Source organism: Brevibacillus massiliensis (assembly GCF_000311785.1).
GTDB lineage: Bacteria > Bacillota > Bacilli > Brevibacillales > Brevibacillaceae > Brevibacillus_C > Brevibacillus_C massiliensis.
Genome location: NZ_HE978540.1, coordinates 1 through 113722 on the forward strand (window position 1 = coordinate 1; position 113722 = coordinate 113722).

Genomic DNA, 113722 nt, shown 5'->3' on the forward strand with positions numbered 1-113722 from the left:
ACATATGATGAAAGTTGGCTTTATCGGACTTGGCATTATGGGCAAACCAATGGCAAGCAATCTATTAAAAAAAGGATATGCCGTCACAGTCTGCGACATCAATGAAGACGCCGTTCACCAGCTGACCGGGCAAGGAGCAGCAAGCGCGGCCTCTCCGAAAGCGGTCGCAAATGTAAGCGATATCATCATCACCATGCTGCCAAACAACGAAATCGTGAAAAGTGTCATCTTGGGCGATGACGGCATCATCCACGGCGCGAAACCGGGCGCGATCGTTGTCGATATGAGCTCCACTTCACCGGTAGTCTCCAGGGAGATAGCCGCCCGGCTCAAGGAGCACGGCCTGCACATGCTGGACGCTCCTGTCAGCGGCGGCGAGCCGAAAGCGATCGACGGTACCTTGGCGATCATGGCGGGCGGGGATGAAGACGTCTTTCAGCAGGCCGTACCCGTACTGGCCTGCATGGGCAGGGATATTACGCTGGTCGGGGGCAGCGGCAGTGGGGCGACGGCCAAGCTTGCCAATCAAATTATCGTGAACGTCAATATCGCCGCCATGTCCGAGGCGTTCGTACTGGCCGCCAAAGCGGGAATCGACCTCGAGAAAATGTACCAGGCAATCCGCGGCGGACTAGCCGGAAGCAGTGTCCTGGATGCCAAGGTACCGATGATTCTGGAGCGCAATTTTCAAGCCGGCGGCCGTATCGACATCAACCTGAAGGATCTGACGAACGTCATGGAAACGGCAGAGGCGCTCGATGTCCCGCTGCCGCTGGCGAGCCGGGTGCTGGATATCTTCCAGACGCTGAAGGCGGAAGGAAAACAGGCGCTCGACCATTGCGGAATCGTTCAATACTATGAAAAATTGGCGAACGTAACGGTAGCGAAGAGCAAGTAAGGGGGGGGGGGGGAACTGAATCCCATGCTAATCAGGAAAAAACTTGCGAAAGAACTACTCGATCATCTGCCCGCCGTCGACAGCCAGCTTGCAGATGAATTACTCGAGAAAGAACGGCAAGGTTTCGCAAAAAAATGGATCGTGCTCGACGATGATCCTACGGGCGTACAAACCGTTCACGGCTTGTCCGTCTATACAGACTGGTCCGTGGAAAGCATCGAGCAGGGCTTTCGCGAGGAACAGTCCATGTTTTTCATCTTGACCAACTCCAGAGCGATGATCGCCAGCGAGACCGAAGCCGTTCATCGGGAAATCGCCGCGAACGTTACGGCGGTGGCGAAGAAGCTGGATCAGCCGTTCATGATCATCAGCAGGAGCGATTCCACCCTCCGCGGGCACTACCCGCTTGAGACGGAAACCTTGAAGGAAACGATTGAGGCCCATTCGGACCAGGTGCTGGACGGCGAGGTGATCATCCCCTTCTTTCAGGAAGGCGGGCGCTTTACCATTGACAATATCCACTATGTTCAGTACGAGGAGTATCTCGTACCGGCGGGTGAAACGGAATTCGCGCAGGACCGGACCTTCGGTTACACCAAATCCCATCTGGGCGAATGGGTCGAGGAAAAAACAGGCGGAAAATATAAAGCGGCGGATACCACCTACGTTTCGCTTGAGAGCATCCGGGCGCTCGCTATCGACGCGATTACAGACCAGCTGCTGCAAGTGTCCGGCTTCAACAAAATCGTCGTCAATGCCGTCGATGATGTCGACGTAAAAATTTTTACGATCGCGCTCATAAGAGCGATCAAATCGGGAAAAAATTTCGCCCTCCGAAGCGCGGCTTCTTTTGCCAAAATCATCGGCGGCCTACGTGACAAGCCCTTGCTCACAAGAGAGCAACTGATCACCGGCGAATCCGGGCGCGGCGGCCTGATCCTGGTCGGATCCCACGTAAAGAAAACGACGGAACAGCTGGAACATCTGAAGAGCTGCCCTGAGATGGAGTTCATCGAATTGGATTGCCATCTCGTAACCCACCCGGACGCGTTCAAGGCCGAGGTAGACCGAGTGATTGCCGCGACCGAAGCGCTCCTCGCCGCGGGACGTACCGTGACGGTCTACACCCGCCGGGAGAGACTTGACCTTGGAGAAGGCAGACAAGAAGAGGAACTGCAGCTCTCCGTCAAAATATCGGAAGCCGTCACAAGCATTGTGCAGCGGCTGCAGGTCAGACCAGGTTATATCGTAGCCAAAGGCGGGATTACGTCGAGCGATATCGGAACCAAGGGCCTCCGGGTACGAAGAGCCACGGTAGCAGGACAAATCAAACCGGGGATTCCAGTGTGGATCACGGGCGATGAAAGCAAGTTTCCGGGAATCCCTTACGTTATTTTCCCGGGAAATGTAGGCAAGACGACCACACTGAAGGAAACCGTTGAGCTGTTGGAAGGCAGGGAACAACAAGAGTAGGTTCAGGAACCGGATCTGCCCGGCTCCCGGCACCACCGGCCGCCGCATAGGCGGTCGGCTTCAACGCTGGATCAAGATAGACCGCCCCTTTTTTTCTGGAGCGGTCTGTTTTATGTGAAAGGCTGCAGCGATGCATGCAGTATGCGTTGAGGCAGGCCGTCATCCGTTTGCCAATTCGGCAATGCGCCGGTTGGCGTCCCCCCGGTACAGTCCGCCGTGATAACAGATCACCGCTTCGATGTCGTAGTGTGTGAGCTTCTTGAGTGATTGCACGGCCTGGTTGGCATCGACGCAGTATTGCGGTTCCGGTCCGAGCAGCTGGCCGTCTGCCACAATCATCGCATCCGCAGCGATCAGCGTCTTGCTCGGCCGGTGATACAAGCTGATATGTCCAGGCGTGTGTCCGGGTGTGCTGATGACGGTGATTCCACCGCAGTACGGCAGCTCCTCTGCATCCCCTACCGTTCGATCCACGTCAGCCTTGGGCGGGTTTTCCAGCGTCCTCTTGAAGGCGGCACGCCACTCCTCCGGCACTTCCGGCGGCAAAGAGTTAACGGCTTGGGCTATCGCCTCCGGAGTGATTTTCAGCAGCCTTTTTTCGCCTTGGATAAACGGCTTCTCCACAGCGTGCGCCAGGACCTCCAGCTTTTGCGCTGATTCATGCAGGATCGTCGGCAGATTTCCGATATGGTCCAGGTCTTGATGGGTTATGATGAGTTTGGTAAGCTTTTCAAAAGGCATCCCGGCTCTCTCCATTTCTGCACGCAAGAGCGGAAGTTGGCCCGGATAAGCTGTATCCACCAAAATCATCTGATCTTCATCCCAGATCAGGGCAGGATATACCGTTTCCTTCCTCCCCATCATCGCTGCGGAAACCTCCAGCATTGCTAAACCTTTTGCAACTAGCATCGTATCCCCCCATTGCCATTGTCGAGGAACAGCATCCCTCATTTCACCGAATATCGTATCAGATCGATAAACGATTGTAAACTAACAAAAATATTATCATAACACAAAAATAAATTTTTGTCAATGATTTTTTGGTCAAATGTTGTACGACTCCGTCTTTTTCACCATGAGTTCGATTGAAGACTCCCGCCACCTTCGCTTAGAGGTGGGAGATTCAAATGTTTCCTGTCTTATACGACAAGAATACGTTTCGGATGCTTCAAACACCCATTATCCCTTGCCGATTGGACCAGCGCAGGACTACCTTTTCCGCCCAGGTACTTTCAGGCTCCCGTTTACATCTGCATTGATCCTGAACCCTGAGTTGGACACAAAAAGGCCGCGGTGAATGCGTCGCTTGGATGCATATGCTTTTTTCGAAATCTTCTCCTCATCCAGCGCAGAACAACCGCTGGTGTACGCTTCATTCTGCTTGACAACGGTGATCCCGAGGAGTTTGGCCTTGTAGGTGATGAGATCCACAAAACGGGCATGGGGAATCTGTGCAAACATCTTGCGGGGATTCTCTTGCTTGATGTCTTTCTGATCTGCTGAAGAGCGCTTGCGTCAATCGGCAGATTGTCAGGGTGGGTGACAATCGAAAAACAGTCAACCTGATGACGTTCCTGCATCTTCTTGGACAACGAGAGCTTGAGTACATTCTCCTGAACTCGGATGGCAAAGTTGGTGAAAATGATTTCGTTTTTGCGATAGGCAACATGCTTCTATCCGGGAGGTTGAGGTGTCCCTTTGTATTTCTGCGGATTCTTCTTGAAGTCTTTGGATGCGGCAATGTAGCTCTTCCAATTTTGTTCCACCATCTTGAGACAATGCTGATAGGTATGAGAGTGGAGGTACTCCCGGGGCCAATTGGACTTTAGTTCCTTTTCCAGCTTCACATAAGAGCGAAACCCCTCTTCTCGACACAGGTGATTGGCGATGTTGTAGAGTTTGGTCGTGTGAAACGCCAAATCCTCCAGAATCGCAAGCTGCTGTGCCGACCAACGGGGAATCCACTTGTAGACCAGTTTGATTTCGATTCACCTCCTTCTCCTTAATTTACCGCAAAAAGGAAACATATGTTCCTCAAAGTAGTTCAAATGCAAAAAAATCGCATTCATCTCAACACCTGTAGGGGCGGGAGTCTTCTGCGAAAAATAAGATAAACCCGGTAAAATTCGCAAACGGTTCGGGAATTCCCTGCATACAAATAACCATCATGGAAAGCGGGGGAACAAACATCATGATCAAAATCTCTTCATCGCCTGTCGACCCGGCAGCGCTTCGCAGCGAACTGCGTTTGAACAAACTGCAGACAAGGATCTTGGACCGTATGGCGGCAAGCCAGACCGCATTCTCATACGATTCTCTCCATCAACTGCAATTTGAATTAACACTAAGAAATAACATTGTTGATTCTGCCGTTGCCCTAAATGACAGCGGGGCCGCATTTACTTCCTTTGCCAAATCGAGATGCAACCCGGTGTATTGGCGCCGTACCGAATACGGAGGATTCCAGCTGCGCGACGGAGCAAGGCCATCCGATGCGATCCGGGATATTTTCACCAATGGTTTTAAATATGCTTTTGAATGCTCGACCGCCATGGTTATTCTATTATATCGAGCCGTTCTTTCTTCTATCGGCGCTGAATCGTTTAACCGGTTGTTCCCGGATATACTCCTATACGATTGGCAGTATGGGAACAGCTTGAGGTTAACGGTGCTGACAACGGCAGAAACGGAAGTCCTCCCAGGAGATATCTTGTACTTCGACAACCCTGACTACGATCCGGAAACTCCGGAATGGCGAGGGGAAAACGCTGTGTTTTTCGGAAACGATACCTATTTTGGTCATGGGATCGGAATTACCAGCGCTGAAGAAATCATCCGTTCGCTCAATCACCAGCGAAAGCCGGGTGCGACACGCTCGGCTTATCTGCTCGACGAGGTCATTCGCCCTGATTTTGTCTTTTTGTCCCGGTACAGCAGCAGTCCGACGTTTCACCCCCGTCCTATTCGGCAGACCGTGCATGAGCGAATCGGCGTGCAGATTGGATCAACCTATATGGAATTGTGAAACAATGCTGTCCTTTCATCTACCCGGTTATTATATAATAAAATCACGACCAAGCCCGCGCCCTGTCACATCCAGGCAGAGGTGACGGAAAGCGAATACGAAGCGAGGGGCGTGAGTGCATTTGATGATGTCAAAAGAGGGCTGCACGGTTTATCCGATTATCGTTCCTGCACCCTACAGCCTGCAGTCCTTTAATTTTTATTTGATAGAAGAAGCCGGTTCCCTGACGCTGCTCGATGCCGGCATCGACACGGAACCGTGCTGGGAGCAATTCATCCAGACGTTGAATCAAAGCGGCTTTTCCGTACATGACTTGAAACAAATCATCCTCACCCATAACCACCAGGATCACATCGGTTTGATCAATCGCATTACTGCCGTGAAAGAAATGCCCGTCTATGCCCATCCGGAATCGATCCACCGGCTGAAACGGGACAAAGCGTTTTTCTCGCTGCGGGTAGAATTTTTCCGCCAGTTGTACCGGGAGATGGGATGTGGTGAGGACGGAGAACGGCAGGTGCGGAAATTGGAAAAGGCCGTACGGGACAACGAAAAAGATAAAATCCAGGCAGACATTATCCCGCTTGAAGGCATGATAGCGGGCTTGCAGGCCATCGAAACACCCGGCCATTCCCCCGATCATTTGGTGTTTCTCGATTCAAAGAGAAAGTGGCTGTTTTCCGGCGATCACCTGATCAGCCATATTTCCAGCAACGCGCTTGTTGAACCGGACCGCGAAGGCAAGCGAATCCTCACTCTATGTCAATACGTCGATTCGCTTCGCAACTGCATGGCATTGGATGCGGATACACTGTTTCCCGGACACGGCGCGCTCATTCGCAACCATCAAGAGCTCATTGTCAAAAGATTGAGCCGAATCGAGGAAAAGTCGGCGAAAATCCGGCGTATGCTCGAATCCGGGATGACTACAGCAAGCCAGTTGGCTCAATCCTATTATCAGGATAAATACCGCAGCCAGTTTGCCCTGGTCATGTCGGAAATCATCGGTCTGCTGGATTATATGGAAGTCCAAAATACAGTCCAAAAAGAGCGAAAACAAGGTGTCTGGCACTACTATGCCGCTGGGCCGACATCATGAGCCGCAGCAACGAGATACTGCGTCACTGTCGAAGCCGCACAGGAAACTTTGCTATAATCATAAATAAAACAACAACTACAGGAGTATAGCGAGTTATGTATAGAATTGGAGTTGTCGGGCCGCCTCCCTCCATTGAGCGAATCCTTGACGTTGCTAATGAGTTTGAACACGACGAAATTGAGTTTGTCCCCTTTCCGTATGAAGACGCGAAAGAAGTGAGCGGCATCATTCAAGAGCACAACCCGGAATTCAACGGCTGGTTTTTTTCCGGACCGATTCCGTTTACGATTGCTCGCAAGGTCCTGAGTACGGAAGCCAATTGTGTGTACTGTCCCCCTACAGGCTCCAACCTGTACAGGTGTTTTTTGCAAATGGCTTTCGAACACAACATCGTGGTGAGACGAGTCTCCGTCGACATGATTGAGTCAGAGGGAAAGTACCTGCGGGAGGCATTCGCCGAGTTGGAGATTCCGCCGGAAGAAACCTATGTGCGGACTTTTGACGAACACTACGATCCCCAGTCGATCGCGCAGTTCCACCTTCAACTGTGGCGGGAGGGAAAAACACAGGGAGCTTTTACGACGCTGCTTTCCGTCTATCGAGCCTTAAAGCGGGAGGGCGTTCCCGTTTATCGGGTGCTGATGACCAAAATGGAAATCAGGCAGGCGATGAAAATTGTCGTAGAGAAGGCGCGCAGCTCTTACTTTAAGGATACGCAGATCGGCGTGGAAATCATTGAGATCGAACAATTTGACAAGATTGCCGAAAAATCAAACGCGCGCTATCATCTGCAGCATTTGGAGTTAAAGATCAAACAAACCTTGCTGCTTCTCTGCGAAAAACTGGACGGTTCTTTGATGGACAACGGAAATGGACGCTACCAGATATTCAGTTCCCGCGGCGCGATTGAGCGGGAAATCGATGAGCTTCGCCAGACCGTTCAACAGCTGTCCCTTGACGCCGATGTCTCTGTTGCGGTAGGGATCGGATTCGGCGAGACTGCTTTCTCAGCGGAAAGCCATGCGCGAAAGGCGCTGCAGCACGCGAAGGACAAGCCTGATTCCGGGATTGTGATCGTGCAGGATGACGGCGTCATCATTGAATACGCAGGCGGACTCGAACAGTTAACCTACTCCTATCGCTCCAGCGACAAAGGTTTGCTCGAAAAATTAAACAAGGCCAATGTCAGCATCAAAACATACAAAAGGATCGAAGCATTGGTACACCGGATGGGCTGGAACTCGTTTACTACCTCGGACATCGCCTCTCACCTCACCATGACTGTTCGAAATGCGCAGCGGATCATGGGAAGCCTTTGCGAGTGCGGATTGGCCGAGTTAAAAGGGGAAGAACTCCAGTCGCTTCGCGGAAGGCCTAAAAAAATGTACCGATTAATCAAAAAGGAACCCACGTGAACACCCAAAGAGTTTTGGGTGTTTTTCCCATTATTCTCAAAATAACAACTGTATTGAATTTAGATTAGCATCACTATATAATTTATTTAACGAAAATTTCTCTTTGTATTCGTTTAATCGGGTTATAAAGAGGACAAAATTCCCGAAAGAAAGGAGTTGGCAGAAAACACTGATTTTATTTAAAATTCTTTCGCTATCTAAGTAAGGGCTTACATCGAAACGCCGACCACGAAATCACTTTTTCCGCCGGAGCCCCAAAAGATGTACCGAAACGGAAAGAAGATGGTAACGAACAATAGAATTGCCCAAGGGGGATTGCAATGAGCGCGAAACAAATGGATACACACCTTCAAGAGCAGCGGATCCAGGCTACGGGAATTTTAAAATGGGTCGAAAGGATCGGAAACAAGCTTCCCAATCCCTTCATGCTCTTCATTTACTTAATTGTGATTCTGATGCCTTTGACAGCAATCTTATCTATTTTCAATGTTGCTGCGATCGATCCGATCAAAAACGAACAGGTCCACGTAAAAAACCTGCTCAGCCAGGAAGGTCTGCAATGGCTTTTGCCTAACATCATCAAAAACTTTTCCTCCTTCCTGCCGCTGGGGTCCATCTTGACCCTGATGCTCGGGGTAGGTTTGGCAGAGAAAGTGGGCCTGCTGGAGTCCGTCATCCGAAAAATGTCGTTACGCGTCAGTGCGAAGTATGCCAGTTATCTGGTAGCGTTCATCGCATTCTTCAGCCACGTTTCATCCGATGCGGCATTCGTCATTATGCCTCCCCTTGGCGCGCTGATCTTTCTTGCCGTGGGACGCCACCCCGTAGCTGGATTGCTTGCCGCCATTGCCGGTGTCGGTTCCGGTTTTACCGCGAATATCTTAATCGTCACGACCGATGTTCTGCTCTCGGGAATCAGCTCGGAAATCTCCAAATCGGTTGATCCGAATGTGACGGTGAGCGTCTTGGACAACTGGTTCTTCATGGCGACTTCCGTCTTCCTGCTTTCAGCGGTTATCGGTTTCATCACAGACAAGTTCATCGAACCGAAGCTGGGCAAGTATCAAGGCAGAACCGATAAAAAATTGGAAGACTTGACACCCGTGCAGAAGAAAGGCCTGCGGGCGGCAGGAATTGCAGCCATCGTGTTTATTGCAATCATGGCAGCTTTGGTTGTACCGGAAAACGGCCTGCTTCGCGATCCAAAAACCGGGACCATCGTTCCTTCTCCATTCATCTCGGGTATCGTCCCTGTTATCCTGCTCTTCTTTTTCACGGTTTCTATCGCATATGGAATCACCGTGGGAGCGATTAAGAAGCAGAACGACATCCCTGCGCTGTTAACCGATCCGATCAAAGGCATGGCCGGTTTTATCGTAATGGTCTTCCCGCTTTCCCAGTTCGTCGCGATGTTCAACTGGAGCAACATGGGAAGCTTCCTCGCCCTGTTTATTACCGATCTGTTAGAAAAATTAAACATGACAGGCGCGCCTGTATTTATCGGATTGATGTTCCTGTCTGCGTTTCTCTGTATGTTTATCGCCAGCGGTTCTGCGATCTGGTCCCTGTTGGCACCCGTATTTGTTCCGATGTTCATGGCGCTTGGCTACCATCCCGCCTTTGCGCAAATCACGTTCCGGATTGCTGATTCTTCCGTGATCCCGTTCGCGATTATCTCACCGTTTATTCCGTTATTCTTGAACTTTTTGCAGGAGTACCAGAAGGATGCCAAATTAGGAACGTACTATTCCTTGATTTTCCCTTATCCAATCGCCATCTTCCTGGTTTGGACGCTCCTGCTGGTTGTCTGGTATTTCCTGGGTCTGCCGATCGGTCCCGGTGTTTATCCCAGAATGTAGCACCTGGTGGACATCACCGAAAAAAACATCGTTGGGAGATGACGTAGTTTGGATATTATTTCGTTGCGCAGAGATTTTCACATGCATCCCGAGGTGGGGTTCACGGAATTTCGTACCGCCTCCAAAGTGGTGGAAATATTGACAGCTCTCGGGTACGAAGTCATCTATGGCAAAGACGCGATGGACGGTCCCTCCCGCCGCGGGCTGCCGACGGAGGAAGTGCTGGAGGCAGCTTACGCGCGAGCCCTGCGGGACGGGGCAAATCCTGCCGTCGTTGAACAGATGAGGGGTGGGTTCACTGCCGTCATCGGCATCCTGAAGGGAAAAGCAGCCGGCCCTACCGTCGCCTTCCGCTTTGACATGGATGCCCTGCCGGTTCTTGAGAGCACAGATGCTGACCACTTCCCGCAGTCGGCAGGGTTCCGCTCCGTGTATGAAGGCAATATGCATGCCTGCGCCCATGACGGACATACCGCCATCGGATTGGGGCTGGCGGCGGAACTGGCGGACGGAGATTTTGCCGGAACCGTGAAGCTGATTTTCCAGCCCGCCGAAGAAGGCGTGCGCGGAGCCTACTCCATCGTCCAAAAAGGAATGCTGGACGATGTCGATTACATTTTTTGCCATCACCTCGGAACCAACCTTCCCTTGGGCGAGATCCACGGCGGCTCTTCCGGATTCCTGGCTACGACGAAGCTGGCCGTTCATTTTCACGGCGTCTCTTCCCACGCCGGGGCCACTCCGGAAAAAGGGCGGAACGCCTTGCTGGGAGCCGCTACCGCCCTGTTGAACATTCATGCGATCCCGCGTTTCAGTTCGGGTTCCACCCGCGTCAACGTAGGGGTCCTGGAAGGAGGCACGGCGGCCAACATCATTCCCTCCTATGCCAAAATGATCGTGGAAACGCGTTCGGCGACCGAGGAAGTAAACCGGGAACTGGAGCAGCGGGTGCGCAACATCATCGCCCACAGTGCCGCCATGCACGAGCTGGAGCATGAAATCGAGGTCATCGGCGCCGCCATCCCGATCGACTACGACGAGGACATGGCCGCATTGGTGATCGAGGAGGCCAAACAGGTCGAAGGGTTTACCGCCTTTAAAGTCGGGGCTGCCAATTCCATGGGAAGCGAGGATGCCAGCTTCCTGATCCGGCGGGTGCAGGAGCGCGGCGGAAAAGGAACGTATATGGCCATTGGCACGGATATCCCCGCCCCCCATCACCATCCCAAGTTTGATATTCAGGAGGAGATCCTGCCTCGGGCTGTCCGGCTGCTGCATCGCATTGCCAGACGTATGCTGAAGTGATGCCTTCGGCCGGACTGTAAAAAGAAAGGAAGTAATCAAGCATGCATGGAAAACGGATTTCGGAAATGATCGAAGAGAAACGTGACCTTTTTATCCAGGTGAGCGATCAGATCTGGGAGTATGCGGAAACCCGCTTTGAGGAATTTCGTTCCGCCGAGCTTCTCTGCAAAACGCTGGAGGACCAAGGATTTACGGTTGAGCGGGGAGTCGGCGGGATCGAGACGGCTTTTATCGGGAGCTATGGAAGCGGGGCTCCTGTCGTCGCCATCCTGGGCGAATACGACGCCTTGTCCGGAATGAGCCAAAAGAAGGGCTGCGCCAAGGAAGAGCCGCTGGTGCCGGGCGGAAACGGACACGGATGCGGTCACAATCTGCTCGGGACGGGGTCATTGGCCGCTGCGGTAGCCGTCAAGCAGTACATGGAGGAAAACAACATGTCCGGGACGGTCCGCTACTATGGCTGCCCCGGCGAAGAAGGCGGCTCCGGCAAAGCCTTCATGGCCAGAGAAGGGCTGTTCGATGACGTCGATTTTGCCCTCTGCTGGCATCCGATGGGATACAACGCGATCATGGCGGTGGACTCCCTCGCCAATTACCAGGTTTACTTCAGGTTTAAGGGAAAAAGCGCTCACGCGGCGGCCAGCCCGCACTTGGGACGAAGCGCCCTGGATGCGGTAGAGCTGATGAATATCGGCGTGAACTACCTGCGGGAACACATCATTTCCGATGCGCGAATCCATTACGCCATCACCAATACGGGCGGTCTCTCCCCCAATGTGGTGCAGGCCAATGCGGAGGTGCTTTACCTGGTGCGTGCCCCCAAGGTTCCCCAGGTGCAGGAAATTTACGAGCGGGTGTGCAAGATTGCCCAAGGGGCCGCGCTCATGACGGAAACCGAGCTGGAAATCGTCTTCGACAAAGCCTGCTCCAACCTGGTGCAGAACAAAACCATCGAATCTGTCATGTACAGAAACTTCCAGAAATTGGGCGTCCCTGTGTTTGACGAAACGGAACTTCAGCTGGCCAAAGAAGTTCGCGCTACGCTGACCGAACAAGAAAGACGCACGTCGATAAAAGTGTCGCCGGACGCCCCCGACATGGATCTGGTCGATTGGCTGATTCCCTACACAGGTGATCCGGTTCCGCTGAACGGGTCCACAGATGTAGGCGATGTCAGCTGGATTACTCCTACGGCTCAATGCAATACAGCCTGCTTTGTCAACGGCTCGACGCTTCACTCCTGGCAATGGGTCACCCTCGGGGCCACCTCCATCGGCCATAAAGGGATGCTGCACGCCGGAAAAGTCATGGCGGCTACAGCAATCGACATGTTAAACCATCCGGAGCTGATCGAACAAGCCAAAAGCGAGCTGAAACAGCGGTTGGGCAGCGAAAAATACGTATCTCCCATCCCGGCCGGCGTCAAGCCATCCGTCAAAAAATAGCAAACGAGCAGGGGCTGCCCGAAAGCAGCCCCTGTTTTGTGTTCCTCTTACGGTTGCACCGTGCGCGTCCTCGCCTGTCTTTCCGTCCAGACCAGCTCGCCGATGACAAACAGCAGCAGCAAGGCTTGGGGAATCACCGTTTCCAGGGATGGATAAAAACCAATCCATTCGGCAAACGGCAGGCCGCCAATCTGGTGAGCAGGCAGCAGATTCGTCACCTGCAGGACGTGGATGCTGACTCCCAGGATTTTGAAGGCAATGGCGTAGATCAAAATTGTGGCGCACGTGAAGAAAAATCGGATCGGCAGCTTGACACTGCAGAGAATCAGGATAAAGCCGATGACGAATAAGGCGGCCAGCGCACAGGCAATCCCGGTCAACAGTTGGTGCAGGCTGATGGCTGGGGCCATTCCGGCGTAAAAGACGATGGTTTCCGCGCCTTCGCGAAAAATCGCAAAAAAGCTGACGGCCGCCATCGACCAAAGTCCCCCTTTGGCCATAGCCGATCCAAGCTGCCGATTGATGTATTGGTTCCAGTTTTGAATATTGGCCTTGCGATGCAGCCACACGCCGACCGTAAACATCATCACGACCGCAACAATCCCGGTCAGGCCTTCGATGTATTCGCGGCTGGTACTGGCGGCTGCCTTGGAAAAATACATCGTGATGAACACGGCCAGCAGTGCGCTGCAGACGATGCCCAATCCGATCCCTGCCCAGATCCACTTTTGCTTGTCGGCCTGATTCGCTTTTTTCAAAAATGACAGCAATGCTGACACGATCAGCAGGGCTTCCAGTCCTTCGCGGAGCAGCACGAGTGCCGCATCCCACGCTGTGTAGCTCTGATCGCCCTCCAGAAAAGGCGTTAATTTTTCTTTGACTTCCCGGATGATTTTTTCCGTTCGCTCAATGTCGGGCTGCTTGGAGCCAAGCAAGCTGATCGACAGCGGGATTTGACTCTCGATTTGCGTGTATAAGCCGGCCGAGCGGGTCTGCACCTGCCCTTCGACCAGCGGCCAAATCGTCACGAATTGGTTCAGCTTCGCGATCGCTGTTTGCAGATCCTGCGACTGAATCGCCGCGTCCGCAGCCTTCAGCAGATCGACCAGGTCCTGCAGCGAAGCGTCCGCCTGCTCGTTCGCCTGATTTGCCTGTTTGCCGCCGCCTTGGAGGAAATGGTCCAGCGCCTGTTTTAAGGCGGCAAGACTTTCCAGCGCCTTTTGTTGATCGACAGGCTCTTGATTCAAAGCGATGCGGATGTACATCAGATTTTTTTCAATTTCGCCGTAGTCCGCTATGCTTGCCTGTTGGACAGCGGATTCCGCCTTCAGCCACTGGCTGTTGAACGACTTATAGTACGCTTTGGCCTGCGCCTGGTTTTGATTTTTGACCTCGTCGATCATCCGGTCGGCCAGCGGCAGCAGCTGCTTGACTTTTTCTTTGCCGTCGTCCTTTTTGCCGCCCTGCAGCGCAGCTTCATACGCATTGGTCGCATGGGACAGCTGCGCAAGCGCTTCGTAGACCGAATTTTTGTCCCGGGGATTTTCTCCCATGACGTCTTGCACGCGGGCGAGGGCATCGTCTACTTGTTTTGCCTCCGGATTGTCCTGCTTGATTTGTTTCCAGCTGTCCTGAAACTTCTGCAAATCATCGAGAATGGGCTGCCAATTTTCGTCTTTCGATTTTACCAACGCATCTCCGACGTGAACAAACAACTCATCGGTAGAGGGTGCGGCGGCAGCGGGCAGCGCGACGACGGCAACCAACAGCAGGACGAGGGCAAACAGGCCTAGCGGGCAAATCTTCTTTTTCATCTCCATGCGAAACGAACTCCTCTTTTCTCGGTGTAAAACGGGAGAAGCTCTATGAAAAGAGCGCCTCTCCCAAGTAACTGCCCTGTTTGACTCCGGGGAAGCAAGCGAATATGCCGCTGCCGCGATGGACGATGTACTCGTTTAGCTTGTCATTCTTCGCCAGGTTTTGCTGGATGGGAATAAATTGTCTTGCGGGATCGCGTTGAAAACAGATGAATAAGTGTCCGGCATTTAGGGCGCCTGTTTTTGGTTCAATCCCGTCCGCATAGGAAAAAGAGCGGCGCAGAAGCTTCACCTGTCCATCTCCGTGGGCAATGCGGGCATGGGCCGTCGCCGGTATGACAAGCTGGCCGTTTTTGTCTTTTCGGTTGAGATCAAGCGGTTCAAACTCGTCTTGGCCGCCAAGCGGCGCTCCGCTGTCCCGATGACGCCCGAACGTATCCTCCTGATCGCGAAGCGTTGTCCGATCCCATACTTCGATCCGCATTTGGATCCGCCTGACGACCAGGTATGTCCCTCCTGCCAGCCAGGCCGGGCCATCCTGCGGCTGCACCCAGACGTACTGATTCATCAGCTTCGGATCGTTTACATCCGGATTGCCCGTGCCGTCCTTAAACCCGAATAAATTGCGCGGCGTCGCTTTCTTGGGGTCGGCCTGATGCGTGCGCTGAAACCCGGCTTGCGTCCAGCGCACCGCAGCGATTCCGCGGGCCCTGCGGGTGAGATTGCGCAAAGCGTGAAAGGCGACCTGCGGATCGTCGGCGCAAACCTGTACGCACACGTCTCCGCCGCACCACTCCGGCTGCAAATCGTCCAGCGGAAACACCGGCAACTCGCTCAGCGCCTGCGGACGCTTGGCCCCCAGACCGAAGCGATCGACACCGTCTTTCAGAAAGAAACTGGGGCCCACGCCAAACGTAATCGTCAGATTGGACGGCAGCAAACCTGCTGCTTCCCCCGTGTCTGCCGGAGGTACGTACTCGTTGGCGAGCTTCTCAGCCACATCTCTTCCCTGTGTCATGTTGGCAGCCGCCGCGGTCCAGTCCCGAAACAAGTCGATTACTTCCGGGCGTTTTTCTGCCGTGATGTCAAACGAGGCAAAGTACACGTGGTTTTGCACCTCGGTCAAAATCCCGGCCTGATGCTCGCCATAAAACGGCACGATTCCCCCTGCGGCACCCGCTTTGTTCATGCTGCCGGAGCCGGACGCTTGGGTCAACGCCAAGACGCCGCCCATGCCGCTCGCGCCGACAAGGGCGCCGATCCCGCCAATCCCGGCCAGCTTCAGCATGTTCCGCCGAGAAATCGGCTGAGTCAGAAAATCGGATGTCCCCGCCTTGTTTCGACTCTCGTCCGTCATACCTATCCCTCCAGCACAATCCCCATATTGGACAGCGGCTCTGCCAAATTGTCGATCGCCTGGCTCAGTTTTTTGATTTGCTCCTCCCCCAGCTCGGTATACAGGACATACCCCTCGCCTTTTTTGCAGGAGGCCAGCAGCTTATCTACCTCTGCGAAGCGCTTTTCAATCTCTTGCGACAGGCCGCTGTCTTTTTTCTCGATGGCCGGCTTTAAGAGTTCATAGATTTTCTCCGCCCCTTCCACGTTGGCCGCAAAGTCGTACAGGTCTGTGTGCGAATAGCGCTCCTCCTCCCCTGTCACTTTCGATGAAGAGACCTCGTTGAGTAATTCGACGGCACCTGTAACCAACATTTGTGGCGTAACTTCTACCGTCTCCACTTTTCCCCGCAGCAGTTTGGCATCGTTTATCAGCTGGTCGGCATACGTTTCGTATCCTTTGGTTGTCTTGTCGATCCACAAGCCTTTTTCAATGCGGTGAAACCCCCTCCATTCCTCGTCAGGCACGTCGTTTTCGCGGGCGTCGATATCGGGGTCGAGATCCCCGAGCGCTTCTGCAATCGGTTCGATGCGTTCGTAGAACATCCGGGTCGGCGCGTACAGTGCTTGTGCCTTCTCAAGGTCGCCGTTCTTCACGGCGTCCGTAAAGGACTCCGTCGCTTGGACGAACTGGTCGATCTGCTCAAGCGCGTACGCCCGGTAGCTGTCCGTTACGCTCTTCATTTCTTCGCTTACATCGGCTCCGCCGGCAGGTTTGCTCTCCTGCGGAGGCTGCGGTGCTGCTTTGTCGGCCGGTTGACTGCCGCACCCGAACAGCACTGCACTGACGATCAGCAGCATGGATGTGAATGCAACGGTTTTTTTCATAGACAATCCTCTCCTCATATGGGATCACGTTTGATTAGGGCAGTATTATTATAAGGGGAATGATAATCATTTTCAATTGTTTTTTTCTGCTCATCCGCCCCCTCCGTCCCCATGTTCTGTTTTCCCTTACATGAAGGAATTCGATAAGACAAATATTCGTTTCATAACGGGTTTGACGTCGCCTTGTCCGAATCAGCCCTTTGCCAGCGTGTTTCCCGACGGCGACGGGATCGGTGTCTACACGGATGCGCAAAAGACGATTGAACAGTTTCACCGCCGGTCGCCAAAAGACGCCGAGTCCTGGCAGCAGCTGCTTTGTAACACTTCCTCCCCTGCCGCGTCTTACTAAAGAAGAGGCAGAATAATCTAAAGGAGAACATAAAATGAAAACGGGATGGCTAGGAATACCGCTTAGCATGGCGTTTGCAGCGGAGGCGCAAAAGCGCTGTTGGCAGTTTTCTGACGGGGGCTGGGGAATACAAGGACAGTGGTTGACCTTTACGCCAAAAGACGGGGAAGTGGTATACCGGTATTTGGGCCCGGACCTTGGCATGAAAGAAAAACTGGCGAAAGAGGCGGTCGAACAATTTCTTGCGGAAAACGGGCAGCTCATTGAGGATAACGGCCGACTGGCACAGCCGGATGCGGACAGCGGCAGCATGTTCATGTGGAAACATGCAATGATTATCTCGTCAAGCCAGCACGGGGGCAATGACCATTAAAAAAGGATTGCTGTATGCCGTATTATCTATCATATTGGCTGGTTGCCAAACGCAACCAGATGCGAGGCCAGTGTCAGAAAATCCGGTAAGCTCCGATGAGGAACCCCAGCAGGAGAATCAAGCAAATTCAAAAGACATCTGGCTGTATCTCTATCGTGAAAACCCCTTAAAATCCCAACCAGAGTTGATCGATTTGCGGTATTCACCTGAAGAAGTGGCGGCAGTTGAAAACTGGCTCAAAGCGGGGAAACCTGACAGCAAAATCGATCGAAGCAAGGTAGACAAAATCTACATGCTTCAATTTCAGTTTCTGAAAGACAAGGCGGTAACGGATCAGGAGTATTACATGTACATAAAAACGAACGACGGCAGTTTTTATGCGAAAAAATTTCAATTCAATGTGGATTATACCTTTGAAGAATTCCATGCTGATCGTAAAAAGAAGCTGCTGGACCTCATTGGGATGGAGGATTGGCTAGAGGTAAGCGAACTCCCGAATTGATCGAACCCGCCAACAAGTTTAGAAGCTCAAGATTTGACGATTTCGCCCGAATACATCACCTCTTCCCCGGTCTATGTACTGGAAGCGGAGGGAGAGGTGAGAGGCTTTTACGGCCTGAAGCCGAGCTGGGGCATCGGCACTCCCCGGGATCACAGATAAGCGAAGGTGGCGGGAGTTTTCTACTTCTTAATAATTGACATTTTTGTGAACAAGATCGATAATATTGACAAAGGAGATGAACGAACATGGACTTGAAAGGGAAAATGATAAACTCTGTGAACTATGTTGGCATCACGGTTCTCTCAATAGGTGTCATTCTTTTCTTACTAGGTTTTTTTGAAAACGGTTACGCTGTGTTCACTTCGATTGGCATCGGTACCGTCGTTGGAGCTGTTTTTATCTTTCTCATCGGCATGTTTTTTGTCGCGACGGAAGAGATGCTGGAAAAGACAAAAAAAGGAGCGCCATTGTAGACGCTCCTCTTTTTCATCGGATTACACGTAGCCCCAAATCATGCATAACAACGTTCCGAAAATCGTGACCAAAGCGATGAATACTCCGTAGTATACATTCGTGTAGATTGCCCCTTTGTCCTTCGTTTCACCTGCGTGCATAAACACGACAAGCTGAAGGCCTGCCTGTACGAATGCTGTTACGAGAAGAATGGTCATGCCTGCCGCGTATGACATGTCAAAGAAGTAAACCGCAAGCGCCACTGCGGTAAGGAGCAGCGAAAACAGAAAGCCCATTACTTGTTTGCGCGGGAACAATTCGCTCATCTTTACATCATTCCTTTCAGGTAGATGAAGCTGAAGATGAAGATCCAAACGACGTCAAGGAAATGCCAATAAAGCGAGAAGATGAATGATTTATTGGCTGTTTCCGGGGTCAAGCCGCGTTGTTTCACCTGCAGCATGATGAACAATCCCCAGAATATACCTAATGTAACATGCGCTCCATGCGTACCCAGCGTTGTCAACAGAATCGATGTGAATGCGCTGGTCTGCAGGCCTGCTCCAATGTGAACGTAGTGAACGAACTCAGAAATTTCAACAGCCAGGAATCCTGCGCCAAGCAGAAGGGTGACGGCAAAGAATGACAACATCGCTTTCTTGTTGCGAAGGCGCATGGCATGTACGCCAAGGCCGATGGTAAAGCTGCTTGTCAAAAGCACGATTGTTTCCATCAACACCGGTGTGATTTCGAAGATATCGGCGCCGGCAGGGCCGTTGCCGGTGCGATTCACCAGCGTGAAATAGGAAGCGAAAAGCGTGGCAAACAGCATAATCTCGGCACCCAGGAAAATCCAGAAACCCAACACTTTTAAGCGATTTTCTTCCGTGCTGTATTCAAGCGGCAGCGAGTGATCTATTTTCATTAGCTAACACCCCGCAATTTCGTTTCTGTTTCTTCAATTTTTTCGACGGAAATGTAGTGGCCGTGATCTTCTTCGAATGAACGGAGAGCCATACAAGCAAATATGCCGATTGTTGAAATGATTACAGGAATCCACATGCTGAACACAAATGAAAAGCCCCAGACGAAGAAAATACAGCTCATGATAAATGGGACACCGCTGTTATTTGGCATATGAATTTTCTCATATTCGCCTTTGAACAAGATATGCCCCTTTTTCTTCGCATCCCAGAATGCTTCAATGGAATCAACCTGCGGTACAACGGCGAAGTTATATGCTGGTACCGGACTGTGGGTAGCCCACTCCAGCGTACGTGCATCCCATGGATCCGAACCGATATCTCTTGAAGCGTAGCGAATGCTGTGGTAGATGTTGTACACGATCAAGACAAATCCTGCCGCGAGTCCAAGCGCTCCGATAAATGAAATCATATTCCATACTCCGAATCCGGTTGATGCAGAGTACGTGTACATACGTCGTGCTTGCCCATCCAAACCGGAGAAAAACATGGGCATGAATGCCAGGAGTGTGCCGATTGCGATCGTCCAAGCCGTTATTTTCCCGATTCTTTCATTCAGCATGAACCCGAACATCTTTGGCCAGTAGTAAGTGAGACCGGCCAGCATCGCAAATACAACACCAGGAATAATGACCATGTGGAAGTGAGCCACCAGGAACATCGTATTATGGTATTGGTAGTCGGCAGCTGACATCCCAAGCATTACCCCGGTAACCCCGCCGATTGTGAAAAGCGGAATGAACAGCAATGCGTAAAGCATGGGAGTGGTGATCACAATCTTTCCCTTCCAAAGCGTAAACAACCAGTTGAAGATCTTCACCCCTGTTGGAATGGCAATCGCCATTGTTGTGATCGAGAAGATGCTGTTCGCTACGGCTCCCTGACCCATGGTAAAGAAATGGTGCGCCCACACCAGGAATGAAAATACAGAGATGACCACCATGGAGGCAACCATCGATTTGTAGCCATAGAGGTTGCGCCGTGCAAAGGTTGAGATCACTTCACTGTAAATACCGAATGCCGGCAAAATCAAGATATACACTTCGGGATGGCCCCATACCCAGAACAAGTTGGCCCACAGCATATCCATGCCGCCATTATCTGTTGTAAAGAAGTTCGTCCCAAACAGCCGGTCCAATGTTCCCATCGCAAGCGCCACTGTTAACACGGGAAACGCGAACACAATGATGACATTGGTAATGAGAGAAGACCATGTAAACATCGGCATTTTCATCAATGTCATACCCGGTGCTCTCATTTTCAGAATGGTGGTTATGAAGTTGATACCCGTCATCAATGTACCGATACCGGCTATCTGAATCGCAATCATATAGTAATTTGTTCCGACAGATTGACTGAATTCATTGCCTGCAAGCGGAAAATAAGACGTCCAACCCGCATCGGGAGAACCGCCAATCACGAAAGAGATGTTGAACAGCATGGCGCCCATGAAGAATAACCAGAAACTTAACGCATTCAAACGGGGGAACGCTACATCGCGAGCGCCAATCTGCAGCGGAACGACGAAGTTCATTAAGGCCATAATAAATGGCATGGCCATAAAGATGATCATCACGACCCCGTGTGTTGTGAAAATTTCATTGTAGTGTTGGGCATCCAGCAGCGTGTTGTCCGGCACGGCAAGTTGAGCACGCATCATAATCGCATCCGCCCCACCGCGGAACAGCATCAGCAAAGCAGATATCAGGTACATGATGCCGATGCGTTTATGGTCCACGGTTGTTAGCCATTCACGCCAGAGATAGCCCCATTTTTTAAAATAAGTTAAGCCCGCGACGATTGCGATCACCGTTAAACCGATGGCAACCATCGACGCGTAAATCGCAGGATTTGGATGAGGTACGGCAAACCGATCAAAAAAACCCATCTTTTGCGTCTCCTTTCAGAAAACAGATTGCTTGCCGAGTAAACCGATGTCATGCATGCAATTCATGTTAATGATGATTGTGGTTTGATTCTCCATGCTCTGAATGTTCACCAGCATCGCTTGACCCATGATCATGTCCGCCATGTTCACCTTCCGGAGCCGGCATAAACGCTAAGTGGGTACCTGTGTACGTGGATTGTCCCACGTGACCTGGTTCCAACAGCTCCTTGAATTTTTCTTCCGTGAGAGGTGCGGCAGTCGCTTTCACTTCTTTCACCCATTTATCAAATTCATCCTGCGTCACTGCTTTCACGTTGAACGTATTTTCAGCAAACCCTTTTCCGCTGAAATTTGCATTTCGTCCCATGTATTCCCCGGGGACGTCAGCTGCCAGGTATAAAGTGTTCACCATGTCGCTCATTGCGTACTTTTGTCCACCGAGTTGCGGAATCCAGAAGCTGGTGATTGGACCGTATGAATAAAGCTTGAACTCCAGCGGTCGATCTGTTGGAATGTACAGGTAGTTAACGGTCTCGATGTTTTCCTCCGGATAACTGAAATGCCACTTCCAATTGGAAGATGAAGCGTAAATCACCAATGGCTTTTGATCCTCGTAGCCTTTTGGCATTGCCTCCACTTTATTGTTGCTTTGCACAGAAACAACTGAAAGGAAGGCGACGATAATAACTGGAATCCCGATACAGATCGCTTCAACAACCTTGCTTCCTTCAATGTGCGGAGGTTCATAATCTGCAGGCAGTTTCGACGCGCGGTATTTGATTAACATATAGGCCAATAAAGCGAAAACGGCAATCACGATAAACGACATGATCCCAATAGACAGCATAATGTCTTTGGCTTGCGTTTGCGCTTGAGGACCTTTTGGGTCTAATACCAGTAATGGTTCACAACCGGTTAGCACCGCCATGACAGCTGGAACAATGCCTAATAAAGCCCATTTCCTTTTCATACAGCTTCCCCTTTCAGTGACTCTTGGAAAGTGAAAATTTTCACAATCGATGTTGCTTGAAATCAGAGAATACATGTAACATGTGGGGGTAAATTTTTATTGCAGTGTTACTTACATGATAACATCGCCAAGCATGCGGTCACTGTCCATTTTGTTACGGATTGGCGGCTAAATCGTGTCAAAATTGAAAAGGCAACTTACGGTAATCTTGAATATTACGAGGCATAACCAAATCACAAGGAGGAACAAACATGAACATTCGCAGAGCCGGAAGGCCAGAAGCCGCATGCTTACCGACCTCTCGCTTCGGTCGAAGGCATATTGGGGCTGCAGCGCCGAGTTTATCGACGCCGGCCCTTGATAAAATGGACCCTCTCCTCGCGAACGCAAGGAGAGGGTCCGTCTCGTTTCATTAAAAAAAGTTGAAGTTGAACTCGAACACGCTCTTTCCCAACACGTGATCGAGCGGGATAAACCCGATGTCTCTGCTGTCCCGGCTGTTGTTGCGGTTGTCCCCCATGACGAAAATGTGATTGGCCGGGACAACCCATTTCCCGTCGGCCACGAAATCCATCGTCTCTTTGATATAGGGTTCGTCAAGCGCCTGGCCGTTGCGGTACACTTTGTGGTCTTTAAACTCCAAAACATCCCCGGGTTTGCCGATCACCCTTTTTATATAAAGGAAGTGGTTGTCAGCCTTCTGGAACAGACCGAACAACGGATTCTCCAATAAATCATCCTTGAAGGTACGCTCCCGATCCACGCGGCTGTCGATGATGACGATGTCGCCGTAGTCGGGCAGATAAGAAAAGGTATGCGGGAGTTTCGATACGATGACCCGCTGCTGATCATGCAGGGTAGGGTCCATCGAATGCCCTTCCACCTTAAAAGGTTGAATTACAAAGATGCCGATAAATAGGGCAAGTATGACGGCTATACCCAAAGAGCGGACCCAGCTCCACACCTCTTTTATTACATTCACTAGGATTACCTGCCTCTCCATGTCAGATACGAACCATTATACCACAGCCCGGATTGGCAGGGACAATGACAATGCCATGACGCTGTGAAGCCCGCGAACATGGCATTGGTGGAAGGCTGGTCCTGCAGCTTACGCATTCCAGCTGTATTTGTATTGTGTATCCTCGACCGCCTGCGCCTGTTTGACCACGCGCAGGGGACGGAAGGTATCGAGCATGACGGCCAGCTCCTGCGTCTCTTTTTTGCCGATGCTCGCTTCTACCTTGCCCGGGTGGGGCCCATGGGGAATTCCGCACGGATGAAGGGTAAGCGAGCCTTCGCTGATGCCCTTGCGGCTCATGAAATTCCCCTTCACATAGTAGAGCACCTCATCGCTGTCCACGTTGCTGTGGTAATAGGGAGTAGGGATCGCCTCCGGGTGGTAGTCGTACATACGCGGTACGAACGAACAGATCACCAGATTGTTCGCCTCAAACGTCTGATGGATCGGCGGCGGCATGTGAATCCGTCCGGTAATCGGCTCAAAATCGCCAATATTAAAAATCCACGGATAAAGGTAACCGTCCCAGCCCACGACGTCGAGCGGATGATGGTTGAACAAGTGGGAGTGCAGGAACCCTCTCGACTTGGTGCGAACCTCGTACTCCCCTTGGTCCGTGTGGGTCTCCAGCACTTCCGGCCCGCGAATATCGCGTTCACAGAAAGGGCTGTGTTCCAGAAGCTGTCCGTGATGATTCCGGTAGCGCTTGGGAGTGGTAATCCAGCTCGTCGTTTCGATCACGAGAAACTTCGCTTCCCCCGGGTCCGGCACGATCCGGTAGATCGTCCCCACCGGCATGACGATGTAATCCCCGGGCTGGTAGCGCAAGGTCCCGAACATCGTCTCCGCCCTGCCTGTTCCGGCATGGACAAACAACACCTCGTCACCGTCGCTGTTGCGGTAAAAATAGTCCATCTGCCGGACAGGCTGGGCCACGGCGATCTGCACGTCATCATTGCCGAGCAAATACTGCCTGCCTTCGACAGCATCCCCTGGCTCCGCATATTGATGGGTAAAAAAGTGCCGGTGGCAAAGATCGGCCTGCTCTTCATAGGCTAACCGGCAGTCCTTGAGCAGCGCTGAGTGCACGATCCTGGTCGGCGGGTTGTGATGATACAGGATCGATTGGATGCCGGAAAAACCTTTCGTGCCCATGACTTGTTCCCGATACAAAGAGCCGTCCTGCTTGCGGAAAATCGTATGCCGCTTCCGCGGGATTTCCCCCATCTGACGATAAAATGGCATGTTGAAGCCCTCCTCCGTGCTTAATTCTCGCTTCGCGCCGGCAGTACCCGGCCCGTTACGCTGCCAAATCCAATGCGGTAGCCATCGCCCTGGCACCATCCGCTCATCGTCACCCTGTCGCCATCCTCCAGCCAGACGCGCTGCTGCCCATCTCCCAGCTGAAGCGGCTCGGCGCCGCGCCAGGTAAGCTCCAGCAGGCAGCCCCGCGATGTTTTTTCCGCGCCGCTGATCGTTCCCGAAGCCAAGAGGTCGCCCGGGCGCAGGTTGCACCCCCCGACGGTGTGGTGGGCGATCTGCTGTGCCATGCTCCAATAGAGGTAGCGGAAGTTGCTCGTGCAGATCTGCTGCGGTTCGGCCATCTCGGCGCCCTGAAGCTCCACGGCCAGTTGGATGTCAAACGCGCCTGCCCCTGTTTGCCGCAAATAAGGCAGCGGCTCGGGATCCTGGTGCGGCCCTTGGACGCGAAACGGCTCCAATGCCTCGAGCGGCACCACCCAGGGGGAGATCGACGTCGCGAAGTTCTTGGCGAGAAACGGGCCGAGCGGCTGGTACTCCCACGCCTGGATATCTCTTGCGCTCCAGTCATTGACGAGCACGAGCCCAAAGATGTGCTCCTCGGCACGATCGATCGGGATCGGTTCGCCCGGTTCATTGCCCGGGCCGATCAGCCAGCCGATCTCCAACTCAAAATCAAGCTGGCGGCACGGCCCGAAGATCGGGCGCGCTTCATCCGGCCGCTTCATCTGTCCCAGCGGCCGGCGCACATCCGTGCCGCTCACCACGACGGAACTGGCCCGGCCGTGGTAGCCGACAGGCAGATTCACCCAGTTTGGCATCAGCGCGTTCTCTTTGCCGCGAAACATGATGCCGACATTTGTCGCGTGGTCCTTGGAAGCATAGAAGTCCGTATAGTCGCCAATTTCCGCAGGCAGGAGCATCTCCACCTCGCTCTGCAGGCGGAAGGCTTCAGCCCGCAGCGTATCGTTGTCGCGCAAGGCGGGTTCCTGCTCGCTGAGCAGCCGCTGAATCTTCGCCCGTGCCTCCCGCCAGACAGAGCGCCCCAAAGCCATGAAGGCGTTGAGCGAAGATTGCGCGAACACCGCTCTGCCCCTGAGGGACGTGTCTTCAAAAAAACCGGCCCGCTCCAGTACGGAAAGATCAAGCACGCAGTCGCCGATCGCGACGCCGACGCGGGGAGTGCCGCCGCTCTTCGGCCGAAACACCCCGTAAGGCAAGTTTTGAATGGGAAAGTGGGAATCCGCCGCTACCTCGATAAATGAACGCTCCACTGTTCTCCTCCTCCTTCTATAAGATATGCAAGGCTCGCAAATCGTCACGCGGCTCGTCAAAGCTGCAGGTGCCGTAGGAACGCAGCAGTGCGCCGCGCAGCCGGGCGATGGCGGGGGCGGAGAGCGATAGATCCCGCCAGGCCAATCCATCGGCGGTAAAGGAGAAGCTGGCGGAATCTTCGTCGGCGAGGATTTGCTCGATCAGCTCCTCCCCCGCATTCCGCTCATGGGCCAGCATCCCGGCCGTAAACACATTGACAAAGCCGTGCATGCGGGTCTCCACTTCAGACCGATACATCCGGATCGGATGGTGCAGCCCGGCGGTAAATTTCAACGGAATCCGGCGGTCGCGGCAGCCCGCAAGGACGAATGCCAGCTCAGCCGGCGAGGGAAAGGCAGCAGCGTGCAGGCCGCCGGTCCGAAACTTGAGGCCGATGGTCATGATTTTGCCCTCGCTGGCGTTGTACGCAGCGATCGCATCCAGGGCGACCGTCATCTGCCGCCTCCAGTCCGGAGAAAAAGGGTATGCGGCTTCGCAAAACAGCTCCATCCCCTGCCGCTGTACCTCTGCCGCAATCGCCTCCAACAGCCCGTTTGCGGGAGGGGCAGCCGAGGGAAGCGGCAGTTCCAGAACGCCGATGTCTGCGATATCCGCGTACCGCTCGCAAAAGTCTTGAATCTGCGTCAGGTCTGCACGCAGTCCCGCAAGGCATTCCGCCTCATCTTCACTCTTCCGCCCCAAGGCGGCACAGCTCAAAGGATGATCCTCCGAAAACAGCGACAGATGCGGTTCCAGCTCGTTCAACCGCGCAGCCGGGACGACAAAGCGCCCCAGCATCCAGGCGTCATCGCTCCTTTGGTAAGCGGCATAACGGCGGACCGACTCCGCGAGCGGCAGGCTGGCGGGCGGAAACAGCCCCGCGTAATCGAACAGACCTTCCAAAAACGCGCCTACACTGCCTATATTCACTTCTCTCACTCCTTTCGCTTGAGTTCTTGTTGCATGTGTATGAGTTCGGCTGCCAAATTCTTCATGCGCTTCTCTACGTCCTCGTCGATGATTTTATTTTCCCTGTTGAAATGATCCGTGTGGGCGTACACATAGCTGGGAGCGACAAAGGCGCGGAAGTAACCGGCGATCGGCTTTGCCTGGTTTTCGATGACCAGATAGTGCTGATAGGTTCCACCGTTGGCCGCAAAGCCCATCACTTTGTGGCGAAACACGGAAGGGGGAACCAGATCAAACACGTTTTTTAAAGGAGCCGGGATGGACCCGTTAAAGACTGGAAAGCCGATCAGATAAAAATCCGCTTCCGTAATCTCGGCGATCACCCTCCTGGTGTCGTCGTTGTAGTGAGCGGGATCTCTGCCATCGCAAAACTGAAGCTCGCAGCCGCGCAGATCCAGCAGGCGCACTTCGACGTCAGGGGCGATTTGCCGAACCTCTTTCAGGATCTGCTCTACCAGGCTCGCGGTTTTTGCCCCCAGGATGGTGCCGGAAATCCCCAGCAGCTTCATACTCCATCACTCCTTTTGCGGTTTAGCGGACCGATTCTTCCTTGGCCTGTTCCCGAAAAGCGGGCATCACTTCGCGGGCAACCAGTTCCATGGACTTCAGCACCTGTTCATGGGGCAGCCCGCCGAAGTTCATCAACATCATGATATGATCGCAGCCGACTTCTTTATATTTTTTCAACCTGCCGATGACATCTTCGGGCGTGCCGATCAGCAGCTGCTCGCGGGCCTCCAGATCTTCATACTGAGCCCCTTTCCCGTATTGGCGGGTTTCCAGGTACAAATTTACATGGGGTTTGGCGATTCGCTCCGCCGCTTCTCTCGTCTCCGCTACAAACGTATGCAGGGCGAGCGGAGTATTTATCTTTCGCTCGTCATGTCCCGCCTCCAGATACGCCCTCCGGTAATCGCTGATGACCTGGCGCAACTCCTCGATGCTGTTGCCGGAAACGTAGGGCACACCCATGATGTTGTAGCCCATCTTCCCGACGTACTGGGCTCCCTGGGAACGCAGGGCGCCGATCCAGAGCGGGACCTGCTTCTGTTCGGGGATGACTTGCAGCTTTATATCGGTAAACTGGTAGTACTCTCCGTGATGCGAGAATGTCTCCCCTGTCCAGGCTTTTTCGATCACGGCCAGGGCATCGTTGAAGCGGAAGGCCTTGTCTTTGCCGTCGACGTTAAATCCGGCGAATTCATGAGGCAGGTAGCCGCTTCCCAGCCCCAGATTCAAGCGCCCGCCACTCAGCACGTCCAACAAGGCGTAGTCCTCGGCCACCTGAATCGGATTGTGAAAAACCAGAGATACGATCGACACGCCCAGCCGGATCCTTTTTGTCCGCTCGGCTGCAGCCGTCAGCAGGATATGCGGCGAAGTCAGGATGCCATACTCGCTAAAATGGTGTTCCGCAAACCAGACGGATTCGTATCCGAGCCGGTCGGCCTCCACAGTCTGCTCCAGTACCTCCTGCAGCAGCTTGGCGGGCGTGCGGTCAAACTTCGCTTGGTAGTTGTCAAATACGGTAAACAGTCCAAATTTCATCGCGTTGTCCTCCTCGTTTTCAAGAAAATGAATTTTATTTCCAAAAAGGAAAAACCAGCGCGCCAAATGGCCAAGCAGGCTCTTTGAGCGGCTGGTTGATACCTACTACCTGAGAAGAAGGAGCGCTTCTCCCCCGTAGATAACTCAGCAGGGAATTATTTCATTTCGCAATAGCGATCATAGGCTTGCTGCAGCGCATAGATGATCGCGCCCTGGCCGGGGACCAGCATGGTCGCTCTCAGTTTCTCTTTTGCTTCGCCAAGGCCATTCTTGATGCTCATCCCTCGCAGTTGATGACTGACAAACTCGTTCGTCTTGTCCATCACGAAGGAAAAGGATATATCCTCGATAATTTCTTCGTCGCGGTTAATTACCATGACACAGCCAACCAGTTTGTACACTTCGTACATCGTGGTCCCTTTCGACACCTCCGCAAAGCCGGCAACCAGTACGGTGTTTTTGCCCAATGGAGCAGCCCCCTTTCGTTAGTGTCCGCTTAAATAGGCCGCCCGGATTCGATCGTCGTGCATCAGTTGATCAGGATTGCCTGCGATTTTGATCCTGCCGTTTTCCAAGACGTAAGCGAAGTCAGCGATTCTCATGGCCGCCCGCGCATTCTGTTCTACGAGAAGAATGTTCATTCCCATCTGTTTGAGCTGGTACAGCTTGTCGAAGATTTCCTCGACAATCATCGGAGCGAGACCTAAAGACGGTTCATCGAGCATCAGTACTTCCGGATGCGACATCAGTCCCCGGGCGATCGCCAGCATCTGCTGTTCGCCTCCGCTCAGGGTGCCGGACAGCTGCTTGCGCCTTTCCTTCAGCACCGGGAACATCTGATACATCTTTTCCAGGTCTTCGAAAACCTGCTGCCGGCCATGCCTGCTGCAGTAGGCTCCAAGGCGCAAGCTTTCCTCCACGGTGAGCTCCGGGAACATCCCCCTGCGCTCGGGGACGAGGTTGATCCCCTGACGGGCCAGCTGCTCCGCCGGGATGCCGGTAATGTCCCGCTCCCGGAATGTGACTTTTCCCGCCCTGGCCGGATACAGCCCGGCGATCGTTCCGAGCAGCGTCGACTTCCCTGCCCCATTGGCCCCGATGATAACGGCAAGTTCTCCTTTGTACAGACGGAGCGAAACTCCCTTGAGGGCGTGAATGTCGCCGCGGCAGGCGTGCAGATCGGCTGCTTGCAGGACGGGCGGCTCCTGTTCGGTGCGGCTTTTTCTCGCGTATTCCCGCTGGACATCGCGGCCGAGGTAGGCCTCGATGACGCGTTCGTCCCGGCTGATTTCCTCCGGAGTTCCCTCTGCTATTTTGCTGCCAAACTCAAGGACGATGATCTTGTCGGACACCTCCATGACGGTAGCGAGATCGTGTTCGATCAGGAAGATGCTGAGCCCTTCGGCCTTCAAACGCCTGATCAGCCGGGCCATCCCCGCCACTTCTTCGCGGCTCATCCCGGCCATCGGTTCATCGAGAAGCAGCAGCTTCGGCTCCAGAGCCAAGGCGCGGGCCACCTCCAGCAGGCGCTGTTCGCCAAAGGACAAATCCTTGGCAGGGTGATCTGCCAGATGAGCCAGGCCGACCAAAGCGAGTTTTTCCATGGCAGCCCTTTTTGCTTCCGTCTCCGCCTTTTGCACGGAAGCAAACCTGAGCATCGACGGGAGCAGGCTGGGGTTTCGCGTCTTGGGCAAAGCGACCATGACATTCTCAATGACTGTTAGATTATGGAAGATTTGCAGGTTTTGAAACGTCCTGGCAATCCCCAGCGCAGCGATCTGATGGGGCTTCATGTTGTCGATTTTCCGGCCGAGGAACCGCACCTCTCCCGCATCGGGCGTGTACATCCCGGTAATGCAGTTAAACGTGGAGGTTTTCCCTGCGCCATTCGGCCCGATGAGAGAAACGACCCGGCCGGGCTCTACCTGAAAAGAATTGTCGTTGACCGCCACCACGCCGCCAAAGCGCTTGGTTACCCGTTCAAATTCAAGCAGACAAGTGCTCACAGGGTTTCACCTCTCCGTCTGGCCTTTGCACTGCGGAAGATGCCGATGATCCCGTTCGGCATGTAAATCATCATCAGCACCAGCAGCAATCCAAAGAAGATGACTTCGATCGAGCCGCCGGAGGTGGCTTGGCCGATCAACAGTGGAACGTACTCTCTGAGCAGTTCGACCAACAGCGTGACGACCAGCACGCCCACCATCGCTCCCCAGACGGATACCAGCCCGCCCAAGACGGCCATCACCACAAACTTGATCGACATGTCGAAATTGAACACCGCCGGGCTGACAAACCCCATGTAACAGGCGTAAAGACCTCCGCTCAAACCGGCGAACATCCCGCTTATCACAAAAGCCTGCAGACGGTACCGGCCGGTATCAATCCCCATCGCTTCCGAAGCGGCCTGACTGGCGTGCATCGAACGAAGGTTTCTGCCCCAACCGGACTTGACCAGGTTGCTGCACAAGATCAGACAGACGATGGCCACGATCCACACGAGGGCAAACCAGGCGGCATCACCCGAAACCTGGAGCGGACCTGCCTGCAGGGCGGGAATTCCGATCAATCCGGAAGATCCGCCCGTCCACTCCGTCTCCTCGATCAGGACAATGTTGACGACGATGCCAAAGCCGAGAGTGGCCAGCGAAAAATAGTGTCCCCGCAAATTTCTTGTGATCAGCCCCAAGCCGAAAGCGATCAAGCCGGATACGATCACCGCCAGCGGAATGCCCAGCCAGGGGGAAATTCCCAGATGGACGGCTCCTGTGCCCGTGACGTAGGCGCCGATGCCCCAAAAGGCTGCTCCGGCCAGCGAAACCAGGCCGGCAAACCCCATCAACAGCGTAATCCCGACCGTCGTGATGCAGTACAATCCCATGATCACGAACACACTGGTCAGATAGCTGCCAAGCAGGAGCGGCCCTGCGAACAGGACCGGCAGCAGCAGGAGCAGCCAAAGCCACGCCCGGCTTCTGATGCGCATGGGATGGGTCGGTTTTGTCTGTTCCAGCATTTTTTCCATCATGGCCCACCTCTCTTACACCCGTTTCCCGCTTCTTGCGCCAAGGATCCCCTGCGGTCTGAAGATGAGCACCAAGAGCAGGATCAGAAAGGCGATTGCATCCTTGTATCCGGATGAGACCAACCCTGCTCCGAGCGACTCCAGGACGCCGAGCAGCACGCCGCCCGCGACAGCCCCCGGAATGCTGACCAAGCCTCCCAGCACCGCCGCGACAAATCCCTTCAAACCAATCATCAGGCCCATGTCATAGGTAGCCAGCGAGACCGGGGCGACCGACACGCCGACTGCCCCGGCCAGTCCCGCCCCCAGGACAAAGGACAAGAGGGCCATCCGATTCGGAGAAATCCCCATCAGCCGGCTTACCTCCCGGTTCATCATGCAGGCCCTGAGCGCCGAACCCATCGCCGTCCGCTCGAAGAAAACAAACAGCGCCAGCATACAGATCAGGGCGATCCCTCCGATAAAGAAATCCTGCAGGGGAATGACCGCCCCGAGGAAGCTGACCGGCTCTCCCGCCATGAACGGCGGAATGGTCAAGGGACTGCTTCCCCACAGCAGTTGTGCAAGTCCCCGCAGTGTCGTAGACAGCCCGATCGTGATGATGATCAGTACGACATCGCTGCTGTACCTGGCAGGGTACAGGGCCAGCCGCCACGCGACGGCCCCGACCGCCGCCGAGACGAGAATCGCGGCAATGCAGGCAATCCACAGCGGTGCTCCGGCGGAAGTCATGGCAGCCCCCGACATGGCGGCCACCATGACAAACTCTCCCTGGGCAAAGTTGATCACGCCGTTGACGTTGTAGATCGTGACAAATCCCACGGCAATCAGCGCGTAGATTCCGCCTACGGTCAGGCCGGAAAACAACAATTGGACCAAATCTGAACTCATCCTACCTTCTCCTCGCTATTGCGCCTTTACCCAGCGGCCGCCTTTTACCTGCAGAATGATCACATCCTCCGGCTTCAGGCCCTGATGATCGTCCGGGCTGAGATTGAAGACGCCTGTCGTGCCGACCAGGTTTTGAATCTTCTCCATGTTTTCCCGGATCGTCTCCCGGTTTACCTGGTCTCCCGCCATCTCGATCGCTTTGGCCAAGAGCAGCATCGTATCGTAGGCCATCCCGTCGATCGGGCTGACACCCGTCTTAAACTTCGATTCAAAATCCTTGACGTACTTCGTGATCAGCTCCTTTTGCGGATCGCTGTCTGCCAGCTGATCGGCCACCCACACTTTTCCGGAAGCGATGTACGTTCCTTCCGCTGCCTCGGGACCCGCCAGTTCCACAAATGCGTTGGATCCGGCACCGGCACTGTAGATCAGCATGGAATCCAGCTTCAACTCCCAGAAATTGCGGTTTACGATCGAGGCGGAAGGCGGTATCGCCCAGACGACCACGGCGTCCGGATTTTTTGATTTGATCGTGGTAAGCTGCGGCTTCATATCCTTGTCTCCGCCGCCGAATTTCTCCGTCGCCACGATGTTGAGCCCGTATTCCTTCGCCACCGTTTCAAACGACTTTCTGCCGTCTTCCCCGTAGGCGTTGTTCATCGCCATAAAAGCGACATTGGTCTTCCCCTTCTCTTTCAAAAACGCGGCGATGCTGTTGGAGATGTCGTTGTTGTTGCTCGGCGTCTTAAAGATATACGGGCGCTCACTCGCCGGCTCCACGATCCCGTCCCCGGAACCGACGGACACCAGCGTTACCTTCTGTTGATTCATGTACGGCACGATCGGCATCGTCGTCGGAGTCGTCCCTCCGCCGATCACGGCCAATACCTTGTCCTGCTCCACCAGCTTCTTCGTCACCACGAGAGATTGTGTTTCACTAGACTCATTGTCATAGACGACCAGCTCAATGGGGACGCCGTTAATGCCGCCTTTCTGGTTCAACTCCTCCACCAGCATTTCCACCGCATTCTTCTGCGGCACGCCCCATACCGAGGCACCTCCCGTCAGCTCCAGATTGATCCCGATCTTATAGCTGGCGGGCTTCTCTGTTTTTCCGGCAGCTCCGGAGCCGGAGCCGCTTTCCCCGGCTCCCCCGGCCGCCGCTCCGCCTGAGCCGGCCTGAGTGCCGGAGCAAGCCGCCAAGCTGAACGTCAGAAAAAATACCATGAGTACCGCCAAAGCAAAGCGCATTCTTTTCAACACAATCCCCCCATTTTTGTTTTGAAAATGAAAAAACCAGCAGAACAGAAGAGAAGAAGCAAGAACATGCCAAAAAGGCCGTTCGCTTTCCTGTCTTCCATCCCGCTGGTTGTTTATCTACTTCACCCAGGTCGGGCTCATGTCCCTTCCTGCATAGATAATCCAGCCAAACTATTCACGCTTATGATTATATTACAAAAAGTATGATTATTGCAAGCGCTTTTACAAGTGATCAATATTTGACCATCTCGCAATACCGTTCATGCGCGACCCGCAGGGACTGAATGATGGCACGCTGCGCCGGGGCCAGGAAGCGCTCCTCAATCTCCCGGACGATCTCGTCCACCCCATGCCGCACCGATTTCCCCCTCACCAGCGAACAGATAAATTCATTCGTGACCTCCATGATAAAGGTAAAAGAAACATCCAGGATCAGATCGGTATCCCTGTCAATGATCAAGACACAGCCAACCGTTTTCTGCACTTCATAAAGTGTCGTGCCTTTTGGGAGTTGGGCAAATCCAGCCACGAGAACACAACGCGGGTTGTCTTTCCAGTCCATACTCTACCATCCCTTTGTCGATAATGCGTGCAAGATATTCAAGATAAGATTTTACACACGATTGGGACTTTTGTGAATATGGGCCCAAAAGAATTTCACACGGAATGCGGGAAGAGCTAGCCCCCCGCTTCCATGTACACGACGCGGTCACAGATCGCATCTACATCTTCATTGTCATGGGTGACGAAGATGCACGTCATCTTCGCCCTGTTCAGAATCTCTTTGAGCTCCTGCCTGATCTTTCCCTTCAAGTCGGCATCGAGATTGCTGAACGGTTCGTCCATCAACAGGATGGCGGGCTTGGGGGCGAGCGCCCTGGCCAATGCCACACGCTGCTGCTGTCCTCCGCTCAACTCGTGAGGGTAGCGCCGCTCGTAGCCTCGCAGCTGCACCAGTTCCAGCATCTCGTCCAACCGCTTGGCTCGCTCCGCCCTGGACAATCTATGCAAGCCGAAAACGATGTTTTGCGATACCGTTATATGGGGAAACAGCGCGTAGTCCTGAAACACCATGCCAACACCGCGTTCTTCCGGCTCCACAAATTTCTGCTGCCCAACCACGGCCACTCCGGCAATCGTGATCGTCCCTCCTGCCGGTTCCTCCAATCCGGCAATCAGTCGAAGCAGGGTGCTTTTCCCGCTTCCACTCCGGCCCAGAACCCCGACGATCTGTCCTTGGCTGATGGACAGGTTGAAGTTTTGCATCGTCCACTCTTTCGCATTCTGATAGCGAAAGGAGAGATCTCGTATCTCAAAAAAGTTCATCGCTCCTGCTTCTCCTCTCCAACTCGGTGAAAGAGCAATACGGAAATCATGCTGATCCCGATGATCAGCAAAGACGGTATCGATGCCTCGATAATCTGTTCGTCATTGGCGTACTGATACGTCTTTGTCGCCAGCGTCTCAAAGTTGAACGGCCGCAGCAGCAGGGTCAGCGGCAGTTCTTTGGTAATCTCCACAAAGGCCAGGATGGAGGCGCTTAAAACCGCGCCCCTGATCATCGGCAGATCCACGCGAAAAAACGTCCTGGTCATCCCCAATCCCAACATCCGCGACGCTTCGTAATACTGCTTGCCCACCTTTTCAAATCCAGCCTCGATCGGGTTGAATCCGACGGCCAGAAAGCGGATCACGTAGGCGAAGACCAGCATGACGAGCGATAAGCTGAGCACCAGTTTTTTTTCGCCCCAACCGAGCAAGCTGTATAACCCGCTCAGCTGTTGATCCAGCGAAATGAAGACGGAAAGCACTCCGATGGCAATGACCGCCCCCGGGATCGAATAGCCCATCGCGATCAGCTTGGCCGCCACCTCGGAAAAGAAGGACTCCCGAATCCGGCTTACGTTGGCCACGACGGCCGCCAGCACCACGATGACCACTGTTGCGATGACTGCGACGGAAAGCGTATTAAACGTCAATTGGATAAAAGTGCGGTTGACGACATCTTGGTAGCTTAATTTGGCCCAGGCGACCAGTTGGACGAACGGGATTAAAAACGCACAGGAGAAGATCGCCAGACAGAACAAAAACGCTGCCGCAGCAGACAGCCCCCCAAGCTTTATCGGTTTGAGCGGCCTGGTTTTGCTGGTGGAGGAATGAAACTTCACCCGACTGCGCAAGAGCTTTTCCAGCAGAAATAATCCGATGATTCCTGTCATTAGCAGCGCCGCCAACCGAACGGCCGAATCCAGGTCATACATGCCAAACCAGGTTTGAAAAATCGCCGTGGAAAAGGTCGGAATGCCAAAATAGCTCGTCACGCCGTAATCGCTCAAAACCTCAAAGACAACCAGGCTGACGCCCCCGATGATCGCTGAACGCGAGATGGGCAGGACCACCTGGAAGAAGATTTGCAGCGAATTTTTCCCAAGCAGTCTGGCGCTTTCAATATAGGCAGCGCTCTGCCGTTCCAGAAAGGCTTTGGTGATGAGGTACACGTACGGAAACAAAAACATCGTAAAAATAAAAACGGCGCCTTTCACCGACATCACGTCAAAGTATTTCTGATCGACTGTCATACCCAGCTGGTAGCGGAAAAACTTCTGAATGGCCCCGGTGTAGCTAAACATCGTACTGTACGTGTAAGCTGCGATGTAGGGGGGAATCGCCAGCGGCAAAATCAAAGCCCAACGAAAAAACCGCTTGAGCGGAAAATCGTAGGCGGAGACGAGCCAGGCGAGCGTGACGCCGATCAGTACCGTACAGATTCCGGTACACAGAACAAGCCAAAGCGACTGGAGCACGTAATCTTTTAGCATATATTCCCTGATGTGCTGCCAGTTTTCGTTTGGCTGGTGAAACAGGTTCAACAAGATATAGAGGTTGGGCAGCAGGACCGCCGCTACCCCGAGCAGGCTTAGTGCCACCCAACCGTTTCGTATCCTCGCAAAGCTCCTCCGGAACGTTTGTCTGTACATCTACTTCCAACCTACTTTATTGAAGATCTCCAGCGCTTTCTTGTTATGGGTTCCCAATGCCGCGAAATCGATTTCCTGTGCTTTAAATTCTCCCCAGGACTTCAGCAGCTCCGGCATGTCAGCTTCGGCGTTGACAGGGAATTCGTAGTTGGCCTGGGTCAGCAAGGTCTGAGCCTCTTTATCCGTCAAAAATTCGATCAGCTTCACAGCGTTTTCCTTGTTTTTGCTGTGTTTGGTCAACCCGACGCCGCTGACATTGATGTGAGTCCCGGTGGTCTGCTGGTTGGGGAAGAACACGCCAATGCTCTCTCCGACTTTTACCTCTTCCGGGTCTTTTGAATTCACCAACAGGCCTACGTAATAGGTATTCATAATCGCGACGTCGCCGACTCCGGCCACGATCGCCTTCGCCTGGTCGCGGTCGGCCCCTTCCGGCTTGCGGGCCATGTTGCTGACGATGCCTTTGGCCCATTCTTCCGCCTGCTGCTCGCCACCCAGTTCGATGAAAGAAGCGAGCAGGGACTGGTTGTACAAGCTCGTCGAAGAGCGAACCAAGACTTTGCCCTTCCACTTGTCTGTGGCCAGATCTTCATAGGTGGACAACTGCTCCGGTTTTACCCGCTCTTTTGAGTAGACGATCACGCGCGCCCGTGTGGAAATCCCCACCCACTGATTGTCTTTATCCCGCAATTGCTTGGGTACACGCTGATCCACCGCTTCCGATTGGATCGGCTGCAGCACGCCTGCTTCTTTGGCCGTGTTGAGAACGCCCCCGTCAACCGTGATAAACAGGTCGGCTTCGGTACTTTCCCCTTCGCGTTTCAGGCGTTCGATCAGTTCTTCCGCCTTGCCCTTGACCACGTTTACTTTGATGCCGGTTTTGGCGGTAAACATCTCGAACAGCTTGTCGTCCGATTCATAATGCCGAGCGGTATAAACATTTACTGCCTGTTCTTTGTTTGTTCCCTGGTCCTCTGCCGGAGCTGTACCTTCTCCCGCCTGGGAACCGCACCCGGCCAACAGACCTGCTGCCAGAACAGCGACAAGCCACCCGGAAATCATCCTCTTCTTGCCCATCGTATGCACTCCTTTATCCACCGATGATAATAAGAACCATTATCAATTGCTTGCTTGATAATATCAAGACTTAATTATATTGTCAATAAGTTATTTTATAAATGATGGGAGTAATTGCAACCGGAATAAAGCGAGCAGCTCCGACGGGGTTTTCGGATCATTGACACGTTACCCAGACACTTTGACATATATTACAAACGGAATCATTATGCGCATCGAAAGGGAGCGGTTAGATGAATGATCTGAGTGAGACGATGAAGCATCTGCAGCGCATTACCGAATCGTTGAGCCAATTAAACAGCGCGGATCAATCGCCCTGGAAAACGGTCAGTCAGATGCAGTCGCTGTTTGATGAAAAATTTTGGCAGAATATAATGGGGCTGGCCAATTTCAGTGGCAATGCAAACCCGGCCGGGGCGGTGCAAGAGCAATTCAAGCACCTTGTCACCCCGAAAGCGGATGTGTTTCAAACAAATGAAAAAATCATCGTATGCTGCGAAATACCTGGCCTGGAGCTGCAAAGCTTGGATATCTCCATTTCCGACAGCCGCATTTTGACGATCAGAGGAAGAATCAAGAAACGGCGGCACCCGGGGTTATCGGTGGAACGGGAGCGGTCTTACGGAAGCTTTTCCCGGCAGATCCAACTCCCCAGTCCGGCATCCACCAAGGGGATGAAACGGCTGTACCAGGATGGGCTGCTGGAGCTTCATCTCTTCAAGCGGTCCGCAAATCCCGATTGGTGACCGGCTCGATTCGGCGGTACAAAGGGAATCGCCCGACTGAAGATGAGCGAGTCCGCCGGCGTGTCAAAAACGCTGGAGCAGGTGATCACCTCGGCATCCCCCAGCAAAACAAGGGAAGAGCGGATGACTTCGTCGATTTCGATGTTTTTGGCCGCCAGTTTCCGGTTGGTTACTTTCATGTTCATCAAAAACATGCCTCCTTTAAAGTCAGCTCTGACATTGTGCGTTGATATCCTATGCGGCGGCGCGGATAGGTGTCAGCCTGCAGGCAGCCAAACGTTCCAAACTTGCGAAACAGGGATGAACACCCAGAATTCCATTCACATACTATACAATCAAGGTTTCTGCAAAGGGTGCGGGTAAGATGCCAGCCATCGTTGGAACAGTAAACATAAACAGCTTGAGCGGAGTTTTTAACATCGGCGACGTCAATGCCATCACCCCCAGCACTGTCGTCAAAACGTTCGCCGGCGGAGGTTCTTTCAACTCGGGAACCAATTTGACCGTCAACAACTCCCCGAGCGTGATTAACGTATACGATACAGGGTCAGGCGACCAGGCCGTATTTATTCAGGAGCGAGACGGCTCCATCAGCAAGGAGCGGACATGACAATGAATTTTTACATCAATCAAAACATCTCCATCCACACATTGAAAATTGACAGCATCTCCAACTCATCTGTCTGTCAGATCGGAAGTGCAGGCATCATCAAGCCGCTCTCCCAGTTGTTCAACACGGGAGGATTTACCAAACCGGCTCCTCCTGTCATTCCGCCGCAAGCAATCCCTTACGTCCCCCTGGTGGAACCCACCCGCTAACCCGCGGGCCATCTGTATTTTCGCAAGCTTGAAAGTAGGTTGATCTGCATGTACACGGATCCTGACATGATGAATTACATTCATCAGCTTCATGCTTTTCTGCAGGCGCAGACCAGACAAATCGCCGAGATGAACAAGACGATGAAACAAATGGAGCAGGATATCAATCAGTTGAAGGGAAATTCGAACCCGCCTGTCATTCATAATGAGTATAAATTCGACCTGCTAAAGATCGAGAGGCTGGAAGGAACGCTGAACATCGGCTTGAATCCCAAAGGTGCGGAAAAGGGCGGCAAATCGTCCATCGAAGAGCTTTCCGTCGATCAATCCGTGGATGTTCCTTCGCCAACCGGACAGGAACCCAACCTGTTCGAAAGAATCCGGCAGCAAATTCAGGGTTACATGAACACCGAGGCACGCGAAGTGCTCCGGTACATGGAAGACAGGTACGCCTGCCCCTTGGACGACGCCTACCGCCAATTTATTTTGGACGACGTGGCAAGACAGCTTGACCAGCGGATTCATTACTACCTGAATCAAAACAAACCGCTGCCGACTGAACCGGATCAGCTGGCTCGGCTGGAAGAGCAGACCGTACAGTGTATCAAAGAGGACATCCGCAACACGCTGAAAGCATTCGTGAAAAATCTGCCAAAGAAAAGTGAGGCCTGATCATGAAGTATTCCGTCATCAACGGGGAGTTTTCCGTCAAAAACGTGCGAATCATCGATGTGACAGGCTCGACAATATTCGTAGGCGATACCAAAACGATTAGCCTGTCATCCATTTTGGAAACGCCTCCCGAGTCACTGATCGTAGGGGTAACCACCGGCCCTCCTGTGCCAGTGCCGCCGGTTACTCCTCCCGTTCCAATACGATGAGAAATGATGAAGGAGCTTATCCGTGAACAGCAGAATCTCATCTGTCCAGCATGTTGATATTCTCAACATCGACCCTAACGCCATTTTTGAGATTGGTGATTCCAATCGTATCACCGCCATTTCAAAGGGCATCTCCGTTCAGCGCGAACAGGCAATCTTTCTGGAAAGCGAGTTCCCCCTGAGCGACTACCCGATGTTTACCGAGAGGATCCCTCAACCATTTGTCGTCGAACCCCTTGAAGTGGAGACCATCAACGAATCTCCGTTACTGAATGTTGAGCATATCAAGATCAACAACATGACCGCATCCTCCGTCCTGCATCTGGGTTCAAGCAGGATGATTCATTCGGAAGCCCGTGTGAAAACGATTCGGCACCTCTTGCGAGAAAAAGAATAAGCACAAGGGGAGGTGTTCCTTTTGCCGTCCATTGTCGGAGCTGTCAATATTAACAGCAACTCGGGATCCGTCAACTTTGGGGATGCCTTGAATGTGACGCAAAAAAGCTTTACCAAATCATTCAACGGTTCTGGTGCGGGAAATATCGGGAACTTGATTAATGCGAATAGCGGAATTAGCTTTACCAATACGGCTGATACACACCTCAATGATCAGGTGCAGGCGGCGAATGCGTAAAGAGTGAAAAGAGCCAGCCCGAAAAGTCGAGTTGGCTCTTGCTTTTGTTCCGGTCGGCCGGTTTGTCCAAGGCGGAAGACGCCTTACACCTCCAGACTGGCCAACGCTTTTTTGATCCGGTTGGGGTTGAAGCCGAGAATTTGCTTTTCGCCGATCAGCGTCAGCGGCACGGACATGATGCCCAGCCGGCTCAATTCTTCGTGGTAGGCAGGGTTTTCGTCGATGTTGCGCTCTTCAAACGAGATGTTTTGCTCCGTCAGATACGTTTTCAACTGCTTGCAAAAATTGCAATTGGTGCTAGAATATACGATTGCTTGTGCCATGTGTATCAATCTCCTTTTTCAGCTGATTCCTTACTTGTACTGCGGAACGATTTTGGACCGCTTGTTGATGTACTTGTCGACGGCCATTGCCGCGATCGCTCCGTCGGCTGCCGCTACAACCGCCTGTTTGACAGGCGACCGGCGGACTTCCCCGGCTCCGAATACGCCCGGAACCGCCGACTGCATGAATTCGTCAAGGACCATGTAGCCTTCGTCATCCAACGGCACCTGATCCTCCAGGAAGCTGGTGCCCGGCTTGCTCCCGGACAGGAAGATAAATACCCCGTCGACAGGCAGCATTTCTTCTTCCCCTGTCGCCTTGCGGATCTTGACCCCTTCGACGCTTTTCTCCCCGACGATCTCCACAGGACGGGTGCGGTAGTAAAAGTGCGTGTTGGGAAGCTCCGGCACCGACTCGACTCCCTGCAGCTCGGCCCGCGGCACGATGAAGAAAATCTCCCGGGCAAACTTGGTCAGGGTCGCGGCCTCTTCCAACGCTTCTTCCGATTCGCCGATGACGGCAACCACCTTGTCCTGGTAAAAGGCGCCGTCACACGTCGCACAGGTGCTGATGCCCCGACCGAGCAAACGCTCCTCGCCCGGCAGCATCCGGTTCCGCCCTTTTGAACCGGTCGCGACGATCACGGCCTTGGCCTCAAACGTGCCGTCCGCCGTGTAGATGCTCTTCACTTCATCTTCCACATCAACGGCGGTAATCGTCGTCTGTATAAACTCGGCGCCAAAGCTCTTCGCCTGGTTTCGCATTTTCTCCAGCAGTTCTTTTCCGCTCAATTCGCCTTCCACTCCGGGATAGTTGGCGATCTTGTGCGTCAGTGCCAGCGCTCCTGTGCCCGGCGCCTTGTCGATGACCAAGGTTTTCAAATTCCCGCGAGCCGTGTAGATCGCGGCTGTCGCCCCGGCCGGCCCGCCGCCAATCACAATCACATCGTACACGCCCACCCCTCACTTTCAAAATCAATATTAGATAATAATGATTATTAACTTGGATATATTTAATTTAACGCGAGATATAGGCGAAAGTCAATACTTTTTGATAATAATTCTAATTACGGTAGTTTTCCCGCCCTGGGATGCAAATTCCCGAAAATGAAGAAAACGCCCGCTTTTGAGGTTTCGGGCGCTGGTTCATGTACAATGACTATCCGTCAACACTGACTTGTTTTCGATACAAAGGTATTCCCTTGGGAGAGTTGCAGCTAAAGCCGGTAATACAAACGATACAGATAATGTTTCGGGTATACCAGCTGGAACTTATAAGGTTGAAGTGTATGGATATACAGCATCGACAGGTTATGTTGCTATCTACGAACATTAAAAATTTAAAAAGGCATCCGACAGATCCGGATGTCTTTTCTATTGTCAACATAGTTGAAGTGCATTGGAAATTTGATCATTAACACTTATTCGAATGCACGCCTTTGGCAATGCAAGGAAATGGAAGGGTTTTACTCTTTTGATCCTCCAAATCAGCAATCCTATGATGATACTTGATTCAATTACTCTATCTCTCGCCGACCTATACGATCGGTTAAAATAAGAGTAATGATGAAGTACAGAACGACACCATTTCAGCTCATTTTCTCTGTTGATCAGCACCTTGCCGCTGGGATGGTCCAACACCTGGACATCCGTTGCATACATAGACACAAATTGGACCTTCTAAAACCAGCCTCCTCGAAGCGCTCTGCATCAAAAAAGCCGACGTACATCTAACAGCAGGCTGCCTGTCCCTAACGGTTCAATGTATCGTAGCGACGACGCGGTTTACTTCAAACAACCTAGCCGGATCCAGCTTCAACGTGCAGGTAGCCTGTCCGCTCCCGCCGTAGATGGCGGAATAGCCCAGCAGCCGCTTGTCGATCACACACGGCAGGTTGTGGCCGACAAGCGGAACGCTGCCAACGGAACACCCCGTCAGTTTCTTCACCTCTTCTTTGCTCGCCAGTTGTACGTCCTGACAGCCAAGAACGGCAGCCACCTCTGCAAAATCGATCCCTCCCTGCCTGGCCGACACGATCAGCGCGAAAAAGCCACGCTCCGTCTTGATGATCAACGTAGGCGCTGTCTGTCCCAGTTCACACCCGAAAAACTCCGCCCCTTCCTTCGCCGTGCGGATCGGTTTTTCATGTTTTATTAATTGGTAAGAAATGTTATTCTTTTCTAGAATACTCTTCATATCGATCATAGAAATCCTCCCAGACTATTTTCGCCCCAAAAAACAAAGGAGACTTGAACGATGTACATGGCGTATTTGCAGCTTGCTTGATCGTCTACTATGCGGTTCCGCCAGTGTGCTTTCCTTTACGCTGTGGTATCTGGGGGTCAAAAAAGTTCCTGCAGCCATCGCGGGTTTATTTACGGGGGTTATGCCGATCAGCGCTGCCATCAGTTCTGCCCTTTTTTTAAACGAGGCATTCACCTGGCTGCATGCGCTGGGAATGGTGCTGGTGCTGTGTGCAATCGCGGCAGGGACGAGAAAAGAGAAAAAGCTGCTGACAATCGGGGGGAACGGCTGAACTGCCCTTGCTAATCCTTGGGCGAATAAATCAATTCCTTTAACGACTGCGCCCTTTGCTTGTCAACCTGGCTGATCAGTCCTTCGAATTCATAGATCATTGTGCCGTTATCCGATATCTTGATAAATGCGATCTTCATCTTGACGAAGGCGTCCAATATCCGCTGGGCTTCACTGAAGGAAACGCTCGTGTGCATGGCCAGCTCCGCTGCGGTCAAGCTGCCGCCAAGCTGCTGTGCCAGCTGCAGGATCCGGTTCTCCAGTTCATCTGCCTTTCGACGTTTCGTCCGTTTGCGGGCAGTGATGCACAGCCAGATGCCCAAAACCAGCGGCAGGATCGCCAGCACAAGGAGCGAGACCAATTCCCCGAACTGGGTAAAGTCCGAATCACTGGCAAGCGCTCCGATCAGCAGGAGCAGCCCGAACAGGCAAAGGACGATGCCAATGACCAACATAGTCCATTCTTTCGCCGCTTCACGGACGGAATGTTGACTTTCAGTTTGTTTGGGATTAGTGTTCATGACGCCTTTCCTTTCGCAACCAATGTAATTCCATCTTAGAATTATTGCACTATTGTGTCAAACTTTCCCCAAAAGAAAAAAGAGCCACCCTGGATGGCTCCTTACCCTTGATTTGGCTGGACTTCTTCTGCTTGGGACGGCAGGAAAAACGAGAGCACCAGGCCCACTGCTGTCGTCAGCATCATCCACTTGAAAATCCCCATCAATCCCTCTGCCTGGCTGGCCGGCAGATACAGGTTAAGCCAGGCGCCCAGCAGCGCTACGCCAACTGTTTGCCCCATCGTCCGGACGAACTGCAGCGAACCGGTGGCGATCCCGCGCTGCTGCCAGCCCACGCTGCTTTGTACGGCAATCGTCAGTGCCGTTGACACAAAGCCGAACCCGGCCCCGAGGAAAGTCTGCAGAATGGGAATAATCCAGAACGGGCTTTGCGGAGTCAACATGACCAGGCCGAGAGCGGCCACAATCAACAGGGTCATGCCGATCACGGTAACCCGCCGGTACCCGGTCTTCAGCAGCATTCTCCCGCTAAGCGAAGCGGCTATCGGCCAGCCGATCGACGTCGGCAGCATCGCAAAACCGGCAAACATCGCCGAATGCCCCAGTACGTTTTGAATCCAGATCGGCATGTACGCGGAGGAACCGATCAAGACGACCGCCTGTAAAAAAGAGACCACTTGGGCGAAGGCGATCATTCGGTTTTTAAACAGCGGCAGCGGCAGCATCGGCTCCCGCACCTTTGCCTCCAGCCCGAGGAACAGGACAAACAGCAGGATGCTGAAGGCGAGCAGCAGATAGCTTCCCCCGCTCATGCTGACATTCCCTTCTCCGCTGGCCAGCAGCGTGTACAGAAAGAGTCCGATGGAGAGGGAAAATAAAATAGCTCCCCCGTAGTCGATATACACCTTTTTTTTGGCAATCTGCTCGTGGAAAAACCTCGAGACGAGCAGAATCGAGACCAGGCCGACAGGCAGGTTGATGTAAAAAATCCAGTGCCAGGAGACAAAATCGACGAAAAATCCGCCGACCAGCGGACCGACCAGGCCCGCTACGCCCCAGATGACGGAGAAAAGCCCCATCAACTTGGCCCGCTCCTCTTTGGTAAAAATGTCCCCGATAATCGTCAGCGTGATCGGCTGGACGGCTCCGGCCCCCAGACCCTGCAAGCCCCGGAACACCAGCAGTTGTGTCATCGACCCGGACAGCCCGCACAGTACCGAACCGAGCAAAAAAAGGCTTGTCCCGAACAGGAAGACCGGTTTGCGGCCAAACAAATCGGCCAACTTGCCGTAGATCGGCGTCGTCACCGCCGTCGTCAGCAGATAGATGGAAAAAACCCAAGAGATAAGTTCGCTCCCCCCGAGATCACGCACGATCGTCGAGGTGGCTGTACTCATTACCGTGGTGTCAATTGCCGTCAGAAAAGTAGCTACCAAGAGGGCAATTAACGTGTTGCGCTTCGAACTGTTCATTCCGGTGTAACCCCTTTATCCCTTTTGATTATTCCATCATCCACCAACTTTATTCAACTTGTCAATCAAAAATGTTTAATTAGTCGCAAAGATGCGGGCGATCTCCTCCGGCATGTCTGCCGCTTTTCTCGCCTTGGCATCGATCATGACCATCGTGGCGTCGGCATCGCAGACGATACGGCCCGCTTCATCGAAAAGCTCGTGGCGCAGGATGAAACTCTTGTTGCCGCGGGAGAGCGGCCTGGTCACGACGCGGATCACTTCACCCAGTCGGACTTCCTTGCGAAAATTTACGTTGATGTTTACCATCACCGGCAATATTCCCCTGGTTTGAACCTCTTCCAGGGGCAGTCCCGCCACGCGGAGCCAATCTACTCTTCCCCATTCCATGTACTCGAGGTATTTGGCGTTGTTCAAATGGCCGATCATGTCTACCTCCGTGGAGCGAACGACTGTCATTATCGCGTTTTCCATTGATTTAACCCCTTTCTCCTGATTAGGATTCACGAAATCTGTTGATCCATTCGCCAAATTCGTGCCTTTTTTCCTTTTCCCCGTTATAATCAATATAGCATCTTTTCAGACAATTCTATTCCATCATCAACTGTTGAAGGAGGATTCTTCATGTCGTTTGCACCGCTGCAGCCGTTGTGGCTAAAAGCCCGTGAGCGCTATCTTGCAACCCTGTCTGACATGCAGCCGGAACAACTGTCGTGGAAGGTCGCGCCAGGGTCTAATTCACTCGGATTTCTCGTTCGCCATATCGCCGAGGTAGAGTACCGCTTCGCTTCCATGTTCTTCGCCCGCCCGGTGCCGGAATCGGTGACCTTGGCGACGATCGGCCCGGTCAAGGACGAAGGCGTCTACACCGACTGGCCGCAGCTTCAGTTATTTATGGAGCAGTCCTTTGCCCATTTGCTGGATGCCATGCAGTCGCTGCCGGATGAGAGCTGGGATGTGCCTGTCGAAGCTCCGATCGGCGTCCTGACTCCCCGCGAGGCGCTGGGTCGCCTTACCTACCACATGGGGTATCACGCCGGTCAAATCGGGCTGATCAGAAAATACGGCGGAGAAATGAGATAGGAGGTGTGAACACATGTACAAGACATTGTTCGAGTGTGATGTACCCGGCCCATTCCTCTCCTAGCCGGACGGGAATGAAGGCGGATTGCTCACTGAATTCCCCCGGCTCACAAGAATAGCTTCTTATTTACATGAGAACCGGGAGGATGTATCTGTGATGAATGAAAAGTGGAAAAAACAACTCTGGGGAAGCATTTGCCTGTCGCTGGCAGCGGCGATCTGGGGAGGCGTCTACGTCGTCAGCAAAGTGGTGCTGGACGTCATCCCGCCTTTTACTCTCTTGGAAATACGCTTTGCCATTGCCCTTGTCATCCTCGGCGGCATCGTCGCCATCCAAAAGCGTTACGTGGCGCGGGAAGACCTGCCGGCCATGATGGCGATCGGATTTGTCGGCGTCACGATCTCCATCGGCGCCCAGTTCCTTGGCACGAAGCTGTCCACGGCCCATATGGGCGCGTTGATTACCTCAGCTTCGCCGGCCTTTATCGCGCTGTTCGCGGTTTGGATCCTGCGCGAAAGGCTGTCATTCTACCAGATAGCCGGGATTGTGCTGGCTACCATAGGCGTGCTGGTGGTGGTGGGAGTCCCCGACAGCAGCGATACCGGTGCCTCGCTTTCGGGAAACCTGATTCTGCTTGCCGCTGCAGTCAGCTGGGGGTTGTACACGGTGATGAGCAAGCGGTTTACCGCTGTCTACTCGTCGCTGGTCGTGACTGCTTATGCCGCGCTGTTTGGCCTGGTGTTCAGCAGCCCACTGATGGTCTGGGAACTCGCCGTCACACCGGTAAACTGGTCGCTTGGCTGGCAGACCTTGCTCGGCATCCTGTACATCGGCGCCATCTCGACGGCAGTCGCTTTCTACCTGTGGAACAAGGGCTTTGAGCTGATGAGCGCGGGAAGCGCTGCCGGGTTCTTCTTCGTCCAGCCGGTCGTCGGCACGCTGTTCGGCTGGCTTTTGCTGGGCGAACATCTCAGCCTCGGATTCTTTCTCGGAGCTTGTTTCATCCTGCTTGGCGTGGCGCTGTCCAACGTCAGCAAAAAGGGCGCATCCAGCGAAGTGCCCGAAGGGACCATGTAACGGCACGTGAAAACGCCCGAAGAAGCGCTGTTTCCGCTCTCCGGGCGTTTTTCCTATGTCTGTGCTCCCTCTGCCGAGTCAGGAAGGCGATCACTTTGTGCATTTTACATTATTTTACATTGTATTTGTCCGGCTAAACGGTATAATACAACATAATGCGTCCCAGACGTCCAAGACTGGAAATCTATTTCGGGGGGCTCGGAATGTACACGGACAAGCGATTGTTTTCCTCGCTGTTTCTCTTGCAGCTTTTCTCGTCATTTCTTGTTCTGGCCGGCCATTACACCGCCGATGTCAGCGGATATATCCAATGGTCCTTTTGGGAAGATGCGCTAAATCAAATCAGTCGTTACGGCACGGTACTCTTGACCATGATTACCGGATTTTTTACTGCCCACAGTTTAACGGGGAAAAAGGCCAGCGGGAAGAAGTATTTCTCCGGGAAATTCACCTATGTGTACCTCCCGTTTCTGTTCAGCAGCATTCTGTACTTTTTCGTCATGCAAAAGGGAGTGCCTGCTACTCTGGAAGACGTAAAAAATATTTTCTTCGGCAATACCGCAGGACACCTCTACTTTATATTTATGATCTGCCAGTATTACGTATTTGCCTTCGCATTCCGCCGGTTTATCACCAAGAATAACATTTTTCTCGTCTGTCTGCTGTTTTTTGTCCTGCAGTATCTGTTTATCAATGTCGTCGCCCACGGCTGGATGGGGCTTGGCATTCGCCATTTCCTGCCGACCTGGATCTTTACGTTGTACCTGGGTCACCTGTTGTACTGGTATCGGCAGAATATTTTCCTCTACATGGAAAAACATCGTCTGGTTCTCTTTACGTTAGCGGGATTGGCGCTGCTTGGCGCGATTTACTTTGTGCTGTCGCCGAAGCTTTACACGGCGAATCACCTGGTATTCGTCATCGCATCGTTTCTATTACTCTTGTCCGGAGCAGCCATACTGAACCGTGTGGTGGATTACATTCACCCCCCGTTCAAAAAGGGGCTAACTTTTCACATCTATCTGCTCCATCCGCTGTTTATCATCATCGGTGACAAGGTCGTCCAATCCTTCTATCGTCTGGAGACTGTCTTTTTCCACAGATCGCTTTCGGTTCTGTACATGTTCGCTATTTACATCGCGACTTACGTCGTTTCGCTGCTCTGCGTCAAGGCAATGGAAAAGGCGCTGGGTGCCCTTAGGGCCGGCAGAGAGCAAAGGCGCTTGCTCAAGCAGACTTCGCCATAAGAAAAAGCTTCGAATCGAAAAGAGACAGGCTGTCGATTCGCATACAGCCTGTCTCTCGTCTTCTATTTGCTGACCATTCCCTTGAGCACGAACGCGACGTTGGCGGGACGCTCCGCCAACCGGCGCATGAAGTAGCCGTACCAGTCGTTGCCGTAGGGCACGTAGACGCGCATGCGGTATCCTTCCCTGGCCAGTTCTACCTGTGACTGCGTCCGGATCCCGTACAGCATCTGAAACTCAAAGCGATCCCGGGGAATGTTGTGCTCCTCCACCAACCGCTTGACGAAATGGATGATCTGGTCGTCGTGCGTAGCCACAGCAGCGTAATTGCCGTTCAAGATATGCTGCCTGATGATCTTCTTGTAGTTTTCATCGACATCTGCCTTCTCGGGGTAGGCTACCTCCTCGGGCTCTTTGTAAGCCCCCTTGACCAGCCGCAGATTGACATGTTTGTCTTTTAATTTCTCGATGTCGTCTGCGGATTTGTACAGATACGCCTGGATCACCGTGCCTACGTTGTCGTAATCCTGCAGCAATTCATCCAATATCTGCAGGGTTACTTCGTTGTGGGCGTAATCTTCCATGTCAATCCGCACAAATATATTCCCATTTTTCTTCGCCGCATCCAGTATCCGGCGCATGTTGTGGAGGCACAAGTCGCGGCTGATATCCAGTCCCAGCTGGGTCAGCTTGAGCGAAAGATTGCAGTTTACTGCCGATGCGCTGATCGCTTCCAGCGTCATGATGCAGTAATCGGCTGATTCGTTTGCCTCTTCTTCGCGAAAGACAAATTCCCCCAGATGGTCCAGCGTGCAAAGCAAGCCTTTTTCATTCAGCTCCCGGACTTTCTGAATCGCTTCGGAAATCGTCTCCCCGGCGACAAATCGGGTGGCCCCAAAGCGCAGCCCCCACTTCTTAGCGGCTGCGTTCAACGACTTGTTTTTCGACAGGAACAGAAAAAAGTTTCTCATTGCTTGTTCCACCGCTTTATCCCCCTCTTGTTGGTCATTCCTTCTCTACGTGTTTATAGCAAGTACCATGCCAACAGCAGAATAAAGAGAAAACAGACAAACTTTCGTCACTTTATGTTCATATTTTAACACTTATGTACAAGAAATGTCTAATGTTATACACTTGTGATGAAACAAACCTTCTTCATGTAGAGGATGTGATCTTTTGAAGCCGCTCTTTTCACCGAATCGGCCCTTGAGCCTGTTTCTGAGGCCCTTTCCTCCCGATGCTGTTATTTTACGCGGCGATCCGCTTTGGCGTGTCAGCTTCCACCATACAGAGGCGCTCACTGCTCTGCCGATCGATTCCCAGCTTGTCCTGCGCGAGGCTTGCCGGCTTCTGATGAGCGACCTGGAAAACTGCCGGGCTGAACTTCCCGCCTGCCTCATCGGAACCGATGCCGATGAAACCCCCGTGGGATGGCTGCCGCTCAGCGAGCTGCTGATGCTGCTGACGGAGGCCCTGGACAACCAGACGGTCCTGTTGGAAACGCTGCTGGATACGATGAGCGAAGCGACCACGATTGTCGACAAGACCAATACCGTACTCTACTGGAATTCGGCTGCCGAACACATCTATGAAATCTCCGGCGACAACGTGATCGGCACGCCGCTTGACCGCCACTTCGCCAGTGAGTCCATCCGCCTCAAGGATGCCCTTAGCGGTGGGATGGCCGTAAAGCGGCTGTACCACATTCCCCGGCCGGATCGGCACGTGTTGATCAACTCTTCGCCGATTCGCAGGGACGGGGAGATTATCGGAGCGCTCTCCATTGAACAGGATATTACCGAGCTCGTCCGGCTGCACGAACAATTGGCCCACACCACGGCCCATCTGCACACGCTGCAACAGGAAATGAACCGCTACCAGGCAACCGACGACCCGTTTTATTCGATCAAAGGGCATTCTATCGCTATCCAGCAGGCGATTCAGACGGCAAAAAAGGTCGCCCAGACAGATGCCACCGTACTTTTGTACGGGGAAAGCGGCGTGGGCAAAGAACTGTTTGCCCGGGCGATTCACCAAGCCAGCCGCCGCAGCGACAAGCCGTTCATCGCCGTCAACTGCGGGGCGATTCCAGGGGCCTTGTTCGAGAGCGAGCTGTTCGGCTACCAAGGCGGAGCCTTTACGGGTGCTGAAAAGAAGGGGAAACCGGGGAAAATGGAGCTGGCGCACGGCGGTACACTGCTGCTGGACGAAATCGGCGAGCTGCCGCTGGAGCTGCAGGTGAAATTGCTCCGGGCGCTGCAGGAGCGGCAGTTTTATCGCGTGGGCGGGACGGAGCCGATCACTGTCAACACGCGCATCATCGCTGCCACCAACCGCCAGCTGGAACAGATGGTGGCGGAAGGCCGGTTTCGCGAGGACCTCTACTATCGCCTTAACGTGTTCTCCCTGGAGATTCCCGCCCTGCGCGACCGGAAAGAAGATCTGCCGGAGCTGGTGCAGATCTTTTTGCAAGAGTACTCCTCCGCTCACAACCAACCGGTGCCGCGGATTGCGCCGGAAGTCATGCAGGCGCTGCTCGATTACGGCTGGCCGGGAAATATCCGCGAATTGCGCAACATGATCGAGCGCCTGATCATCCTGCAGGAAGACGGCATCGTGCAGCCGGAGCACCTTCCCGCTTCCTTCCGCAGCCAGAGTGTGCGGCAGCCTGTCAGCGGCTATCCCGCAGCTGTCCAATCGATGCCGCTCACAGCCCGGAGTGCCGCATTCGTCCCCGAAGACGAGGAACGAAACCGCATTCTGGCCGCACTTACCAAGACCTACGGCAACAAAAAAGCCGCCGCCCAGCTGCTCGGCATCTCCCGCGGCACGCTTTACAACAAACTGCGGAAATACGGCATCGTGGAAGAGCAAAGCTAAAACGGCTCAGCCGTGCTCCCGGCACCATCTGGCTTGTATGTATGCACTTGTGTATAATGGAAGGAATATTTGGTTCATTTCGGCTGGCAAAGGAGGTTTGCGCTTTGAACATTTGGGAATCCGATTTACCAGGGATCGGCCGCAAATTCCAAATGGAAACCCGCAACGGGGATAAGCTGGTCGTCGTCATTCACGACAACGGCCGGCGCGAGATCTATCATCTCGATCAAACCAACCCTGACGAATGCGTTTCCACCATCACTCTCGACGATGAGGAGGCGATGAAAATCGCCGGAATCATCGGAGGGATGAACTACAAGCCCAAAGCTCTGGAAAATAGCGAGATCACCCTGAACGATTTGGTGATCGAATGGCATAAAGTCGAACCGCAGGCCGCGTGTGTCGGAAAAACGATCGGACAGTTAGCCGTTCGGCAAAAAACCGGGGCGACGATCATTGCGGTCATCGAGCCCGGACATTCTAAGAAGATAAATCCCGGCCCCGACCAAATTCTTGCCGGCGGTTCCACTCTCATCGTGGTCGGAGAAAGGCAGCATGTCAAAGCGTTCAAGCAGCTCTTGTCCTGAGGCGGTTGAAGCATGCAAGCTGGCAGCAGGCGACGGTCGATGCTCTGTCGCCTGCTGCCAGCTTCTCTTCTCTCACATCTTTCCTTGTTGCCTCTGGCCCTGCCCTTTGGCTGCCAGCTTTTGGACGAAGTTGTAGATGGTTTTCGATTCCTTCGTCAGCAGCGGGCCGAAAACGGCCAGGATCAGCACGTACAAAACGGCGAACGATTGAACCGTCGTCAGCAGCCCTCCCGCCTTGCCGATATTGGCCATGATGATGGAAAATTCCCCCCGCGAAACCAGGGTAAAGCCGATGTTGACCGAGGCCCGATTGGAGATGCCGGAGATCCGCCCCGCGAGCATCCCGGCGACGAGGTTGCCGATGATTGTCAAGAGCACAGCGATCAACGCCATCCACACGGCCCCGCCAAGGGACAGCGGGTCGATCGTCAGGCCAAAGCTGAAGAAAAACAGGGCGCCGAAGAAATCCCTAAACGGCAAGACCAGGTGTTCAATCCGCTTAACGTGCTTCGATTCGGCCAAGACCAGGCCGATCAACAGCGCGCCGATCGCTTCTGCCACGTGCAGGGTCTCCGAAAAACCGGCAACCAAAAAGAGGGACGTTACGACCAGCAGCAAAAACAATTCTGATGACTGAATGTTGAACAGCTTGTCGAGATACTTGATGATTTTTCTGCCGATGACCAGGAACAGCAGAATGAAGATGAGGGCCGACAGCGAAGTGAACAGCACGCCCATAAATGAAGTGGCCCCGCTTAACACCAACCCGGACAAGATGGACATGTGCACCGCGATAAACAAGTCGTCAAACATAATCATGCCCATGATGATCTCCGTCTCCGGATTGGCCGTTCGCTTCAGGTCCACCAGCACCTTGGCGACGATCGCTGTGGAAGAACTCGTCATAATCCCGCAGACGACCAGCGTTTCCTTCAGCGGCAATCCCATCATCCAGCCGAGCAAAAGTCCCGCGACGAAGTTGAGCGCCACGTAAAACAAGCCGCCGAAGAGGATCGACTTGCCCGATTTGATCAGCCGCCCTACCGAGAACTCCAGCCCCAGGTAAAACAAGAGAAACAGAACGCCGATCCGGCCCATGAAGTCAATAAACACGGAGCTTTCAATGAAGCGCAGGTCGATGATTCCAAAATGCGGAGCATGCGGCCCGACCGCCATGCCGACCAATATATAAAACGGAATCACGGAAAAACGAAGTTTGGTGGAAATCAAGCCGACAAGGGTAATTAACCCGAGGGCAAGCCCTATTTCGAAAATAAGAGTATCCATCATATCCCCCCTGTTTCCTGATGAATTCAGATAGTGCAAACAGCCGGGAGAGCCTAATCAAGCCCCTTTAGCAGGTATTCCTTTAACATTTTCAGGTGCCGCCTTTCCCCGGCGACAATCAGGGTTGAATGGGCCGCAAACACGTAATCAGGCCCAGGGTTGATCTGTTTTTTGTGGTCTTTTTCCACCACGGCAATGATCGTAGCCCCTGTTTTTTCCCGGACTTTCATTTCCCCGATTTTCTTCCCGATACACATGGCGTGAGGTTCAATCTTGTACCACTCAATGACTAAATCTTCCAGTGTAACTTCAATCGTATCCATCGCTTTTGGTTTGTAAGTCATGCCGCCAAGGATCCCGGCAACCAGCCTGGCTTCATCGTCGTCCAGGGTCACCATGGACAAGCTTTCGTCTGGATCCTTGCTGTCAAAATGATAGATCTCCCTGCGCCCGTCATCGTGAATGATAATGACCAGCTTTTCTCCGCTGCGGGCCTCGAATTGAAATTTCCGGCCAATTCCCGGCAGATCAGACTCTCGAATCGTCATAGCGATTACCTCCAATATGATATTTTGGATAAAAATTACATACGCTGCAGCTATTTATCCAAGTTCTCAACCCGGATTACAGAGGATTAATCCCACATGACAATTATCCAGGCTGTCAACAAATAGATGGCTCGGTTAAGGTAAAAGGGCGTATTGAATTTACACGAGGAAGGTGGTTGTGCACTTGATGGGCATGAGAAATAAACGTTTTAACGCAAGAGAGATAAAAGAAAACTGTCTGTGAATGGAATTTATGGAGGATATTGCCAAAAACAGCGGGAATAAAGCGATAAACGCCAAAACTTTTAGCAGCCAATGCCATTTGAGGGACATTTTTTGCCTGATGGCAGCTGCCTTATTGGTGGTTAGAGGCGAGAAATACTCTGCGGAGCTGCCTTGGGAGGATTGACTGTCCGCGGAAAACAAAGAGGCAGGTGCAAAGGAAAACAGAAGCAGCACGACACAAGCACATGTTTTCAGAAATCGGCAAATGTAGCGGGAAAACAGCATACGTGCACCTCCTTTGAAGCAATTGCATTTTGCTTGCTGTCCGTTTGTCGCAAGCAAACTTTCCTCCTGTCCGCAAGCTTGTGAAAATTTACGATTATATCTTTTATTAAATCATGTCGGCATTTTCAAGTCAAATCACCGATCACACCGTTCAGGAAAGACACAGAGTCCGTTCCCTGCGGAAGGCCGGAATGCTGTATAATAAGAAAAGCTTCCATTTGAACCTGAGGGGAAGCTTTTATCCGGATTAAAAGGCTTTTATAGAAGCTTTTCATAGCAAACAGGAGGTCGTACGAAATGAATCGCTATCAAGCAGTTACCTTGGCACTGGCTGTCGGGGTTGCTTTCAGCCTTGTCGGAATAGGCATCGCTATCGGGGAACAAAGTGTGATCGGGATCTTTGCCTGCCTGATCGCGGCAACCGCGCTCATGGGCGGCGGCTTTATGTACAAGCGCAAGCACAACCGCTAACGCCGGACGAACAAACTGTTCACGTAAAAGAAAAGGGAGGTCAGACCGTTCGCCTGCCGCAGCAGCTGTTTGGCAATGGCGTAAATCTGCGGTTGGCTGGGGTTGACTTTGCGGTCGACGAGGTAGAAAGCGACCAATCCGTCTATAATCATGCGGTGAAAGGCGGCATCGGGCAGTTTTTCAGCGCTCCGTTTGGCCTGTTCGATGAAGTACCTCAGTCGGGTTAGCGCTTCTTCGTCCGACTGGTAGTAGCTGACAAAATTGAGGTCCCCGCCCTGCCTGTCCTCCTCCAGGTCGATCAGGTAGTCAAGCAGGATGTGGAGTCCGCATATCCACGGGAAGTAAGCCGAATTAAGCGCTTCGATTTCCGCCTGCTCCACATGCTCTTTTGTCGCCAGGACAAGCAGGGCGAATATGCCAATCGTGGAGCCGGTCACAGCTGAGAATTCCTGCCAGTAGATGTGCGGATGGTCGGCGCGGTACCTTTCCCACCAGGAGAGAAGTTCGGCTTCCCTCTGCTCGCGGGCGATGTGTTTGTATACCTGCAAATCGCTGTACAAAAGCGAGAGCTCCAGTACGCGCGACTGTACGATCGGATACGAAGGAAGCTTTTTTACCTGCTGTTGGCAAGCTTTGACCAGGTCATTCAGATACCCGCCATCGTCCTTCTCTGTCCGGTAGCGGTAGTAATCCCGAAGCGGCGCATCGGGCGTCAAGGCGTCCTGCATGGACAGGTGGAGCTGACGAAAGTCCTGCGGATCCAGGGATGTGCTGCGATCGCATAAATTGTCCAGATAATCGCTGATCGTCTGGTAAGCGACAATCAGCGGCACCAGCGTATCCACGTAGGGGATCGCTTGGGTGGCGTAGACCGTCCCCCCCTGACAGTGAAATTTTTTGCTCTCCATACTGGCTAAAGCTTGTTTCCTCAACTCGCGGTCAGGAATTTTCCCAGCTCGCCGATACCAAGCTGCAAATGTGTCATCAAGCTGTGGTTTGACGTAGCGATATACGCGATAAATCAATTGCCATGGGTATCGAATTGGTTTCCCGTCCACGCTTTGTTCCTCCTTTTTCACCAATAGCTACATCTTATCATATAAATGCCCCTTGTCTCTCCTCTCTTCTCGTTTTTACCCATTCCGTCACTTTTCGTAGTATTCTGTAGGTTCGCATTAGACAGACTTAAAATAAGAGGGTAAATGGTCACAATTGTGTCCAAATATCTTATATAAAAAGGGGGCTTTCTCATTGAAAAAAGCAAAAGTTTTACTCTCCTCGGTCCTATTGTCGAGCATGCTTTTGCTGGCAGCTTGCGGCGGCGGTGGCGGCAGCACCGGAGGCAGCACTCCTGCGGGCGGTGACAGCAGCAACAGCAGTCAAACCGGCGGCGGTGAAAGCAGCAGCGCCAGTTCGGCCCAGGATCTGATTATTGCTACAGGCGGCACCTCCGGAACTTACTATCCGCTTGGCGGCGGAATGGCCGAACAGATCAAAGAAAAAGCTGGAATCCCGACGACAGCGCAAGTAACCGGAGCATCAGCTGAAAACATGCGCCTCATTCGCGACAAATCCGTTGACATCGCTTTCACGCAGAGTGATATTGCCGATTACGCGAGCAAGGGCGAAAAAATGTTTGAGCAGGACGGGAAGCTCGACTTCAAAGCGCTTGGATCCCTGTACGATGAAACCATCCAAATCGTCGTCTCGCCTGACAGCGGCATCAACAGCGTAGCCGACCTGAAAGGCAAACGCGTCTCTGTCGGGGCGCCGGGAAGCGGTACGGAAGCCAACGCGGAACAAATCCTCGAAGTATACGGACTGAAGTTTGACGATATGACCGTACAGCGCCTCTCCTTCGGTGACTCGGCAAAAGCCATTCAGGACGGCCAGCTGGACGCCGCATTCCAGACAGCGGGCACGCCTACGGCAGCCATTACCGAATTGGCCGCGACCAAAGGGGTAAAGATCATCTCCATTGAGCCGGACAAAGTTGACGCGTTGATCGCCAAGTATCCTTACTATGTAAAAACGATAATCCCGGGAAATACCTATCAAACGGTAAAAGACGATGTCTCCACCGTTTCCGTTCGCGCGATGCTGGTCGTCCGCAGCGACCTGTCCGAAGACGATGTCTATAAAGTTACCAAAGCGATTTTCGAAAACACCGACAAACTGAATCACGTCAAATCGAAAGAGATCAGGGTAGAAAGCGCACTGTCCGGCGTAAACCTGGAAGTACATCCGGGCGCAAAGAAATACTTTGAAGAAAAAGGCGTTAAGTAAACATGCCTGGTTTGGCTCAAGCAAAAAAGAGCAAAGGGCGGATTCAACTCCGCCTTTTCTCCTTCCTTGCAGTGCTCCTCGCTGTCACCATCACCTTACTATTGTTTCCTTTCAGAACAGAATTGGTCATACGAGACACAAAAACCAACCGTTTACTGTGGCAAACTCCCGTAAAGGAAGGCTCGACATTCGGGATTCGCTGGACCCACTCGATACATCGAACTCCCGTCGAAGAATTTTACCGCATTCACCATACGGATATCGTCCTGTATCGCATGTCGTTTGAAGACTACGGGATCGGCATGAACAGTGAACTGGCACCCGGCGAACAGCTGATTGAACAAGACGGGAAATTCTTTGTCGAACACATGAATCATTCCTTCTCCGCTCTTCCCATCTTCATCGGGCAGGTGCGAGCCAACCACACCTTGTTATTTGAGGGGCACGAGATACCGTTTCGCACACTGGACAAACCCGGCTCGTCCGTCACTGTCAAGGTTGAGAATCATTCACTTTTAGCTCAGATGGGAGGTTAATCACCATGAGTAATCCGACACCCCAGACTCAACAAGAAATAGATGAGCTGGTAGCTCAATACGATAAAGAGTCTTCCTATCGTGAACACTCCGGCGTCCTGAAGTGGGTTGTCTTTGCAGGACTGGTCCTATTCTCTCTTTATCAATTGGCGAGTTCGACAATCCTTCTGCTTCCGCCGCAAATTCACCGTCCGATCCACCTTGCGTTTGGACTGGGACTTATCTATCTGCTTTACCCCGGCCGGGCAAAGAACAGGAAAAAGAAGTTGGGCATCCTCAACATCATCCTCTGCCTGGTAGCCGTTTTCGTCTCTTTATACTGGGTATACGATTACGAGGGACTGGTCACGCGGACAGGGAATTACAACACGCTGGACCTGTTCGTCGGAGGAGCGGCGATTCTTTTGGTCCTCGAGGCGGCCAGACGCGTTGTCGGCCTGCCGATCGCCATCATCGCAACGCTCTTTTTGCTCTACTCCCGCTTTGGCGGTTACATCCCCGGCTTCCTGCATCACCGCGGGGTTGATGAAGCGCGGATTATCGGACACAGCTTCTTCACGCTGGAAGGGATCTTCGGGACTCCCCTTCAGGTCTCTTCCACCTTTATCTTTCTGTATGTGCTGTTCGGAGCGTTTTTGGAGCGGACGGGGATCGGCGAATACTTCAACGATTTGGCGCTGGTCGTAGCCGGACGCCGCATCGGGGGCCCGGCCAAGGTGGCGGTATTCTCCAGCGCCCTTCAGGGAACGATTAGCGGCAGTTCGGTCGCCAACGTCGTTACCTCCGGTGCTTTCACGATTCCAATGATGAAGCGGCTTGGTTACCGGCCGGAGTTTGCCGGTGCGGTAGAAGCATCCTCCTCCACCGGGGGGCAAATCATGCCGCCGATCATGGGGGCTGCCGCGTTCTTGATGGCGGAATTTCTCGGCGTGCCTTACTGGGATATCGTCAAGGCAGCTATACTGCCTGCCCTCTTGTACTTCACCGGGATCTGGATCATGGTGCACTTTGAGGCAAAGCGCCTGGGCCTGCGCGGCGTTAGCAAGGAAGAAATCCCGAATAAGAAAGAGATCCTGAAAAAGCTGTACATGCTGGCCCCTATTTTCGTCATCATCGGGGTATTGATGTCCGGCCGCTCGGCGGAATTCAGCGCCATCTGCGGGATTGTCTCCTCGATCGTCGTCGGGGCCTTCCGCAAAGAGACGCGGATGTCGTTCAAGGACATTCTGGAGGCATTGGCGGCTGGTGCCCGCACGGCATTGGGAGTCGTCGCAGCTACAGCCTGCGCGGGGATCATCGTCGGTACGGTCACTTTGACCGGTATCGGCTTGAAGCTGGCCAACGGCCTTATCGGGATGTCCGGCGGCATCTTGCTCCTGACCCTGTTCTTCACGATGATCGCTTCTCTGATCCTGGGCATGGGCACGCCGACCACCGCCAACTACATCATCACCTCGACGATTGCCGCTCCGGCGATCATCCAGTTGGGTGTTCCGGCCTTGTCGGCTCATATGTTTACGTTCTACTTCGGAATTGTCGCCGACATTACGCCTCCGGTCGCGCTTGCCGCCTTTGCCGCCTCCGGTCTGGCCAAGTCAAAGCCGATCAAGACCGGGGTGGAGTCGACACGCCTGGCGATAGCGGCTTTCCTGGCGCCGTATATCTTTGTTCTGTCGCCGCAGCTGCTCTTGATCGACACGACATTCATGGAGTCGCTATGGGTCATGTTTACTTCCGTCCTGGGAATGATCGGCGTCGGTGCCGGTTTGATCGGCTTCTGGATGTCCAGGTTAAATCCGGCTGAGCGGATCGCCTCGATCGCCGCAGGTTTGTGCGCGATCGTACCCGGCGTGTGGAGCGACGCCATCGGGATCGTGATTCTGGCAGCGGTCTTCTTCCTGTCGTATCGCCGGGCCAAATCGGCGCCCCAGCAGTTGCAAGTGAACGGGTAGATTAAAACCGCGGGGAAGCACCCCGCGGTTTTTTGCTTTGAAGAACAATGTCCATCACCCGCTCGACGCGCTCTTCCTGCCGGCCGATCTGACGATGGGTGCCACGAAAAAAATAAAGCGGGAATGGTGCCAATTCGCATTGGGGGATAGATTCTTACACGGTAGGTTGTTTTCATGTTAGCGCAGGCCGGGATGCGGTTTCCATCAGGCATCAGGGATGTGGCACGCAAAAAGAACCCGGCATCGCACCGGGCTCAGGTTGATTCAGTTTTTATTCAAGCGATGCCCACTTGAAGTCGATATGGTTGAACGGGTCGGTCACGACGCCTTTCAGATTCGGATTGGCCACATAAGAACTGGTGTAGAAGTAGATCGGCACCACCGGCATTTCATCCATCAGGATTTGTTCAGCCTCTTTCATCAGCGCTTTGCGCTTCTCGATATCCACTTCCTTCAGCGCCTGATCCAGCAGTTCTTTGTACTTCGGATTTTCCCAGCGGGTATCGTTGTTTCCGCCGTTTTTCTCCTTGAACGCATCGAGGAAGGTCATCGGGTCGTTAAAGTCGGCGTTCCAGCCCATCCGGCCGATTTGATAGTTTCCTTGATGCAGCGAGTCGATGTATACTTTCCACTCCTGGTTTTCCAGTTTCACATCGACGCCGAGGTTTTTCTTCCACTGGTCCTGCACGGCTTGGGCAATTTGCTGATGCCCCTGGTTGGTGTTGTAGGACAGGGTGATCGGCGGCAGCTTGTCAATGCCCAACTCCTGCATGCCTTCCGCCAACAGCTTCTTCGCAGTCTCGACATCGTTGTCTTTGAAGTAGCCCTGCGGGTTGAGCGACATCGACGTCGGTACGGCCCCAAGTGCCGGTTTTTGATCAGCCTGCAAGAGGTTGTCGATGATCGCTTGACGGTTGATCGCGTAGGCGAACGCCTTGCGGATCTTCGCGTTGTTGAACGGCGGTTTTTCCGTGTTGAACTTGTACCAGTACACGCTGGATACCGGGTAGATATGCAGTCTGCCTGCGTCTTTCAATGCCGGAATGGCATCGGTCGGCAGCGAGTTCAGCGGGGCGCCAGCCCAGTCCAGTTCACCGTTGTCAAACATGTTGAGGACCGTGTCATCGGCGTCAATCATGCTCATTTGGATCTTGTCCAATTTGACGACGTCTTTGTCCCAGTAATTGTCGTTTTTGGACAGCGTGATTTTGCTTTTATGTTCCCAAGTGTCCATCTTGAACGGGCCGTTGGACACGATCGTGTCAGCTTCATTCGCCCACTTCGGATTTGCCTCTACCACTTTTTGGTCTACCGGCAGATAGGTGGTAAATGCTGTCAGCTCCAGGAAGAAGGGTGTGGGGTTTTCCAAAGTGACGACCAGCGTTTTGTCATCCTTGGCTTTGACCCCGACATCGTCGGCTTTGGCCTGTCCCTTGTTGAAAGCTTCGCCATTTTTCAGATAATAGAGTTGGTATGCGTAATTGGAAGCTGTTTTCGGGTCAAGTGCCCGCTTCCAGGCGAATTCAAAGTCTTTCGCCGTAACCGGGTCGCCGTTGCTCCACTTGGTGTCGCGCAGATGGAAGGTGTACGTGAGTCCGTCAGTCGATACGTCTACCCCCTCCGCTACGGATGGCTGCGGTTTGCCGTCTTGGTCCAGGCGGTACAATCCGTCGAAGATCGCCTTGATGACCGTGTTGGACGTAGAGTCCTCCGCCAAGCCTGGATCAATGGTGGGAGGTTCGGAAGGAATGTTGATGCGCAAATCTTTTCCACCGGTGCTGCCCGCTTGAGCCGAACTTTGTGCAGCGGAATCGCCTGCCGGAGCCGATCCGCATCCAGCTAGTGCAGCACCGAGAATCATAATAGAACTGGCTAACACTAACACGTTTTTCTTCAAGATAGTTCCCCCTTGATGTCGATCTTTTTTTTAAGCTTACTCCAGATCAAAATCATATGAAATAAAAACGATAATAGTTTAACCACAATTTATTTTTGGTTCTATCTGATTAAATTCCCTAAATAAAAATAAAAGCTCACTCGGTGGTTTCCTCTTGCAGGCTCTTGTGCAGTACCTCCCGCTTGAGGTGAGTCCACCCCGGCTCCCGCTCTATCATTCGCTCTTTCAACAGCTTGCCCAGCGCCCGCTTGAAAGCAGCTTTGCTGATCCCGAATTTTTCCTTGATAATCTCGGCAGGGGTATCATCTGTATACGGCATGGCGCCGCCGCGACTCGTCATATAACGCAGCAGCAGTGCGGCATCTTCGCTGTACCGCTGTTCCTTTCGCGCGCGCATCGAACCGTTGAGCCGACCATCCTCCCTCACGTAGCTGACCCGGCAGTTCACATCCTCGCCCAAGCGCAGCGGACTGGTCATCTCCTCGCGGTGAATGAACAGGATGTGCTCCCCTTCGGTAAAGACAAACGCGCCGCTGCCAATCACTTTGTACACCGTGCCATCCAACCACTTGTTCATCAGATCGGAAGCTGCCGGGACCGCGATCCTGCCGATCTCCTCCTCACCGGCCAGCTTTGCCGCAAGTCTCCCCCGTTTGTCCAGCTGCAGGGTGACGAGCAGTTTGTCACCGACACGCGGCCACTCTTCGCGCCGCTTCGGCAAATCGTCCCTAAACAGCAAAAGGTCTTTGGCGATGCCGTTATGTAAATACACGCCCATCCGCGGATTGACGTCAACTACCTCCAGCCAGCCGTACTCCCCCAGGCCTACAAAAGGCATTTTCATCGTGGCCGCAAGCCGATTCTGGTGATCGTGGTAGAGAAAGACTTCCACGCGTTCTCCTTGGGTCAGCTGTCTGGTCGCTTCATTGTGATGCAGGAGAACCTCTGTCTGTCGGTCTGACAGAAAATAGCCAAACGCCGCCGTTCGCACAACCTCCATGGTTGCCACCGTTCCGGCCTGCAGCCGATTTTCGGGAGATGTTCGCTTCACAGTACCACTTCCTCGCCATTCATTAATGTAGAATTTACCTGTAACCTCCTGATTATACACAAACGGCTGACGCCATCCTACCGTAAAAACAGCGGCCGTGAAGAAATCAGGCATGTCCGGCCTGCGGCTGTCATAGAGATGAAACAGAGTGCCCTGTCCGTCCAGCCGCAAAATGTATCGGGAGAGATGAACATGCCTGACATGGTTGAATCGATTTTCCTTGGGATCATCCAAGGCTTGACCGAGTTCCTGCCGATCTCCAGCACTGGCCATCTGGTTTTGTTCGGCAAGCTGTTTGGGCTAAGAGAGGCTGGTCTCTTGTTTGACACGCTGCTTCACTTTGGGACGCTGCTTGCCGTCGTCATCGCCTTTTGGCCGGAGGTGAAGTACATCATCACCCATCCGTTCAGCCGTTTGACAAGGCTATTGATCGCCGGGACGATTCCGACCGCAGTGATCGGCCTGGTGTTTAAAGACTATTTTGAAGAAACTTCCCGCACCGGCCAGACGATCGGATTTGAATTCGTCGCGACGGGGCTGATTCTCTGGGCAGTCGAGTCACTGCCAAAGGGACGGCGCTCGTTTGAGCAAATCAGCTATCTCGACAGCTTGCTGATCGGGACCCTGCAGGGTGCCGCGATTCTTCCCGCGATTTCCCGCTCCGGACTCACCATCGCCGGCGCGCTGATGCGCGGGATCAATCGCGCAGATGCCGCCCGGTTTTCCTTTTTGCTGTCGCTGCCGGCGATCCTCGGGGCAACAGCCCTGTCAGCCAAAGATTTGCTGGACGACAAGCCACAATCCGTGTCACTCTTGCCGATGCTGGTCGGAACCGGGTTTGCCGCCTTGTTTGGCTATTTTGCGATCCGCTGGATGGTGCGGATCGTCAGCGGCGGGACGATGAGGGGCTTTGTCCTGTACGTCTGGCTGCTTGGGGCAGCAATTCTGTTGACACAGTGGTTGGGACGCTGGTGAAGCCGCCGGTCAAAATCTGGATGGTTACGGCTTCTCCTCCAGTACCAAACTAGCATTACATCCGGAAAAAGAGGTGACCAGCATGAGCAAGCGAACGACGCCTGATCCGCTTAACGAAAAAGGGTTGGCGGTCACAGGGCTGACGAGCAGCACAGCCGCTGACGATCTTCACACCGGGGAAAATCAGGGTGAGAGCGGCCGTCGGCGCAAACAGCAGAAGCGACAATAATACGCGGGAAAAAAGCCCCCGCGTTTTTTTGTCGGCCATCGAGACCGCTTGAGTCAGCCCTTGGCCCGGGACAGCAGGGCGGCAAAAAAACCGAACACGATCGCGGCGGATATCCCGGCGCTCGTCACCTCGAAAATCCCGGTGACGACGCCGATGATGCCGTCGCGCTTCGCTTCTGCCATCGCACCGTGAACCAGCGCGTTGCCAAAGCTGGTGATCGGCACGGATGCCCCTGCTCCGGCGAATTTGATCAAAGGCTCGTAAAGTCCAAATCCGTCGAGAATGGCTCCCGCCACTACCAACAGGGACATGGTATGGGCCGGCGTCAATTTGACCACGTCCATGAGAATTTGACCAATCAGGCATATGATACCTCCGACGATAAAAGCCCAGACAAAGATCATCGTCCTTTTCCTCCTATGCTGATTCGATCGAGACAGCATGTGCGATACAGGGTATGCTCTCCCCCTGCTGATAGGTCATCGGCGAGTGCAGGGCACCGGTCGCTACCACCAGGATCCGCTTCCACGCCCCTTTTTCCATGCTGCGAAAGAGATGTCCGTATGTAACCGATGCCACGCAGCCGGCTCCGCTGCCTCCCGACCAAACGCTGGGGTTGTCCCCGTAGATGAGCATGCCGCAGTCGCGGTACCGGTCAAGCGGCAGGTTGATCTGATGCTTGGGAAGCAGTTCGGAAAGAATCCCGTGTCCGACCCGGCCCAGATCGCCCGTGACGACCAGATCGTAATAGTCATGGGGAAGCTGGCGTTCGCGGAAATGGGTTTCAATCGTGTTGAGCGCTGCCGGGGCCATCGCCGCTCCCATGTTGAACGGGTCCTTGAGCCCCATATCGACTACGCGGCCAATCGTCGCCGAGGTAACGTGCAGCCCATTCCCTTTGCTGCCTACCAATGCCGCGCCCGCTCCGGTGACAGACCACTGCGCTGTCGGCGGCTTTTGTCCGCCGTATTCCGTCGGGTAGCGGTACTGCTTTTCCGCGGAAGAGTTATGGCTGCACGAACCGGTCAAGACGTAGTCGCCCGACTGGCTGTCGACGATCAAGGCGGCAAGAGCCAAGCCCTCCATCGTTGTGGAACAGGCCCCGAACAGTCCCAGATAGGGGATCGTCAGCGTCCGGGCGGCAAAGCTGGATGAGATGATCTGATTCATCAGGTCGCCGCCGAGGAAAAAATGCACCTGTTCCTTCGTCAGCCCCGCTTTCTCAATCGCCTTATCGCAGGCTTCCTCCATCAGTGCTTTTTCCGCTTTTTCCCAGCTGCCCTGACCCAAAAAAGTATCCCCGTGCAGCGTATCAAAATCGCTGGAAAGCGGCCCTTCCGCTTCAAAGGGACCGCCGATCGCCGCCGATGACAGGATCACCGGCCTTGTGGGAAACACCCATGTTTGATGCCCTACAAGCATTGCTCAGCCCCCCATTGTAATCAGCGTCTTGATCAACCCGATCACGAACGCGGCAAAAACGCCGAATACGATAACCGGTCCGGCTATCTTGAACATGTTGCCGCCAACGCCGAGCACGTAGCCTTCACTCTTGTGTTCGATCGCTGCCGAAGCGATGGAATTGGCAAAGCCAGTCACAGGTACCGCCGTTCCTGCTCCCGCCCATTGACCGATCCGGTCGAACAAGCCAACCGCCGTCAAGACGACGGAGATCAGAATGAGCACCGCCTGTGTCGGACTGCCTGCTGTCTTCTCCGTGAAGTGGAAATAGCGGATAAACACCTCCTGGATCGCTTGACCGAGCAAACAGATCACTCCCCCGACGAGAAAAGCGCGGACGAAGTTTTTCGCGAGCGGACGGGGCGGCTCATGCCGTTTCGCCAGTTCCTGGTATTGCTGCTGTGTCGGAGTCAGCTTCTTTTTCTTGTTGTTCGCCATTCTTCATCACCTTCACTCTCTTCACTAGCGGGTCAACAGCGGAACCAGGTCGTCGATCACCCGCTGCAGCCGCTTCGCTTCCCAACTGTACCTGGATTTCGCCTCTTCGCTTCGTGTCGACAAAGCGAACAATTCCAGGTCCGCCTGGCACTTTTTCAAGGTAGCATAGGTCGCTTTTGGCACTTGCGGCTGGGGAACCTTCAGCTTGTCGTCGTAGAGATCGAGGAAGAGCTCCCCGTTTTTGTCGACCTGCCCGATGAAGACATTCTCCAGCGTTACACCTGCCTTTTCCAGCTCCGTTCTGAGCCAGCCGCGATTGAGGCCGATGGTGGCAAGCGGTTCGTCCATAATCTCCCCGTCCATGATCACCGTCTGCGGCTCTCGTTCCGGCGAAAGTGTAATGCCTAAATGTTTGGCGGTAAGCGGCTGGTTTTCCGCCTTGAGCAGGACGCTTACATCACCATTCGATTCCAGTACGGCGAATTCGACATCCGCGACGCGAAAGACGTTTTTCATTCGCAAATGCTCCATCAAATCGTCGGTGCACAGCCGCTCTCTCTTCATATTGTCTTCCAATACCTTGCCGTCTTTGATCAAAACGGTAGAGTTGCCTTCCACGATGTTGCGAATGCGCTTGCTTTTCATCGAAATCCACTGCAGGGCCACGGGAAACATCGCGATGATCGCCATGGCCAAGAAACCCATCTGCCAGGAACCTTCCAGATCGGTCGCGATAAATCCGACGATCTCGCCAATCGAGATTCCGACAATGTATTCGATGTATGTCAATTGCCGAAGCTGACGCTTGCCAAGAATTTTTGCCAGTAAAAATAAGAACAGCAGTGATCCGATCGACCGGACGACGATATTAAGCCACTCGGGCATTGGGCAACCTCCTCTACAGGTAAGAAAAGCTTCGTTTGAAACCCTTCGAAGAAGCTGGTTCTTCTACAAGGAAGCTTTGGGACGCAACGTCAGGATGCTGCGGCTAGATCTGCTCCTATTACAGAGAAGAGAGGGAGAGGGTGGCCTCTCCCGGCAGGGATTCGTTAAAACCCCTTGTATTGCGGCTCTTCAGTCTCCAGCTGCATTACGCGCTGTTCCAAGGTGTCGCAAATGGACTGTGTGGTTTGGGCTGCTTGGGTGTAAAGCTGCTTCGCCTGCTTGTTTTGGGTGTTGAGCGCAAAGGTTTCCAAGTTAGCCTGAGCGCCTTTCAGGCTGGCAAGTGTTTGTTTTACCTGGCTGGCTACAGTCACGACTAGTCACCTCCTTACGTTACAACTCTTATGTTCAACCAAAAGCACTACATTATGCCTACCCTCGCGTGATTTTTTTAGCCTGTCGGCAGGCAAGGCCTGGCTGGCATCTCGACTCGATGAAAAGACAGCATTTATCATGTGACAATTATTAGGAATATTGGTAAAATAAAAACCAACAAAGCAAATTTTGCTTGTGGAAAAAAGAATGAGAGGGGAATACATACGTGAAAGCGACAGGCATTGTAAGAAAGGTGGATGAACTGGGAAGAATCGTCATTCCGATTGAGCTGAGACGAACTCTCGATATCGACATCAAAGACGCCTTGGAAATTTTCGTCGACAACGAGCGGATTATCTTGAAGAAATACGCCCCTGCCTGCATCTTTTGCGGAATGGCAGACAATGTTACCCATTTTAAAGGGAAGATGGTTTGCCACACTTGTTTAAATGAAATACCGGTTACAAAAGGATAAGATAAAAAAGACGAAAACCGACTTTTGAGGCTTGTACATGCTCAAAAGTCGGTTTTTCCTGTCATGTGTCTTTCCACTATTCCGAGATAAACGATTTGCGTACCCTTTCCCAAAAAGACAGCTGCTTGTACCGGGCGAATTTCACTTTTCGGCTACCGACGCGGCAGGTAATCGAACGAACGCCCTTCCAGACATCTTGCTCGCGGTCCAGACCGATCATGATCTGCGGATTCATGACGATCAGTTCAATCTCATGGTGCCTGGGCAGTACCAGCGAACTGTTGATTGTCCGGTACATACGGTTGTTGATCGACGCGATTTCGGACAGCTGTATCGCCTCGATGGAAGGATGGACGATCGCCCCGTCCACCGCTTTGTTGTAGGCGGTGCTTCCGGATGGCGTGGAGACGATCAGGCCGTCCCCGCGAAAAGTCTCAAACTCTTTGCCATTGATAAACACGCTTACGACCAGAGTGGAGAGAGAGGCATTGCGAAGGACAATTTCGTTGATCACCCATTCCGTATGGGTCTTCCCATCCGCCGTATGAATCTGGCACTCCGCTGTCGGATATTCCACTATGACCGGATTTCCTTCGTCCAGCGCCTGAACGAATTGGTCGATCTCATCCGGACGCCAATCCGCGTAAAAACCCAGGTGACCGGTGTGGATGCCAACGTAATGGGGGGCAAATCCGTATTGGTGCACCGCTTCCAGAAATGTGCCGTCTCCCCCGATCGACAAGACGAGATCCGGGTCTGCGGCGGGATCGGTGACGAACTGATACGTCCCGGATTGCAGCAGTTTTTTTCTTACCAGTTGTTCCACTTCACGCGTATATTCGTCTTTGCGCAATACCATAGCAATTTTCATGTAACCGGCCTCACTCTATTCTTCGTTGCTTACACTATACCACATGTGCAAAATCACGGCATCGAACAGCAGAAAACGGGTGAGCATTCAGACGCCCTCACCCGTTTCCCGTGTATTACCCTCAGCTAAAGCGCGACTCGACCATGCGCAGCACGTCTGCAGCCTTTTCCACCCATTCAGGCTCGACTTCGGCGTCTTTCTCGAGCGGCTCTTGAAACTGGTCCAGCATCGGCGCGGCAATCGGCCCTGTATAGGCGCTAACATCCTCGTCCACGCCGGTCTGGTAGATGTGTTTGAGGACAAACGGCTTGTGCAGTTCAATGTCAGCATCTGCTTCGTCCAGGACGCCTCTTTGAACGACGAAGGGGATTCGCAAAAAGACCATCGCTTTATCGTCCAACTGTCTGTCGAAAAAACCTTTGTCATAATCCCAATTGCTGGCCAGTGTAAAGCCGTCCGCAGCCAGCATCTCGCTCATCCTGCCAAATTCGCCTGTCTGTCCCTCGATTCTGCTGTTGATGCTCTGCATGCAAATCCCTGCCTTTCCCTGGTTCAACAGTAGTTTGCGACAAAAGGCAGGATTGTACTCCGGACCTCTGCACCGTGGCAAGCGCCTTAACGTTTTGATTTACTGTTCCGCCATCATTTTTGATAACGGCTTCCTTGCTGGTTCCTAGCGAAATATGAAACCCCTCGAGCTGGTTCTGGCCAAGGAGCGGCAAGAAATTTTGATCCAATGCCACTTTGGGTGCGGTACCCTTGTGGCTGATCGGCTCGGCAGCCGGCTTATACGCTGCCGGCAGTAGACTACAGCCTCGGCCTGCTTCATGGCACACACTCCGCTCGCAGATAACCGGCTTTATCATGGTTAAGGGAAGTGCTAGTCCTCATCCTTGTAATCGTAACTCTCCGGAATCGGTTCAAATTTTTCTTCACGCTCGAATTCTTTCAGCTTCTTGATCTGTTCCAGATGAAAGTGGAATTGCTCCTTGTTGATCATGTATTCCTCGCCGTTGTGAACGGCGCGTATTCTGCCTTCAGAGATTTTTTCCAGGATGAATGATTCCGGCAGATCCAGATAGGCTGCCGTCTCTTTTACTGTCAAGTACATGCTATCTACTCCCGTACAGCCGTTCAATCAGCCTGGCCTGCTGCGCTTCGCAGCCCGGTTTTCCCAGCAGAGCGAACATGTTTGCCTTATACGCGTCCACTCCAGGCTGGTCAAACGGATTGACTCCCATGATGTACCCGCTGATTGCACACGCTTTTTGAAAAAAATAGAACAGACTGCCCAAGTGGAAAGCCGAAGCCGCTTCCACCTCTATCACCAGATTGGGCACACCCCCGTCCGCATGGGCCAGCAGGGTCCCTTCCAGCGCCTTTTTATTGATAAAATCCATTCCCTTGCCGACAAGGAAGTTGAGTCCGTCAGAATTGGCGGGTTCCGCCTTCAGTATCACGTCCCGGGCAGGGGTGGCGATCGACAGCACCGTTTCAAACAAATCGCGGCGTCCGTCTTGTATGTACTGCCCAAGCGAGTGAAGGTCGGCGGAGAACTCTGCAGATGCGGGAAAGATCCCTTTGCCGTCCTTCCCTTCCGACTCCCCGAAAAGCTGTTTCCACCATTCGGAAAAATACCGGAACTGCGGTTCATTTGTGACAAACAGCTCGATTCCCTTCCCTTTGCGGTAAAGCAGGTTGCGGATCGCCGCGTATTGATAGCACGGGTTCTCGTCCAGTTCCGGACTTCGGTACAGCTTACAGGCAGCGGCAGCGCCGGCCAGCAGTGCGTCGATATCGGCTCCGCTCACGGCAATGGGCAGCAGCCCGGCAGCAGTCAGCACCGAATAGCGGCCGCCGACATCTCCGGGGATGACAAAGCTTTCATACCCTTCACTTGCGGCCAGCTTTCGCAGGATGCCTGACTGTGTATCCGTCGTCACATAGATGCGGCGCCGGGCGCCTTCCGTCCCGTACCTTCCCACCAGGTAATCGCGAAACAGGCGGAATGCCACTGCCGGTTCCAGCGTAGATCCCGACTTGGAGACGACGTTGATCGATATTTCTTTTCCCTCGATGGCCTCAAACAAGTGGGAGACGTATACGGGACTAAGCGTGTTCCCGACGAAGTAACATTCAGGTGACTTCCTTTGCTTGCGCGAAAGCACGTTGGAAAAAGAATGGCCGAGAACATCCATGGCTGCTTTCGCTCCCAGGTAGGAACCGCCGATGCCGATGGTGACAAACACCTCAGAGTCGTTCCGAATTCGTGCGGCTGCCCGTTTGACCCGCGCAAGCTCTGCCGGATCGCCGGCTAGCGGCAGTTCGAGCCAGCCAAGTGAGCTGTTTCCCGGACCCACGCGGCGATGCAGCATGTCATGAACATGCCGTACCGCTGGGGCAAGGTATTCCCACTCGTGGCATTTGACAAATGGCAGTGCGTTTGCAAAGTCAAAGCGAATGGGCTGGCTCATCCGGTACAGCCGTCCTTTCCTTTCGCATAAAGTAGTACCCCAGCGTCTGCATCTGGCGCAGCCCCAGGTAAAGCTTCACGCTGAGGGCAGAAGCTTTTTTACTACCTTATGAGAGAGGGGGCAAATACTTTCGCCTTTGCCCTAACTGTATTTTCCGCCGCCTTTTTTATCGTACTCGGCCAACAGCTCGGCGAATGATTTATTCTTTTCCTTTTCCGCAAGCTCGCGGCGGCGGCGCTCCGCTTCAGCCGCTTCTTCCTCTTGTTTCGCGGTTTTCAGCTCGCGTTCCACCTGTTTCAGTTTGGCCAGCGCCTCATCACCCAGCAGATCTTTCAAGCTCTGTCCCGCTTTTTGCTCTGGCATGGGTGCGGCAGACGCACGGCCCTGCTGTTTTTTCGGTTTCTTAGCCATACATAAGCCCCTTTCCCCAATTTGCGTCTCATCCATTGTACCATTTCTGGCCATACTAGGAAGAGCCAATGAGAGGGGGGATAAGCATGGTTCGCAACAAAGAAAAAGACTTCGGGAAGACGGCTGACATTCGCGGCCCCAAATCCCAGTCGGAGGCTGTCCGCTCCGACGGCTCCATCAACAGTCAACCACAGGAACGAATGAAAGAGAACAGATAAAAACCCGCCTGGCATGGACGAACGCTGTGCCAGGCGGATCACCCTTCCGCATACCCGATTCGCCTCGGGGAGTTACCGTTTTTTCTTGCTCTTCTTCCGCTTTTTCCGTTCTGGCCGGGAGTGCTTCGCCCGTTTTTTCCGGGAGTGCTTTGCCCGTTCTCGCCGAGAGCGGCTTTTGCGTTTGGGAATTTGTCCTTCCGCCTGTTTTTTTCTGCTGCGGGACCGCTGTCTTTGCCTGCGCTTGCGCCGTCGTCGTGCGTTGTGCTTCCGTTTGCTGCTTGCAGCATGCCTGGCGCTCCGCCGCTCTGTCTGCCTAGAACTGTTCTGCGGCAACGGCACATGCGGCAGCGGGTAAACCGGCATGTGACTTACCGGCTGGGGACTGGTTCCTTGCTGATCGGTCGGCGGCTCCGGCGGCGGCAATTCCGGTCCGACCTGACTCGGTTCAGCTTCTGCTTCCTTTTGCTTTTGCCTCCCCGGAACCCATTGCAGCCTGGGATACTCTTGATAAATACCGACGAGTTTATCGCTCAACTGGAATGTGTACCCGGCCTGAAAGAGCCGAAACCCAATCCTTTGATTCGCTTCCGTTTGATTGGAAGCAGGAGGGATCTGTCCGATTTGCTGGAACGCTGACCTTTCAACGGAGAGGTTCTGTGTTTGGAACAGGTGCCACGGTTCGTCCGCTTCCTCCGAATGGGTACCATCGCTTCGATGCAGCTCTTCCCGCTCTTCAGCTTCTTTTCCGGCCAGCCCAATTTCCGTCAGGTATTCCGTCTCCACCTGCTTCTCATCCAGCAGCGGCACGACCCGTTCCATGGTATGAGGCCGCTTGATCTGCGGGTAATCCTGCAGCCAGGCGAGGCATTCGGATTTTTGCCGCTCCGAGAAGTTCGGATAAAACACCGAGTAGACCCGGCGGTACATCGTCCCGACCAGAATCATTTTTTCCTTTTGGCGATGGGCCTGGATATGCGTGCCCACAAAGGCGCGGGGGACAATCACATTGGCGCCGGAAAAAATCAGCAGGTCTCCCCTTGCTGCCTTTACTCCCTCATAAAGAAGCTCGCTGTACTTCTGCGGCTGATGCAACCAGACCGGCCGAAGCTGGTAATGGGCGGAAAACTCCTCCACTCTTTCCCTCGTACCGTCCGCAGAAGCATTATCTACGACGACCACCTCGAATTGGTCAAACGGGGTGTACTGCAAATTAAAACTTTGCAGGCTGTATAGCAGACGATCAACGGCATTTTGGGCCAGAATAACGACGCTGACCAGCATTCGTTTTTCCTCCTCGCTATCGACCCGGCAAAACTTGAACCTTGCTCTTTTTGTATCCTATGCCAGCCCAACCCCGCCTGTTAAAAAGCAGACCCTCACTCGCCAGACAATCGCGAATAATCGCCCTGACGACAAGGCATACTCAGGAGGAGGTGGAAAAACAATGGCGGAAAAGCGGAATGAAGAGACGAAAGTGAAACAGGTGGGAATTGACGGAACCCTGCCCCATCAGATCGAGGCACCGGACTTCAAACAATCCTCCATGACCATGGAGAAGCCGTTTGTCAATGAATTCGGCGTCGTGATCGGCGACAGCTTTTACGATTCCCCTGAATCTCCGCACAACCAGTGGAGCACAGAGATGGATCCTGTCGTGATGGCTGGCGACAGGTGGGTCCACCCCACCAATGACATCGGCTGGAACACCAGCGAAAACAAAGATTTGCTTGAGGATATTCCTCCAAAAGGCGTCCCGTTTCAGCACCCTACCAGGGACAGCAGTTACGGTACCGACTGACGCCGGACTGACATTGCGGAAACCCGGGAACACCCGGGTTTTTCTTGTGGTAGAATGAAGAGAATAACTGTTAGAGAAAAAGGAGCATTTGCATGATGATTCGCCTGACGATTCAGCCGGAGTTTGCACGAGCTTACCAACAATACGCCGATTACCGCCCCGGCGACACCTTGCGCCTCTACGTCAGAACGAGCGGCCCGGGCACGGGCGGATTGTTTTACGCGATCGAACGGGATCAGGAACAAGCAGGCGATGCCCTGTTTGAGGTGGAAGGGCTGCGCTTTGTCATCCGCCCGGCGGACTTTTGGTATTTTGACGGCGGCAGCCTCCGCTACGACAAGCGGCTGGGGGAATTCGGCTTTCAGTTCGACAACCCGAAGTTGGACCAGGGTTGAAACCAAACCATTCCTGTCACGTATAAGTAACGATTGATGTTTTAAACTAAGGGACGGGAATTACGGGAGGCTTTCACTTACAATGGCTAAAACAAAAACGCGAGCAGGCTCAGTACTCTTCGTTGTCGGAGCATTTCTTCTTTCCAAATTAAAATGGATCATCCCTTTTTTAAAACTATCCAAATTTGGCGGAACATTGATTTCGATGGCGATCAGCCTGGGGGCTTACGCTTTGGCTTTTGGCTGGAAATTTGCGGCTGCGCTTGTTTACCTGATATTCGTTCACGAAATGGGGCATGTGATCGCTGCCAAGCAAAAAGGCATCCGCACCTCTCCGGCTATCTTTCTGCCGTTTGTAGGCGCACTGATATCATTAAAGGAACAGCCGCGCGACGCCAAGACGGAAGCTTATCTGGCTTACGGCGGCCCGCTGGCCGGGCTGATTGCTTTCCTCCCGGCAGTTCCCCTCTACGCTTGGACGCACAATCCGTTTTGGGGATTGGTCATATTTTTGGGAGCCATGTTGAATCTGTTCAACCTGCTGCCTGTATCGCCTTTGGACGGAGGACGCATCGTCTCTGTCCTGTCTACAAAGATTTGGTTTTTCGGATTGGCGGGAATCGGTTTGCTGCTCATCTTCTCACCTGACCCGATCCTCTTTTTGATCTTTCTCTTCGGCCTGTTCACCTGGTGGCGGCGGATTCGCGAAGGGTATCAGCACCGCGTGCTCAGCTACGAAAAGATGAAGCTGACGGAGTTTCTGGACGAGGTGCAGCAGTGGCCCTCCCTGCCGTCCATGGCCGAGCGGCGCGCGGCTCTCTACGAGAAAATACTCGCCTATTCACAATCGGAGCCGCAAAAAGCCGGATTTGCCATTCCCTTTCTGCAGGATGACAAACGGTTTGCCCGGGATAAAGACCGTCTGGATCGCGAGTACGCGACGGCCGAGTGGGAACTGCTGCAGCAGTGGGAGCGAACCCCTGTTGAGTTTGAAGACGGCGATCCCGACCGGCCCGTTCCTTCAACGCTGCTGACCAAGGCCAGTCTGGAGGCTGCCGAACGGCTGAAAAAGATCGAAGAAGAGATTCATCGCCTGAACACGTACTACACCGCCCCGGCCAGTACGAAGTGGAAGGTGCTGGCCGCCTATCTCGCACTGGCGCTCGTCCTCTCCTTGTTCATGCTGTACGGGAATCACATTGTCGAGTATCACAGGAACTTTCTTTAACATGTAAACTGGAGCAAATTGAATAAAGTTCGAGAGGAAAGAAAAAAATGGAGCGAGCGTAGGCCTTGGCAGCGTCCACCCAGTCGGAACGGAAAAAAGCGGCACACGCTTGTCGACCAAATTCTACGTTGAGCTACTTCCAGTCATTTTTGGTCGACGTGCCGCTTTTTGGAGTGGAGACGGACAGTTCAGCTTCCTCGTTGGCGCGCCACGAACGAAGCGAGCCTATTTTTTTCTTTCCCACCACCAATATTCTCTACAGCAAAAAGGACGTGGGGGGTTTCTCGCGTTTGTTACTTTTTGCTTTGCTCAATCTCCTCCACCAGCGCCGAGAGCTCTGCCCAGCGTTCGATTGCTTGTTCCAGTTCGGCGCTGACCTGCTGCTCTTCCACGTACAACTGCTGCACCTTTTCGAAGTCGCTGCCGGCCTGGGTGATGGCCGCCTTCAATTCGGCACTCCGCTCTTCCAGGGAGGCGATCCGCCCCTCGATTTCCTCCCATTCCCGCTGTTCTTTATAGCTTAACTTGCGCTGCCGGTTTGCCCTGCGGCCTGATTCGTTCTCTTCCTCGCGCCTTCGGACCGGCTCTTTTTCAGCGGGCGCTTCTGCCGCCTCCCGCTCCCTGCGGCGAACCTCAAGGTAGTCCGAATAGTTTCCGTAAAAACGGCGGATCGTCCCGTCCGGCTCAAAAGCGAACAAGTGGTCAACCGTCCGGTCAAGAAAGTAACGATCATGGGACACCGTGATGACTGCACCCGGGAACTGTTCCAGATAATCCTCCAGAATCGACAGCGTCTGGATGTCGAGGTCATTGGTTGGTTCGTCCAGCAGCAAAACGTTCGGCTCGCCCATCAGGGTACGCAGCAGGTAGAGACGCCGCCGCTCACCGCCCGACAATTTGCCGATGAGCGTCCACTGCATGTGGTGGGGAAACAGGAAGCGTTCCAGCATTTGCGACGCCGTAATGGTGGAGCCGTCCGCCGTGCGAATCACTTCCGCCGCTTCCTTGACGTACTCGATCACCCGCTGCCCCTCGTTCATCTCCACATTTTCCTGCGTGTAGTAAGCCAACTTGACCGTCTGCCCAAGCTCAATCGTGCCGCTGTCCGGCTGCATCCGCCCGGCGATCAGGTTCAGCAGCGTCGATTTGCCGCTCCCGTTTGGCCCGATGATGCCGACGCGGTCTTGCGGCTGCAGGATGTAGCTGAAATCCCGGATCAGCGTCCGGCCTTTAAATCCTTTGCTGACGTGCTCCAATTCCAGCACCTTTTTTCCCAGCCGGCTGGCGCCGAGAGCGATATCCAGTTTTTCCGCAGGTGCTGCCGTACCTTGGTTCTGCAGTTCCTCCACGCGCTGAATCCGCGCCTTTTGCTTTGTCGTACGCGCTTTGGCTCCCCGCCGCAGCCACGCCAGTTCGCGGCGAAGCAAATTTTGCCGCTTGCTCTCTGCTGCCGCTTCATTCTCTTCCCGCGCCGCCTTCTTTTCCAAAAAGGCCGCGTAGTTGCCCTCGTAGCTGTACAGCTTTCCGCCATCCAGCTCTACGATGCGATTGGTGACCCGGTCGAGGAAGTACCGATCGTGCGTCACCAGCAAAAGGGCCCCTTTATAGCGGGAGAGGTATTCTTCCAGCCACTCCACAGTCTCGTTGTCGATGTGGTTGGTCGGCTCATCCAAAATCAGCAAATCAGCGGGCTGGATCAAGGCTCGCGCCATCGCCACCCGCTTGCGCTGGCCGCCGGACAGTTCGCCGACCGGCTGCGTGAAGCTGCGGATGCCAAGCCGGGTCAGGACGGTCTTTGCGTGTGTATTTGCTTCCCATGCGTTCAGGGCATCCATCTCCTGCTGCAGGGAAAACAGCCGGTTTTGCCGCTCTTTGTCGTCAGGGGAAGCCTGCAGCAGCTCCAATGCCCGCTCGTATTCCCGCAGCAGCTTCATCAGCGGCGAATCTCCGTAGAATACCTGTTCCAATACGGTTGATCCGGCGTCGAATTCCGGGTTTTGCGGCAAGTATTCAATGCGAAAATGGTTGGCGTGGACGATGCTTCCCTGATCGGCTGTATCATGCCCCGCGATGATTTTCAACAAGGTGGATTTGCCTGTCCCGTTTACCCCGATCAGTCCAATTCGCTGATGCTCGGATATCACCAGCGAGATGTCGTCAAACAGCACCTTTTCTCCAAAGCTTTTCGAGATGTGTTCCGCTCTAAGGATATTCATGATTACCAGTCCTTTTTTCCATCACAACTTCTTTCATTGTACTGTAGGCCACAGCCGCTTGCCAACGCCGGACTGCAGCAGCGCTCCGTCAGTGTACAGACAAAAAAGAAACGGCTAGACAGGCTTCACCTCATCTAACCGTCTTGCAATGCTCACCTGGCCAAACTGCGAAAATTTTGGGTGCGGATCACATTTTGTATCGCGGTCCACATCTCATCGTTCTCCGCTCCGATGTGCCAATAGGCAATTCCAGAGGCCCCTTCAGCCAAAATCATTTGATATAATTTGGTAAAAGACCGCGTCTCCTCCAGCCAGATCGTATGCTTTTCGCTTCCTTCCCAGTAAGTAGCGACGTATTGGCTTGTTGTCTCATCCCAGTAAATAGCCGGCTTCTTCGTTTTGAGCACGGCCTGCTGCTCTTCCAGCGTCAGGTCAGTGGAAGTCAAGGTGCCGTCCTTCATATACCAATCCCGGTTAAGAAAAGGCACCGCGACGATCAATTTATAGGCCGGAATAGAAGCCTTCAGCTCCCTTATCGCATTTTTGAGCCACGGCAGCGAGGAGACAGACCCGGCCTCGGGGCCTCCTGTCCAGTGTTCATCATAGCCCATCAATACGACATAGTCGGCATATTTACCCAATGCGGCAAAGTCGAACGGTTCCGACCAATCCGACCCCAGATCAGGCGGCACGTCGACCGACAGCTTCGCTTGATGCGAGGAGAGGGCGCTCGCCAGCTCTTTGACAAACGCGGTAAAATTGTCCCTGTCCGCCGGATCCACATTTTCAAAGTCCAGGTTCAAACCGTCCAACTTGTACTTGTCGACGAATCCGACCAGCTGGTTGACCATTTTCGTTCTATTCGCACTCGTCGCCAACATGCTGTGAGTCAGCTCTCTGTTAAAGCGATTGCCCACGAGCGGCCACACCTGTTTGCCTTTTTGGTGTGCCCAGGATACTAAAGAAGCCGTTGTCCAATCAGAAAAATTGCCTGAAGCATCAAAATAATACCAGCGCGGAGACAGCTTGTTGACCGCGACGCCGGATCGGCCGACCCGCTGTTGAAACTCGGCGTCTGTGCCTCCGTACTCCCAGCCGAGCTGTATGGAAGGCTGCACCTTTGACATCTGCCCGGACTTGTCTGCCTGAACCGCCAGTTTGTCGAGCACGACTGCTGTTTCCTCGCGGGACAATGGATCGGCAGGGCGAAACTTCCCTTCTGCCCCCTGCATGTATTTCAGCCTGGTGATCTCTGCCACATATGGCTTGGCCCAATCCGCGACCTTGCTTGCGTCGCTGTAGGACAATTTTTTGCTGCCGCTCTGCTCCCCTTCCAAAATCCTCACCAGCATCACAGCAGCTTCCTGCCGGGATATCGGCGCGTTCGGCGAAAAGGAGGAAGCGCCGGTTCCGCGGGCCAATCCCAGTTCGGCTGCCGTTTGTACCCACGGATAATACCAGGCCTGTTTTGACACGTCCGTGAACAGCGGCACCGTTCCAGTCTGTGGTTGAATTTTTATCAATTTCCCCAACATTTTTACGAATTCACTGCGGGTTACCGGTTGTTTGGGCTGAAACTTCCGATCTCCATTTCCTTCTACAATTCCCCGTATGTACAAATCCGTTATCTGCTGTTTTGCAAATGAACCCGATATGTCATCAAAGGGGTTTACAGCGGCTGCCTTGCTCGTCGTGTCGGCAAGGCAAAACGCCGCCAGCACCAGAGCCATGATACGTCCTGTCGCCTTCAATACCAATTGCCCCCCAACCACGGGAATTTCTCTCGTACAAATTCCCATTGTAAAAGAGAAATGGGCCGCACTCTATATGAAACTGCTGGGAATTGCAGAAGTTCAGGCCAGTGGTTCATGAAACTCTGTGCGATTATCCATATTAAAAACATCATGGGTTTCGAGGGGGCACTGACGATGAAAGGAACCGTCAAAACAACTTGTTTTGTCTCATCAGGGCTTCTATTGGCTGCTCTGCTCGTGTCGTTTACGCTTTTCCCATCAGATGCCCTGCCGGCAGATTCTCCTGTCTCCCAAAAGAAAAACGTGGCAATCGTCATCGATGATTTTGGCAACAACATGGCCGGGACTGCAGAAATCATCGAATTGCCCTTTCATTTAACCATCGCCGTCATGCCGTTTCAGCGCACGACCCAGCGGGACGCCGAATGGGCCTACCATGCCGGTCACGATGTATTTGTGCACATTCCGATGGAGCCGCTCTCCAAAAATGTCAGGGGCCTGGGGAAGGGAGCGATCACAACTGATCTGTCGGACGAGGAAATCCGCCTCCGCGTGAACGACGCCATCGATGATGTGCCCCATGCCGTCGGGATTAACAATCATATGGGGTCGAAGGCGACGGCGGACCGGCGGGTGATGCGCGCCGTTCTGCAGGTATGCCGGGAGCGGGGACTTACCTTTCTCGACAGCAAGACGAACCATCTGAGCATCGCCGGCGAGGTTGCCAAAGAATTGGGCGTACACTACGCGGAAAACCATCTGTTTTTAGACAACAAAAACAGCAGCCGCTACATCCAAAATCAGATCGGCCGCATCTACCAACACCTGTCAAATAAAGACAGCTGTGTTGCCATCGGCCACGTCGGCAGGCCGGGAAAAAAGACGGCAGCGGTACTGAAAAAAACGCTGCCCGAACTGAATAAAAAAGCAAATCTCGTAGGCGTCACCCAGCTTTTTCGTTTAAAGAATTCCCCTTTGCCCATCACCAATTAAGCCAAGGCAAAGGGGAATCCTCTCGTCAGAAGAGAAGGAAGCCCAGACTGATAATCGCTCCGGTGGCAAACAACATCATGAGACAATAGCCCATGATATCGCGTGCTCCCAGGCCGGCAATTGCCAGTGCCGGAAGCGCCCAGAACGGTTGAATCAAATTCGTCCAGGCGTCTCCCCAAGCAATGGCCATGGCCACTTTTGCATGGGAAACGCCCAATTCCATTCCCGCCGGAAGCATAATCGGCCCTTGCACAGCCCATTGTCCTCCTCCGGACGGAATGAAGATGTTCACCAATCCGGCGCTCCAGAAAGTGAACAGCGGAAAAGTAGCGGCATTGGAGATGCCGATAAACCACTCCGAAATGGAAGCAGCCAGTCCGGAACCGGTCATCATCCCGATAATCCCCGCGTAGAAAGGAAACTGGACGACAATCCCTGTCGAACCTTTGATCGCCTCTCCCATGGCTTCGAGAAAGCGGCGCGGCGTGCCGTGAAGCAAAATGCCGAAAGTGAGAAAAATCAGATTGACAATATCGAGGTTCAGCTTAAATCCGCTTTTGGCAAAATAGGCGGCAATATAGACCAGCCCCAAAATGGAAATGAGCAATGACACAACCCGGCTGTTTTCCAACTTGTCCGCAGGCGTCTTGGCTGCTGCTTCTGCTGCAGCCGCTGTCTCCTCGGCAAAGTCGGGCCCGCGAAAGACAATCCTGTCTTTTTCCGCCGGAAGCATCAGGCGGTTTACGATCGGGAGAACGATCAGAATACCGATCACAATCGCGATATTCAGCGGAGAAAAAATCGTTTCAGATGTAGGAATAATGCCAATCAAATCCTGCATGGAGTGCTTTTCGGTCGCAATGGTCAGCGGAACGGAACCGGAAAAGCCGCCGTGCCAGACAATAAACCCGCTGTACGCGCTGGCGATCAACAGACGGTAGTCCACTTTGTCCACCTGTCTGGCCACTTCTTTCGCAAGCAGGGCACCGATGACCAGCCCGAATCCCCAGTTGATCAACGCTGCCAGGCATGAGACAAAGGTGGTCAGCAGGATAGCTTGACCCGGCGTTTTCGCCAGGCTGGCGACCCAACGCATGCCTCGCTTGAAAACGCGGGTGCTGGCCAGCGTGTAACCGGTTACAAGAACCAGTACCATTTGCATGGTAAAGCTGAGCAGTCCCCAAAAACCATCCCCCCAGTAGCTTACCATCTCCAGCGGACCTTTCCCGTTGACGGCCATACCGGCAAGAAACACGATAAACGTAAGGACAGCCGCAAACAGGAACGGATCAGGCAGGTACCTCTGCACCAATCGGACAGAGGCATTGGTCAAGGCTCGAAACACAAAAACAACTCCTTTCAAGAATAGTCATAATGATTATACGATAGACAACTTTTACCTGAAAAGGTTTTGTCTGCGCTTTCCTTCTTTTTGATTTTCAGGCATCTCTTCCGCTGTGGTATGATAAGTAACGTCCATTCTTTAAAGGATTTCGGATGTTCCATCAGAAAGAAGGGAGCAATTTGCACCAGTACATCGCCCATATCGGCCCGTTTCCAATCCGCTCGTACAGCCTTTTGTTCATTCTCGCCTTCCTGCTGGGGTTGGGCGTGACTGTTACCCTGGCCAAGTTGCAGAAGAAAGAGCACCTGGCAGAACACATCATGAACCTCTCTGTTCCGATGTTCATCGGTGCGATTATCGGTTCGCGCTTCTGGACGGTATTCCTGTTCGATTGGCCTTATTACTCGCAGCATCCAGGCGAAATCATCGCGATCTGGCATGGTGGATTGTCGATCCAGGGCGGGATCGTCGGAGCGATCGCAGTCGGCATCTGGTACGTGCGGAAGCACAAGCTGTCATTTTGGGAGCTGGCCGACTTATGCGCCCCCGGACTCATTCTCGGGCAGAGCATCGGCAGGGACGCCAATCTGATGAACGGCGATGCCTTTGGCGATCCGACCGGCGGCGATTTTGGCATTCTGTATCCGGAGGGCACCAATGCCCGCGCCGTCTTTGGGGACCGCCCGCTCTGGCCGGCCGAAGTGTGGGAAGGGCAAATGGATGTTATTTTCTTTGCCATCCTGATGATCCTGATGCAAAAACGTTTGAAGCGCGGCTATCTGTTTCTCATTTACAACATTTTGTACAACGCCGGCCGCTTCGTGCTGGAGATGCTCCGCGGCGACTCGCCCCGCTACCTGTTCGGTTGGACGACAGCCCAGTGGACGGCGGTGAGCATCATCCTGGCAGCCGTCGCCGCAGGTATCTACCTGCACTTTCGGGAGCCAAAACAACCGGAACCCGCTCAATAGGACACCCCTTCTATACCAGTCTGGTACTCTGGTATAGAAGGGGTGTTTTCGCTTGCTTACTGCAGCGGTTTGGGATTGTTGCGCAAAATCGCCACTTCGACGCGGCGGTTCTTGGCCCGGCCTTCCGCAGTGTCGTTGGGTGCGATCGGGTGATACTCTCCATAACCGGTCGCGCTGAATTTTTGCGGATCAAGCTGGGGATTCTGCAGCAGGATCTTCATGAAGTTGAGTGCCCGTTTGGAGCTCAGATCCCAGTTGGAAGGGAATTCCGCCGTGTGAATCGGCACGTTGTCCGTATGGCCCGAGACGGTGATTTGCCGCGGCTGCGGAACCAGCAGCTTGGAAATCTCATTCGCCAGCTCTCTCGCTTCCGGGCGAACCTGGGCGCTTCCCGAATCAAACAGCGCATTGTCCATGATGGTAATCAAAAGACCTGTCTCCGTTACTTTCGTATGCAGCTTATCCTGCAATGCGTGCTCCAAGATGTAAGCGTCCAATTGTCCCTTCGCCTTTTCCAGGTCCTCCGTCTCCTGACGGTACCGCTCTGCCTGCTCCTGCTCCGCCTTGGACATCATCTTCACATCGTCAGGAATCTGCAGTGTATCCGGAGGCATGGTAACGGGGGCAGGGCTTTCCATGATGCCTGTCCCTCCCGTAAACGCAACGTTAAACGACTGGGCCAACTGGTCGAATTTCTTCACATCGATCTTGCTTGAAGCGAAGAGTACGATGAACAAGGCCAAAAGCAGCGTCAATAAGTCCGAGTAGGGGATCAGCCAGGTTTCATCAATGTGATCCTCTCCCGAGCCGTGTCTCCTCCGCTTAGCCATTCACACCTACACCTTCCCTCGCCTGGGCATTCGCTTCTTTTTCTTCCGCCCGTTCAGCCATGCGTTCGTGCAGCGGGATATACACCAGCAGCTTTTGTTCGATCGCAGCCGGGGAGACGCCAGCCTGGATGGATAACAAGCCCTCCACCATGATTTTTTTTATCTCGATTTCCCGTTTTGATTTGCGTTTCAGCTTGTTGGCAAACGGGTGCCACAACACATACCCGGAGAAAATCCCCATCAGAGTAGCGACAAACGCAGCGGCGATCGAGTGTCCCAGCACGTCTATGTCGGATAAGTTCCCCAGTGCCGCGATCAGCCCGACGACCGCGCCAAGCACCCCCAATGTCGGGGCATACGTGCCTGCCTGCGAGAAGATCTGCGCGCCTGAAGCATGCCGCTCCTCTATGGCATAGATTTCCTCGTTTAATACATCTCGTACAAACTCCGGCTCGCCGCCGTCAATAATCATCTTCATGCCGTTCCTTAAAAATTCGTCCTCGATTTCATCCGAGGTGTTTTCCAGTGCGAGCAGCCCTTCCCGGCGGGCGATCGACGCCCAAGACATAAACTGGTCGATCAGCTCCCGCTTGGAAACGAGTTTTTGCTCCGTAAAAATGACCTTTATGAGGGCCGGTATCCTCTTGATTTCCGAGGTTGGGAACCCGATAAACAGCGATGCCGCAGTTCCGACGAAGATGATCAAAATAGCGGCAGGATTAGCCAGTGTTGCGATTGATGCCCCCTTCAACACCATGCCAAGACCAACGGCAATGAGTCCGAGGAAGAGTCCTATATAGGTTGATTTTTCCATGTCGCCACTCCCCAAAATCCGTAAATAAGTATCCTACTTATGGTTTCGGCAAATCGGCCAAGAACCATGAGAGTAAGATGTGATAAATGAGCAAATTCGTATAGAACCGCATGGATTGAGAGATGTTAGTAGGAGAACACGATTGGAAAGGGAGGAGCTGAAGCATGGCTACCGATGTCAGCCAAGTCGCCAAATCTGTCACAAGCGTATTGAACACCCAAATCGCGAACTGGGGTGTCCTCTATGTCAAGCTGCACAATTACCACTGGTATGTAAGCGGTCCGAACTTTTATACGCTGCACGCCACCTTTGAGCAATTGTACAATGAAGCTGCCCAGTACCTCGACGAGTTGGCGGAGCGGCTCCTGGCGCTCAAGCAAAAGCCGCTTGCCACGATGAGGGAATACCTGGAAAAGGCCTCGATCAAAGAGGCTACCGGCAGCGAGTCGACGGAGAGCATGGTAAAAACCATTGCCGACGATTTTGATACCTTGATCGCGGAGACAAAAGAGGGACTGAAGATTGCCGAGTCCCAGCAGGATGACGCCACAGCGGACATGCTGACGTCCATTCGCCAGTCTTTGGAAAAGCACGTTTGGATGCTGCGCTCTTTTTTGAAGTAAAGCCGGACATCCCCTTGCCGCCTGCCCGCAAATCAAGATCCAGTAATCCCTTGAGGACTACTGGATTTTGATTTTACTCATTGATCCCGATTCCGAAAAACAGTGTTTAAATCAATCATTAACCCCTCAAACATGATGGATTTGCAATCAATCAATTGATCGAAAAAGAGAAATAATTACAAACAATCCCGAATACCCCAGGCAGTACCTTCTGCAAGCGCCATAAGGGCAGGTACACCAAAGACGGTGAGCATATCATTGGCACGCCGCTGAGAACATCGCCCGATCAATATGAGACGATGATGAAAAACGGAAAGCTGTTTCCCGGGTCTGTGGTCCCCAATCCGCGGCCCGGCATTCACGAATAGACATAACGAGGGGTGTGATCAGTACTTGTATCCATGCAGGCTGATCACACCCCTTTCATCACTTCAGAAAAGAAACCTGGTAAGACTCGTGTCCCAGCACTTCAAATAAGTATCCTTCGGCTTTGAGGGTTTGAATGATCTTGGGCAGCGCTTGAACCGTCTTATCCTTGCCGGCGCCGTCATGCATGAGGATAATCACCTGCTTGGCGTTTTTCGTCCCCTTGACGACGCTCTGCACCGCACTTTCGACGGTATACCCCTTTGCGCTGGCATCGCCGATGCTGACATTCCAATCGAAGTAGCGATAGCCGCGCTTCGTCGCTTCCTTGACGATATCCGGCATGATCCACTGGTTCTTGCCGTATTTGCCGGGATCCTGCGCATGTTTGCTCACCGTGTTGTTGCTGCCGCCCGGAAAGCGGATCAGCGTGGGAGCGACCCCGGTCACCTGCTCAATCGCTTTATTGCCCGCCTCCAGATCCTTGAAGAAGCCGTCTACCGTTTTGTACACGAGATTGTAATCGTGTGAAAACGTGTGACCGCCTACGACGTGGCCCTCGTCGACCTCCCGTTTCAGAATGGCTTCCCGTCCCTTGACATTGCGGCCGACGACAAAAAAGGTCGCCTTTACCTGATTCTCTTTTAAAATATCCAAAATCTTGGGGGTATTGACGGACGGACCGTCGTCAAACGTCAGATACGCCACCTTTGCATTTGGATTCGGCTTTGGCTGCGGGGGCTTCGGCGGCTGTGCTGTCGGCTTGCCAGCTTGGGATGCCGACGGCGGCGCCGTGACCAGAGCCGGGCCCGCAGGAGAATTCCCCGCGCCTAGCGGAACGTTTCCGTAGATCAGGTATTTTTTTCGCTCTTCTTTAAACTTGGCCAGCGCTTCCGCATATCCCACCTCGATCTGCTGCGGTGTCAGACCTTGCTCCAAGGCTTTGCCGATTTGATCCGTTCCCATGATTCTGTCAAACATGACAATGTCCGCACCTGTGCTCTTGGGAACGGCAAAGTGATTGAGCGAATGGGCGTAGCCAAGAACATAGATACCTGTCTTGGCCGGATTAAACGTCCGCGGATCTGTGATCATCGGGCGAACCCCGCCAGCTGAACCGCGCTGTTCCGGCGTAAACGAAACGCCTTTCAAGCCCGAATTGTTCAAGAGATTGGCCAAAGCCTGGCTGTTGATGCCCTTCCCGCCAACCCACTTGAATTTGTCCGCTTGGGTAATCCCCGTACCCTCGCCGAGGCCGGTCGCCATGTAGCCCAAGACGGACGTGATGTCGGGAATGTTCGGCGAGCTTTGCACCCAGCGCAGCCCCGTATCCTGCCAGATGGTGTTTCGGGTGTACCCTTCCATCGGGACCACAGCCAGGTTGGCCCCGATCTTGCGGTTGAAGAAATAGGCCAATTCCCCCACAGTCATTCCGTGTGCCATCGGCAGATTATCCGCGCCGACAAAAGAGATGAACCTGTCTTCCAACACCGGGCCGTCGACAATCGTCCCTCCCAGCGGATTTGGTCTGTCAAGCACGACGATCTGCTTGCCGTACTTCTTTGCCGCCTGCATGCAGTATTGCAAGGTAGAAATATACGTATAAGACCGCGCACCGATATCCTGCATATCAAAGACGAGCAAATCGAGGCCTTTGAGCATTTCTTCGGTCGGCATTCGCGTTTTTCCATAGAGGCTGTATACCGGAACCTTGTATTTGCTGTCGGTGTAGGACTCCACATAAGCGCCTGCCGACGCCTTCCCGTCAATCCCGTGCTCCGGCCCGAACAATGCCACCACTTTTGTCTTCGGGTACTTGAACAGCACGTCGATGATGCTGGCGCCCTGGCTGTTTACACCGGTCTGATTGGTGACAATCCCGATATTTTTTCCGTCGATGTAGTGGTGGTACTTGCTGATCAGCAAATCGTCCCCCAGGGAAACCTTCGGCACCGCATAGGTTTCGAAGGCCGCGGCAAAGACCAGCAGCATCGCAGCAATCAGCACGAGAAGCTCTTTCTTCACCCCTGATGTCCTCTCCCTCATGGATAACTCTCCTTCTATGTACGACAAACTCTTCCCCTCTCTTACATTTGACGCTAAAAATCGGTATTAGTTTCAAAAACGTGCAGAAAAATGGAGAAATTTGACCCCAAGCCGCCTTGGCAACAAGGCATAAGGACAGGGGAAGCGGGTTAAGCTAACAGGGTATGAACAAAATCACTCTAGATGAAAAAGGAGGAACAAACATGGCCCAGCAGATGGATATCAACACACTGAAAAAAGCAGAGGCGGCCGCAGCCGTCGCAAAAGAAATGATCACCCAGGCGATTACTCAATCCGCCGCCAATACGATGCAAGCGGAGGAGGCGCTGAGACAAGCTTCAAATGAAATCGCCCAGGTCCAAATGATGGTCAGCCAGGTTCAATCGGCAATGCAGGCTCAGACCATGCAGCAGCAGCAACAGCAAAAGTAAGCATGCAAGTACAAAAAGGCTAAAACACGACGGCAGCGAAGCCGTGTGTTTTAGCCTTCTCCAGACGGCTTACGCCTGGAAGACTTTCCTGATCCGTTCCATCGCCCAATCCAGCTCCTCCCGGGAAATGACCAGCGGCGGAGCAAAGCGGATGGTCGTTTCATGCGTCTCCTTACACAACAAGCCAAGCTCTTTCAACCGCTCGCAGTACGGTCTGGCGGACATGGTCAGTTCTACGCCGATAAACAGTCCTCTGCCCCGCACTTCGCGAATCGCGGGGTGCTGGATCTCCTTCAGCCTCTCGATGAAATAGCCGCCCAACTCCAGGGAACGGGCGACCAGGCCCTCTTCTTCGATGACATCGAGCGCTGCCACGGCGACAGCGCAGCCCAATGGGTTGCCGCCAAATGTGGAACCGTGCGAGCCCGGCTCAAACACCCCGAGTATCTCCTTGTCTGCCGCGACCGCTGATATCGGGAATACGCCTCCCCCCAGCGCTTTCCCCATAATGTACATGTCTGGTGTGACATCCTCCCACTCACTGGCAAAAAGCTTCCCGGTGCGCCCAAAACCGGTCTGGATTTCATCGGCGACGAACAGGACGTTGTTCGCCCTGCAGACTTCCTCTGCCACCTTGAGGTACCCTTCCGGCGGGATGATGATGCCGGCTTCGCCCTGGATCGGCTCGATGACCAATGCGGCGGTATTGGGCGTAATTGCCTTCTTCAACGCCTCGATATCCCCGTATGGAATAATCGTGAAGCCCGGCGTAAAAGGCCCAAACCCGCGCCTGTATTCGTCGGCGGAGGAGAACGAGGTGATCGTCACGGTTCGGCCGTGAAAATTGCCCTCGCAGACGATGATGTCCGCCTGGTTATCCGGAACCTTCTTCACATCGTACGCCCAGCGCCTGATCGCTTTCAGCGCCGTTTCCACCGCTTCGGCACCGGTGTTCATCGGCAAAATCATTTCTTTTCCCGTCAGCTTCGCCAGCTTCTCGTAAAACAGCCCCAGCTGATCGCTGTAAAACGCCCGCGAGGTGAGCGTTACCTTGTCCGCCTGGTCTTTCAGCGCCTGGATGATCTTCGGATGGCGATGCCCCTGGTTTAGCGCGGAGTAAGCACTCAGCATGTCCATGTACCTGTTGCCTTCCGGATCTTCCACCCAGACACCCTCTGCCCGTGATATGACAATCGGCAGCGGATGGTAGTTGCGGGCCCCATACCGCTCCGTCTGTTCAATGACTGTTTTGGTTGTGCTCATGTCCCTGCCTCCTCTTGATTGCTGCATGCTATTCTTCCTTTCAAGAATGGTGCCAACTTATCAAGAGCGATTAGACAGGGAAAACCTGTTTGCAGGATGTGCAAAATGATTTGGCATCGCCAATTATTTCGGCAGTCATCCGCAAAAAGAATTGGCACCCCGTCCGGATATGGTACAATGAATCCAAAGCGAGAAAGGCTGGGGAGAGAGATGAAAAGCAGCAGCCGTACACGAGAGCTTCTGACCATCTACGAGCAGATTCTCGACGAAATCAACGAAGGCGTTCATGTCATCGACGAAGACGGCAATTCAATCATCTACAACCGCAAGATGACCGAGCTGGAGGCGATGGAAAAAGACCGCGTCGTGGGAAAAAAGCTGTCAGACGTCTTCCACTTTCCCGGCGGACAGGAGAGCACGCTGCTTCAGGCCCTTCGCATGGGGAAAAGTATCCGCAACGTCAGGCAAACCTACTACAACGACAGCGGAAAGGAAATCACGACGATCAACAACACCTATCCGCTGTTTGCAGACGGCCGAATCGTCGGAGCAGTGGAGATCGCCAGCGACGTCACGAAAATGGAGCGGCTGATCCGGGAAAATCTCGCCATGGAGAGATCCTCCACCCAATACACCTTTGACGCGATCATCGGCGAGAGCACCGCGATCCGGGAGGTGATCGAACACGCAAAACGCTCCGCCCGCACCTCTTCCTCCGTCCTCATCGTCGGAGAGACAGGTGTTGGCAAGGAGTTGTTCGTGCAAAGCATTCACAATGCCAGCGCCCGGGCCAATGGCCCGTTTATCTCCCAAAACTGCGCCGCGCTGCCGGAGGCCTTGATTGAGGGGTTGCTGTTCGGAACGTCGCGGGGAGCGTTTACCGGCGCCATCGAGCGACCGGGACTCTTTGAGCAGGCCGACGGGGGGACGCTGTTTTTGGATGAAATCAACTCGCTCGGCCTGCCCCTTCAGGCGAAGCTGCTGCGGGCCCTGCAGGATAAGACGATTCGCCGGATCGGGGATACCAGGGACAGGGCAATTGATGTCCGCATCATCGCAGCGATGAATGAAGACCCGATCGAAGCGGTCGCCAACCACCGGCTGCGCAAAGACTTGTATTACCGGCTGGGCGTCGTCACGCTGTTCATTCCGCCGCTCCGGGACCGGAGGGAGGATCTGCTGCCGCTTGCCGAGCATTTTATCCAGCGCTGCAACAAGCTCTTTCAGATGGAGGTGGCCGGGATCTCCGATGAGGTGCTGCAGTTCTTTTACCGCCACGACTGGCCGGGAAATGTGCGGGAATTGCAGCACCTGATCGAGGGAGCGATGAATCTGATGGCAAGTGAGACGCTCATCCGTTTCGACCACCTGCCGCTCCACCACATCCGCCGCAAAACATGGGCCGCGGGCTCTCCGCTCGCTGAAGGCATGCCCCCTTCGGAAGCCGGATTGGCCGATCCACCCCTGCCGTTAAAAGAGAAGCTGGAAGAGCTGGAACGGCAGTACATCGAGGCGATGCTGGCGCGGCACAGCGGAAATGTATCACGTGCGGCCAGCGAGCTGGGAATCAGCCGGCAAAGCTTGCAGTACCGGCTTCGCAAATTGGGCCTCAAACGAAACATGCCTTGATCAACAGCAAGCGGCAGCCCAGAATCGTGAAATTCGGGACTGCCGCTTGTTCATTTTATGAGAGGCCGGATTGCTCTCAAGCGATCGTCTGGTCTTCCAGACTGCCGGCCGGGCCGAAGAATTCAAAATGGATCTGCTCCTGGGGAACCTCCCATTCCTTGAGCGCCCGGTAGACCGCTTTCATGAACGGAATCGGGCCGCAGAAGTAAAAATCGGCCTTGTTTGAGGGCAAGATTGACTTCAGCCAAGGCAAATCGACAAACCCTTGCTTGTCGAAATTGCGCTTCAGCAGATCTTCCGCACTCGGCGCCGAATAGCATGTGTAAGACGTCACTTGGCTGTTGTTTTCGACGAGTTTTGCGACGTGCTCTTTCATCGCGTGTGTGCTGCTGCCCGTTGCGGCCTGGATAAAGGTGACCTTCCTGCCTGGATAGCGTTCCACGAGCGAATTCAGCATGCTCATCAGCGGGGTGAAGCCGACGCCGCCAGCAAGCAGCACCACCGGCAGATCCCCGGCTGTGTTCAATACGAAATCGCCGGCAGGGGCACTGATTTCCAGTACATCCCCTTCCTTGACCTGGGAATGGAGATAGCTGGAGACGACTCCCTTCGGCCGCTGGTCCGCAGCGTCTTCGCGCTTGACGCTGATCCGGTAGTACCCTTTTCCCGGGCTGTCGGACAAACTGTACTGCCGCAGGTGGGTATTCTTCTCGCCGGGAATCTCCGCTTTGACGGTGATATACTGTCCCGGCAGGTAATCGGCGATCTCTCCGCCATCTTCCGGCGTAAGGTAAAAGGATGTGATCACATCACTTTCCTTTACCTTTTGCGCTACCGTAAAGCTGCGCCAGCCTTCCCAGCCGCCCCGCTGCTCCCGGGCCTCTTTGTACATCCCGGCCTCGACGCTGATGAAAGCGTCAGCGATCACGCCGTACGCCTCCGCCCAGGCCTGGATGATCTCATCCGTAACCGCATCGCCGAGCACATCCTTGATCGCAGCCAGCAGATTTTCACCGACGATCGGATAGTGTTCCGGCTTGATGCCCAAGCTGCGGTGCTTGTGGCCGATTTGCTCCACCACCGGCATGATGGCGCCGAGATTATCGATATGCGCGGCTGCAGCGTAGACGGCGTTGGCCAGTGCTGTCTGCTGGCGCCCCTGTTTTTGATTGGCATGGTTGAAGATGTTCAACAGCTCTGGATGCTGGGCAAACAGCCGCTGGTAAAAACGGGTTGTAATGGCCTTTCCGTGAGTTTCCAGTACAGGTACGGTCGATTTCACCACTTCTATCGTCTTCGGGCTTAACATCTCTATCCCTCTTTCCTGTGGATTTCATTCACAGGTTTCAGTATAGACCGGTTTGCCATGCCGCACTGTTATTACAATCACACGAAAAATTGCGGCTTTGTGACAAAGCTCATTCTCCGCTGATCATCCTCGCGGCCTGTTCCAAGTCGACATTGCCCCCGGAGATGACGGTTACCACCCTTTTTCCAGCAAAAGGAAGATTCCCGAACATCGCTGCCGCCACCGTCGTCGCGCTGGACGGCTCGATCATTTGCTTCATCCGTTCCAGTACAAAGCAAAAGGCCTGGCGGATTTCCTCCTCGCTGACCAAAACGATGTCATCGATGTACTTCATCACGATCGGGAAGGTCAGATCACCCGGCTGGCTCGTCCGCAGCCCGTCCGCGATTGTCGAAGAGGCGGGAATTGAGGTGATCTGGCCGCGCTGGCGGGACAGATACGTATCATTGGCCAGAGCCGGTTCGACGCCGATCACCTGAATCCGCGGACTGCTCTCCTTGATGGCGGTCAAAATCCCCGAGACCAGGCCTCCTCCCCCAATCGGCACGACGACGACATCGACGTCGCCCAATTGCTCCAAAATCTCCAGTCCAATCGTACCTTGCCCGGCGATGATGAACGGATCGTCATAGGGCGGGATGTACACGCCGCCTTCCTGAAGCGCGATTTCTCTTGCCCGCGGGATGCGCTCCGCCGATGTCGTTCCGCACGTCTCCACCTTGCCGTTGTAGGCTTTGATGGCATTTACCTTGCAAAGAGTGGCGTCTTCGGGAACGACGATCGTCGCGGGAATCCCCAATCGATTAGCGGTATAAGCCACCGCCTGGCCGTGATTGCCGGAGGATGCCGCGGTCACGTACTTCGCCCCCTCCGCAGCTGCTTGCTTCACCTTGTTGGCCGCTCCGCGGATTTTGAACGACCCGGTTTTCTGCAAGTGCTCTGCCTTGAGGATTACCTGATTGCCGCACACGCGCGAAAGCTGCTCCGACTGCATCATGGGCGTGACGCAAGCGATATCGGCAATGCTCTGCTTGGCGGCTTGAATGTCCTGCAATGTGATCATGGGCTGACGCTCCTTTTTCTTTGACTTGTATGAAAGAGTATTGGCCAACAAAAGCTCGTTTCCCTGCCGCGTTGAACTCGAACAGCAACGTGGTATAATACAACAGAACGTGAAACAGGAGGGATTTATTCGATGAGTGTACATATTGCTGCCAAGGAAGGCGAGATTGCCGAATCCATCCTCTTGCCGGGCGATCCGCTGCGGGCAAAACACATTGCCGAGACGTTTTTGGAGGATGCCGTCTGCTACAACAACGTGCGCGGAATGCTTGGCTTTACGGGAACGTACAAGGGCAAGCGGGTCTCTGTTCAGGGAACGGGGATGGGGATCCCGTCGATATCGATCTATGCCCAGGAATTGATGCAAGAATACGGCGTAAAGAATTTGATCCGGGTGGGAACGTGCGGAGCCATCCAGCAGGATGTCAAGGTGCGGGATGTCATCCTGGCGATGAGCGCCTCCACCGATTCGGCCGTCAACAAAATCCGCTTTAACGGGATTGACTTTGCCCCGACCGCTGACTTTGACTTGCTAAAAAAGGCGTACGATCTTGCGGCCGCAGCGGGCATGCCGGTAAAGGTGGGGCCTGTCTTTACCAGCGACACCTTTTACAACGAGGATACAGCCGGACAGCGGCTGCTTGCAGCTTATCAGATTCTGGCCATCGAGATGGAGACAGCCGCACTTTACACGCTCGCAGCCAAGTTTCACGCCAAGGCCCTGTCCATCTTAACGGTCAGCGACCACATCCTGACAGGTGAAGCGACGTCGTCGGAAGAACGCCAGTTGACCTTTAACGACATGGTGAAAGTGGCTCTGGAAACCGCCATTGCCGCTGAATAATCCTGCACAAAGCAGACGATGCACCCATTCTACCTCTTCAGACTGGGTGTTAGTTTTATCATTCATCTCACCACCCAAAGAGGCGGGAGTTTTCTGCGAAAATTCGATAAATTAGCGCAAAACAGTCCTCATCCTTTCCACAAGGCAGGGACTGTTTTGCGCTTGCACTGCGGTCTTATTCACTTTTTTTGAAGATCTGAAGACCTTCTGCGGCAGGTTATCTCTCTAGGAAATCGTCGTATACGAATGAATGTCTTTGATTAGCTCGCTGGCGTTTAGCACATCAGCATATTTTTGTTCCATGTCAAACAAGCTTTGGTCGTGCGAAGCGAGGGAACGATCGCCAACGGCGTCCTTTACGACTATCGGACGATACCCGTATTGGAGCGCATCAACCACTGTCGCCCGTACGCATCCGCTGGTCGTGCATCCGGTCACAATCACCGTATCGATTCCGTTGACGTTCAAGCGGGAAATCAAATCCGTCCCGAAAAAAGCGGAAGCATACTTTTTGTTGAGGATGATGTCCCCTTTTTTGTAATGGAGCCGCGGATCCAACTGTACAGCATCCGTTCCGAATTTTAAGGTTTTTAAGCCTCCCATTTTTTTCAACCAGATTCCAGAATCCCCCATATTTTCTTCGTATGCGATTGTAGTGAATATGACGGGCAAGTTTTTTTCGTGAACCGCAGTCAGCAATCGATTGATGACTTCAATCTGCCGGGATAAATCTGCCCCGAGAGGCATTGCCGGATCCGTAAAGCCTTTGATGACATCAACCACGAGGAAACAAGGCTTGTTCCCAATACCTAGCGGTTGCCCAAAACCCCTTTCGCGAAAATGATGCAAATCATTTTGCCACTGATTGTTGTCCATGTGTTTCCTCCAATTACCAAAATTCTTGTTCACTTCCTCTTATTCGCGCTGCTGGGCAGCTCAATAACTGCCAGATAAAAGGGCCCCCGCATCAGGCACAATCGGTTTCAACCCCAGCGTCCTGAGGATTTGATAGACTGTTGCCGTTGCTGCGGTTAGAACCGGTTTGCCCAACCTGTTTTCAACCTCCTGTACAGCCGGAAGTGACGGCATCTGAACACATGCTGAAAGCACCACAGCATCCGCTTCCTGCACATTTAATTGTTCGGAAATCGAGATTAAATTCATCGGGTCCAGTCTGCCTACTGCAAGATTGTCGGGAACCTCCAGACTGATAGAGTCAACCACCTTGATACCGTAGGACTGAATATAGTCGATGACCATGCCGGTAAGCGGCTTCATATACGGGGCGATCAAAGCGATTTTTTTTGCGCCCATTGTCTGAATGCCCTGAATCAACGCCCCGGCACTGCTGACTGCGGGAATGTCAACCCCTGTGTCCTTCGCCGCCGCTGACAATTTCTCTTCCGAGACAGAATGATAGCCAGGTCCATTGCACATGATCGCAACCAGACAGGCATATGCCAAGACATCGCACCTCGCATCTGCCAGTTCGACAGCGCAGCGGATGCTGTCATTGTCCATTTTGATCAATTCTTCCTTGGTCACATGCTGCATCCGCATGCGGCTAGAGTGAAAGGTAAATGTATCTTGTGCCAACCGTGAACGGGATCTGAGCATTTCAGGAATCTCTGTTTCCATCGTTGTATTGGAACTGGGCACGATCAGCCCTATCCGAAAACTATTCAAACTGTCCCACTCCTTTTTCAACATGTTTGCCTTGCCGTACGTCATTGTGCCACTGCGAAACACAACCGACAAAAATCATACCGGTTTCATTTCTTCGATCACGACGTCCCCATCCTTTACGATGAGTTTGCCGTCCAGGTACAACGTGCAGTCTTTCAGGGGAATATCAAGATGGCATTTGGTATCATTGGTTCCGCCCAGTTCTGTATTTGGGCCTAACGAAAACAAGACATTTCCGTAAAAAGAGCGTCCGTCCATGCCAAACACGTTGCTGTCCAAGGCCAAACTGTGCCACTTGGCACGTTCATTCAGCCCCCAGCCGATATGGGATATCGCGTAGGCCCGGGGATCCTGGAAACTTTCCATGTATTCCCTCATCAACATGGCGTCAAACCCGCCTTCAATCGTCGTGACCAAACCGTCTTTTATTGTGAGCGTTACCGGCTCCTGCACATACCTGTTAAACGGGAAGAGAATATCCCCGCGATCAAGAACAACTACTCCTTCCACGCCTCCGTCATTTGGCGTGCCTGCCGAAAATCCGCTTGGCAGATGATCCCATCTGCCCGGTTCATCGGCAAATCCGTATTCGACCAGGATGGGATACTGTCCCAACTGGTACGTTACATCCGTGCCAGCCTTGTTCGTAAATCTCAATTCTTTTGCCTTTTTTAATAAATCGGCAGCAAACAGCACCCTTTGCTTGTCGCTTGGTTTGGGGAACATTCTTTTAATGACTTCAAACGGTTCAACAACCAACAAAATTCTTTTCCCTTCATTCTGCAGTTCCAACTGTTCCTTGGAGAACAACAACAAGACCAGATCGATAATCAAATCCGCTTTTTTCAGCATTTCAACCGCTGCCCGGTTGTCTGTAAGCGGGGTAATTCCAAACGAACCCGAAATCCCCCGATTGGCGGGTGGAATGTTCAATTCAAATGTGTTCGCTCCGATCATTTTGGCTGCTTCCATAAAAGCTTTGGCATAATCTTTCAGAACTTCCCCTGACGTCAGCACAGCCATCGTTTCGGTTGGCTTCAACTGGCAGAGTTCCAATTCCATTTTGAACAGTTCTACCATTTCGTTAAAATTTGTACTCATGCTTTCATCTCCTCATTCCCATTTTTCTCAATCTTAACCATGCAGTAAATGCTGCTGCCCCATATAGATCGATTGAATGGATCGATCTTTTCGAAGCGTTTCGCTGTCCCCTGTCAATACCGTTCTGCCCAACTCAATGACATATGCCCGATCGGAAACTTCCAATGCCAGCTCGACATTCTGCTCGATCAGCAGAATCGTCATCCCTGCTTTGCGGAGCGAAATGATACTGTCAAAAATCATGTCAATAATCTGCGGCGCCAAACCCAGTGATGGTTCATCGAGCATCAGTAGTTTGGGCTCGCTGATTAGCGCTCTGCCAATTGCCAGCATCTGCTGCTCTCCACCGCTGAGACTTCCGCCAAGCTGATTTCTTCGTTCTTTCAGTCGCGGGAACAATCGGAATATTTCCTCTATTTTTGTCTGATCGATTCTTTTTTTAAGAAATCCGCCCATTTTTAAATTCTCTTCCACGGTCAGAGTAGGGAAGATGCGCCGTCCTTCAGGAACTTGTGAAATACCCAAGGATACAATCTCGTGAGGTTGCTTTTTGCTGATGTCGGTGTGATTGAATTCGATCAGCCCCTCTTTCTGCCTGATCACGCCGCTGATCGACATCAATGTGGTCGATTTACCTGCCCCGTTGTTTCCGAGAATGCAGATAATTTCCCCCTGGTTTACTTCAAAGCTGATATCTTCCAAAGCCTGCGCATTTCCGTAGTAGGCAATCAAGTGTTCCACTTTAAGCATGCTTTCTGTCCCTCCTCCCTAAATATGCCTCCACAACTTGCGGATTTTGCATCACCTCCTCGGGGCTGCCATCGGCAATTTTTTCTCCAAAATTCAACACAGCCATATGGTCGCAGAGGTTGGACAACAGATTTAAGTCATGTTCAACAATAAAAATGGTGATGGCGAATTCATCCCGCAAACGTAAAATCAATTTTTGCAGTTGTTCTCTTTCCTTTAAGTTCAGTCCGGCTGCTGGCTCATCAAGAAACAAAATCTTCGGCCCGGAGGCGAGGGCGCGGGCAATTTCCGCCAAGCGGCGGTGTCCGTATGAAAGATTGGCGCATAATTCGAAAGCCTTGTCCTCCAAACCCGTTAACTTGATCAGTTGATACGCCACGTTGACAGCATACTGCTCCTCCGAAAGAAACTTTTTGTTTTGCAGCAGTGCCAGACCGATATCGTTTTTTAATCTGCATGACATTCCTGTTACCACATTTTCCAGAACCGTCATGCTTTCGAACAACCTGCTCGTTTGGAACGTTCTTACCAAGCCCAGGCTGCCCAAATGAAATATCGTTTTATCTGTAACTTCTCGTTGCTGAAAATAAACTTGCCCCGATGTCGGTCTTTCCAACCCGGTTACAATGTTGATAAACGTCGTTTTGCCCGCCCCATTCGGCCCGATCAATCCAAAAATCTCTCCTGTCCGTACCTCCAGGCTGACATCTTGAAGCGCCTTGATGCCTCCAAATTGTTTCGTTACATGTTCGAGCTTTAAGATTGCACTGTCGTCCGCTTTGGTTTGAGACAGAAATTGTCTCAGATTGATCGTCGATCTTGCCACAGCAGTTTGTTTTTCACCCGATTTGAACCGTTTATGTAGAAAACCGTAAATACCATTCGGCAAAAAAATCATCATCAGCACAATGCAAACTCCGTATATAATCGGCCGGTACAATGGAATTTCTTTTAAAAATTCGTTAAAAAACGTGACGCCGAATCCTCCCAGTAAAGCCCCGGTAAAAGAACCCAGGCCGCCGAGAACGACCATAAGGATAACGGTAATGGATTCAAGAAAATGGAATGGCTCCGGGCTGATAAACGCATACATATGCACCATTACGCTGCCTGCCAATCCGGCCCAAAAACAGCCGATGATAAAACCTTTTGTTTTCGTAGAGCCGATATTGATGCCTACTGAAGCCGCAGCAAGCTGGTTGTCACGAATTGCCCGAAAGTTTCTGCCCAATCTTCCTTCCGTCAGCCTGATCATAAAGACATACTGGACAATCAACAAAATGGACGAAAGAATAAAAAATTCCTTCTTGCTGTCAACAGACCAGCCCAAAATGTTGGGATAGGGAATATTGGTTAGTCCGTTCCACCCTCCTGTCCAGCTTCCGCCGTTGGCAAAAACGATAATCAAGATTAAATTAAAGGCGAAAGTGGACATGGCAAAATAGATTTCCGAGAGTTTCGCCATCGGTGAAAGGATAATCGAGGCAATCGCGGCCACGATCCCCGACAGCAAGAAAGCAACAAGAAAATTCACATCCAAATGCAACGTGAGAATAGCCGAGGTATAAGCGCCGATGCCAAAAAAACCTGCCTGAGCTAGACTGACCTGACCGGCATACCCGAAAATGAGCTGCAGCGACACAGCCAAAATCGTATAAATCGCCGCCTGGGAAAACAACGACAAATAGTAGTTGGACTGGGTAAAAACGGCCGCCAACACAAAGATGATCAGATATACGATGATGGGTCCGTACGATTTGAGACGGTTTGACTTCAAGCGGTATCCCTCCGTTTCTTTATGCCCAGTATGCCGGCAGGACGTATTAACAACACCAGAATCAAAATCGCATACAAGATCAGATCGCGAAATTCCGAGCTGATCATCGTTCCGCCAAACGCCTCGATCAAACCGAGCAAGATGCCGCCAATGACGGCTCCCATGATATTGCCAAACCCGCCTAATACAGCCGCCGCAAACGCCTTGATGCCAATAATCCCCATATCATAGGAAACGTAATAGAGCGGGCCTAACAGGACACCTGCGACTCCGGTCAAGGCTCCGGCTACCAGAAAAATGAGCGCGATGTATTTGCGGTGATTCACCCCAAGCAACTGTGACATGACGCGATCGTCTGCAATGGCTCTCATCGCCTGGCCTATACGGGTAAATTTAAAAAACAGCTGAAACAAAATCATAATAGAAAGACTTAATAGAATAATCGAAAAACTGATCGCAGAAATCTTTGCGCTTCCCAACTGAACCTGCCCGGCAGATAAACTGCTTGGAAAACTCAAAGGCTCCGCTCCCCAGATCAATGAGCCGATTTGCGGCAAAATAATCATAATTCCGATGCTGGCAATCAAGACATGAATGCTTTGACCGCCGCGTTTTTGCACCGGATGAAACACAAGCACATTAGACAAGTATCCGACCAGACCAGCAATTGCCATGGTACACAACATGACCAGGTAAAAATTTTGGGTGCCATCGGTAATCAGACTGAACCCGACAAGCCCTCCGATCATGACAAACTCACCAGTGCCAATATTTAATACGCCCGACGAACGAAAGATAAGACTGAACGACATGGCAATTAAACTGTAAATGCATCCGACGGCGAGACCACTAACGAATATGTCAAAATACACCGTATCCCTCCTTAATACGAACCGGCTTGAAGGACTTTTTCCAATTTCAGCTGTCCGTTATCCCAATTCACGATGAAAATCGGTTTTGTTGCTGAACCGTCATCGTTAAAGGATGTGAGCCCTGAAGCTCCTTCATAGTTTTTGATGTTCAGCAGTTCCTTCTGCACCTCGTCTGGGGCGGCAGATCCCGCTTTTTCGATCGCGGTCTTCAGGATATAAACGGAGTCGTATCCATGCGCCTGATAAACGTTGGGCTCCAGGTTGAATTTGCTTTTCCATGCTTCGATAAAGGTTTTCGTTTTTTCACCAATATCGGTGTCGGAAAAATAGGCCGCACTGATCATCGTATGATTGGAAGCATCACCGGCGATCTCATAATACTGCGGACTGGAGATTGGGTTTGTGGCGATAAACGGTTTGTCGTAACCAAGCGCTCTGGCCTGTTTCGCGATCAATCCGCTGTCCGCCGCATAGCCAGATAAAAATATGTAGGCATTCGGGTTTGAACTGATGCCTTGGCTAATGTACGAATTAAAGTCTTTTGCGTCATTGGGATACTTGAATTCATGGACAATTTTCATGTCCAACTCCGCTGATTTCTCCCTAAAAGCTTTATAAACACTGGTGCCAAAAGCGTCATCCCGGATAAAAGCGATCACTTCTTTTACGCCCATCTCTTTCGCTGCATAGTAGGCGGCTGCCCAGCCAAACTGATTATTGTTGGCCAAATTCACAAAGAATCGCGGATTTTCGGATACGACTCCCGGATCTGACGCGATTGGTGACACGGCAATCATGTTGTTTTCCTTCACTTTGGCCACTTGTGACAAAGCAACCGCGCTGCTCGATCCGCTGATCACAAATTTGATATCCCGGTTGGCAAATTTGTCGATGGCCTGCTGCCCTTTAAACGGATTCCCTTCGTCGTCTTCCGATACCAGTTCTACTGTCTTCCCAAGAATTCCGCCGTTTTTGTTGATTTCATCGACAGCGTATTTTACCGCATCATACGCCGGTTTTCCGAAAGCGGCGGTTGCCCCGCTCAGCCCGCCGACATAACCCAAAGTCAACGTTCCTCCACCGCTTTTACTGCTTCCCGTTGATTCTGCAGAATTGTCCGTTCCGCAGCCTGTCAGAAGAAATGAAAGCAGTGACATCACTGACAACATTGATACTAATTTTTTCAATCATCCCAACCCCTTTATGACTGATTTTTTTCTACCGGTTTCATCACATAACTTCAAACGACACCACAAAAATACGTTCACTCACTTCCTTGATTAAACTGTTATTTCAGATGATCTCTGATGAAGGAGAGTATATAATCTGCTGTTTCCTGCGGTGCCTCCTTATATACCATGTGACCAACGCCGTTCACGACAACTGCCTGCAAACGAGGATTGAGAGACTTCAGCTCTGCAAGTTCATCGGGACGAATCGTATCTCCAAGTTCAGCGGCTAACAGCAGCATCGGACATGCTGTCAATTTTACATTGACCTGAAAAGGTTCTTTGATAAAGTTGTTGTATGATTCAATGATCGCTTCCTTGCTTACGTTCAGGTATTCGGTTATTCGTATCTTCAACTGTTCTTCATGAAAGTGCGGATAAAAAGCGCGAAATTTGTCCCATTCTTCTTCATCAGCCGCAGCTTTTTGTTCCAGAAACATGGAAAGAGAATTCGGGTAAACTTGTCTATGACCCGGACCGGTAACCGGTGGGTCGATGAGCACCATTCCGGAGATGAGAGATGAGTATGCGCTGCCAAAACCGGATGCAATTCTCGCACCCATGGAATGGCCGACGAGGAATGGAGCAGTCGGATTTCCGGTTAACGCATTCACCACATTTAATAGATCCTCAACGTAATCTTGCATACGGTATCCCTGTTTTGGCCAGCTGGATTTCCCACGCCCGCGAATATCCATTGACAAACAAAAGAGGTGATCAGGCATCCGCTTTAAAATTTCCGAAAATGACATACTGTAGCTTGTGATGCCCGGAAGAAAAATAACCGGCACCCCATTCCGATCGCCTTTGGTAAGTAAGTGAATATCCGCGTTAAGGCCGCTGACAAACATATGTCCGAAAAGTTCCTTATCGTCCACTCTGATGCCCCCCTATCGTGTACTGAAAATGATAAAAACTTACCAAACCTACAATTCCTTCATACTGACGCTCGAAGAGACCCCAAAACGCTGACGGCACGTGGTCGCGTCATATTCGTATACCCACTCGGCACTGATGCCGACCGCATGAGGATTTCGGGTCTGCCTTTCCCGTATGGCAAGATCCCGCCGACGTTGTTCCTCAGGTGAATCCAGGTGGTAGGTACGGCCTCTTTCGCGGGATTGCAGCTGTACGTCCCGCGTTCGATTGCGACGCTCCGCTTCATACGCGTCTAGTGCCAGGGTTACGTTCCCGCCAAAATAAACAAGAGCTTCGGAAAGGACATAAGCATCTTCTATCGCCATAGCAGCACCCTGAGACAAGTATGGAAGCATGGGATGTGCTGCGTCACCCAGGAGTGTGGCATGACCTCGGGACCAGCGTTCCATAGGATTTCGGTCATACAATCCCCACTTGAAAACCAGTGAATTATCTGTGCGTTCGAAAAGACGAATCAAATCAGAATGCCAACCATCGTACGCTTTCAATAGTTCTTCGGTCGAACTAGGCTCAGTCCATGATTCTTTCACCCATTCATCTGTCTCTTTGCAAGCGACAATATTGACTGCGCTGCCACCCTTGACGTAGTAGGTAACCACATGCGCTTTGGGACCAAACCAGAAGGTTGCCGCTGGCAGAACGAAAGGCAGCGGATGCTTGTCGACCGGGACAAGCGCACGCCAACACATGTGCCCGGTAAATGTCGGAGCATCCTTGCCCCACAAAGCCCCCCGGACAACAGAGCGTATTCCGTCCGCGCCAACAATCAGGTCACCCTCGAATTCATCTCCATTATCAAATACAGCAACTGCCTTATCCTCCCTTAGTTGAACATTTACACATTTGACATTAAAAGTAATGCACTCTTCCGGTAACCCTTCTGCCAAGATACTGTGCAGGTCAGCGCGGTGCACGTGATAGTACGCAGCACCAAAAAGCCTGACAAACGTATCCTTTAAGGGAGTTCGAAATAATTCCTCACCCGTCTCCCAACTGCGCCCCACCATCGCTTCCGGCAAGAAACCAACCTGCTGAATCTCGTTTTCAAGCCCGAGTGATTTCAATACCTTGACGGCATTAGGCGTCATTTGGATTCCGGCACCAACTTCCCTGAACTCCGCTGCTTGTTCAAACAATTGAAAAGAAATGCCACGCTGCCATAAAGCTCGCGCCAAAGCTACCCCGCCAATACCACCACCGATAATACCGACACGTAAAGACTTCTTCATCCCTTATCTCCCCCCGTTTTTTATAAAGCTAAAAGGAACCAACCATTGAAGTTACTCGTTCTAGTCAATTGGTATTATTCGTTCACCCCTATTTCAACATTTGGCTGACGAGTAGATTGCTTTACTACAAATCCCGACTATCGATTCCAAAAATGTCATATTTCACGAATGTACAATCGGGTATTTGAGTAAGTTTTGCATACCTTTTACAATAATTTGAAACATTTAAAACAAATAAAAGTTACCAAACATAATTATTTTTACTAATTTTCTTTTTTCTGATTATACTTTAATCCGAATTATCTGTCAATATGACCCTGATAGTCTCTATTCTAAATTTCGAAAGCCTGTAAAAACGGGGGATTATGGAAAAGGACAGCATTAAATTGGCAAATATGCGGAGAAATTGGCACAGGAAGCCGGCGGCGTAGAACCGCATTCCCATGCAAGGGGATTTGTCCTTCAAGTTTGGGCTGAAAGATAGAATTCTCAGGGAAGCAGAAAAAGGGGGAATGCAAAAAACAAGGGGAGAAACCGAAGCACGCTCTCGCGGAGGAGCAGCGCCAAGCCATTTTGGTTCTCTTCCAGGGCGAACGGGGTACAAAGGCTGTCATGATCATCCCTTTTATACGCCCGCTCCTCCAGGAAAGCCGCCTATGCAGCCGAGTTTGACTATGCGGTTGTAGAATGCACGAACCAAGGTATTCCTTGTCTTGGCGGCAGCCCAGGCAGCTTGGCACACTTTCAGGGGAAGATGTGAAACACCTTTACTTCGATTTTTTCAGTGATCCCGCTTCGTTCAGGCATTTCATCACTTTGTCCAACGTCATTACATCAGCGTAACGTGCATTTAAGTCAAGAAGGGTCGCTCTTTGAATCGATTCAGAACGGTCGCCGACAGCTTCTTCAGGAATGATGACACGATAACCGCGCTGCAATGCTTCCACTGCAGTTGCTCGGATGCTGCCGCTCGTCGTGGTTCCAGCCAATATGACCGTATCGATTTCTCTTTGCTGCAGAAACTCTTCTAGCGGAGAACAATAAAAATCGTTAATGTAAGCGGTTGCATTAATCATATCATACGTAAATTCATCTAATTTCGGATGAATTTTCACCCATGCTGTATTACGGTCAAGCAACTGTATGGAAGGAAATTTTTGTCCCCAAAGCTGTGAAAATCTATCTGCCGAGTCATAGATGGTCTTGCTAAAAACAACCGGAAAATGATTGGCAAGAGCAGTTTTGACCAGTTGTGTCACCGCTTCAATCTGCCCGTTTAACTGAATGGATAATTTCGAATTTGGATCCGTAAAAGCCAAAGTCATGTCACGAACAAGCACAGCCGGTTTACCGCCAAATCCGATTTGTCCTGAGAACCCCTGCTGTGAATACAGATGCTGTATTTCGTCTAAAATGTACCTGCGTTGCCCCCCAGGTGTATAAATCACACTCAATCCGTATCCTTCCACAACACCGTCATGTTCCAGTCTGCGCAGCGTACTGGCTGAAATCCCAAGAAGTTTGGCTGCCTCTGAAATATTTAACAACTTCATTTTGAAATACCCTCCCCGAATATTTGCACATGAATAAAAATCAAACGATTCTGTAGGTTTGATAAGTTTCATCAACTAAGAAATATTATATATTATTTGACGCTTACCTGCCAAACGACCGATTTTTATACGCAGCGACCGGATTTTCAGTTGCTCCATACAAGCGGATATGCCGTCGAAAGCCTTTTGTATGGGGGACAAGTATGGTAGGCTTGGACACAAGGCGATGGGCCAATGTTGAGGGCCGCAAGCTCCTGGCGCAATACATTTGCAAAAAACGCAAACAAATCAGAAAAACAAACCCCCAGCTACTGACTAGGGGGTAAGCATTCATCGTTCTACATGATTGGGGTTGTTTTTTCGATGCAAAAAGGGCGAAGCCTTTTTGTGCATTCGCCCCCAAAGTTCAGTCAAAGACTCATTGTTCCCATGCTTCCCACGAACCTTGTTCCTTCCGAATATGGACGATCTGTCCAATGTGATATGCGTTATGGATTGCCAAGTGTGCTAATGACATCCACCATACTTCGTCTCTATCTGGGTGAGTTGGACTGTCCAATTTTGAATCATCATAGTTCATGATGGCTTGTTCCCATTGGGCAAGTACGTTGTCCAATTTCATTTGCAGCTCATCCCAGCTTGCAGACATCTCGTTACTCTGAAACGTCTCGGAATTGGAGATTTCAAGCGGAGGCAAATTGCCTTCATGAAAACGTTGCAGATAACGTTCATTCCAAAATACAAGGTGGTGAACGATACCATAAATTGAATTTGAAGAACCTTTACCTCCTTGGACCGCCTGTTCCGCTGTTACGCCTCGCAAGGCAACTTTCAACGGAGCAAACCATCCATCCTGATTATGACAAGCGCGCAACTGTGTAACCAAAACTTCCTTACGAGTTGACATTTCTCTACCCTCCAATACATATTGCAGATTCCTGTCCGTCCTTGCCGATCCCTCGTTGTTTCGCTACACCGCCACGTTTTCTTGGTCACAGGTTTTCAACCTTTGTCGGACTCCGGGAAGGCGGTTTCGTCCGATTCCACAATCCCGTTCAGGACTTTGACCTTAGAGATGACGCCCATGCTTGCCCCACCACACCATGAACCCGGGAGGCTTTTCTGTCCCCGGTATCTTGTTCTTCCCCGGCGTGAGAAAACTCACTCGGCTGCGAGTGACTGATACTGCACGCGAAGCTCCCGTTTCAGAATTTTGCCGCTCGGATTGCGCGGCAGATTGTCGGCGATGACGACGTACTTGGGAGATTTAAACGAGGACAAATGCTCCTTGCAAAACTGCAGGATGTCGTCCGGTGCGAGCGTCTCGCCCGATTTGGGCACGACGACGGCGGTGACCGCTTCAATCCAGTAGGGATGGGGGACGCCGATCACCGCCACCTCCGATACTTTGGGATGCTGATAGATCAGCTCCTCCACTTCCCGGCTGGCGACGTTTTCCCCGCCCGATTTGATCAGGTCTTTCTTGCGATCCACGACGGTGATGTACCCTTCCTCATCCATGATGCCCAGGTCGCCGCTGTGAAACCATCCGCCGTGAAAAGCCGCTGCCGTCTTTTCCTCATCCCTGTAGTACCCCAGCATGGCGTGACTTGTACGGTGCACGATCTCGCCAATCTGGCCGCGGGGCACCTCGTCTCCGTTGTCATCGACGATTTTGGTCTCCACATTCAGGCCGGGTTTTCCCGCCGAGCCCGCTTTTCTAAGCTGGTCTTCCGGTTTGAGCACCGTCGCCAGCGGAGCCACCTCGGTCTGCCCGTAAAAATTCCAGAAGCGTGCTGCCGGCAGCCGCAGGTTGCATTCCCGCAGCACCTCGACGGGCATGATTGCCGCCCCGTAGTAGCATTTTTGCAGGGATGAGAGGTCTCGCCGGTCGAAGTCGGGAGATCGCAGCAGGGAGATCCAGACGGTCGGCGGGCAGAACAGCTGTGTCACCCGATGCGTCTCGATCGTCTCCAGAATCGTGGCAGGCGCCGCTTGTTCCAGGATGATGCCGCTCGCCCCCAGGTAGATGTACGGCCCCAAAAAGCAGTGAAGCTGGGCAGAGTGAAACAAGGGAAGCGCATGGATCGCCACATCGTCACTGGTCATGCCGCCGTCGATTATGGTACTGACGTACTCGCTGATCACGTTTTTATGGGTGAGCATGACTCCTTTTGGCCTGGATTCGGTGCCGCTCGTATACAAGATGTGAACGACGTCGTCATCCCAGAGATCCACTTCCGGTTCTGCCAGCCCAGCCCCGCTGATCAGCTCGTGAAACGGAACCCACTCCCCGATTTGTGCCGAAGGTCTGGAAATGAGCGACTTCAGCCGCAGCGTACAGCCCGATTTGGGGACGGCTTGCTCGGCAATCGGCTGAAACTCCGGCGACACGAAGAGAGCGCTTACATCTGCGTGGTTGAGAATAAACGCCACGTCGTCTGCATTGAGCATGTAGTTGATCGGCACCATGATCCCACCAGACTTGGCCAATGCGAAATTGAGAATGGCAAAATCGAGCGAATTGCGGGAGAGGACAGCCGCCCGGTCTCCTTTTTTCAGCCCCTGGGCCAGGATCGCGTTCGCCGCCTGGTTGACCGTATCATCCAACTGCCGGTAGGACAAGACCTCTTCCTCAAATCTCAGCGCCGTCTTGTCCGGATTGCGCGCCCTGCTCCGGCGCAAAATATCGCCAAGCGTATTTCTTCTGGCCCGGTTCAAATCACTCATTCCCACAATCCCCCCATCAAGCGAGTATTCTGTCTCTATTATACATGCTATTCGATGGAATCGTTTTTAAATTTAGAAATCTCTGCTGGTTGACATGCTTTTCAAACCGGAACCATAGCGTCAATTTGTCCAGCTCAGCAAGATTGGCTGTTCGCCAGCCCTTCAATCGAGTCTCGGCTCACTCAGGGGGAGGAAAGAATTGACGACTATACCGTCCGGACGGTATAGTAAAGAAAAACAAGAGTGGAAACGGAAGGCGGAAAGAAGCGTGGGAGCTGCAAAAACAACCCGCGAAGCGATTCTTGAAGCAGCTTATGCCTTGATCCAAAACGAGGGGATCGGCCGTTTGACGCTGGATGCGGTTGCCGAGCAAGCGAAAATAAGCAAAGGCGGGCTGCTGTATCACTTTCCCTCAAAAGAAGCTTTGATAGAGGGAATGATCGACCATCTGTTTAAGGACTTTCATCAGCAAATAGAGAATGACATCTCCATGGAACCCTGCTCCCCGGGGAAGTGGGCGCGCGCCTACGTCCGCACCGCCTTCCTCAGTACCGAGCAGGAATTGAAGATCAGCGTCGGCTTGCTGGCCGCGCTGGTAAACAAGCCGGAACTGTTGGAGCCTGTCCGCCGTTACTATGAGGGCTGGCAGGAACGGCTAGAACGAGACGGGATTGACCCTGGAGCAGCGACGATCTGCCGGCTTGCCGCTGACGGTTTGTGGTTTGCCGAGATGTTTGGGCTGGCTCCGCTGGCAAACCGCGAGCTGCGGGAGCGCGTACAGCATTTGTTGATCAGCATGTCAAAGGGGGAAGCGAGATGAAATTCGTCTACTTGATATCGGCCATACTCCTGGAGATTACCGCAACCACGGCGCTGAAATTATCCGACGGGTTTACCAGATGGCTTCCCAGCACGGTCGTGGTCATCGGATACGCCGCTTCTTTTTACGTCCTGTCTCTCGCATTGAAATACCTGCCGCTCGGTACCGCTTACGCCATTTGGTCCGGAGTGGGCACCGCCCTCACAGTGGTCATCGGCATCATTCTCTGGAAAGAATCGGTCAGCCCTGTCAGGCTGCTGGCGATCGCCATCATTATTGTGGGCGTAGTCCTGCTCAACCTGGCGGAGAGTCCGGCCCGCCAAAACCTTTCCCAATAGCTTGCGGATATGCAGGGGTGAAAGCGCCCGAGCCCATGCCGCTCCCGGCGTCTGTCACGACTGCATTTTGTCCTGTTTGAGACATGCTGATTCACTCCTCGTCACTTGATTTTCCAGTAAATTGTCAACCATTCGTCTGTAATACTTCAGCAGATCATGCAGTTCCTCGGCGGAAAAACCTGCCCATAGGATGTTCGTCAGGGCGAGGTACTTTTGACTAATAATCCTCTCCAGCACCTGCGAACCGGAGCGGGGTGATCTGCCGCTTCGTCAAGCTCCCCGTCATCCACCTGCTATTCTCCCGCCTGGCCGCAAAAAAATAGTCCCCCTTGCTAAAACAAGGAGGACCCATCCGGCGCTATTCTCTTACTGGATCAACTCAAACGACTCCGTAATCTCAATGCTGTCTTTCACGGATTGGACCATCGGGCAATTCTTTCGGGCCAGGGCGATGGCCTTTTCCACTTTTTCCTGCTGAAGCCCCTCTCCCTTGATGACAAAATGCATGTGGATCTTCTCGATGCGATTCGCTTCCTGCTCGTTCCGTTCGACCTGTACGGACACTTTCAAATCTTCGCAGTTCATCCGCATTTTTCCCAGGACTTTGTTCAAAACGCTGCTGCTGCAAGCGGCAATGGAAGAAACCATCAGCTGGTAGGGACGAAATCCGTAGCTTTCATCGCCCGATATCTTCAATTGGCCATATGCAAAATTGGCAATAAAACCGTTTTCCTTCATCTGCAATTCCATTGATACCCACTCCCTTCCCCATCATTGTAATACGATTCGCAGCCATTTTCAGCTTTCAAGCCGGCTGCGGCCAGAAAGCAAATGGACACCGGGCAAAAAGCCCAGTTTTACTTTTCCAGCTTTTTCACATGGATTTAGCCTGTTTTTGCAGATCGCGGTAAGCCGGCACCCCGCCTGCCGCTTCGGCAGAACGGATCGCATTTGCGACCGCCTCTGCCAAGACGACCGCCGACAGCGTTCCGACAAGGTCGACGGAAGCGTCCACTCCACCCGTAGCCAGGGCAAAAATCGTGTCGCCGTCGCTCATCGTATGCACCGGAAAGATGCTGCGGGCCAAGCCGTCGTGGGCCATTTGCGCCACTTTGTTCGCCTGTGTCTTGTTCAGGTTTGCGTTGCTTGCCACTGCCGCGATCGTCGTATTCGTCCCCGGTCGCACTTGCGGAGAACTCTGCTCGATCATCCAGGAAAGGGCGTCGCGGATCTTTCCACTGTCGTCCCTGGCACCTGCCAGGATCTCCCCTGTATGGGGATCGCGCACTTCTCCGACCGCGTTGACGGCGACGATCGCCCCGACGACCAATCCGCCGGGCAGGCGGATCGACGCGGAACCGAGTCCGCCCTTCATCGCCCGTTTCATGCCGGCCAGTTTGCCGACCGTCGCTCCCGTGCCAGCCCCGACATTGCCTTGTGGGACCGGTTTTTTGCTCGCATTTTTTGCCGCATTGTACCCCATCTGCGCATCGGGACGCACCTTTGCGCTGCCGATGGACAGATCGAACAGCACCGCAGCCGGGACGATCGGAACGACACCCACTCCGACCTCAAATCCCATCCCCTGCTCCTCCAGGTAGCGCATGACCCCCGTCGCCGAATCCAGGCCGTAAGCGCTCCCGCCCGTCAGACAGATGGCATTTACCCGGTCCACTTGGTTGATCGGATTGAGCAGGTCCGTTTCCCGGGTCCCCGGTGCCGATCCCCGCACGTCCACGCCGCAGGGCGCTGCCTTTTCCAGCACGATCACCGTGCAGCCGGTCAGCGCTTTGTCATCCTGTACATGTCCCACTTTGATACCTGGCACATCGACTATCGTACCATTTGGCTTAAGTACTGTTTCCGTCACTTTTTCACCGCCATCCCCTCTGCCTGCATCCGTCTCCTCCCGCCATATGATTCCCACCTTTTCCTCCAGGAGTTCAAAAAGTAATCGCCATAATATTCATTACATATTCTATGCTGCAAGTAGACGCTAAATAAATGGGAGCACCCCTTCCCAACAAGAAACCCGGCTTCGCTCCGAAACCGGGTACGTTATTTTTAATTCATGGCAGGATCACAATGTTGCTGGTTACAGGACGCTCGCGTCCATCAGAAGGGCGGTTGAGTATTTTGCCGTTGTAGTAGAAGGCACTGGAACCGCCGCCATCCAGGTTATACGCATCCCGGACTTTGAATTCAAGCAGTTTCGCCTGCGCTTCCTCCAGCGTGACGCCGTTGCTCCACCCTTTGCGCCTGCCGTCGATGACGATGAACAGCAAGTCGCCGTTGGAAAAATGGCCAATCATGGTGCGCGGCTGCCGCGTGTTCGCCCACGCCTTCGGAATCGCTGCCTTTTTCCCGTTTTGCAGGAGTGTCGGCAGGAAGCTGGCTCCCTGGAGCACGTTCATCTTCTCGAGCTGTTCCTTGGAAGTGACTTTGCCGCCGACGAGGCGGCCGCTTTTGTTAAAGCCGACGAACGACAAGTCGTTGTTGGTCGAAAACGCTTTGATCTCTCCGTCGACTACCGTGGTGCCAAGCACCGCCAGCTTTCCGTTCACATTGTAAAAACCGCCGGCGTTTACAGCCAGGATCGCATTTTTGCGTTTGGCGGCGTGACTGGTTGTCTCGCCATTGCTGACCACTTGATCGTTGGCCAGGACGACTTTCAGCGCGTTCGGATTGTTCAGCCGCACTTTTGCCATATAGCCGCGGTAGCCCGCCTCTTCCAGCGAATAGACCTTCACCGTCGCGTTCTTGCCGAAGGTTTGTCCGATCGGGTTGCCCAGCATGCTCGTCAAAAGCTGGTCGAGCACGTCGGCCGATTTTTGCACCGACTCTTTGCTGCTCGAGACGAGCTGGCTGAGCGATTTGTCGTGCTGCTCATACGCTTGTTTTTCCTGCTTGGCTGCCTCTTGTATCTCCTGGGCCAATTTGCTGGATTCATCGATGACTTGTTTGGTCTGTTCGACTTCATCCTGGACTTGACTTATCTGCGCTGCGGTTTCCTTCAGGGGCAGCTGCAGCCTTGCCGATTCAAAGCTCATCACCGGATTGGACTGCGCAAAGGTGGCGAAGAAACCGACCGCCGGAGCAAGCAGGAAGAGCAAAACCAGCTGTCCCTTACCAAGCACTGGCTGCATCCTCCAGCTTTTTCAGCGAGCCTTTCAGCTCGGTCAGCTGTTTGTTCAATTCGTCTATGCGCTTCTGCAGTGACTGCTTGGTCTGATCGGTCCCGTGGAGCGCTTCGCCTGTCATCGTCAGATCCTCTTTCAGCGATCCCACCTGCGTTTTGATCGCCGCCAGCTCGTCCTGCACTTTTTGCAAATCGCTTCGTACGTTTTCGACCTGTTTCGTGTTGTGCAGCTCTACTTCCTTCACCTTTTGATCGATGTAGGCATGGCTTCGCTCTATGTACAGGTTGGCCAGGGCAACGCCGCTGCACAACAGAGCGGCCCACACAACAAACGAAATGATCGCTGCGGTTTTGTCGTCTTTTCTGCGCTTTCGCTGCTTCTTCTCGACGATTGGGGGCAGTGCGGTTGCAGAATCTGCCTCCATCGGTGTCATCTGTCTGTTCATGCTAAATCCCCTCCCCACTCACCTTCTACGCATTATACCATCTCTCGCAAAAAGTGCGGCAAAAATCGACAAAACTTTCTTTTGCGAATCTGGTAGTCTTGCAGGCAAAAACCTCCTTTCGGTTGCCTGAAAGGAGGTTTTTGTCATACGCTTATCCATGTAGAAATTTTGTCAACCAAGGGGGACGTCATGAGACCCAGTAAAACAGCGCCCGTTGTCCTCACACTTGCCGTCCTGCTCGTCCTGACGCTTACATCCGGCTCCCGACCAGGCGGACTGCTGCCGTTAATCAATAAAACGTTTCTGCTCGGTCTGCTGCTGCTCGTGGCGGGCGGCTTGATCGTGGTGGCGAACTCGGGCTTTTTCACCTTGTTCGCCCAGGGCTTTCGGCAAATCGCCCGCCTGTTCTTTCGCAAGCCGCGCGTCATGGAGAGCGATTTTTTTGCCGACGACCCAGCAAGCGAATTCATCCAGCACTTGAAAAGCCAGGCAGCCTTCTGGGCCATTTCTTCCGGGCTTACCCTGGCCGTCTGTTCCGTCTTGTTGACGTTCTATTACTATGCTTTTGCGATCTAGTAGAGATGGCAGGCGACCCAGTGCCCCGGCTGGGCTTCCTTCCACTCCGGTTCAACCGCACGGCACTGCTCCGTCGCATGCGGACAGCGCGTCTGAAAGCGGCATCCGCTGGGCAGGTTGGCCGGACTGGGCAGTTCCCCGCGAAGGACGATCCGCTCTTTTTTCACCATCGGATCGGGGATGGGGATGGCTGACAGCAGCGCCTGCGTATATGGATGGAGCGGCTTGTCGTACAGTTCGATGCTCTCGGCCAGCTCTACTATCTTTCCGAGATACATGACTCCGATCCGGTTGGAAATATGCTTGACCATCGACAAGTCGTGAGCGATGAACAGATAGGTGAGTCCCTTTTCCTTCTGGAGATCTTCCAGCAGGTTTACGATCTGGGCCTGGATCGACACATCGAGCGCAGAAATCGGCTCGTCTGCGATGATAAACTCCGGATCTACCGCCAGCGCCCGGGCGATGCCGATCCGCTGCCGCTGGCCGCCGCTGAATTCATGGGGAAAGCGTTTGGCGTGTTCCGGACGCAGTCCGACCAGTTCCAGCAGCTCGGCAACCCGCTCGGCCCGGTTCTGCTGATACAAGCTGTGAATGTCCAATCCTTCGGCGATGATCTCCCCGACAATCATGCGGGGATTGAGACTCGCCTGCGGGTCCTGGAAAATCATCTGGACATCCCGGTTAAACTGCCTCCCTTCTTTGCGGGAGAGCGTGTGAACGTTTTTCCCTTTAAACAAGACCTCTCCGTCGTTGCGGTCGTAGATGCGGATCAGCGTTCGTCCCAACGTGGATTTGCCGCAGCCGCTCTCGCCGACCAGCCCCAGGGTTTCGCCCTTTTGAATGGTGAACGAGACGCCATCCACCGCCTTGAGCACGAGCCCGTCGCCAATCGTAAAGTGTTTTTTCAAATTGTTTACTTCAACCAAATTCTCTGCCATTAGACCTGCCTCCCCGCTGCGACCAGTTCGTCGATTTTCGGCGCCCGTTCATCGTGCAGCCAGCATGCCGCTTTATGTCCATCGGCAAAATCGGTGGCCTCCGGC

Annotated in this window: 123 protein-coding genes (1 of these 123 cut by a window edge); 46 read left to right on the forward strand and 77 right to left on the reverse strand. The window is 53.0% G+C overall.

What is annotated here, in order from left to right:
* Nucleotides 1-7: 7 nt before the first annotated feature.
* Nucleotides 8-898, forward strand: a complete 891-nt coding sequence (gene garR, locus HGBM_RS12530) for a 2-hydroxy-3-oxopropionate reductase (RefSeq protein ID WP_390620973.1) — start codon at nt 8-10, stop codon at nt 896-898.
* A gap of 24 nt (nt 899-922) precedes the next feature.
* The gene (locus tag HGBM_RS12535; protein ID WP_019121451.1) at nt 923-2371 is read left to right on the forward strand and encodes a four-carbon acid sugar kinase family protein; all 1449 of its coding nucleotides are present in this window, start codon (nt 923-925) and stop codon (nt 2369-2371) included.
* Between the two features lie 159 nt (nt 2372-2530).
* Here HGBM_RS12535 and HGBM_RS12540 read toward each other — a convergent pair whose 3' ends face one another.
* The 3 genes from HGBM_RS12540 to HGBM_RS31305 form a co-directional block, all read right to left on the reverse strand.
* Nucleotides 2531-3280 carry an MBL fold metallo-hydrolase gene (locus HGBM_RS12540; RefSeq protein ID WP_026074380.1) on the reverse strand — a complete coding sequence of 250 codons (750 nt, stop codon included), beginning with the start codon at nt 3278-3280 and terminating at the stop codon, nt 2531-2533.
* 300 nt (nt 3281-3580) lie between these two features.
* Nucleotides 3581-3832, reverse strand: coding sequence for a zinc ribbon domain-containing protein (locus tag HGBM_RS31300; RefSeq protein WP_019121453.1), 252 nt, complete (start codon nt 3830-3832; stop codon nt 3581-3583).
* 212 nt (nt 3833-4044) lie between these two features.
* Nucleotides 4045-4290, reverse strand: a complete 246-nt coding sequence (locus tag HGBM_RS31305) for a hypothetical protein (RefSeq protein WP_026074381.1) — start codon at nt 4288-4290, stop codon at nt 4045-4047.
* A gap of 272 nt (nt 4291-4562) precedes the next feature.
* Here HGBM_RS31305 and HGBM_RS12560 point away from each other — a divergent pair, with 272 nt between their 5' ends.
* The 6 genes from HGBM_RS12560 (at nt 4563) to HGBM_RS12585 (ending at nt 12519) form a co-directional block, all read left to right on the forward strand.
* Nucleotides 4563-5396 (forward strand): protein-glutamine gamma-glutamyltransferase, encoded by an 834-nt coding sequence (locus HGBM_RS12560; RefSeq protein ID WP_019121456.1) that lies wholly within the window; start codon nt 4563-4565, stop codon nt 5394-5396.
* Between the two features lie 124 nt (nt 5397-5520).
* The gene (locus tag HGBM_RS12565; protein WP_035287059.1) at nt 5521-6495 is read left to right on the forward strand and encodes an MBL fold metallo-hydrolase; all 975 of its coding nucleotides are present in this window, start codon (nt 5521-5523) and stop codon (nt 6493-6495) included.
* Nucleotides 6496-6590: 95 nt separating this feature from the next.
* On the forward strand, nt 6591-7910 hold the full coding sequence (locus HGBM_RS12570; protein WP_019121458.1) for a hypothetical protein: 1320 nt from the start codon (nt 6591-6593) through the stop codon (nt 7908-7910).
* Nucleotides 7911-8230: 320 nt separating this feature from the next.
* A complete protein-coding gene (locus HGBM_RS12575) occupies nt 8231-9769 on the forward strand; it encodes an AbgT family transporter (protein WP_019121459.1) in 1539 nt (512 codons plus the stop codon).
* A gap of 48 nt (nt 9770-9817) precedes the next feature.
* Nucleotides 9818-11074: an amidohydrolase gene (locus HGBM_RS12580; RefSeq protein ID WP_019121460.1), complete on the forward strand. Its 1257-nt coding sequence runs from the start codon at nt 9818-9820 to the stop codon at nt 11072-11074.
* Nucleotides 11075-11115: 41 nt separating this feature from the next.
* On the forward strand, nt 11116-12519 hold the full coding sequence (locus HGBM_RS12585) for a M20 family metallopeptidase (protein ID WP_019121461.1): 1404 nt from the start codon (nt 11116-11118) through the stop codon (nt 12517-12519).
* A 47-nt stretch (nt 12520-12566) separates the two neighbouring features.
* On the opposite strand, the gene HGBM_RS12590 is transcribed toward HGBM_RS12585, so the two are convergent.
* The 3 genes from HGBM_RS12590 to efeO are packed head-to-tail and all read right to left on the reverse strand — an operon-like array spanning nt 12567 to nt 16559.
* Nucleotides 12567-14339 (reverse strand): FTR1 family protein, encoded by a 1773-nt coding sequence (locus HGBM_RS12590; protein WP_019121462.1) that lies wholly within the window; start codon nt 14337-14339, stop codon nt 12567-12569.
* Between the two features lie 43 nt (nt 14340-14382).
* Entirely contained in the window at nt 14383-15693 is a 1311-nt protein-coding gene (gene efeB / locus HGBM_RS12595) for an iron uptake transporter deferrochelatase/peroxidase subunit (protein WP_019121463.1), read from the reverse strand.
* A 2-nt stretch (nt 15694-15695) separates the two neighbouring features.
* A complete protein-coding gene (gene efeO, locus HGBM_RS12600) occupies nt 15696-16559 on the reverse strand; it encodes an iron uptake system protein EfeO (protein ID WP_019121464.1) in 864 nt (287 codons plus the stop codon).
* A gap of 130 nt (nt 16560-16689) precedes the next feature.
* Here efeO and HGBM_RS30365 point away from each other — a divergent pair, with 130 nt between their 5' ends.
* The 5 genes from HGBM_RS30365 (at nt 16690) to HGBM_RS12620 (ending at nt 18256) form a co-directional block, all read left to right on the forward strand.
* Nucleotides 16690-16908, forward strand: coding sequence for a hypothetical protein (locus tag HGBM_RS30365; RefSeq protein WP_147512877.1), 219 nt, complete (start codon nt 16690-16692; stop codon nt 16906-16908).
* A gap of 34 nt (nt 16909-16942) precedes the next feature.
* Nucleotides 16943-17281, forward strand: a complete 339-nt coding sequence (locus HGBM_RS12605; protein WP_019121465.1) for a hypothetical protein — start codon at nt 16943-16945, stop codon at nt 17279-17281.
* On the forward strand, nt 17271-17783 hold the full coding sequence (locus HGBM_RS12610) for a hypothetical protein (protein ID WP_026074384.1): 513 nt from the start codon (nt 17271-17273) through the stop codon (nt 17781-17783). The genes HGBM_RS12605 and HGBM_RS12610 overlap by 11 nt, the downstream gene beginning before the upstream one ends.
* A 33-nt stretch (nt 17784-17816) precedes the next feature.
* Nucleotides 17817-17942, forward strand: a complete 126-nt coding sequence (locus HGBM_RS32095) for a hypothetical protein (protein WP_019121467.1) — start codon at nt 17817-17819, stop codon at nt 17940-17942.
* Between the two features lie 86 nt (nt 17943-18028).
* Complete coding sequence (locus HGBM_RS12620) at nt 18029-18256, forward strand: hypothetical protein (protein ID WP_019121468.1); 228 nt, start codon at nt 18029-18031, stop codon at nt 18254-18256.
* A gap of 21 nt (nt 18257-18277) precedes the next feature.
* Here HGBM_RS12620 and qoxD read toward each other — a convergent pair whose 3' ends face one another.
* The 19 genes from qoxD to HGBM_RS12715 form a co-directional block, all read right to left on the reverse strand.
* Nucleotides 18278-18562, reverse strand: a complete 285-nt coding sequence (qoxD, locus tag HGBM_RS12625; protein WP_019121469.1) for a cytochrome aa3 quinol oxidase subunit IV — start codon at nt 18560-18562, stop codon at nt 18278-18280.
* A 2-nt stretch (nt 18563-18564) separates the two neighbouring features.
* Nucleotides 18565-19161, reverse strand: a complete 597-nt coding sequence (qoxC, locus tag HGBM_RS12630; RefSeq protein ID WP_019121470.1) for a cytochrome aa3 quinol oxidase subunit III — start codon at nt 19159-19161, stop codon at nt 18565-18567.
* Nucleotides 19161-21107 carry a cytochrome aa3 quinol oxidase subunit I gene (gene qoxB, locus HGBM_RS12635; RefSeq protein WP_019121471.1) on the reverse strand — a complete coding sequence of 649 codons (1947 nt, stop codon included), beginning with the start codon at nt 21105-21107 and terminating at the stop codon, nt 19161-19163. Before qoxB ends, qoxC begins: the two co-directional genes overlap by 1 nt.
* A gap of 67 nt (nt 21108-21174) precedes the next feature.
* A complete protein-coding gene (gene qoxA / locus HGBM_RS12640) occupies nt 21175-22077 on the reverse strand; it encodes a cytochrome aa3 quinol oxidase subunit II (protein ID WP_019121472.1) in 903 nt (300 codons plus the stop codon).
* 412 nt (nt 22078-22489) lie between these two features.
* Nucleotides 22490-23050 carry a signal peptidase I gene (gene lepB / locus HGBM_RS12645; RefSeq protein ID WP_026074385.1) on the reverse strand — a complete coding sequence of 187 codons (561 nt, stop codon included), beginning with the start codon at nt 23048-23050 and terminating at the stop codon, nt 22490-22492.
* Nucleotides 23051-23188: 138 nt separating this feature from the next.
* Nucleotides 23189-24343, reverse strand: a complete 1155-nt coding sequence (locus HGBM_RS12650) for a homogentisate 1,2-dioxygenase (RefSeq protein ID WP_019121474.1) — start codon at nt 24341-24343, stop codon at nt 23189-23191.
* Nucleotides 24344-24363: 20 nt separating this feature from the next.
* A complete protein-coding gene (fahA, locus tag HGBM_RS12655; RefSeq protein WP_019121475.1) occupies nt 24364-25632 on the reverse strand; it encodes a fumarylacetoacetase in 1269 nt (422 codons plus the stop codon).
* Nucleotides 25633-25648: 16 nt separating this feature from the next.
* Entirely contained in the window at nt 25649-26602 is a 954-nt protein-coding gene (locus HGBM_RS12660; RefSeq protein ID WP_019121476.1) for a hypothetical protein, read from the reverse strand.
* Nucleotides 26603-26607: 5 nt separating this feature from the next.
* A complete protein-coding gene (locus HGBM_RS12665) occupies nt 26608-27150 on the reverse strand; it encodes an NADPH-dependent FMN reductase (protein WP_019121477.1) in 543 nt (180 codons plus the stop codon).
* Nucleotides 27151-27172: 22 nt separating this feature from the next.
* Complete coding sequence (locus HGBM_RS12670; RefSeq protein ID WP_019121478.1) at nt 27173-28189, reverse strand: LLM class flavin-dependent oxidoreductase; 1017 nt, start codon at nt 28187-28189, stop codon at nt 27173-27175.
* A gap of 155 nt (nt 28190-28344) precedes the next feature.
* Nucleotides 28345-28656, reverse strand: coding sequence for a DUF3870 domain-containing protein (locus HGBM_RS12675; protein ID WP_019121479.1), 312 nt, complete (start codon nt 28654-28656; stop codon nt 28345-28347).
* 18 nt (nt 28657-28674) lie between these two features.
* Nucleotides 28675-30195, reverse strand: coding sequence for an ATP-binding cassette domain-containing protein (locus tag HGBM_RS32270; RefSeq protein ID WP_019121480.1), 1521 nt, complete (start codon nt 30193-30195; stop codon nt 28675-28677).
* Nucleotides 30192-31214: a branched-chain amino acid ABC transporter permease gene (locus HGBM_RS27380; protein ID WP_019121481.1), complete on the reverse strand. Its 1023-nt coding sequence runs from the start codon at nt 31212-31214 to the stop codon at nt 30192-30194. The genes HGBM_RS32270 and HGBM_RS27380 overlap by 4 nt, the downstream gene beginning before the upstream one ends.
* Before the next feature lie 15 nt (nt 31215-31229).
* Nucleotides 31230-32105, reverse strand: a complete 876-nt coding sequence (locus tag HGBM_RS12690) for a branched-chain amino acid ABC transporter permease (protein WP_019121482.1) — start codon at nt 32103-32105, stop codon at nt 31230-31232.
* A gap of 15 nt (nt 32106-32120) precedes the next feature.
* On the reverse strand, nt 32121-33356 hold the full coding sequence (locus HGBM_RS27385; RefSeq protein ID WP_245552983.1) for an ABC transporter substrate-binding protein: 1236 nt from the start codon (nt 33354-33356) through the stop codon (nt 32121-32123).
* A gap of 241 nt (nt 33357-33597) precedes the next feature.
* On the reverse strand, nt 33598-33927 hold the full coding sequence (locus HGBM_RS12700; protein WP_019121484.1) for a DUF3870 domain-containing protein: 330 nt from the start codon (nt 33925-33927) through the stop codon (nt 33598-33600).
* A 116-nt stretch (nt 33928-34043) separates the two neighbouring features.
* On the reverse strand, nt 34044-34691 hold the full coding sequence (locus HGBM_RS12705) for an ABC transporter ATP-binding protein (protein ID WP_019121485.1): 648 nt from the start codon (nt 34689-34691) through the stop codon (nt 34044-34046).
* Nucleotides 34688-36343 (reverse strand): ABC transporter permease, encoded by a 1656-nt coding sequence (locus HGBM_RS12710; RefSeq protein ID WP_026074387.1) that lies wholly within the window; start codon nt 36341-36343, stop codon nt 34688-34690. The genes HGBM_RS12705 and HGBM_RS12710 overlap by 4 nt, the downstream gene beginning before the upstream one ends.
* Nucleotides 36344-37420 carry a Fe(3+) ABC transporter substrate-binding protein gene (locus tag HGBM_RS12715; protein WP_019121487.1) on the reverse strand — a complete coding sequence of 359 codons (1077 nt, stop codon included), beginning with the start codon at nt 37418-37420 and terminating at the stop codon, nt 36344-36346.
* Between the two features lie 233 nt (nt 37421-37653).
* Between HGBM_RS12715 and HGBM_RS12720 the strand changes: the two genes are divergently transcribed.
* Nucleotides 37654-38166, forward strand: coding sequence for an Hsp20/alpha crystallin family protein (locus HGBM_RS12720; protein WP_019121488.1), 513 nt, complete (start codon nt 37654-37656; stop codon nt 38164-38166).
* Here the strand turns inward: HGBM_RS12720 and HGBM_RS12725 are convergent.
* Nucleotides 38130-38351, reverse strand: coding sequence for a hypothetical protein (locus HGBM_RS12725; RefSeq protein WP_019121489.1), 222 nt, complete (start codon nt 38349-38351; stop codon nt 38130-38132). The genes HGBM_RS12720 and HGBM_RS12725 overlap by 37 nt on opposite strands.
* Nucleotides 38352-38530: 179 nt before the next feature.
* Between HGBM_RS12725 and HGBM_RS12730 the strand changes: the two genes are divergently transcribed.
* Genes HGBM_RS12730 through HGBM_RS12750 form a run of 6 tightly spaced genes read left to right on the forward strand, consistent with a single transcriptional unit; the run spans nt 38531 to nt 40500 of the window.
* Complete coding sequence (locus tag HGBM_RS12730) at nt 38531-38776, forward strand: spore germination protein (RefSeq protein WP_019121490.1); 246 nt, start codon at nt 38531-38533, stop codon at nt 38774-38776.
* A 2-nt stretch (nt 38777-38778) separates the two neighbouring features.
* Nucleotides 38779-38985, forward strand: coding sequence for a spore germination protein GerPB (locus HGBM_RS12735; protein WP_019121491.1), 207 nt, complete (start codon nt 38779-38781; stop codon nt 38983-38985).
* A 48-nt stretch (nt 38986-39033) separates the two neighbouring features.
* Entirely contained in the window at nt 39034-39657 is a 624-nt protein-coding gene (gene gerPC / locus HGBM_RS12740) for a spore germination protein GerPC (RefSeq protein ID WP_019121492.1), read from the forward strand.
* 2 nt (nt 39658-39659) lie between these two features.
* The gene (locus HGBM_RS29585) at nt 39660-39866 is read left to right on the forward strand and encodes a hypothetical protein (RefSeq protein WP_081590172.1); all 207 of its coding nucleotides are present in this window, start codon (nt 39660-39662) and stop codon (nt 39864-39866) included.
* Nucleotides 39867-39888: 22 nt separating this feature from the next.
* On the forward strand, nt 39889-40263 hold the full coding sequence (locus HGBM_RS12745) for a spore germination protein GerPE (RefSeq protein ID WP_019121493.1): 375 nt from the start codon (nt 39889-39891) through the stop codon (nt 40261-40263).
* 12 nt (nt 40264-40275) lie between these two features.
* Nucleotides 40276-40500 carry a spore germination protein gene (locus HGBM_RS12750; protein WP_390620972.1) on the forward strand — a complete coding sequence of 75 codons (225 nt, stop codon included), beginning with the start codon at nt 40276-40278 and terminating at the stop codon, nt 40498-40500.
* Nucleotides 40501-40583: 83 nt separating this feature from the next.
* Here HGBM_RS12750 and HGBM_RS12755 read toward each other — a convergent pair whose 3' ends face one another.
* The 3 genes from HGBM_RS12755 to HGBM_RS12765 all read right to left on the reverse strand — a co-directional run bounded on the left by HGBM_RS12755 (nt 40584) and on the right by HGBM_RS12765 (nt 43029).
* The gene (locus tag HGBM_RS12755) at nt 40584-40823 is read right to left on the reverse strand and encodes a glutaredoxin family protein (protein WP_019121495.1); all 240 of its coding nucleotides are present in this window, start codon (nt 40821-40823) and stop codon (nt 40584-40586) included.
* A gap of 30 nt (nt 40824-40853) precedes the next feature.
* Complete coding sequence (locus tag HGBM_RS12760) at nt 40854-41777, reverse strand: FAD-dependent oxidoreductase (protein WP_019121496.1); 924 nt, start codon at nt 41775-41777, stop codon at nt 40854-40856.
* A gap of 805 nt (nt 41778-42582) precedes the next feature.
* The gene (locus HGBM_RS12765) at nt 42583-43029 is read right to left on the reverse strand and encodes an aminoacyl-tRNA deacylase (protein WP_019121497.1); all 447 of its coding nucleotides are present in this window, start codon (nt 43027-43029) and stop codon (nt 42583-42585) included.
* On the opposite strand from HGBM_RS12765, the gene HGBM_RS29590 reads away from it, so the two are divergent.
* Nucleotides 42992-43360 (forward strand): EamA family transporter, encoded by a 369-nt coding sequence (locus HGBM_RS29590; RefSeq protein ID WP_081590173.1) that lies wholly within the window; start codon nt 42992-42994, stop codon nt 43358-43360. The two genes, HGBM_RS12765 and HGBM_RS29590, sit on opposite strands and share 38 nt — an antisense overlap.
* A 10-nt stretch (nt 43361-43370) precedes the next feature.
* Here the strand turns inward: HGBM_RS29590 and HGBM_RS27390 are convergent, their stop codons facing one another.
* The 3 genes from HGBM_RS27390 to HGBM_RS12785 form a co-directional block, all read right to left on the reverse strand.
* On the reverse strand, nt 43371-43880 hold the full coding sequence (locus HGBM_RS27390) for a phage holin family protein (protein WP_019121499.1): 510 nt from the start codon (nt 43878-43880) through the stop codon (nt 43371-43373).
* Nucleotides 43881-43981: 101 nt separating this feature from the next.
* Nucleotides 43982-45352, reverse strand: coding sequence for an MDR family MFS transporter (locus HGBM_RS12780; protein WP_019121500.1), 1371 nt, complete (start codon nt 45350-45352; stop codon nt 43982-43984).
* 75 nt (nt 45353-45427) lie between these two features.
* On the reverse strand, nt 45428-45826 hold the full coding sequence (locus HGBM_RS12785; protein ID WP_019121501.1) for an acyl-CoA thioesterase: 399 nt from the start codon (nt 45824-45826) through the stop codon (nt 45428-45430).
* A gap of 150 nt (nt 45827-45976) precedes the next feature.
* Between HGBM_RS12785 and HGBM_RS12790 the strand changes: the two genes are divergently transcribed.
* The 3 genes from HGBM_RS12790 to HGBM_RS12800 all read left to right on the forward strand — a co-directional run bounded on the left by HGBM_RS12790 (nt 45977) and on the right by HGBM_RS12800 (nt 48760).
* Complete coding sequence (locus HGBM_RS12790; protein ID WP_019121502.1) at nt 45977-46435, forward strand: DinB family protein; 459 nt, start codon at nt 45977-45979, stop codon at nt 46433-46435.
* Nucleotides 46436-46592: 157 nt separating this feature from the next.
* Nucleotides 46593-47513 carry a DMT family transporter gene (locus HGBM_RS12795; RefSeq protein WP_019121503.1) on the forward strand — a complete coding sequence of 307 codons (921 nt, stop codon included), beginning with the start codon at nt 46593-46595 and terminating at the stop codon, nt 47511-47513.
* Nucleotides 47514-47716: 203 nt separating this feature from the next.
* Nucleotides 47717-48760 carry an acyltransferase family protein gene (locus HGBM_RS12800; protein WP_019121504.1) on the forward strand — a complete coding sequence of 348 codons (1044 nt, stop codon included), beginning with the start codon at nt 47717-47719 and terminating at the stop codon, nt 48758-48760.
* Between the two features lie 62 nt (nt 48761-48822).
* Here the strand turns inward: HGBM_RS12800 and HGBM_RS12805 are convergent, their stop codons facing one another.
* On the reverse strand, nt 48823-49743 hold the full coding sequence (locus HGBM_RS12805) for a proline dehydrogenase family protein (protein ID WP_019121505.1): 921 nt from the start codon (nt 49741-49743) through the stop codon (nt 48823-48825).
* Between the two features lie 193 nt (nt 49744-49936).
* Between HGBM_RS12805 and HGBM_RS12810 the strand changes: the two genes are divergently transcribed.
* A complete protein-coding gene (locus HGBM_RS12810) occupies nt 49937-51640 on the forward strand; it encodes a sigma-54 interaction domain-containing protein (protein WP_019121506.1) in 1704 nt (567 codons plus the stop codon).
* 104 nt (nt 51641-51744) lie between these two features.
* Nucleotides 51745-52227, forward strand: coding sequence for a cation:proton antiporter regulatory subunit (locus tag HGBM_RS12815; protein WP_019121507.1), 483 nt, complete (start codon nt 51745-51747; stop codon nt 52225-52227).
* Between the two features lie 72 nt (nt 52228-52299).
* On the opposite strand, the gene HGBM_RS12820 is transcribed toward HGBM_RS12815, so the two are convergent.
* From HGBM_RS12820 to HGBM_RS12830, 3 genes are all read right to left on the reverse strand, one after another.
* Nucleotides 52300-53514 carry a cation:proton antiporter gene (locus HGBM_RS12820; protein ID WP_019121508.1) on the reverse strand — a complete coding sequence of 405 codons (1215 nt, stop codon included), beginning with the start codon at nt 53512-53514 and terminating at the stop codon, nt 52300-52302.
* 53 nt (nt 53515-53567) lie between these two features.
* Nucleotides 53568-54062: a cation:proton antiporter regulatory subunit gene (locus HGBM_RS12825; RefSeq protein ID WP_019121509.1), complete on the reverse strand. Its 495-nt coding sequence runs from the start codon at nt 54060-54062 to the stop codon at nt 53568-53570.
* A gap of 159 nt (nt 54063-54221) precedes the next feature.
* Nucleotides 54222-54629, reverse strand: a complete 408-nt coding sequence (locus HGBM_RS12830; protein WP_147512879.1) for a hypothetical protein — start codon at nt 54627-54629, stop codon at nt 54222-54224.
* Nucleotides 54630-54869: 240 nt separating this feature from the next.
* Between HGBM_RS12830 and HGBM_RS30780 the strand changes: the two genes are divergently transcribed.
* Nucleotides 54870-55043 (forward strand): DUF5325 family protein, encoded by a 174-nt coding sequence (locus HGBM_RS30780; RefSeq protein ID WP_019121511.1) that lies wholly within the window; start codon nt 54870-54872, stop codon nt 55041-55043.
* Here HGBM_RS30780 and HGBM_RS12840 read toward each other — a convergent pair.
* Nucleotides 55040-56101: a tetraprenyl-beta-curcumene synthase family protein gene (locus tag HGBM_RS12840; RefSeq protein WP_026074389.1), complete on the reverse strand. Its 1062-nt coding sequence runs from the start codon at nt 56099-56101 to the stop codon at nt 55040-55042. The genes HGBM_RS30780 and HGBM_RS12840 overlap by 4 nt on opposite strands.
* A 193-nt stretch (nt 56102-56294) precedes the next feature.
* Here HGBM_RS12840 and HGBM_RS12850 point away from each other — a divergent pair, with 193 nt between their 5' ends.
* The 3 genes from HGBM_RS12850 to HGBM_RS12860 are packed head-to-tail and all read left to right on the forward strand — an operon-like array spanning nt 56295 to nt 59817.
* The gene (locus HGBM_RS12850; RefSeq protein WP_019121514.1) at nt 56295-57329 is read left to right on the forward strand and encodes a TAXI family TRAP transporter solute-binding subunit; all 1035 of its coding nucleotides are present in this window, start codon (nt 56295-56297) and stop codon (nt 57327-57329) included.
* Between the two features lie 2 nt (nt 57330-57331).
* Nucleotides 57332-57865 carry a DUF1850 domain-containing protein gene (locus tag HGBM_RS12855; protein WP_019121515.1) on the forward strand — a complete coding sequence of 178 codons (534 nt, stop codon included), beginning with the start codon at nt 57332-57334 and terminating at the stop codon, nt 57863-57865.
* Between the two features lie 5 nt (nt 57866-57870).
* A complete protein-coding gene (locus HGBM_RS12860) occupies nt 57871-59817 on the forward strand; it encodes a TRAP transporter permease (protein WP_019121516.1) in 1947 nt (648 codons plus the stop codon).
* A gap of 271 nt (nt 59818-60088) precedes the next feature.
* Here the strand turns inward: HGBM_RS12860 and HGBM_RS12865 are convergent, their stop codons facing one another.
* Entirely contained in the window at nt 60089-61714 is a 1626-nt protein-coding gene (locus HGBM_RS12865; RefSeq protein WP_019121517.1) for a peptide ABC transporter substrate-binding protein, read from the reverse strand.
* A gap of 136 nt (nt 61715-61850) precedes the next feature.
* Nucleotides 61851-62765 carry a CvfB family protein gene (locus HGBM_RS12870; protein WP_019121518.1) on the reverse strand — a complete coding sequence of 305 codons (915 nt, stop codon included), beginning with the start codon at nt 62763-62765 and terminating at the stop codon, nt 61851-61853.
* Nucleotides 62766-62957: 192 nt separating this feature from the next.
* Here HGBM_RS12870 and HGBM_RS12875 point away from each other — a divergent pair, with 192 nt between their 5' ends.
* Together HGBM_RS12875 and HGBM_RS31085 are read left to right on the forward strand one after the other, a co-directional pair.
* The gene (locus HGBM_RS12875; protein ID WP_019121519.1) at nt 62958-63740 is read left to right on the forward strand and encodes an undecaprenyl-diphosphate phosphatase; all 783 of its coding nucleotides are present in this window, start codon (nt 62958-62960) and stop codon (nt 63738-63740) included.
* Between the two features lie 82 nt (nt 63741-63822).
* A complete protein-coding gene (locus HGBM_RS31085) occupies nt 63823-63969 on the forward strand; it encodes a hypothetical protein (protein ID WP_019121520.1) in 147 nt (48 codons plus the stop codon).
* A gap of 53 nt (nt 63970-64022) precedes the next feature.
* Here HGBM_RS31085 and spoVAE read toward each other — a convergent pair whose 3' ends face one another.
* The 5 genes from spoVAE to HGBM_RS12905 all read right to left on the reverse strand — a co-directional run bounded on the left by spoVAE (nt 64023) and on the right by HGBM_RS12905 (nt 67124).
* Nucleotides 64023-64373 (reverse strand): stage V sporulation protein AE, encoded by a 351-nt coding sequence (gene spoVAE / locus HGBM_RS12885; protein ID WP_019121521.1) that lies wholly within the window; start codon nt 64371-64373, stop codon nt 64023-64025.
* A 13-nt stretch (nt 64374-64386) separates the two neighbouring features.
* On the reverse strand, nt 64387-65391 hold the full coding sequence (spoVAD, locus tag HGBM_RS12890) for a stage V sporulation protein AD (RefSeq protein ID WP_019121522.1): 1005 nt from the start codon (nt 65389-65391) through the stop codon (nt 64387-64389).
* A gap of 3 nt (nt 65392-65394) precedes the next feature.
* Nucleotides 65395-65868, reverse strand: coding sequence for a stage V sporulation protein AC (gene spoVAC, locus HGBM_RS12895; RefSeq protein WP_019121523.1), 474 nt, complete (start codon nt 65866-65868; stop codon nt 65395-65397).
* A gap of 24 nt (nt 65869-65892) precedes the next feature.
* Nucleotides 65893-66753 carry a DUF421 domain-containing protein gene (locus HGBM_RS12900; protein ID WP_019121524.1) on the reverse strand — a complete coding sequence of 287 codons (861 nt, stop codon included), beginning with the start codon at nt 66751-66753 and terminating at the stop codon, nt 65893-65895.
* Between the two features lie 164 nt (nt 66754-66917).
* Nucleotides 66918-67124, reverse strand: coding sequence for a DUF1657 domain-containing protein (locus tag HGBM_RS12905; RefSeq protein ID WP_019121525.1), 207 nt, complete (start codon nt 67122-67124; stop codon nt 66918-66920).
* Between the two features lie 227 nt (nt 67125-67351).
* On the opposite strand from HGBM_RS12905, the gene HGBM_RS12910 reads away from it, so the two are divergent.
* Complete coding sequence (locus HGBM_RS12910; protein WP_019121526.1) at nt 67352-67600, forward strand: AbrB/MazE/SpoVT family DNA-binding domain-containing protein; 249 nt, start codon at nt 67352-67354, stop codon at nt 67598-67600.
* A 76-nt stretch (nt 67601-67676) separates the two neighbouring features.
* Here the strand turns inward: HGBM_RS12910 and HGBM_RS12915 are convergent, their stop codons facing one another.
* From HGBM_RS12915 to HGBM_RS12935, 5 genes are all read right to left on the reverse strand, one after another.
* Nucleotides 67677-68471: an NAD kinase gene (locus HGBM_RS12915; RefSeq protein ID WP_019121527.1), complete on the reverse strand. Its 795-nt coding sequence runs from the start codon at nt 68469-68471 to the stop codon at nt 67677-67679.
* Between the two features lie 121 nt (nt 68472-68592).
* The gene (locus tag HGBM_RS12920; protein ID WP_019121528.1) at nt 68593-69000 is read right to left on the reverse strand and encodes a YugN family protein; all 408 of its coding nucleotides are present in this window, start codon (nt 68998-69000) and stop codon (nt 68593-68595) included.
* A gap of 351 nt (nt 69001-69351) precedes the next feature.
* Nucleotides 69352-69582 carry an excisionase family DNA-binding protein gene (locus tag HGBM_RS12925; protein ID WP_019121529.1) on the reverse strand — a complete coding sequence of 77 codons (231 nt, stop codon included), beginning with the start codon at nt 69580-69582 and terminating at the stop codon, nt 69352-69354.
* Nucleotide 69583: 1 nt separating this feature from the next.
* Entirely contained in the window at nt 69584-70945 is a 1362-nt protein-coding gene (locus HGBM_RS12930; protein WP_019121530.1) for a glucose-6-phosphate isomerase, read from the reverse strand.
* Between the two features lie 141 nt (nt 70946-71086).
* Nucleotides 71087-71356 carry a DUF3886 domain-containing protein gene (locus tag HGBM_RS12935; RefSeq protein ID WP_019121531.1) on the reverse strand — a complete coding sequence of 90 codons (270 nt, stop codon included), beginning with the start codon at nt 71354-71356 and terminating at the stop codon, nt 71087-71089.
* 86 nt (nt 71357-71442) lie between these two features.
* Here HGBM_RS12935 and sspK point away from each other — a divergent pair, with 86 nt between their 5' ends.
* Entirely contained in the window at nt 71443-71574 is a 132-nt protein-coding gene (sspK, locus tag HGBM_RS12940) for a small acid-soluble spore protein K (RefSeq protein ID WP_019121532.1), read from the forward strand.
* Nucleotides 71575-71646: 72 nt separating this feature from the next.
* Here sspK and HGBM_RS27395 read toward each other — a convergent pair whose 3' ends face one another.
* Nucleotides 71647-72855 carry a glycosyltransferase family 2 protein gene (locus HGBM_RS27395; RefSeq protein WP_019121533.1) on the reverse strand — a complete coding sequence of 403 codons (1209 nt, stop codon included), beginning with the start codon at nt 72853-72855 and terminating at the stop codon, nt 71647-71649.
* 163 nt (nt 72856-73018) lie between these two features.
* On the opposite strand from HGBM_RS27395, the gene HGBM_RS12950 reads away from it, so the two are divergent.
* The 3 genes from HGBM_RS12950 to HGBM_RS12960 all read left to right on the forward strand — a co-directional run bounded on the left by HGBM_RS12950 (nt 73019) and on the right by HGBM_RS12960 (nt 74995).
* Nucleotides 73019-73372 (forward strand): DUF3905 domain-containing protein, encoded by a 354-nt coding sequence (locus HGBM_RS12950; RefSeq protein WP_019121534.1) that lies wholly within the window; start codon nt 73019-73021, stop codon nt 73370-73372.
* Nucleotides 73373-73464: 92 nt separating this feature from the next.
* On the forward strand, nt 73465-73767 hold the full coding sequence (locus tag HGBM_RS12955) for an iron-sulfur cluster biosynthesis family protein (RefSeq protein ID WP_019121535.1): 303 nt from the start codon (nt 73465-73467) through the stop codon (nt 73765-73767).
* Nucleotides 73768-73849: 82 nt separating this feature from the next.
* Entirely contained in the window at nt 73850-74995 is a 1146-nt protein-coding gene (locus HGBM_RS12960) for a site-2 protease family protein (protein WP_019121536.1), read from the forward strand.
* A gap of 293 nt (nt 74996-75288) precedes the next feature.
* On the opposite strand, the gene HGBM_RS12965 is transcribed toward HGBM_RS12960, so the two are convergent.
* On the reverse strand, nt 75289-77211 hold the full coding sequence (locus HGBM_RS12965; RefSeq protein ID WP_019121537.1) for an ABC-F family ATP-binding cassette domain-containing protein: 1923 nt from the start codon (nt 77209-77211) through the stop codon (nt 75289-75291).
* Between the two features lie 152 nt (nt 77212-77363).
* On the reverse strand, nt 77364-78962 hold the full coding sequence (locus HGBM_RS27400; RefSeq protein WP_019121538.1) for an S-layer homology domain-containing protein: 1599 nt from the start codon (nt 78960-78962) through the stop codon (nt 77364-77366).
* Nucleotides 78963-79139: 177 nt separating this feature from the next.
* On the opposite strand from HGBM_RS27400, the gene HGBM_RS12975 reads away from it, so the two are divergent.
* Complete coding sequence (locus HGBM_RS12975) at nt 79140-79958, forward strand: divergent polysaccharide deacetylase family protein (RefSeq protein ID WP_019121539.1); 819 nt, start codon at nt 79140-79142, stop codon at nt 79956-79958.
* A 25-nt stretch (nt 79959-79983) separates the two neighbouring features.
* Here the strand turns inward: HGBM_RS12975 and HGBM_RS12980 are convergent, their stop codons facing one another.
* Entirely contained in the window at nt 79984-81303 is a 1320-nt protein-coding gene (locus HGBM_RS12980) for a short-chain fatty acid transporter (RefSeq protein ID WP_019121540.1), read from the reverse strand.
* 152 nt (nt 81304-81455) lie between these two features.
* Between HGBM_RS12980 and lgt the strand changes: the two genes are divergently transcribed.
* The gene (gene lgt / locus HGBM_RS12985; RefSeq protein ID WP_019121541.1) at nt 81456-82274 is read left to right on the forward strand and encodes a prolipoprotein diacylglyceryl transferase; all 819 of its coding nucleotides are present in this window, start codon (nt 81456-81458) and stop codon (nt 82272-82274) included.
* Between the two features lie 56 nt (nt 82275-82330).
* On the opposite strand, the gene motB is transcribed toward lgt, so the two are convergent.
* Nucleotides 82331-83104 carry a flagellar motor protein MotB gene (gene motB / locus HGBM_RS12990; protein ID WP_019121542.1) on the reverse strand — a complete coding sequence of 258 codons (774 nt, stop codon included), beginning with the start codon at nt 83102-83104 and terminating at the stop codon, nt 82331-82333.
* Nucleotides 83097-83918 carry a flagellar motor stator protein MotA gene (gene motA / locus HGBM_RS12995; RefSeq protein WP_019121543.1) on the reverse strand — a complete coding sequence of 274 codons (822 nt, stop codon included), beginning with the start codon at nt 83916-83918 and terminating at the stop codon, nt 83097-83099. The genes motB and motA overlap by 8 nt, the downstream gene beginning before the upstream one ends.
* 164 nt (nt 83919-84082) lie before the next feature.
* Between motA and HGBM_RS13000 the strand changes: the two genes are divergently transcribed.
* Nucleotides 84083-84541, forward strand: coding sequence for a Dps family protein (locus tag HGBM_RS13000; protein ID WP_019121544.1), 459 nt, complete (start codon nt 84083-84085; stop codon nt 84539-84541).
* A gap of 426 nt (nt 84542-84967) precedes the next feature.
* Here the strand turns inward: HGBM_RS13000 and HGBM_RS13005 are convergent, their stop codons facing one another.
* A complete protein-coding gene (locus HGBM_RS13005; protein ID WP_019121545.1) occupies nt 84968-86953 on the reverse strand; it encodes an exo-beta-N-acetylmuramidase NamZ domain-containing protein in 1986 nt (661 codons plus the stop codon).
* Nucleotides 86954-87156: 203 nt separating this feature from the next.
* On the opposite strand from HGBM_RS13005, the gene HGBM_RS13010 reads away from it, so the two are divergent.
* Entirely contained in the window at nt 87157-87384 is a 228-nt protein-coding gene (locus HGBM_RS13010) for a hypothetical protein (protein ID WP_019121546.1), read from the forward strand.
* A gap of 69 nt (nt 87385-87453) precedes the next feature.
* Here the strand turns inward: HGBM_RS13010 and HGBM_RS13015 are convergent, their stop codons facing one another.
* Nucleotides 87454-88647 carry an ornithine--oxo-acid transaminase gene (locus HGBM_RS13015; RefSeq protein WP_019121547.1) on the reverse strand — a complete coding sequence of 398 codons (1194 nt, stop codon included), beginning with the start codon at nt 88645-88647 and terminating at the stop codon, nt 87454-87456.
* A 210-nt stretch (nt 88648-88857) separates the two neighbouring features.
* On the opposite strand from HGBM_RS13015, the gene HGBM_RS13020 reads away from it, so the two are divergent.
* Complete coding sequence (locus HGBM_RS13020; protein WP_019121548.1) at nt 88858-90276, forward strand: sigma-54 interaction domain-containing protein; 1419 nt, start codon at nt 88858-88860, stop codon at nt 90274-90276.
* A 76-nt stretch (nt 90277-90352) separates the two neighbouring features.
* Here HGBM_RS13020 and hmpA read toward each other — a convergent pair whose 3' ends face one another.
* Complete coding sequence (gene hmpA / locus HGBM_RS13025) at nt 90353-91585, reverse strand: NO-inducible flavohemoprotein (RefSeq protein ID WP_019121549.1); 1233 nt, start codon at nt 91583-91585, stop codon at nt 90353-90355.
* A 109-nt stretch (nt 91586-91694) separates the two neighbouring features.
* Complete coding sequence (locus tag HGBM_RS13030) at nt 91695-92648, reverse strand: threonine ammonia-lyase (protein WP_019121550.1); 954 nt, start codon at nt 92646-92648, stop codon at nt 91695-91697.
* Between the two features lie 132 nt (nt 92649-92780).
* On the opposite strand from HGBM_RS13030, the gene deoD reads away from it, so the two are divergent.
* Nucleotides 92781-93491 (forward strand): purine-nucleoside phosphorylase, encoded by a 711-nt coding sequence (gene deoD, locus HGBM_RS13035; RefSeq protein WP_019121551.1) that lies wholly within the window; start codon nt 92781-92783, stop codon nt 93489-93491.
* 225 nt (nt 93492-93716) lie between these two features.
* Here deoD and HGBM_RS13040 read toward each other — a convergent pair whose 3' ends face one another.
* The 12 genes from HGBM_RS13040 to HGBM_RS13100 form a co-directional block, all read right to left on the reverse strand.
* The gene (locus tag HGBM_RS13040) at nt 93717-94367 is read right to left on the reverse strand and encodes an isochorismatase family protein (RefSeq protein WP_019121552.1); all 651 of its coding nucleotides are present in this window, start codon (nt 94365-94367) and stop codon (nt 93717-93719) included.
* Between the two features lie 60 nt (nt 94368-94427).
* Nucleotides 94428-95177, reverse strand: coding sequence for a maleate cis-trans isomerase family protein (locus HGBM_RS13045; protein ID WP_026074392.1), 750 nt, complete (start codon nt 95175-95177; stop codon nt 94428-94430).
* 75 nt (nt 95178-95252) lie between these two features.
* Complete coding sequence (locus HGBM_RS13050) at nt 95253-96278, reverse strand: 2,5-dihydroxypyridine 5,6-dioxygenase NicX family protein (RefSeq protein WP_019121554.1); 1026 nt, start codon at nt 96276-96278, stop codon at nt 95253-95255.
* A 33-nt stretch (nt 96279-96311) separates the two neighbouring features.
* Nucleotides 96312-97028, reverse strand: coding sequence for an ABC transporter ATP-binding protein (locus HGBM_RS13055; protein WP_019121555.1), 717 nt, complete (start codon nt 97026-97028; stop codon nt 96312-96314).
* Nucleotides 97021-98748, reverse strand: coding sequence for a branched-chain amino acid ABC transporter ATP-binding protein/permease (locus HGBM_RS13060; RefSeq protein WP_261798146.1), 1728 nt, complete (start codon nt 98746-98748; stop codon nt 97021-97023). Before HGBM_RS13060 ends, HGBM_RS13055 begins: the two co-directional genes overlap by 8 nt.
* A 53-nt stretch (nt 98749-98801) precedes the next feature.
* Nucleotides 98802-99677 (reverse strand): branched-chain amino acid ABC transporter permease, encoded by an 876-nt coding sequence (locus HGBM_RS13065; protein ID WP_019121557.1) that lies wholly within the window; start codon nt 99675-99677, stop codon nt 98802-98804.
* Between the two features lie 11 nt (nt 99678-99688).
* Complete coding sequence (locus tag HGBM_RS13070; RefSeq protein ID WP_081590176.1) at nt 99689-100864, reverse strand: ABC transporter substrate-binding protein; 1176 nt, start codon at nt 100862-100864, stop codon at nt 99689-99691.
* Between the two features lie 101 nt (nt 100865-100965).
* Entirely contained in the window at nt 100966-101784 is an 819-nt protein-coding gene (locus tag HGBM_RS13075) for an alpha/beta fold hydrolase (RefSeq protein WP_019121559.1), read from the reverse strand.
* A gap of 48 nt (nt 101785-101832) precedes the next feature.
* A complete protein-coding gene (locus tag HGBM_RS13080; RefSeq protein ID WP_019121560.1) occupies nt 101833-103074 on the reverse strand; it encodes an FAD-dependent monooxygenase in 1242 nt (413 codons plus the stop codon).
* Nucleotides 103075-103841: 767 nt separating this feature from the next.
* Nucleotides 103842-104627 (reverse strand): isochorismatase family protein, encoded by a 786-nt coding sequence (locus tag HGBM_RS13085; RefSeq protein WP_019121561.1) that lies wholly within the window; start codon nt 104625-104627, stop codon nt 103842-103844.
* A gap of 418 nt (nt 104628-105045) precedes the next feature.
* Entirely contained in the window at nt 105046-105534 is a 489-nt protein-coding gene (locus tag HGBM_RS13090; RefSeq protein ID WP_019121562.1) for a DinB family protein, read from the reverse strand.
* Nucleotides 105535-105788: 254 nt separating this feature from the next.
* Nucleotides 105789-107357, reverse strand: a complete 1569-nt coding sequence (locus tag HGBM_RS13100) for an acyl-CoA synthetase (RefSeq protein WP_019121563.1) — start codon at nt 107355-107357, stop codon at nt 105789-105791.
* Nucleotides 107358-107556: 199 nt separating this feature from the next.
* On the opposite strand from HGBM_RS13100, the gene HGBM_RS13105 reads away from it, so the two are divergent.
* Both HGBM_RS13105 and HGBM_RS13110 read left to right on the forward strand, forming a co-directional pair.
* Nucleotides 107557-108177 (forward strand): TetR/AcrR family transcriptional regulator, encoded by a 621-nt coding sequence (locus HGBM_RS13105; RefSeq protein ID WP_019121564.1) that lies wholly within the window; start codon nt 107557-107559, stop codon nt 108175-108177.
* Entirely contained in the window at nt 108174-108515 is a 342-nt protein-coding gene (locus tag HGBM_RS13110) for a DMT family transporter (RefSeq protein WP_019121565.1), read from the forward strand. Before HGBM_RS13105 ends, HGBM_RS13110 begins: the two co-directional genes overlap by 4 nt.
* Nucleotides 108516-108881: 366 nt before the next feature.
* On the opposite strand, the gene HGBM_RS13115 is transcribed toward HGBM_RS13110, so the two are convergent.
* The 4 genes from HGBM_RS13115 to HGBM_RS13130 form a co-directional block, all read right to left on the reverse strand.
* Nucleotides 108882-109265, reverse strand: coding sequence for an OsmC family protein (locus HGBM_RS13115; RefSeq protein ID WP_019121566.1), 384 nt, complete (start codon nt 109263-109265; stop codon nt 108882-108884).
* A gap of 124 nt (nt 109266-109389) precedes the next feature.
* Nucleotides 109390-110385 carry a P1 family peptidase gene (locus HGBM_RS13120; protein ID WP_026074394.1) on the reverse strand — a complete coding sequence of 332 codons (996 nt, stop codon included), beginning with the start codon at nt 110383-110385 and terminating at the stop codon, nt 109390-109392.
* Nucleotides 110386-110584: 199 nt separating this feature from the next.
* Complete coding sequence (locus HGBM_RS13125) at nt 110585-111652, reverse strand: phosphodiester glycosidase family protein (RefSeq protein WP_019121568.1); 1068 nt, start codon at nt 111650-111652, stop codon at nt 110585-110587.
* A complete protein-coding gene (locus tag HGBM_RS13130) occupies nt 111642-112100 on the reverse strand; it encodes a hypothetical protein (RefSeq protein WP_019121569.1) in 459 nt (152 codons plus the stop codon). Before HGBM_RS13130 ends, HGBM_RS13125 begins: the two co-directional genes overlap by 11 nt.
* A 189-nt stretch (nt 112101-112289) precedes the next feature.
* Between HGBM_RS13130 and HGBM_RS13135 the strand changes: the two genes are divergently transcribed.
* A complete protein-coding gene (locus tag HGBM_RS13135; protein ID WP_019121570.1) occupies nt 112290-112676 on the forward strand; it encodes a DUF3899 domain-containing protein in 387 nt (128 codons plus the stop codon).
* Here HGBM_RS13135 and HGBM_RS13140 read toward each other — a convergent pair.
* Together HGBM_RS13140 and HGBM_RS13145 are read right to left on the reverse strand one after the other, a co-directional pair.
* Nucleotides 112673-113617 (reverse strand): ABC transporter ATP-binding protein, encoded by a 945-nt coding sequence (locus HGBM_RS13140; RefSeq protein WP_019121571.1) that lies wholly within the window; start codon nt 113615-113617, stop codon nt 112673-112675. The genes HGBM_RS13135 and HGBM_RS13140 overlap by 4 nt on opposite strands.
* Nucleotides 113617-113722: the final stretch of an ABC transporter ATP-binding protein gene (locus HGBM_RS13145; RefSeq protein WP_019121572.1), read on the reverse strand. Its footprint extends 908 nt past the window's final position; 106 of the gene's 1014 nt are visible here — the last part of the coding sequence; the start codon falls outside the window, past its right edge; it ends in the stop codon at nt 113617-113619. The genes HGBM_RS13140 and HGBM_RS13145 overlap by 1 nt, the downstream gene beginning before the upstream one ends.

Bases quoted from the DNA above. Each gene is read 5' to 3' on its own strand.
- HGBM_RS13130 (WP_019121569.1), bottom strand. From the start codon at position 112,100: ATGAACAGACAGATGACACCGATGGAGGCAGATTCTGCAACCGCACTG.
- HGBM_RS12560 (WP_019121456.1), top strand. From the start codon at position 4,563: ATGATCAAAATCTCTTCATCGCCTGTCGACCCGGCAGCGCTTCGCAGC.
- HGBM_RS12690 (WP_019121482.1), bottom strand. From the start codon at position 32,105: ATGAGTTCAGATTTGGTCCAATTGTTGTTTTCCGGCCTGACCGTAGGC.
- HGBM_RS12705 (WP_019121485.1), bottom strand. From the start codon at position 34,691: ATGAACTTTTTTGAGATACGAGATCTCTCCTTTCGCTATCAGAATGCG.
- lgt (WP_019121541.1), top strand. From the start codon at position 81,456: ATGTTCCATCAGAAAGAAGGGAGCAATTTGCACCAGTACATCGCCCAT.
- spoVAE (WP_019121521.1), bottom strand. From the start codon at position 64,373: ATGATCTTTGTCTGGGCTTTTATCGTCGGAGGTATCATATGCCTGATT.
- HGBM_RS12925 (WP_019121529.1), bottom strand. From the start codon at position 69,582: ATGTACTTGACAGTAAAAGAGACGGCAGCCTATCTGGATCTGCCGGAA.
- HGBM_RS12650 (WP_019121474.1), bottom strand. From the start codon at position 24,343: ATGCCATTTTATCGTCAGATGGGGGAAATCCCGCGGAAGCGGCATACG.
- sspK (WP_019121532.1), top strand. From the start codon at position 71,443: ATGGTTCGCAACAAAGAAAAAGACTTCGGGAAGACGGCTGACATTCGC.
- HGBM_RS13085 (WP_019121561.1), bottom strand. From the start codon at position 104,627: ATGAAGTTGTTAAATATTTCAGAGGCAGCCAAACTTCTTGGGATTTCA.
- HGBM_RS12665 (WP_019121477.1), bottom strand. From the start codon at position 27,150: ATGAAGCTGCTGGGGATTTCCGGCACCATCCTGGGGGCAAAAACCGCG.
- deoD (WP_019121551.1), top strand. From the start codon at position 92,781: ATGAGTGTACATATTGCTGCCAAGGAAGGCGAGATTGCCGAATCCATC.
- HGBM_RS12820 (WP_019121508.1), bottom strand. From the start codon at position 53,514: ATGGATACTCTTATTTTCGAAATAGGGCTTGCCCTCGGGTTAATTACC.
- HGBM_RS13055 (WP_019121555.1), bottom strand. From the start codon at position 97,028: ATGCTTAAAGTGGAACACTTGATTGCCTACTACGGAAATGCGCAGGCT.
- HGBM_RS12710 (WP_026074387.1), bottom strand. From the start codon at position 36,343: ATGTACAGACAAACGTTCCGGAGGAGCTTTGCGAGGATACGAAACGGT.
- qoxA (WP_019121472.1), bottom strand. From the start codon at position 22,077: ATGAAAAGGAAATGGGCTTTATTAGGCATTGTTCCAGCTGTCATGGCG.
- HGBM_RS13005 (WP_019121545.1), bottom strand. From the start codon at position 86,953: ATGAGGGAGAGGACATCAGGGGTGAAGAAAGAGCTTCTCGTGCTGATT.
- HGBM_RS12950 (WP_019121534.1), top strand. From the start codon at position 73,019: ATGGCGGAAAAGCGGAATGAAGAGACGAAAGTGAAACAGGTGGGAATT.
- HGBM_RS12610 (WP_026074384.1), top strand. From the start codon at position 17,271: ATGACCATTAAAAAAGGATTGCTGTATGCCGTATTATCTATCATATTG.
- HGBM_RS12825 (WP_019121509.1), bottom strand. From the start codon at position 54,062: ATGACGATTCGAGAGTCTGATCTGCCGGGAATTGGCCGGAAATTTCAA.
- HGBM_RS12670 (WP_019121478.1), bottom strand. From the start codon at position 28,189: ATGAAATTTGGACTGTTTACCGTATTTGACAACTACCAAGCGAAGTTT.
- HGBM_RS12975 (WP_019121539.1), top strand. From the start codon at position 79,140: ATGAAAGGAACCGTCAAAACAACTTGTTTTGTCTCATCAGGGCTTCTA.
- HGBM_RS12725 (WP_019121489.1), bottom strand. From the start codon at position 38,351: ATGAACATGAAAGTAACCAACCGGAAACTGGCGGCCAAAAACATCGAA.
- HGBM_RS12790 (WP_019121502.1), top strand. From the start codon at position 45,977: ATGTCGTTTGCACCGCTGCAGCCGTTGTGGCTAAAAGCCCGTGAGCGC.
- HGBM_RS12795 (WP_019121503.1), top strand. From the start codon at position 46,593: ATGAATGAAAAGTGGAAAAAACAACTCTGGGGAAGCATTTGCCTGTCG.
- HGBM_RS12960 (WP_019121536.1), top strand. From the start codon at position 73,850: ATGGCTAAAACAAAAACGCGAGCAGGCTCAGTACTCTTCGTTGTCGGA.
- HGBM_RS12585 (WP_019121461.1), top strand. From the start codon at position 11,116: ATGCATGGAAAACGGATTTCGGAAATGATCGAAGAGAAACGTGACCTT.
- HGBM_RS13000 (WP_019121544.1), top strand. From the start codon at position 84,083: ATGGCTACCGATGTCAGCCAAGTCGCCAAATCTGTCACAAGCGTATTG.
- HGBM_RS12735 (WP_019121491.1), top strand. From the start codon at position 38,779: ATGAATTTTTACATCAATCAAAACATCTCCATCCACACATTGAAAATT.
- HGBM_RS12900 (WP_019121524.1), bottom strand. From the start codon at position 66,753: ATGCCCGAGTGGCTTAATATCGTCGTCCGGTCGATCGGATCACTGCTG.
- HGBM_RS13090 (WP_019121562.1), bottom strand. From the start codon at position 105,534: ATGTCAACTCGTAAGGAAGTTTTGGTTACACAGTTGCGCGCTTGTCAT.
- HGBM_RS12955 (WP_019121535.1), top strand. From the start codon at position 73,465: ATGATGATTCGCCTGACGATTCAGCCGGAGTTTGCACGAGCTTACCAA.
- HGBM_RS12535 (WP_019121451.1), top strand. From the start codon at position 923: ATGCTAATCAGGAAAAAACTTGCGAAAGAACTACTCGATCATCTGCCC.
- HGBM_RS12855 (WP_019121515.1), top strand. From the start codon at position 57,332: ATGCCTGGTTTGGCTCAAGCAAAAAAGAGCAAAGGGCGGATTCAACTC.
- HGBM_RS13010 (WP_019121546.1), top strand. From the start codon at position 87,157: ATGGCCCAGCAGATGGATATCAACACACTGAAAAAAGCAGAGGCGGCC.
- HGBM_RS13040 (WP_019121552.1), bottom strand. From the start codon at position 94,367: ATGGACAACAATCAGTGGCAAAATGATTTGCATCATTTTCGCGAAAGG.
- HGBM_RS27395 (WP_019121533.1), bottom strand. From the start codon at position 72,855: ATGCTGGTCAGCGTCGTTATTCTGGCCCAAAATGCCGTTGATCGTCTG.
- HGBM_RS13015 (WP_019121547.1), bottom strand. From the start codon at position 88,647: ATGAGCACAACCAAAACAGTCATTGAACAGACGGAGCGGTATGGGGCC.
- HGBM_RS12540 (WP_026074380.1), bottom strand. From the start codon at position 3,280: ATGCTAGTTGCAAAAGGTTTAGCAATGCTGGAGGTTTCCGCAGCGATG.
- HGBM_RS12915 (WP_019121527.1), bottom strand. From the start codon at position 68,471: ATGAAAATTGCTATGGTATTGCGCAAAGACGAATATACGCGTGAAGTG.
- qoxC (WP_019121470.1), bottom strand. From the start codon at position 19,161: ATGAAAATAGATCACTCGCTGCCGCTTGAATACAGCACGGAAGAAAAT.
- HGBM_RS12860 (WP_019121516.1), top strand. From the start codon at position 57,871: ATGAGTAATCCGACACCCCAGACTCAACAAGAAATAGATGAGCTGGTA.
- HGBM_RS30780 (WP_019121511.1), top strand. From the start codon at position 54,870: ATGAATCGCTATCAAGCAGTTACCTTGGCACTGGCTGTCGGGGTTGCT.
- HGBM_RS13115 (WP_019121566.1), bottom strand. From the start codon at position 109,265: ATGGAATTGCAGATGAAGGAAAACGGTTTTATTGCCAATTTTGCATAT.
- motA (WP_019121543.1), bottom strand. From the start codon at position 83,918: ATGGAAAAATCAACCTATATAGGACTCTTCCTCGGACTCATTGCCGTT.
- HGBM_RS31085 (WP_019121520.1), top strand. From the start codon at position 63,823: ATGAGCAAGCGAACGACGCCTGATCCGCTTAACGAAAAAGGGTTGGCG.
- HGBM_RS12565 (WP_035287059.1), top strand. From the start codon at position 5,521: ATGATGTCAAAAGAGGGCTGCACGGTTTATCCGATTATCGTTCCTGCA.
- HGBM_RS12590 (WP_019121462.1), bottom strand. From the start codon at position 14,339: ATGGAGATGAAAAAGAAGATTTGCCCGCTAGGCCTGTTTGCCCTCGTC.
- HGBM_RS12785 (WP_019121501.1), bottom strand. From the start codon at position 45,826: ATGGAAAACGCGATAATGACAGTCGTTCGCTCCACGGAGGTAGACATG.
- HGBM_RS27380 (WP_019121481.1), bottom strand. From the start codon at position 31,214: ATGGAAAAAATGCTGGAACAGACAAAACCGACCCATCCCATGCGCATC.
- HGBM_RS13100 (WP_019121563.1), bottom strand. From the start codon at position 107,357: ATGAGTGATTTGAACCGGGCCAGAAGAAATACGCTTGGCGATATTTTG.
- HGBM_RS27390 (WP_019121499.1), bottom strand. From the start codon at position 43,880: ATGAACACTAATCCCAAACAAACTGAAAGTCAACATTCCGTCCGTGAA.
- gerPC (WP_019121492.1), top strand. From the start codon at position 39,034: ATGTACACGGATCCTGACATGATGAATTACATTCATCAGCTTCATGCT.
- HGBM_RS29590 (WP_081590173.1), top strand. From the start codon at position 42,992: ATGTTATTCTTTTCTAGAATACTCTTCATATCGATCATAGAAATCCTC.
- HGBM_RS12875 (WP_019121519.1), top strand. From the start codon at position 62,958: ATGCCTGACATGGTTGAATCGATTTTCCTTGGGATCATCCAAGGCTTG.
- HGBM_RS13050 (WP_019121554.1), bottom strand. From the start codon at position 96,278: ATGAGTACAAATTTTAACGAAATGGTAGAACTGTTCAAAATGGAATTG.
- hmpA (WP_019121549.1), bottom strand. From the start codon at position 91,585: ATGTTAAGCCCGAAGACGATAGAAGTGGTGAAATCGACCGTACCTGTA.
- HGBM_RS12570 (WP_019121458.1), top strand. From the start codon at position 6,591: ATGTATAGAATTGGAGTTGTCGGGCCGCCTCCCTCCATTGAGCGAATC.
- HGBM_RS12935 (WP_019121531.1), bottom strand. From the start codon at position 71,356: ATGGCTAAGAAACCGAAAAAACAGCAGGGCCGTGCGTCTGCCGCACCC.
- HGBM_RS29585 (WP_081590172.1), top strand. From the start codon at position 39,660: ATGAAGTATTCCGTCATCAACGGGGAGTTTTCCGTCAAAAACGTGCGA.
- HGBM_RS12730 (WP_019121490.1), top strand. From the start codon at position 38,531: ATGCCAGCCATCGTTGGAACAGTAAACATAAACAGCTTGAGCGGAGTT.
- HGBM_RS13020 (WP_019121548.1), top strand. From the start codon at position 88,858: ATGAAAAGCAGCAGCCGTACACGAGAGCTTCTGACCATCTACGAGCAG.
- HGBM_RS12800 (WP_019121504.1), top strand. From the start codon at position 47,717: ATGTACACGGACAAGCGATTGTTTTCCTCGCTGTTTCTCTTGCAGCTT.
- motB (WP_019121542.1), bottom strand. From the start codon at position 83,104: ATGGCTAAGCGGAGGAGACACGGCTCGGGAGAGGATCACATTGATGAA.
- HGBM_RS13140 (WP_019121571.1), bottom strand. From the start codon at position 113,617: ATGGCAGAGAATTTGGTTGAAGTAAACAATTTGAAAAAACACTTTACG.
- HGBM_RS12755 (WP_019121495.1), bottom strand. From the start codon at position 40,823: ATGGCACAAGCAATCGTATATTCTAGCACCAATTGCAATTTTTGCAAG.
- HGBM_RS30365 (WP_147512877.1), top strand. From the start codon at position 16,690: ATGAAGGAATTCGATAAGACAAATATTCGTTTCATAACGGGTTTGACG.
- qoxD (WP_019121469.1), bottom strand. From the start codon at position 18,562: ATGAGCGAATTGTTCCCGCGCAAACAAGTAATGGGCTTTCTGTTTTCG.
- HGBM_RS13030 (WP_019121550.1), bottom strand. From the start codon at position 92,648: ATGATCACATTGCAGGACATTCAAGCCGCCAAGCAGAGCATTGCCGAT.
- HGBM_RS12620 (WP_019121468.1), top strand. From the start codon at position 18,029: ATGGACTTGAAAGGGAAAATGATAAACTCTGTGAACTATGTTGGCATC.
- HGBM_RS12920 (WP_019121528.1), bottom strand. From the start codon at position 69,000: ATGCAGAGCATCAACAGCAGAATCGAGGGACAGACAGGCGAATTTGGC.
- HGBM_RS27385 (WP_245552983.1), bottom strand. From the start codon at position 33,356: ATGCGCTTTGCTTTGGCGGTACTCATGGTATTTTTTCTGACGTTCAGC.
- HGBM_RS13080 (WP_019121560.1), bottom strand. From the start codon at position 103,074: ATGAAGAAGTCTTTACGTGTCGGTATTATCGGTGGTGGTATTGGCGGG.
- spoVAC (WP_019121523.1), bottom strand. From the start codon at position 65,868: ATGGCGAACAACAAGAAAAAGAAGCTGACTCCGACACAGCAGCAATAC.
- HGBM_RS12780 (WP_019121500.1), bottom strand. From the start codon at position 45,352: ATGAACAGTTCGAAGCGCAACACGTTAATTGCCCTCTTGGTAGCTACT.
- HGBM_RS12605 (WP_019121465.1), top strand. From the start codon at position 16,943: ATGAAAACGGGATGGCTAGGAATACCGCTTAGCATGGCGTTTGCAGCG.
- HGBM_RS12715 (WP_019121487.1), bottom strand. From the start codon at position 37,420: ATGGGCAAGAAGAGGATGATTTCCGGGTGGCTTGTCGCTGTTCTGGCA.
- efeB (WP_019121463.1), bottom strand. From the start codon at position 15,693: ATGACGGACGAGAGTCGAAACAAGGCGGGGACATCCGATTTTCTGACT.
- HGBM_RS12575 (WP_019121459.1), top strand. From the start codon at position 8,231: ATGAGCGCGAAACAAATGGATACACACCTTCAAGAGCAGCGGATCCAG.
- spoVAD (WP_019121522.1), bottom strand. From the start codon at position 65,391: ATGCTTGTAGGGCATCAAACATGGGTGTTTCCCACAAGGCCGGTGATC.
- HGBM_RS12930 (WP_019121530.1), bottom strand. From the start codon at position 70,945: ATGAGCCAGCCCATTCGCTTTGACTTTGCAAACGCACTGCCATTTGTC.
- efeO (WP_019121464.1), bottom strand. From the start codon at position 16,559: ATGAAAAAAACCGTTGCATTCACATCCATGCTGCTGATCGTCAGTGCA.
- HGBM_RS12765 (WP_019121497.1), bottom strand. From the start codon at position 43,029: ATGATCGATATGAAGAGTATTCTAGAAAAGAATAACATTTCTTACCAA.
- HGBM_RS13135 (WP_019121570.1), top strand. From the start codon at position 112,290: ATGAGACCCAGTAAAACAGCGCCCGTTGTCCTCACACTTGCCGTCCTG.
- HGBM_RS13110 (WP_019121565.1), top strand. From the start codon at position 108,174: ATGAAATTCGTCTACTTGATATCGGCCATACTCCTGGAGATTACCGCA.
- HGBM_RS12720 (WP_019121488.1), top strand. From the start codon at position 37,654: ATGAATGATCTGAGTGAGACGATGAAGCATCTGCAGCGCATTACCGAA.
- qoxB (WP_019121471.1), bottom strand. From the start codon at position 21,107: ATGGGTTTTTTTGATCGGTTTGCCGTACCTCATCCAAATCCTGCGATT.
- HGBM_RS31300 (WP_019121453.1), bottom strand. From the start codon at position 3,832: ATGTTTGCACAGATTCCCCATGCCCGTTTTGTGGATCTCATCACCTAC.
- HGBM_RS12965 (WP_019121537.1), bottom strand. From the start codon at position 77,211: ATGAATATCCTTAGAGCGGAACACATCTCGAAAAGCTTTGGAGAAAAG.
- HGBM_RS12700 (WP_019121484.1), bottom strand. From the start codon at position 33,927: ATGGACTGGAAAGACAACCCGCGTTGTGTTCTCGTGGCTGGATTTGCC.
- garR (WP_390620973.1), top strand. From the start codon at position 8: ATGAAAGTTGGCTTTATCGGACTTGGCATTATGGGCAAACCAATGGCA.